This is a genomic window from Kutzneria sp. CA-103260, from assembly GCF_018263855.1.
Taxonomy (GTDB): domain Bacteria; phylum Actinomycetota; class Actinomycetes; order Mycobacteriales; family Pseudonocardiaceae; genus Kutzneria.
The window spans coordinates 9,959,375-10,073,069 of sequence record NZ_CP073318.1 but is presented as its reverse complement, the minus strand read 5'-3'; the positions used below and the strand labels follow the sequence as shown (position 1 = coordinate 10,073,069).

The following is a 113,695-nucleotide window of genomic DNA, read 5'->3' as shown; positions in this document are numbered from 1 at the left end:
GTGCACCCGGTCCTCATCGGCCGCGGCCACCCCATGTTCCAGCCCACCGACGCCCGCTCCAGCCTGACACTCGCCGACACGCGGAGCTTCGGCAACGGGGTGGTCCGGCTGCGCTACACACGCTGACGGGTGAACCGGGCCACATCCGTAGTTCTGGATCGTTACTCGTGGGTAACCTGCCTCCAACCTGCGATCGGACCCATCGAGGCCCCGGAGGCACCGCCGTGCAGAAGATCCTTGACGCCATCCTCGCCGACGAGCTCGACGCGCTCGCCCACCTGCCCGTCCCGGAGACATACCGGGGCGTGACCGTGCACGCCGACGAGGTCGAGATCTTCGACGGCCTGGCCACCGCCGACAAGGACCCGCGCCGCTCGCTGCACCTGGACGAGGTGCCCACCCCGGAGCTGGGCCCCGGCGAGGCCCTGGTCGCGGTGATGGCCAGCGCCATCAACTACAACACCGTGTGGACCTCGATCTTCGAGCCGCTGTCCACCTTCGGCTTCCTCAAGCGCTACGGCAAGACGTCGCCGCTGGCCTCCCGGCACGACCAGCCCTACCACGTGGTCGGCTCCGACCTGGCCGGCGTTGTGCTGCGCACCGGGCCCGGCGTGCAGGCCTGGAAGCCGGGCGACGAGGTGGTCGCGCACTGCCTGTCGGTCGAGCTGGAAAGCCCGGACGGGCACAACGACACCATGCTCGACCCGGAGCAGCGGATCTGGGGCTTCGAGACCAACTTCGGCGGGCTGGCCGAGCTGGCGCTGGTCAAGACCAACCAGCTGATGCCCAAGCCCCGCCACCTGACCTGGGAGGAGGCCGCCTCCCCGGGGCTGGTCAACTCCACCGCCTACCGGCAGTTGGTGTCCACCAACGGCGCCAATATGAAGCAGGGCGACACGGTGCTGATCTGGGGCGCCTCCGGCGGGCTGGGCTCCTACGCCACGCAGTTCGCGCTCAACGGCGGGGCGATCCCGGTGTGCGTGGTCTCCAGCGAGGAGAAGGCCGAGCTCTGCCGGCGCATGGGCGCGGAGCTGATCATCAACCGCAGCGCCGAGGGCTACCGGTTCTGGAAGGACGAGCACGAGCAGGACCCCAAGGAGTGGAAGCGGTTCGGGGCCAAGATCCGCGAGCTGACCGGCGGCGACGACCCCGACATCGTGTTCGAGCACCCCGGCCGGGAGACCTTCGGGGCCAGTGTGTACGTGGCCCGCAAGGGCGGCACCATCGTGACCTGCGCGTCCACCAGCGGCTTCCTGCACAGCTACGACAACCGGTACCTGTGGATGAACCTCAAGCGGATCATCGGCTCGCACTTCGCCAACTACCGCGAGGCGTGGGAGGCCAACCGCTTGATCGCCAAGGGGAAGATCCATCCCACACTGTCCAAGGTGTACACACTGGCCGAGACCGGCCAGGCCGCCCGGGACGTGCAGAGCAACGCGCACCAGGGCAAGGTCGGCGTGCTGTGCCTGGCCCCGGCCGAGGGTCTCGGCGTGCGCGACGGCGAGCTGCGGGCGCGGCATCTGTCCGACATCAACCGGTTCCGAGGTGTGTGAGCTGTTTTCCGGCCTCCGTCGTGCACACCGGCATCACCCGTACCGGTAGCGTGGTCCCATGGCCCTTGGCAGCGACCGTGATCTCGTCCCGTTGGGAACCGGCTTCGACGTCGTCAAGCGCGGTTACGACAAAGCCCAGGTGGAGGACCACCTGGAACGGCTGGACGCCGACCTGAAGCTGCTGGCCGCCGACCGGGATGCCGCCGTGTCGCAGGCCAACGACCTGGCCCGGCAGCTGGAGAAGGCCCGGTCGGAGATCGACGACCTGCGCGGACAGGTGGACCGGCTGTCGCTGCCGCCGACCACGTTGGAGGGCCTGAGCGAGCGACTGCAGCGAATGCTGAAGCTCGCCCAGGAGGAGGCCAACGAGACCAAGGCCCGCGCCGAGGCCGAGGCCGGGCACATCCGGGTCCGGGCCGAGGAGGAGGGCGCGGCGCTGCGGGCCCGGTACGAGCAGATGATGCGCGACCTCGACGCGCGGCGGGCCGCCATGGAGACCGAGCACAAGGGTGTCATGGAGGCCGCCCACACCGAGGCCAAGCGCATCACCGACGAGTCGGCCGCCCGGCGTGACGAGGCCGACGAGGCCGCCGCCCAGGTGCGGACCAAGGCCGACACCGACTCCCTGGCCAAGCGGACCCAGGTCGAGGAGGACTTCGAGATCGCCATGGCCTCGCGGCGCACCGACGCCATGCGGGCCCTGGCCGAGCAGGAGGCCGCCAGCAAGAACGAGGCCGAGAAGCGGGTCCGGGAGGCGACGGAGGAGGCCAACCGCCGCCGCCACGACTCCATCGCCGAGGCCACCGCCCGGCTCCAGGAGGCCACCGACGAGGCCCACCGCCGTGTCCGCGAGGCCACCGAGGAATCCGCCCGCCGCGTCGGCGAGGCCACCCGCCGCGTCGACCACCTCCGTGGTCTGCGCAACCGCATCGCCGGCCAGCTCACCGAGGCCCGCGGCCTGATCGTCGCCGCCGCACCCATGCTGGAGCGGCTGCCCGAGGAGAAGACCGCCGACGAGTCCCCGACCGTGCAGGTCAAGGTGCCCGAAGGCGGCATCCCCGCCCCGGGCTCGGCTCAGGGTCAGGCGGCGCAGGGTCAGCCGACTGGCACTCCGGCCACGCAGGGCCAGCCCGCTCAGGGGCAGCCCGCCCAGGGCAACGCCGCTCCGGCCCAGGCCACTGGCGCTCCCGCTGGTCAGGCTTCGGCTGTGCAACCGCAGCCCGCAGCCGCGCAGGCCCAGGCCGCGCAGGGACAGCCGGCGCAGGGACAGCCGGTCCAGGGCAAGGCCACTCCCGCCCAGGCGAGCGGGCAGCCCCAGGCCACTGGCGCTCCGGCGGCCGGTCAGGCTGCTCCGGCTCCTGCCGCACCGCTGACCGCCACCAACCCGGCCGCTCAGGCGGGAGGCCGGCCGGCGACGCCGCAGAACCAGGTCACGCAGCCCGTGCAGCAGGTCCCGGCCAAGCCCGCGGCCCCGCGCCCGGGTCGTCCGCAGGCCAAGCAGCCGGCGAAGCAGCAGCCGCAGCAAGCCAAGCAGCAGCCGGCCCAACAGCAGCCCGCCGGCAAGGACGCGGAGCAGACCAAGAAGATCCAGCGGCCGACCCCGCCGCGCCAGTCCGCCAAGCGCTGAGCCACAACCGACCCGACCAGCCCAGGACCTCGCCAGGTCCTGGGCTGGTTGTCGTTTCAGTCCACGAAACCCTGTTCCGCCAACCAATCCAGGACCACCGCGGCGAACGCCTCGGGGTCTTCGACCGGCGGCAGGTGCCCGCAACCCGCCAACTCCACAACGCGAGCGCCGGGCACCGAAACCGCGCCGGGGGCCATCAAGGCGTCCTCGGCGCCTCGTACGACGAGGGTCGGCGCGGTCACGCCGGCCAACAGCTCCGTCGAATCGGGGCGGGCGGCCATGGCTCGTTGGGCTCGGGCGACGACGGATCCGGGCTGGGAGTCGATGAGAGCACGCAGCGTGGCCAGCACCTCAGGTCGGGCGGTGGGGGCGACGAGGTTGGGGAGCATGGCCTCGGCCAGCCAGCCGGCGACGCCCTCGGACTCGGCGCGGGCGGCGATGGCGAGCCGGTTGTCCCGAGCCTCGGGGGTGTCGGCGGCGGACTTGGTGTCGACGAAAAGCAGGCCGGCGACCTGGGCGGGAGCCTTGCGGAGGATGGCCATGGCCAGGTAGCCGCCCATGGAGCAGCCGCCGAGCACGAAGGGCTCGTCACCCAGGTCAGCGAGCAGGGTGTCGGCGGCGGCGTCCAGGCTGGGCGGCCCGTCGCCGAGGTCGGGCGTGACCAGCCGCAAACGTTTGGCGAACGGCTCGCGAATGCCGTCCCACATTCGGGCGTCGAGGGGGAATGCGTGCAACAGGACCAACCTCATGCCCGCCGACGCTACTGTGGACGGTCGTGGCTGACCATCCGCTCATCCTGCTGACCGGGACCTCCGCCGCCGGCAAGACCACCGTGGGCCGCCTGCTGGCCGACGCGCTGCCGGCGAGCGCCTTCGTCGAGGGCGACGCCGTGCGGACCATGATCCGCAACGGCCGGGCCGACATGACCCCGGAGCCGACACCCGAGGCGCTGCGCCAGCTGGCGCTGCGGTACCGGCAGACCGCGCTGCTGGCCGACTCCTTTCACGAGGCCGGATTCGCCACGGTGGTCGAGGACGTCATCATCGGCCGCCACCTGGTGGAGTTCGTCCGCTCGCTGAAGGCCCGGCCGTTGCACGTGGTGGTGCTCGTGCCGGACGAACCGACGGTGCGGCGGCGCGAGGCGGAGCGGGGCAAGATCGCCTACGACGACGTGTGGACGCCGGCCGCGCTCAACGCCGTGGTGCACCGGGACACCCCGCGCATCGGCCTGTGGCTGGACACCTCCACCCAGACCGCCCAGGAGACGGTCGAACAGGTACTGAAGCGGCTCCCGGAAAGCCGCATCGAGCACCTGTGACCGTTGCCCGACGTGGTTCGGCGCAGGCTCGCCCAGGTTCCGGCTGTCCGGCGCGGAGTTCAGGCGGTGAACACCGTCGGCAGCGGGACCGGGACCGCGGGCGCGACCGTGGCCACGATGGCGTCCAGCACCGCCTCGGTGTAGCCGACGAACAGGTGCTTCGCCCCGGCGAACTCCTGGATCCGGGCCTGCGGGATCACGGCGAACCGCTCACGGGCCGCGGCCGGGCGGAGGTAGTCGTCGAACTCCGGGACCAGGCAGACCAGCGGCTTGTCGGTGCCGGCCCAGGCCGTCAGGTCCTCGGGCCCGCTGAAGCGCAGCGGCGGGGAGATCAACACCGCCCCTTCGACGTCGGACGGGCAGCCGTGCCGCAGCGCCAGGTCCGTGCCGAACGACCAGCCCACCAGCCACACGTCGGGCAGGTTCCGGGCCTTCGCGAAGTCCAGCGCCGACGCCACATCCAGGCGCTCGGCGTCGCCGTTGTCGAACGTGCCCTCGCTGCGGCCCGCGTCGCTGGCCGTGCCCCGGGTGTTGAAGCGCAGCACCGCGATGTCGGCCAACGCCGGCAGCCGGTTGGCGGCCTTGCGGTACAGGTGCGAGTCCATCATGCCGCCGTGGGTCGGCAGCGGGTGCAGGCAGATCACCGTCGCCCTCGGCGCCGCCTCCGCCGGCAGCGCCAGCTCCCCCACCAGCCGCAACCCGTCCGCCGTGGTCAACGTGATCGGCTCACGTCGGGCCGGCAACACCGTGTTGCCGCGAATCTCCGTCACCGAAAAATCGTGCCAGCCCGGCGGGTCCGGGACCGCACAATGCCGGCATGACCTCGACCACGCTGTGGTGGTCGACCAGCCCCGCCGAGCTGAGTTCCGCTGGTCACCAGCGCCGGGAGGTCGGTCTTCGACGGCCCCGGCTGTTCCAGCACGCGGTGTGCCAGTGCCGGCGGTCTTCCACGCCGCCGAAGTCCTCGGCCGGCCAGGCCACCACGTGCGGTGTGCCCGGGCGGATCTCGTGGTCGCAGCCCGGACACCGGTACGTCTTGTCGGAGCCGCCGACCGGCCGGACGTTCCAGTCGCCGTCCGGACCCGACTCCGTCCTGGCCCAGCCGAACGTTGACGGGCGCGGCTCGTCGTCACCCTTCGGGCGCTGGGGGCGGTTTCGGCGGGGCACGGGTCACCAGGCTATCCGGCGACCCTCCCGGTGCCCGACAATGGCCCCATGCCGATCTACGAGTTCCGGTGCCGCGAGTGTGGCGACACGTTCGAGGTGAACCGGCCCATGAGCAGCGCCTCCGACCCGGCCGGCTGTCCCGCCGGGCACGATGACACCGTCAAGCTGCTCACGACGGTCGGTGTGAACACCGGGGCGGCGGCTCCGGCGGGTGGCGGCGGGTGTTGCGGTGGGGGATGTTGCGGGGGTTAGTGGCTTGGGTCTTTTGGGGCGCGGCAGGGGTTCGACGGGTCCGGTTTGGCGGGGATTGGATTTTGGGTTAGCTCCGGGTGGATTTTGCGTGGAGCCTCTGGGCGATGGCAATCGAGGCAATCATCGGGCAGGCTGCGCCTGCCTCGATTCGCCGGACGAGCGTACGCCATCGCCCCCCTCCACGCAAAATCCACCCTCCGAGGTTAGAGGGGGCGGTGGCTGGATTTGCGGGGTTAGGTTTGCGATTATGCATGAAACTCGAATTCACCCGTTAGTGAATCGAGTTCGATCTTTGAGTGGCGTATTCTGGAGGCATGGAAGAACTCACCCGAGAGTTGGAGAGTGGAGAGCCTTGCGGGGCTCTGCTGGATCTGCTCATGGGTGTGGATCTCAACGCTCTGACCGCCGATCAGCAGGTGACGGCGTTCATTGTGGCGCGGAAGATCAAAGCCTTCGTCGATCACGTGCAGCTGTCCATTCTGAGCGGCGTCGAGGACACTGCCGAGCTGGCGATGGCCATCCATGAGCCGGAGCAGTCGGTGGTACGGCAGAAGCGCGGCAGTGAGGTGTTGGACCGGTTGCCTCGGCTGTCGGAGCTGCTGCGGCGGGGAGAGTTGGACCTGCGGCGGCTGGAGACCGTGGACGAGCGGATCGTCAACCTGCCCAACCCCGCCATGATCGCCGAGGTCGAAGACGAACTAGTCGGGGTGGCTTCGGGGCTGACCCGCACGCAGCTCGCCCGGCGGACCACCGCCCTGGTCGCGAAGGTCGACCCCACCGGCTACGACCAGCGCCGTCTGAAGGCCAAGCAGGACCGTCGGGTCGAGTTCACGCCGCTACCCGACGGCATGGCGCAACTGAGGATCACCCTCACCGCACTCGACGCCCGCCAGGTCTACGACGTCCTCACCCAGGACGCCCGGGCCCTGGTCAAAGACGACCGCACCACCGACCAGAAACGCGCCGACGCCTTCCTGGACCGCTTCCTGGGCTACGGCGTCGACCGCAAGGTCAAGGTGCACGTCACCATCTCCCTGGAGACCCTGATGGGCCTGACCGAGGACCCGGGCTTGCTCGACGGCTACGGGCCGATCGCCGCCGACTCGGCCCGCGAGCTGGCCATGCACGCCCCCTGGCGCGGACTCCTGCTGGACCAGTACCGCCGGGCTTCCGAACTGAGTACCGACACCTACCGCCCCACCGCACGCATCAAGGAATTCGCCGAACTCAACGCCGGTGGAGTCTGCTCCGCCCCCGGCTGCACCACCCCCATCCAAGAACTCGACCACACCATCCCCTGGCCCGCCGGCGACACCAACGCCACCCAACTCAAGGGCTACTGCGCCCATCACCACCACCTCAAACACGGCAACCACATCGTGACTCTGGACCAGGACGGGACCCTGCACTGGACCACCCCACTAGGCCGCCACTACACCACTCAACCCCACCAATACTGACCCCCGCCCCACCCGTTCTTTGACAACTCCACAGCGAAACGAACCAAGGGAAACCAAAGCCCGAAAACCCCAAAAACCTGAACCCTAACCCCTCATTCCAACCACACCATCCCTCGACCTCAAGCCTCCCCCACCCCTCTCTCCCCTCCAAAGCCGCCCTAAAAGCAACACCCCACCCAACCGCAACCAACCCACCCACCCCAGCCCCCACCTAACCCGCCCTAACACCACCCAAACCGAGCCAACCTCCCCCACCGGCCCGCAACCCCACCACAGCCTCCGCCAGCTATTCACGATCCCCAAAAACCGGCCGAGCCAACCGAGCCTCAATCTCGTTCAACATCTCGTCCGACGTCCGCTGCGACGCCAACGCGATCAAATGCCCCCGGACGTATTCCTCAACCGATTGCCCAGCGGCGCGGGCCCGAGCCTGGATGGTGTCGTAGGCCCGGGGCGGCAACCCAGTGATGCGCATGATCGTCACGCGCAGAGGGTAGCGAAGCGTCACCCGGTGTAGTCGCGGAACCCCTGGCCGGTCTTACGACCCAACCGCCCAGCGGTGACCAGATGTTCGAGCAGCGGCGCGGGCGCGAACCCAGCCTCGCGGAACTCCAGGTACAACGTGCGCTCGATCGCCAGCGAGACGTCCAACCCCACCACATCGAGCAGTTCGAACGGCCCCATCGGCAACCCGCAGCCGACCTTCATCGCGGTGTCGATGTCGTCGGCCTCGGCGTAGTGCGCCTCAAGCATCTTCACGGCGTCGTTGAGGTACGGAAACAGCAGCGCGTTGACGATGAACCCGGCCCTGTCGCCACAGTGCACAGGCTCCTTGCGCAACCGAGTGCACACCGCATGGGCTGTGGCGACAACATCAGGCGAGGTGGCGATCGTCGACACGATCTCGACGAGCTTCATCACCTGCGCCGGGTTGAAGAAGTGCAGCCCGATCACATCAGCAGGCCGCGACGTGGCGGCGGCGCATTCGATGACCGGCAACGAAGAAGTCGTGGTGGCGAGCACGGCCCCCGGCTTGCACACCTCGTCCAGCGCCCTGAAAACCGCCTGCTTCACGGAAAGTTCCTCGGCGACCGCCTCGATCACCAGATCACAGTCGGCCAGCGCCTCGAAGTCGACTGTGGTGTGGATGCGCCCCAACGCCGCATCCCGGTCGGCCTCCGCCAACTTTCCTTTCGACACAGCCTTGTCCAGCGACTTCCGAATCTTCCCCAGCGCGGCCTCGGCCTTGTCCGCACCACGGGCCCGCAGCACGACATCGTTCCCGGCCTTGGCGAAAACCTCGACGATGCCGGTGGCCATGGTGCCGGTGCCGATCACGCCGACCCGGCGCACCTCCCGCGGGGAACCGCCAACTACCGCCGACACAGCGGAATCCGCAACCACCACAGGCGAATCCGCAGCCTCGTAGGTGTAGAAACCCCGCCCGGACTTACGACCCAGCAACCCAGCGGTGATCATCTGCTTGAGGATGGGCGCCGGCGCGTGCAGGCGGTTGCGGGACTGGTGGTACATCGTGTCGAGGATCTCGTACGCGGTGTCCAGACCGATCAAGTCCAGCAGCGCCAACGGTCCCATCGGATAGCCGCAGCCGTAGCGCATCGCGGCGTCGAGGTCTTCCCTTGTGGCGTAACGACTCTCGTACATCCGCACGGCGTGGTTGAGGTAGCCGAACAGCAGCGCGTTGGCGATGAAGCCGGCCCGGTCGCCGATCACCACCGGCGTTTTTCCCAGCCCGTCGAGGAAAGCGACGGCGTCGTCGACGACGTCGTGCTCGGTGACGACGGTGCGCACCACCTCGACCAGCTTGAGCACCGGCGCGGGGTTGAAGAAGTGCAGCCCCAGCACCTTGCCCGGTCGCCCGGTGTGCACGCTGATCTCGGTGATGGACAGCGACGAGGTGTTGGACGCGAGGATCACCTCGGGCCGCACGATCTTGTCCAGCTGCGCGAAGACCTCAGCCTTGAGCGCCAGGTTCTCCGGCACGGCCTCGATCACCAGGTCGACCTCGGCCAGCCCGGAAAGGCTTGTGGTGCAGGAGATTCGGCCCAGCAGCTCGGCCCGGCCGGCCTCGTCGAGCTTGCCGCCGCTGACCGCGCGGGCGGTGGAGTGCTCGATGTGCCCGCGCCCCTTGGCGATCGCGGCCTCGTCGACCTCGACCGCTACCACGCGTAGCCCGCTGCGCGCGCACACCTCCGCGATGCCGGCACCCATGGTGCCCAGACCCACAATCCCGACGGTGGAAATTTCGCGCGTCACGGCGGACCTCCGGCGCTCGTCGAAGCGGCGTCACTGGCTTGCTACGCGTCAGTAACATCCGAGCTTGGCGGAGATACTGCCATGGCGCGACCGCTCATCCGGGTGAGCTTCGCCACCGAATCGTGCAAGTTGGGGCCGGCGCCGGGAACGCACCACCCAGGATCGACACGCCCCGGCGCCGACGACTCAGGTGGACATGACCGCGGACACGATGATGTTGTCCACGTAGTTGCCGCTCGACTTGTCGAACGCGCCGCCGCAGGTGATCAGCCGCAGCTCGCGCTGCGTGGACGGCCCGTACACGGCCTGGGTCGGGAACTGGTTCTTGGGGATCTGCTGCACCTGGCGCACCACGAAGTTCAGCACCTGCCCGCCCTGCTCGGTCACCTTGGCCACGTCGCCGGGCTTGAGGTCGCGCAGTCGGTTGAAGACGCCGAGCTGCCCGCCGCCGTCCACGTGCCCGAGGATCACGGCCTTGCCGAGCTCGCCCGGCCGGACGCCGAACTTGTACCAGCCGGCCTGCAGCGGCTCGTTGACCGGCGGCACCTGGACGGTCTTGTCCGCGTTCAGTCCAAGTTGGACCAACGAGGAGTGAGCGTTGATCGCGTCCACGTCCACCCGCACCGGCAGGCTGGGCCGGGTCCCGTTGTCGGCGGCCGGCGGGGCCTGTTGCACCGACGAGGACGGGGCGACGGCCGTCTGCTGGCCGGTCACCCCCGGAGCCGACGAGGTCAGCGCCGTGTTCTGGGGCGAGCCGGAGTGGATGATCCCGAACGCGAACGCGGTCAGCGCGACCACCACGGCCAGCGCACCAGCGATGATGTACGCGGTGCGCCGGCCGGACGATCCCCCGTCCCGATGGGGGTTGGGGATGTGCAGTGTCGGCTCCATGCCCTGCCCTCAGCCGCGCTGGACGGCGAGCCGGCGGCGGCGGTTCACCGCGACCCCGACGCCGGCGCCGGCGATCAGCACGATGCCGCCGAGTTCGGCCAATCCGAGCATCCCGGAACCGGTGTCGGACGGCCCTTCGCCACCGGTCTGGGGCGCGCCGCTGGGGTAGACCATGGTGGTCGAAGTGCCCACGGTGGTCGATGTCGTGGTGTTGGTCGTCGTGGTGTTCGTGGTGGTGCCACCACCACCGCCACCGCGGTTGCCGTTGTCCACGTCGATCGAGACGGAGATCTTCTGGTCACCGCAGCGGAAGGAGATGTCGAACCGGCCCGACTTCACGTCGCTGCGGACTCGGGCGGTGGCCTGGAGGTTGAAGTCGTTGCGGCCGGTCCTGACCCATTCCTTGACGTTGTCGAGCGCGGCCGAGACGGCGATGTCGGCGCGGTTGGAGTTGCACTTGGCGTCGAGCTTGATCATGTCGCCGCCGTGGTAGGAACGCTGCGACGGCTCGATCCGCAGCGACGCGTTCCCGTTGTTCCGGTCGTTGCCGGTGTCGGCGTACGCGACCGGCGCCACCGCGACGAGCGTGAGCGCGGCGAGCGCCGCGCCCGCGGCGACCACCCGAGTGACAACCATGAGCAGTCCTTCCTGAAAAGCACTGAGCCGGCCGGTCGGTCGAGCTGCCAGTGACGATCGCCGCCAACTACGCCGCCAGCCGCTCGGACGGTTCAGTGCGTTTCCGGACTACTCCTCGAACTCGATCTCCACCAGCTTGCTGATCCGGCGCAGCGCCTCCGCCGCGTCCGGCCCGTCGGCCACCACCTTGATCGTGTCACCGCCCCGCGCCGACAGGCCCATCAGCGCCAGCACGCTGCGGGCGTCGGCCTGCTGGCCGTTGTGACAGACGGTCACGTCGGCCTTGAGGCTGGCGATCGTGCGCACCAGCAGCGCGGCCGGCCGGGCGTGCAGGCCGACCTCGTTGCGCAACACCAGTTCGACGCTTTCGCCGGCGGCCGGCGGGGCCTGCTCGCCGAACTCCGGCGTCCGCTCGCCGGCGGCCCGGGCCACGGCGGCGAGGTCGCCACCACCCTGCGCGGCGACGGCCGCCGCGACCGCGCCCTCCACCACCGGGGCGTCCACCACCACCGCGTGCAACGGATTCGCATGCGCCTCCACGACCAGGTCGGCGATCATCCGGGCGCTGCCCAGGTCGTAGAGCAGCACCGCGCCGTCGCCGGAGTCAGCCCGCTCCAGCGCGGTGAGCACCCGGTCGAAATCGGTTCCGAGCGAACCGTCCTCCATGCCTCCCGCGGCCCGGATCGCCACACCCGGAGCCATCTGCCCGGCCAGCTCGGCCACGCCCTCGGCCAGTCGGACGCTGTGCGAGACGATCACCAGTCCGACGGTCATGACGCGGCCGCCGAATCAGCCAGCGATCGCAGCAACAACGCCGTCGACCGAGCGCCCGGGTCCAGGTGCCCGGCCGACCGCTCGCCGAGGTAGGAGGCCCGCCCCTTGCGTGCCACCAACGGAATCGTCGACTCCGCACCGGCTTCGGCGGCGGCCGCGGCGGCCGCCAGCACCTCCGCCACCGACTTGTCCTTGACGGCCTCAGCCGCCTCGACCGCCGGTCGGAGAGCGTCGACCATCGTCTTGTCGCCGACCTCCGCCTTGCCCCTCGCAACCACACCGTCCAATGCGGCCCGCAGCGCGACGGCAACCGAGGATCCGTCGACTTCTTCCAGATCCGTTGCCGCGCGTAGGAAAGCCGTGCCGTACAACGGGCCGGAGGCACCACCGACCTTCGAAATCAACGTCTTCGCCACCAGCTTCAGCACCGCCGCCGGACTGCCCACTTCGGACGAGTCCAGGGCCGTCACCACAAAACCGAAGCCACGCTTGAGGTTCTCGCCGTGGTCGCCGTCGCCGATCGCCCGGTCCAGGTCGACCAGCTCGTCCCGGTGCTCGGCGACCACCGCCGCCATCGCCCGCACCGCCGACGCCACATCCGCAGTCGAGCAGCCCATCGTCACATCCCCCAACGCAGCGCCGCGGTGCGCACCGGCGCGTCCCACAGCTCGGCCAACTCGTCGTCCAGCTTCAGCAGCGTCACGCTCATGCCCTGCATCTCCAGGCTTGTCACATACGGGCCGACGAGTCGGCGTTCCACGACAATTCCCTTCTCCGCCAACAGCTTCTCGGCGATGCCGTGGGCCAGGTACAGCTCCACCAGCGGCGTGCCGCCCATCGAGTTGGTGAACAGCAGCACCCGGTCGCCGGCGGCGAAGGGCAGGTCCGCCAGCACCGGGTCGAGCAGCCGGCGCACCAGGTCGTCGGCCGGTTCCATCTTCCTCCGCTCGCGGCCGGGCTCGCCGTGGATGCCGATGCCCAGCTCGTACTCGTCGTCGGCCAGCTCGAAGCTCGGCTGCCCGACATGCGGCACCGTGCACGGGGTCAGGGCCAACCCGAGTGACCGGACGTTGGCCACCACCTTGCGGGCCAAGGCTTCGCACCGGTCGAGGTCCGCGCCCTGCTCCGCCGCCGCGCCAACGATCTTCTCCAGCAACAGGGTTCCGGCCACGCCGCGTCGACCGGCCGTGTACAGCGAGTCCTTCACGGCCACGTCGTCGTCGATCACCACCGTGCGCACGTCCACGTCGTCCATGCCGACGAGCTCCGCCGCGGTCTCGAAGTTCAGCACGTCGCCGGTGTAGTTCTTGACGATCAGCAGCACGCCGGCGCCGCCGTTGACCTGGTCGGCCGCGGCCTGCACCTGATCCGGCGTCGGCGAGGTGAACACCGCCCCCGGGCACGCGGCGTCCAACATGCCCGTGCCGACGAAGCCGCCGTGCATCGGCTCGTGGCCGGCGCCGCCGCCGGAGATGATCGCCACCTTGCCCTGGACCGGCGCGTCGGCGCGCCACACCACGGCTGGATCCCGTTGCACCCGTAGCAGGTCCGGATGGGCCAACGCCATGCCCTGCAAGGCCTCATCGACCACTGTGGACGGGTCGTTGATGATCTTCTTCATCGCGGTGTCCCCTCGCTGCGGCAACCGTCCGGCCCGCCCTTCCTACCCCCGCGAACACATCACACGCCAGCCCGAAATTGCAAGGGTAGGCTCACCTAACATGAGATCCAAGGGAATTGCCGTGCTGGTCGCGGTCGCGCTCACCATGACCGCCTGCGGGCAGGCCCCGTCCTCGGACGGCCGCTCCGAGGTGGCGCAGGGCGGCCCCGGCTTCCTCGACGCCGGCGCCCGCACCGCCAAGTACGGCACGGACGCGCTGCCCGGCGTGTTCCCGCGCACCATCACGCACGCCATGGGCAAGACCACGCTGGACCACAAGCCGACCCGGGTCGTCGTGCTCGACACCGGCGAGCTGGACAACGTGGTGGCGCTCGGCGTGCAGCCCGTCGGCGTGGCCTTTCCCGACGGCTCCCCGGACATGCCGTCCTACATCGGCGACAAGGCCGGCAGGCCGGCCAACGTCGGCAGCACCAACTCGCTCAACCTGGAGGCCATCGCCGCGCTCAAGCCGGACCTGATCCTCGGCTCCAAGCTGCGCGCCGAGAAGCAGTACCCGCTGCTGGCCAAGATCGCGCCCACGGTGTTCTCCGAACGTCCCGGCTACACCTGGAAGAGCGACTTCCGGCTCAACTCGGCCGCGCTGGGCAGCACCGACCAGGCCGACAAGCTGATCGGCGACTACGAGGCCGCGGCCAAGCAGCTCGGCACGGACGCGCAGGCCAAACTGGGCAAGCTGCCGGTGATCTCCATGCTGCGCTTCATGCCCGGCCGGATCCGGCTCTACGCCGCCAAGTCCTTCGTCGGCACCGTGCTGGCCGACACCGGCCTGCCGGTGACCGAGTCCGGCAAGGTCAACGACCTGGCCGTGGAGGTCAGCGCCGAGCAGATCGGCAAGGCCGACGCCGACTGGATCCTCTACGGCACCTACGGCGACCCCGGCAAGACGGGCCAGGCCGGCGTGCTCGGCGGCCCGCTGTGGCCGACGCTGACCGCCGTGAAGGCCGGCCACGCCAAGCCCGTCGCCGACGAGACCTGGTACCTCGGCCTCGGCGTCCTGGCCGCCAGCTCCGTCCTCAAGGACCTCCGCTCGACCCTCCAGGCCTGAGGTCTCCAAGACCTACAAACCTCGTTCTCAGCGGTCTCCAACAGCAGCAAACCCCAGCCTCGGATAGACCAACCGCCCCAGACCCGACAGGGTTTGGGGCGGTTGGCGACTTCTCAGAGGCGGGTTTGTAGGTCTTGGAGACCCAGAAACGTCACTTGCGGCCGTAGCGGAGTTTGACGATGGCCAGCAGCTGGCGGACGGTGCCGGCGCCGCGGGTGAACGACATGGGGTTGAGCAGCCCCTTGAACTTGCGCCGGGCCACCGCCTGCGGGCGGGCGAACTCGCGCAGGCCGTCCTCGCCGTGGATGCGGCCGAAGCCGGAGTCGCCGACGCCGCCGAAGGGCAGCGACGGGATGGCCGCGAACGCCACCACGCCGTTGATCGACACCATGCCGGCCTTCAGCCGGCGGGCCAGCTCCTCGCCGCGGGCCTTGGAGAACACGGTGCCGCCGAGGCCGTACTTGCCGGCGTTGGCCAGCCGGATCGCCTCGTCCACGTCGCGTACCCGGTTGATGGTGACGGTCGGCCCGAAGGTCTCCTCGGTGATCGCCGTCGAGTCCTCCGGCACGTCGGCCAGCACCACCGGCTCGACGAACGGCGGCCGCACCGACTCGACCCCGCCGACCAGGGCCTTCGCACCCTTGTCGAGGGCGTCCTGCACGTGCCCGCGAATGATGTCGACCTGGGACGGCATGGTGATCGGCCCGAGGTCGGCCCCGGGGTCGCCGCCCGGCCGGAGCTTGGCCGCGAGCTTGCGCACGGCGGCGGTGAACTCGTCGGCCACGTCCTCGTGCACGTACACCCGCTCGACGCCGATGCAGGTCTGGCCGGCGTTGGACATCGCGCCCCACACCGCCGCGTCGGCGGCCAGCGACACGTCGGCGTCGTAGTCGACGATCAGCGCGTCCTTGCCGCCGCACTCCACCAGAACCGGCGTCAGCGACTCGGCGCAGGCCGCCATCACGCGCTTGCCGGTCGCGGTCGAGCCGGTGAAGGCCAGCTTGTCCACACCGGACCGACACAGCGCCGAGCCGGTCTCGCCGAAGCCGGTGACCACGCTGAGCACCGGGTGCTCGGGCACGATCTCGGCCAGCGTGTCGGCCAGCCAGGTGCCGACACCGGGCGTCAGCTCCGAAGGCTTGAACACCACGGTGTTGCCGGCTGCCAGCGCGTAGGCGATGGAACCCATCGGCGTGAACGCCGGGTAGTTCCACGGCCCGATCACACCGACCACGCCGACCGGCAGGTACTCCAGGGTGGCGGACTGGTTGGACATCAGCAGCCCGGCCGGCACGCGGCGCTTGCGCAGCACACGCTCGGCGTTGCGGGCGGCCCAGTGCAGGTGGTCGATGACGAGCACCATCTCCAGCTTGGCGTCCGCGGCCGGCTTGCCGGTCTCGGCGCTGATCAGGCCGGCCGCCTCGTCCAGCCGCTTGACCAGCAGCCGCCGCCAGGCGTCCAGCCGCTCCTTGCGGCCGGCGAAACCCAGCTCCTGCCACCAGTTGACGGCCCGCCGGGCCTGCGCCACCGCGTCGGCGACCTGTTTGGCGCTGTGGATCGGGTGGTGGGCGACGACCTCTCCGGTGCGCGGGTCCAGTGAGGCGAACCGCCCGTCACCCGAGGTGGTCACCGCACTGCTCTCCGGCGCTGTCTGAGTCATCGACCCTCCCGGCATTGGGCACTCAGCTTGTTACTGAAGAGTACGCAAGGGGACCCGTCCCCGTCAGCACCCATTCTCCCGGCGATGTCGCGCCGCCGGGAGAGTGAATCAGGATTTGGGCAGCTTGGTCGTGACGATCTTGCCCGCGGCGACGGCGCGACCGCAGGTGTCGACCCCCGGCGTCTTCTGCCCGTTGCCCACGTAGACCGTGACGACCTCGCCCTGGCTGCCCGAGATCGGGCGGTCGGCCCACTGCACCGTGCACGACGGGTAGGACGTCGAGCTGTCGGACTGGTAGGCGGTGACGCCGCCCAGGTCGACCGGCGTCGGCGGCTTGTCGAAGCCGGGCACGGCCGGGTTGCCGGCGATCTTGGCGTAGATCTCCAGGGTGATCCCGTTCTGCCGCCAGGCGCAGTCGTGCAGCGACTCGGAGTCCAGCCGTGCCTGGGGCCCGACCAGCGCGGCGACCGTCGCCTGGTCGACCAGCGTGCACGGATCGACGGCGGCCATCACGCTGCCGCCGGCCGGCAGCTGCGGCGGGGCGGTGCGGATCCGGGCGATCACCGCGGTCAGCGCCTGCTTGCCGATGCCGCACGGGTCGCCGCCCTTGGCGTCGACGCGGACCACGACGGCCCGGCTCGGCGCGTCCTGGGTGACGGCCTTCTCCGTGCAGCTCGCGTCCTGCTTGGCCGCCAGCACCCGCAGGCCGGCCAGCGCGAGCGCGTCGTGGTCCAGCTCGGGCACGGCGTCGCCGAGCGTGACCGAAACCGTCACCTGCTGCCCGTTCACGGTGACGCCCGCGTGGCACCCCTGGAAGGCATCGCCCGAGGGCTGGCCGCTGGGAGTGCCGATGTCGCCGAGCAGCCTCGCGTCGAGCAGCCCGCACGGGTCGACCGCACGCAGCTTCGCCTCGGTGAGTGCCGGGTCCACCGGCCCCGCGTCGGCGCCGCTGGTCGGGGCGGCGACGGTGGTGCGCGCGGACACCGAGCGGGTCGTGTCGACACCGGAGGAACAGGCCGTGAGCACGACGGCGGCCGCGAACACGGCGCAGGCGAGGCGGAGCACGGGTGCACGGTAGCGACCTGCGGCGATCCGTGTGACCTGAATCCCGTGATCGGTCTCACCGAGAGTTTCGGGAACGATTCAGAAGATCAACACGTCATACCCAGTGCAAGGTTCGAGAGACAGACCCGGAAGGGGACAGCAGTGATCAAGGTTCTGCGCAAGCAGGCCCGCAAGGCGGCTCGTCGGTTCGACGCGTGGACCGTGGAGGCGTTCAACCCGGTGTACCCGCACCGGCACAGCGGCCGGCGCTGAAGTTTCCCTCAGCACCGACCGCCGTTGGTAGATCAGTTCTCGCCGGCGCCAGTGGCGTCGTCGGCGGGCTCGGTCTCCGTCACCACGATGGGACGCAGCCGGGCCCACAGGGCGAAGGCGATGCCCACCAGGAGCATCACGATCCCGCCCCACAGGTTGATGTTGATGCCGTCGGACTTGTCCAGTCCGGCCTGGCTGGTGAAACCGATGCCCATCACGGTCAGCACCGCGCCGTAGACCACGAACAGCAGGGCCAGCACGTAGCGGAGGTCGAACAGCCCCGCGCGCTGCTTCTTCACAGGCTCGCTCATCGGAGTGTTTCCTCCCTCACCAGAAGATGATGTTCAGGACGGCCGCCAGCGCCAGCACGCCGACGCCCAGCACGACCGGCTTGCGGTACCAACCGGCGTTCTCGCCGGTGTCGGAGTGCTTGAGGCTGTCCCGCGGCGTCAGCGACCACACCAGCCCGACCAGCTCCGAGTCCGGCTTGGGCGCGGTCACCAGCGTGACCAGCACGCTGACCACGATGTCCATGATGAACGCCGCGCTGGCCGCCACGAAGCTGGCGCCCTGGCCGGACAGCGTCAGCGCGCCGGTCCGGTTGAGGACGTCGATGGTGACCGCGGACAGCGTGCCGACGATCAGGCCGACACCGCCGGCCATCGGCGACATGCGCTTCCAGAACATGCCCAGCAGGAAGGTCGCGAACAGCGGCGCGTTGAAGAAGCCGAACAACGTCTGGAGGTAGTCCATGATGTTGTTGAACTGCCCGGCGATGAACGCGGTGCCGATCGCGATGACGCAGCCGACGATCGTGATCGTCCGGCCGACCCGCAGGTAGTACTCGTCCGGCTTGTTCTTGACGACGTAGGTCTGCCACAGGTCGTAGGTGAAGACCGTGTTGAACGAGCTGACGCTGGCCGCCATGCCGGCCATGAACGCCGCGACCAGGCCGGTGATGGCCACGCCCAGCATGCCGTTGGGCAGCAGGTCGCGGATCAGCAGCTCGATGGTGTTGTTGTAGGTCACGCCGTTCTGCAGCGTGCCGCCGCTGGCCTTGAACGCGGCCAGCTCGGGCGAGATCACCGCGGCGATCATGCCCGGGATGAAGATCAGCAGCACGATCAGCGTCTTCGGGTACGCGCCGATCAGCGGCGTGCGCCGGGCCGCCGACATGCTCTTGGCCGACAGCGCCCGCTGGACCTCGGCGAAGTTCGTGGTCCAGTAACCGAAGGACAACACGAAGCCGAGGCCGAACACCAGGCCGATGACCGAGAGCACGCTGTTGGAGATGCCGGTCAGGTTGGAGCCGGGCCAGGAGTGCAGCTCGGCGGCGGCGTCGGAGTTGGCCGCGGTGATCTTGGCGACCAGGCCGTTCCAGCCGCCCACCTTGTACAGGCCGACGATGGTCAGCGGCAGCAGCATCGCGACGATCACGAAGAACTGCATGACCTCGTTGTAGATGGCCGCGGACAGGCCGCCCAGCGTGGTGTACGCCAGCACGACCGCGGCCGCGACGATGATCGCCACCCAGGTCGGCCAGCCCAGCAGCAGGTTGATCACGGTGGCCAGCGCGAACAGGTTGACGCCGGCGATCAGCACCTGGGCCAGCGCGAAGCTGAGGCTGTTGACCAGGTGGGCGAACCGGCCGAAGCGGCGGAGCAGGAACTCCGGCACGCTTCGCACCTTGGAGCCGTAGTAGAAGGGCATCATCACCAGGCCGAGGAAGACCATGGCCGGGATGGCGCCGATCCAGTAGTAGTGCACCGTCGGCACGCCGTACTGCGCGCCGTTGGCGGTCATGCCGAAGATCTCGACCGCGCCCAGGTTCGCCGAGATGAAGGCCAGGCCCGTGACCCAGGCCGGCATCGACCGGCCGGACAGGAAGAAGTCCAGGCTGGAGGACACCGAGCGGCGGGCCAGCGCGCCGATGCCCAGGACCAGGACGAAGTAGAAGCCGAGTAGGACGTAGTCCACGGGTCCGGCGTCCAGCCGGAGGTTCGCGTCCGCAAGGACGGTCACCGGCCCCACCTCCACACATCGAACAGCACCGAACAGCATTCACCACCATGTGGCGGAAGCGAACGTTACCGCACAGTCAAGTGGCGGTGAACAGGTCGAAACCCAGCTGTTGTATTTGTTGGAAAGTCACACTAAATGACCATGGGTGTACCCGCACGGCGACACCCGGTCACGAGTCGATCACAGCTCGCGGCGGAGCAGCTCCGCGACCTGGTCAAGATCACTCCGGGTAGCCGCCCGAGCGCCGCCGTGCAGCGCGAACCCGTCCTCGAGCATGCGCGGGATCACGTGCAGGTGGACGTGAAAGACGGTCTGTCCGGCCGCCCGGCCGTCCGCCAGCACCAGGTTGACGCCGTCGGGCCGCAGACTCCGCCGGATCCGCGCGGCCAGCCGCTGCGCCAACGGGAACATCAGGGCGCCCGTCTCCTCCGGCAGCTCCGCCAGGTTCGTCGCGTGCCGCTTGGGCGCTATGAGCAGGTGGCCCCGATTGACCGGCATCAGGTCGCAGAAGGCGATCAGGTGCTCGTCCTCGTGCACCACACTGGCCGGCGCGACACCGGACACAATGGCACAGAACACGCAATTCGGGTCCACAGTGGACGCCTTTCCGGCAGTGACAGACTGGAGGCCGTGCCGGAGCCTCTCACGTTGGTCACCGCCCTCACGTCGTGGACGGCCGACCCGGTGTCCCTGCTGGTGCTGGTGTTGCTCGGCGGTTGGTACGGCCGGTCCGTGCGCCGCCACGGCCACTGGCCCCGGGCCCGGGTGATCGCCTTCTACGCCGCGGGCCTCGGTGTCTACGCCATCGCCACCCTGTCCAGCATCGGCGTCTACGCCGACACCCTGTTCTTCATGCGGGCCGCGCAGATCATCCTGCTGCTCATGGTCGTTCCGTTGGGCCTGGCGCTGGGCGCCCCGTTCACCCTGCTCCGCGACACCGGACCTGGCTGGCTCGTCTCGCCGCTGCGTTCCTTGCTGCACGGGCCTTTCGGGAAGGTCATCGCCTTTCCCGCCACCGCCTCCGCGCTGCTCATCGCCACGCCGTGGCTGCTCTACTTCACCGACTGGTACCCGACCGTGCTCCGCAACGGCGTGGTCGACGAGCTCACCCGCCTGGCCCTGCTCCTGATCGGTCTTGTTTACTTTTGGAGCCGTTTGCAGCTCGACCCCGTGCCGCGGCGCTTCCACCACCTGGTGTCCGTCTGGATCACCCTGGCCGAGGTCGTCTGCGACGCCGCCCTGGGCCTGACCCTCTGGTTCTCCGGCCACATCGTCGCCGAGTCCTACTACCAGGCCCTCGGCCGCACCTGGGGCCCCGACCTGCGGCTGGACCAGACCTTCGGCGCCGGCGTGCTCTGGATCGTCGGCGACCTGGCCGGCCTGCCCTTCCTCGGCGCGCTGGTCAACCGCATGACCAAGGAGGACGCCAAGCAGGCCAAGGAGATCGACCGCGTGCTGGACGAGCGGGAGGAGGCCGGCGAGGACTCCACCCGCCCCTGGTGGGAGTCGGACCCGACGCTGTCCGAACGCTTCCGCCGCGGCTGACTCACTTTCCGAGGCTGCCGCAACGGCCGGACACTTGCGCCACTGTTCCGCCCGGCCGACCGGCCCCTGCCTTCCTCTCGGCCGCGCTTTCCTTCTCTCCCGCGGAGTTCCCGCCCGATGGAGGGTTGTTCGAGCGGGAACCCACGGGCCGCCGGTCAGCCGGGGTTGTTCACCGCCTGCTCGGCGTCCGGTAGGTAGTCCTTGTAGGCGCCGCTCTCCCAGGTGGACCACTGGTCCCAGGCCGTGCCCTGGCTGGAGATGTCGTAGGCCGCCTTGGCGTTCTCGGTCGGGTCGAACGCCTGCTGCTCGCTCACCTCGGGGTGCCAGTAGTCGTTGATCTGCCACAGGCCGCGGTCCCGGGTGCAGTTCTCGTTGACCAGCAATGCCTTGGTGAAGCCGCTGCTCTCGGCCAGGGCCACCGCCACCGCGTCGACCAGGCCGTCGCCGGTGAACCCGGTGTCCTTGGCCAACTTCGCCAGCTGCTTGGCCGACAGCTGGTCGCCCTCGCTCTTGCTCACCGACTTGCAGGTCTTGTGCTCGACCGGCGCCGATGCCTGCACCGAGGCCGGCGGCGCCGCCGCCCCCGGCACCATGCCTGCGAGCACCGACGCCGCCGTGATGGCGGCCAGCCGGGACAGCGCTTCAATCACCTCGGGCTCCGAACTGCCGACGGGAATGTGAACACGTCCAGCTATGCCAACGTTTCACCGGCCCCGCCAGCATCCTGTCCCGATTCGGACGGAAACCCCTGACCACGCAACCAAAACCGCTGGACCACCTAGTGAATGAGTCCCGGTTGCCCCGTCGCACAATTGTTGCACAACCACGACATCCGGGTCACTCAATCGTCAGTGGCGGGCATTTCCCGGTCGCACGGAGTCATCCGAGACGGGAATCGATCCACGCGGTGACGCGGGACAGCGCCGGGGCTGCGAGTGGGGTGCCGAGATTGGTGAAGGCGTGTGGGCAGCTGGGCCAGATGTCGAGGTCGGCCTGGTTGTGGGCGAGCTGCCAGCGGGCGGCGAGGAAGGCGGAGTCGTCGACGAGGGGGTCGAGTTCGCCGGCGGTGAGGAGGGCCGGGGGCAGGCCGTGGAGATCGGCGAACAGGGGCGAGAAGGAGGGGTCGCGGAGGCGGGCCGGGGAGCAGCCGGGAAGGGCGATGGCGACAACGCTGTCGAGGGTGCGGCGGCCGAGGACGAGGGTGGAGTCGTCGGCGGCGCGGGCGCTGGGGGTGTGGGAGAGGTCGAAGACGCCGCTGTCGAGGTGAATGCCGACGACGCGGGAGAAGCCGGGTTCGGACCGGAGCCGGAGGAGGGTGGCGGCGGAGAGGTGGGCGCCGGCGGAAATGCCGCCCAGCAACAGTTTCTGGCCCTGGTACTGAGAAATCGTCCAGCGGGCGGCGGCGAGGCAGTCCTCGATCTGGTCGGGCAGGGTCACGTCGGGCACGAGGCGGTACTCGGGGCTGACGACGACGAGATTGCTGGCGCGGGCGAGGGTGTCGTTGACGGCGTCGTCGTCCTCGGGCCGGCCGGCGGCGAAGCCGCCGCCGTGGATGCGAAGCAGCACGCCGCGGGGCTCGCCGGCGGGAACGAAGATCCGCAGGCGGATTTCGCCGGCGGGGCCAGGGATTCGACGTTCGACGGGGCTTAGCTCGGTGGCGGGTGGCGGGGGCGAGCTGATCAGGCGCAGGGTGGCCAGGCCCTCCTCAGTGCGTACGTCCGGATGCGGCGCGGCGGCGAGAATCTTGTTGGCGGCCAACTGTTCCGCGAGCAGACCGGGGTCCACGGAGATCATCGCCGCACCTCGCTCAGGGGGTCGATGTCGGCAGCGGTGGCGGTGTCATGGTCGGTGGAAACGCTGAGGTCACGCCACTTCGCGTCCTCGGCGGCCCGAGTCTGGGCGGCCAGGGCGGCGTACTGCACGGCGTCGCTGCCCAGCAGCAGGCGAACTGGCGGCTCGGGGAGATCGGCCACCTGCAACACAACCTGTGCGACCTTCACCGGATCGCCGGCCGGCTGGAGGTCGGTGCTGCCGAACATGGCGGCCAGGGCGCCGACAGTCGGCTGGTACGGCGGGCTGATCGGCGGCACGGCCATCGAGGAGCCGGCCCAGTCGGTGCGCATGCCGCCGGGCTCCAGCACAGTCACCTTGATCCCCAGCGGCGCGACCTCCTGGGCCAGCACCTCGGAGAAGCCGCCGACGGCCCACTTTGCCGCCTGGTAAGCGGAAAGTCCGGGCGTCGCGGTCCGCCCGCCGAGCGAGGAGACCTGGATGACGTGCCCGCTCCCCTGCGCCCGCAGCACGGGCAGGGCCGCCTTGCTCACGTTGACCACGCCGAGCAGGTTGGTGTCCAGCTGGGCCCGAAAGTCCGCGGCCGTGATGTCCTCGACCGACGCCAGGTTGGCGTAGCCGGCGTTGTTGACCACCACGTCCAGCCGGCCGAATGCGTCCACGGCCGCGCCGACCGCGCGCTGGGCGCCCTCGGCGTCGGCGACGTCCAGCGCGATCGGCAGCACGCGATCGCCGTACTGCTCGACCAGATCGGTCAACTGCTCCGGGCGGCGCGCGGTGGCGGCCACCCGGTGCCCGGCGGCCAGGGCCGCCAGCACGATTTCCCGGCCCAGTCCCCGAGAACTACCCGTGACGAGAAAGACCTTGGACATGACCACCCCTTATTGAGTGAACGTTCATTTGATACTTGGAACGCTAGCTCCACCCGGAATCACAGTCAAGTGAACGTTCATTCAATAGTGTCGAGCATCACGACCGGAGCAACGCGACCCCCGGACGGAGCAGTGGACACGACCCCGTCCGGCAGCGGAGTGCGGTCGACATGATCCGATCGGCTATGCCTGCTGTGACTGGGTTACGGCTGATCGGCGGCTGGGTATCTGATCCAATAGGGCGCACTGCGCGTATGACTCGCTGTCCCGACACCGTGAGGAGCCCATGGCCGACTACGGCATCGATGTCAGCGGCTACAACACGATCACCAACTGGTCGCAGGTCCGCGGCGGCGGCAACGCTTGGACCTGGACGAAGGCGACCCAGGGCGACTACTACACCAATCCGCTGTTCGCCGGGCAGTTCGCCGGATCGGCGGCGGCCGGGCTGATCACCGGGGCGTACCACTTCCCGGACCCGAACGTCAGCGCGGCGGCCAACGTGAGCCACTTCGTGTCGGTGGCGGCCCCGCTGGGCGCGTTCCACGGCGGCGCGATGCTGCCGATGCTGGACCTGGAGGACTCGCCGACCGACGGGATCACCTGGAATGCCAGCAGTGTCAACGGATTCGTGCCGGCCTTCCGGGACGCCCTGCGCGCGGCGACCGGCCAACGGAAGCTGTGCGTGTACGCCCCGCAGAGCTGGTGGGCCAGCGGCATGATGCGCCCCGGCGACTGGGCCGACGGCGACATCTACCTGTGCGCGGCCCGGTACGGCGTGAACCCGGGCGACGTTGGCTGGTCACATCCGCGACTGGCCGTGCACCAGTACACCAACGCCGCGCCGACCCCCGGTTCGGCGCGCCCCACCGACCGCAGTGTCACCGTCGGCGCCTTCGACGCCGCCGCCCTGACCATCGGAGAGGACGAAGAGATGGCTGGCTTCTGGTTCATCGGCAACACCGAGACCGGGGACGTGGCGCTGCTCTACCCCAACGGCGACTTCGTCGGCGTCGACGGCAGCAACTGGAGCGCGGTCGTCGCGGCCAACCAGGTGCCCAAACTGGACGTTCCGCCGGGCGTCTGGAACGACATGGTGGGCCGGCGCAAGGCCGAGCTGGAATTCCTGGGCGGCGTGATCACCGGCAAGCAGCCGTCGGCCACGCCGCCGGCGACCCAGAACGGGCAGTGACTCAGAACAGCCGGAACTCGTCGGAGTCGGTACCCTTGAGCGCCTCGTAGTCCAGCGTCACACAGCGAATGCCGCGGTCCTCGGCCAACACCCGGGCCTGCGGCTTGATCTGCTGCGCGGCGAACACGCCCTTCACCGGGGCCAGCAGCGGGTCGCGGTTGAGCAGCTCCAGGTACCGGGTCAGCTGCTCGACCCCGTCGATCTCCCCGCGCCGCTTGATCTCCACGGCCACCGACACGCCCTCGGCGTCCCGGCACATCAGGTCCACCGGCCCGATCGCCGTCGGGAACTCGCGGCGCACCAACGACCAGCCGTCGCCGAGGGTGTGCACGTGCTCGGCCAGCAGCACCTGGAGGTGCGCCTCGACGCCGTCCTTGACCAGGCCCGGCTCGATGCCCAGCTCGTGCTTGGAGTCGTGCATGACCTCCTCGAGCGAGATCACCAGCTTCTCGCCGGCCTTGTTCTGCACGGTCCACACGCCCGGGTCCTCGATCAGCCAGCACGGCGGGCTCATCCAGTTCAGCGGCTTGTAGGCGCGGTCGTCGGAGTGCACCGACACCGAGCCGTCGGCCTTGATGAGCAGCAGCCGGTTGGCCATCGGCAGGTGGGCGGTCAGCCTGCCGACGTAGTCGACCTGGCACCGCGCGATCACAAGACGCACCCGGCCCAAAGTACTGGGCGATCCACCGCGGACGCCGCCGGGGTCGGGCCCGCGCCCCCGTCAATCGGGATGACCTGCGCGTATCGGTACCGTCGCCGCCGCCAGCGCCAGCGCCCAGGACTCTTGCCTCCAGCACAGGAGACCGCTCGGCCCCGCCGGTGCTTCGCACGGTTGCCGGATTTCGCCCGCCGCCACCCGACGTGCCCCACCACCTGGCCGGATGCGGCGGGCGAAATCCGGCAAGGGCGAGGCATCGGCTACCCGGGGGCCGAGCCGCCCCGCCGAAGGCGGGGCAAAATCAACACTGTGGAAATGCTCAGTTCTCGTGAGGTGTACCGCAACGCCTGGATGACCGTCCGCGAGGACGACATCCGTCGCCCGGACGGCTCGGCCGGCATCTACGGCGTGGTCGACAAGCCCAACTACGCCCTGGTCATCCCGCTGGACGGGGACCGGCTGCACCTGGTCGAGCAGTTCCGCTACCCGCTGGGGCTGCGGCGCTGGGAGTTCTGCCAGGGCACCGCGCCGGGGCTGGCCGACATGGAGGCCAAGGCGCTGGCCGCCCGGGAGCTGCGCGAGGAGACCGGGCTGCGCGCCAGCGAGCTCGTGGAGCTGGGCGTTCTCGACGTGGCCCCGGGCATGGCCAGCCAACGCGGCACGGTGTTCCTGGCCACCGGCCTGACCGAGGGCCACGCGGAGCGGGAGGTGGAGGAGCAGGACATGCGCACGGCGTGGTTCACCCGCGCCGAGTTCGAGGCGATGATCGCCCGCGGCGAGATCACCGACGCGCAGTCGGTCGCCGCGTACACGCTGCTGCTCCTGCACGAGGCCCGTCAGTCGAGGTCAGCTACGTAACTCGCGTTTCGCTTTAAGCTTTGCTACATGATGGACGTGCGGCGGCTGGTGCTGCTCCGGGATTTGGCCGAGTACCAGACGGTGACGGCGGTCGCCGACGTGCACCATGTGACGGCTTCCGCGGTGTCGCAACAGTTGCGGGCACTGGAGGCCGAGGTCGGCAAGCCGCTGCTGCTGCGCGAGGGCCGGACCGTGCGGCTGACCTCGGCCGGGCGGGCGCTGGCGCGACGGTGCGAGGACGTGCTGGCGGCGCTGGAACGGGCGTCGGCCGAGGTCAACGAGCTGGCCGGGACCATCGACGGCGAGTTGGCGGTGGGCTGCTTCACCAGTGGCTTTCCCGCCGTGGCCATGCCGATGGCCGAGACCCTGCTGGCGCGGCACCCGCAGCTGCGGTTCCGGTTCCAGGAGGCCGAGCCGGAGGAGACGATCCCGCTGCTGCGGCAGCGGCGGCTCGATCTCGTGGTCGCGTATCGGTATCAGCACCTGGGCACGGAGTTGCCGCCCGGGCTGGTCAGCCTGCCGGTGTGCGACGACCCGTTCCTGATCTGCGTGCCCGAGCGGCTTCGGCACGTCGTCGAGGCGGAAGGCCTGGCCGCGCTGCGGGAACAGCCGTGGGTGACGTTCCCGGTCGGCAGTTGCCGGGAGGCGAACGTGCACGCCGCTCGCACCGCCGGTTTCACGCCGGAGCAGGCCCACCTCACCGCCAGCATTCCCGTGGCGCTGGACATGGTCGCCGCGGGGCTGGGCGTGACGATGATGCCCGCCATGGCCGCTCGCAACGCCCCGCCCGGCGTCGCCCTGCTGCCGACCGACGGACTGCACCGGAAGATCGAGGTCGTGGTCCGGGCCGGCACCGAACGCCAGCCGCTGATTAATGCCGCGCTGGAGGCGCTGGCCACGCCCTAGGCTGGCCGGCATGGACTGGCTTGACTGGCACTCCGACTACGACCAGCCGGATTCCTCGCTGGCACAACGTCTTCACGCCGTTCAGACGCAGATCCGAGCCGTGTTGGACGACGCCCCCGCCGGCCCGATCACCGCGCTGAGCGTGTGCGCCGGGCAGGGCCGTGACCTGATCGAGGTGCTGGCCGACCATCCCCGCCGCGGTGACGTGAAGGCGCGCCTGGTGGAGCTGGACGCACGCAACACCGCCTTCGCTTCCTCCGCCGCTGCCGGCCTGGACGTCGAAGTCGTCACCGGCGACGCCTCGCTCACCGCCAACTACCGCGGCATCGCCCCCGCCGACCTCGTGCTGATGTGCGGCGTCTTCGGCAACATCACCGAGGACGACATCCAACGCACCGTCGACACCTGCCGCCAGCTCACCGCTCACCACGGCACCGTCATCTGGACCCGTGGCCGCACCGCCCCCGACCTCCTCCCCCAGGTCTGCACCTGGTTCGAGGAACGGGACTTCGAGCGGGTGTGGGTGTCCGACCCCGCCGTCAACTACGGCGTCGGCGTGCACCGCTACCGCGGCGAACCGTTGCCGCTCAAGGACTCCAGCATGTTCACGTTCATCGGCTGGGACGTGCTCAAGGCCGCCGGCCGCTCACATGGATGACCGGGCCGGACCCCTGGCCGCCACCAGGAATCCGGCCCGGCCTGCTCAGGAGCCGTACACCTGGAACTCCGACACCTGGCCGGCGGGCCAGCCGTCGTTGCCGGTGAAGTTGAGCCGCAGGTAGCGCTGGCTCGTGGCCGGCACGGAGATGGTGACGGTGTTGCCGGTGGCCGGATCGAAGCGGTAGCCGGCGGAACCGACGACCGTGCTGAACGAGCTACCGTTGGTGGAACCCAGTACTGACAAGGTTTCCGTGCGGGCGGACCAGGCAGTGGCGGGTGGCAGGGTGAGGACGATGCGCCGTACGGAGGTGGCGGAGCCGAGGTCGACCTGGAGCCACTGCGGGAAGGCGTTGTTGGCGCTTTCCCAGTAGCTGCTGGTGTTGTTGTCGTTGGCGTTGCCCGGCCCGTACACCTGGGTGGAGCTGCTGGCGGTCATGGCCTTGCCCAACGAGAGGTTGCCGCTCGGCGGCGTGGTGGTGGTCGTGGTGGTCGTCGTTGTAGTGGTGGTCGTGGTGGTCGTCGTTGTAGTGGTGGTCGTGGTCGGCGGCGGGTTGCCGCCGCCGGGGTAGGTGTAGACGGGCGCGGGCCACGGGCCGCAGAAGGGAGTCGAGGGGTACCAACCGGAATTGCCGCCGCCGTCGGAGATGGTGAACCCGGTGCCGAGGCAGCTGTAGATCGGGTTGGGCGCGCCCACGTGGGCGGCGGTGACGTTGCTGAAGCTGGCGGAGCCGCCGGCCTGTAGCTGGAGCACAAAGGTGCCGGTGCCGTCGATGGTGACGTTGCTGAAGTGCACGTTGCTCACCGTGGAGCCCTCGACGGTCTGGATCGCCTCGTACGAGCTGTCGAGCAGGTTGGAGTCGGTGACGTTGATCGTGCCGTTCAGCGCCCCCTGCTGGGCGTCGAACCAGATGGCGCCGACGCCGAACTGCCAGTTGGGGTCGAGCACGCCGGCCCGCAGGGTTGTGTTGCGTGCCAACGTGGTTGTGCCCGAGACCGCCACCGCGTTGAACCGGTTGGCGACGTGGATGCCGCCGCCCTGGGTCTGGGTGTCGGACACGACGTTGTCGGTGACGCTGTTGTCGTGCCCGCCGTAGATGGCGATGTTGTTGGCCAGCATGGGTAACTCGACGGTGTTGAAGGAGAACGTGTTGTCATGGTCGGCGTTGACCTCCGACCACATGGCCAGCCCGTCGTCGCCGAGGTTGCGCAGGAAGTTGTTGGTGACGGTGACGTGGCTGATGCCGTCGTGCAGGTTGAGGCCGTCGGCGGTGGTGTCCAGGATCCGGTTGTTGGACACCGTCAGTCCGTCGAACGGCCCGTCCAGCCACAGGCCGACCTTGACGTGCTGGATCCACAGGTCGGACACGACCGAGCCGCCGCCGAGCGCGCCGCCGACGCCATTGACCTGGTCACAGTCGTTGCGCTCGGTGACCTCGCCCATGATCGCGAAGTCGTAGAGCTTGACGTTGCTGCTGACGCCGGAGTTGCCGCCCTGGCCGCAACTGTTGGGCTCGCCGAGCCCGAACACGCCGACCCGGTTGCCGTGCAGCACGGAGTACCACGGGCCGGCGCCCTGGATCGTCACGTTGTTGACGGTCAGGTGCTGGTTGACCGTGTAGGTGCCCTGCGGCACGTACAGGACCTTGCCCTGTGACGACGCCGCGGCGATGGCCGTGACGAAGGCGCTGCCGGAGTCGGCCGCGCCGCTCGGGTCGGCGCCGTAGGAGGTGACCGACAGCGAGTTGGCCGGCTGGGCCATCGGCGCGCCGACGTTCTCGAAGTCGGCGGTGTCCAGCGTGACGGCGACCGAGGCGGCGTCAAGCTGGAACTTCACCTTGGTGCCGGCGGCCAGCGTGCTGCCGAACATGGTCCGCACGTCGTCGTACATGTGGTGCTGGTTGCCCGCGCCGGGGTCGTTGGTGAACGGGTAGCCGCCGTAGTACCAGCTGTACTTGTTGGTCAGGCTCAGGTCCTGGCTCTTGGACCCGTTGACGTAGACCGCGATGGGCGTGGTGTACGCCGCGCCGCCGGCCGCGTCGGGCACGGAGTAGTGCAGCGTCACGGCGTTGGCTGCGGCGGTGAGGGTGAACTCGACATAGCGGCTGTTGCCCGACAGGGTGACGGCCTTTCGCCCGGACGCCTCACCGGCCAGGGTGCCGGCCGCGCGGGAGGGGCCGATGACCGTGCCGTTGGTCGCCGCCGACTCGGCCTCGTATTCGGTGAAGGGGACCGTGGCTCCCCGGCCGCCGGTGGCCGCGGCCGCCGAGGGCGCGACGTGCGGGGCAGCCAGGGCGAGTCCGACGAGCGTGGCGACGCCGAGGCCGGCCGCCGCCAGTCGCAGGGATAAGGGACGCAGGGATCGCGCAGACATCGTCGTCTCCACTTCGGCTCAGGATGCCGGTGTGACGGCCACCATAAGAAGACGAGACGACCAACTGCAATATCTGTATCGGAAAGTTGAAAACTTTCTACCGGTTAACGCAAGTATGCGACAGTAGTGCAAACGCGCGCCATCGGACGACCGTCCGGCCGCCTAGGGACACGGTCTACCTCCGCAAGAACGCGCGCAACACCCCTCGCGGATGGCAGGCGGGGCGTGGATGGGCGGGCATCCGAACCACCCACCCGAACCGGTAACTCGCTTGCCCCAGAGCGGGACTCGCGGGCCTACCAGCAGGTGTTCAGCTCGACCAGACAGCCCGGCGCTTCTCCAGGAACGCCGCCATGCCCTCACGGGCGTCGGGCAGCTGGGACGCCGCCGCCATGACTTCCAGGGCCAGCGCGTAGGCGTCCGCCTCCGGCCGATCGAGCTGCGCGTACAGGGTCCGCTTCCCCAGCGCCTTGCTGGCCCGACTCCCCCGAGTCGCCCGGGCCAGCAACTCATCAACCGCCGCATCCAACGCATCGTCAGGCACGACCCGGTTGACCAACCCCCACTCCAAGGCTGTGGCAGCGTCGATCGGGTCGCCGGTCAGGGCCAGCTCCATCAGCCGCTTGCGGCCGACGGCTCGGGCCACCGGCACGGCCGGGGTGTGGCAGAACCAGCCGCCGTTGCCGCCGGGCAGGGCGAAGCCGGCCGACGCGACGGCCACGGCCAGATCACAGGAGGCGACGAGCTGACAGCCGGCGGCGGTGGCCAGGCCGTGCACGCGGGCGACGACCACCTGCGGGGCGGACTGCAGGGCCCGCATCAGCTCGGTGCACAGGGTCAGCAGCTCGCGGACGCCGAGCAGGTCGCGGGCGGCGACGTCGCCGAAGTCGTGGCCGGCGGAGAAGACGGGGCCGGCGGCGGCCAGCACGAGACCGGTGGCGTCGGAGGCGGCCACCGAGCGGACGGCGTCCAGCAGCTCGCCGAGATGGTCGGCGGACAGCGAATTGCGCCGGGATGGGCGGTTCATGGTGATCCGTGCCGTCGCCCCGGCCTGATCGAGCAGGATGTGCTGGTAGGAGGCCATGTCCTCACGCTGCCACATCCGAACCGACATTCACAGCGAGTCACCCGGCGCGTGCGCAGCGCATTCCGACAAAATCGTTCGAGCGCCATTGGTCGACGAATTCAGAAGTGCGATCGGACCATTGAGGGACGGACCGGGCGCGGCGGCGACGGTCGTCACCCTCTGTCGACAAGTTGGACCGAGCACCAAAGCTTGTACGTCCGAACGGGTTAGGCTCGCTTAGGCCAGGCAGGCTACCTCGGCGGCCGCCTGTCCGCCATTTCAATCACAATCGCGCCACGGACGCGTGCGAAATCTGGCGTCACTCAGCCTTTGGTAAGAGAGTCTGCTGAACTCGTGGGAACTGGTGAGTTCCCAACGGGAGCAATTGGTTGTGCGCACGCCGAAGGCAGGGGTGAGACGATGACGGCGCCCATGGATGTTCCGGGCGACGCGGTCCAGGCTGAGCCTGAGGCCGTGCTGGCCGGGATGGGCAAGGCGATCGAGGGCCGGTCGCTGCGGCAGATCGCCTGGATGCGGCTGCGGCGGGACAAGGTCGCGATGGCCGGTGGCGTCGTGGTCGTGCTCCTGGTCGTCGCCGCGGCGGTGGCCTTCGTGCTGGACCGGGTGTTCGGCGTCATCCCCACCACCACGTTCAACCAGTCGCTGATCGACCCGGACCTGCAGATCCCGAAGGGCGCGTTCGGCGGCATCAGCGCCGATCACCCGCTCGGCGTGGAGCCGGTCAACGGCCGCGACCTGCTGGCCCGCATCTTCGCCGGTTCCTGGGTGTCGCTGCTGATCGCGTTCCTGTCCACGGTGATGTCGGTGGTCATCGGCACCGTGATGGGCGTGATCGCCGGCTTCTTCGGCGGCTGGGTGGACACGCTGATCAGCCGGCTGATGGACGTGTTCCTGGCGTTCCCGCTGCTGCTGTTCGCGCTGGCGCTGGCCGGCGTGGTGCCGGACAACGCGTTCGGCCTGTCCGGCGACGCGCTGCGCATCGCCCTGCTGATCTTCATCATCGGCTTCTTCAACTGGTCCTACATCGGCCGCATCATCCGGGGCCAGACGCTGTCGCTGCGCGAGCGCGAGTTCGTGGACGCGGCGCGCAGCCTCGGCGCGCGGGCGCCGCACATCCTGTTCCGGGAGCTGCTGCCCAACCTGGCCGCGCCGATCCTGGTGTACTCCACGCTGCTGATCCCGACCAACGTGCTGTTCGAGTCGGCGCTGTCGTTCCTGGGCGTCGGCGTCCGACCGCCGACCCCGACCTGGGGCGGCATGCTCTCCGACGCGACGCAGTACTACCAGATCGACCCCGAGTTCATGCTCGTGCCCGGTCTGGCGATCTTCATCACCGTGTTGGCGTTCAACCTGTTCGGCGACGGTCTGCGCGACGCGCTCGACCCACGTGCCCGGTGACGAACCAAGCTCTGCACCCAGTCTGGAATGCAGGTTCGAGAAAGATGAGGGGTTGACCAGATCATGAAGAGAAAGCGGATCATGGCGGCGGTCGCCGCCGCCTCCGCGCTCGCCGTGGGCCTGACCGCCTGCAGCGGCGGCGGCTCCGGCTCGTCCAGCTCCGGCAGCGGCACCGCCACCTACAACGCCGCCATCGGCAAGGTGTTCAACCCCTCGGACACCAAGGGCGGCACCCTCCGGATGGCCAACTCCGGCGACTGGGACTCGCTCGACCCGGCCGACATGTACTACGGCTACGAGTGGAACTTCGCCCGCCTGACCGGCCGCAGCCTGGTCACCTTCGCCTCCGCCCCCGGCCAGGAGGGCACCAAGCTGGTGCCGGACCTGGCGACCTCGCTGGGCCAGTCCAGCGACGGCGGCAAGACCTGGACCTACAAGCTGCGCTCGGGCGTGAAGTTCGAGGACGGCAGCACGGTCACCTCCAAGGACGTCAAGTACGCGGTCGAGCGGTCGCTGGACAAGACCGTCTTCCCCGACGGCCCCACGTACTTCAACGACTTCCTCGACCTGCAGGGCTACACCACGCCCTACAGCGACCCGACGCCGGACAAGCTGGGCCTCAAGGCCATCGAGACGCCGGACGACTCGACGATCGTCTTCCACCTGAAGACGGCGTTCTCCGGCTTCGACTACTTCGCCGCGCTGCCCTCGACCATGCCGGTCCAGCAGGCCAAGGACACCGGCGCCGACTACAAGAAGCACGTGGTCTCCACCGGTCCGTACAAGTTCGCCGAGAACAACCTGAGCAAGAACTTCACGCTGGTCCGCAACGACCAGTGGGACCCGAAGACCGACCCGTTCCGCAAGGCGCTGCCGGACCAGATCACGGTCCAGCTCAACGTCAACGCCGATGACATCGACTCCCGGCTGCTGGCCGGCGACCTCGACGTGGACATCGCCGGCACCGGCGTGCAGGCCGCGGCCCAGGGCAAGATCCTGGCCAACCCGCAGCAGAAGGCCGACGCGGACAACCCGGTCAGCGACCGGCTCTGGTACGCCGGCATCAACGGCGACGTGGCCCCGCTGGACAACATCCACTGCCGCAACGCGGTCGAGTACGCCGCGGACAAGACGTCCTACCAGGCCGCGTACGGCGGCCCGACCAGCGGCGGCGACATCGCCACCCACCTGCTGCCGCCGCCCACCCAGGGCTCGGAGAACTTCGACCCGTTCCCGTCGCCCAACAACGCCGGCGACGTGGACAAGGCCAAGCAGGAACTGCAGGCCTGTGGCCAGCCCAACGGCTTCAGCACCAACATCTCCTACCGGGCCGAGCGTCCGAAGGAGAAGAACGCGGCCGAGGCGCTGCAGCAGTCGCTGTCCAAGGTCGGCATCAAGCTGACGATCAAGCCGTTCCCGCAGGGCGACTACTTCAAGCTCTACGCGGGCAAGCCGGACTACGCCAAGAACAACGGCCTGGGCATCATGCTCACCGGCTGGCAGGGCGACTGGACGGACGGCTTCGGCTTCCTCAAGCAGATCGTGGACAGCCGCGTCATCCGGGCCACCGGCGGCAACACCAACCTGACGGTCAAGGACCCGGCCGTGGACGCGCTGATCGACAAGGCGACCACCACCGCCGACACCGACGCCCGCAACAAGGCGTGGGTGGACGTGGACAAGAAGGTCATGTCGGACGCGTACATCCTGCCGGGCATCTTCGCCAAGGCCCTGCTGTACCGCCCGAAGAACCTGACCAACGTGTTCGTCAACGACGCGTACGGCATGTACGACTACCTCGCGCTCGGCGTGAAGAAGTAGCCGGAAGGTAGGTGAAGGCGTAAGGCGCCCGGCCGCCGTCGTCCGACGACGGCGGCCGGGCCGCCATCAGCCGTCCCGGTGTTCGCATATCTGATTCGTCGCCTGATCGGGGCGATCGTGATGCTGTTCATCGTCAGCATCGCGGTCTTCCTGATCTTCTTCCTGCTGCCGCGCATCGGCGGCGCGACCGCGGACGACCTCGCGTCCCGCTACGTCGGCAAGACCGCCGACGTGACGCAGATCCACGCGATGGCGGTCAAGCTCGGCTTCACCGACCCGCTCTACGTGCAGTACGGCCGGTTCCTGTCGGGCATCTTCGTCGGCACCGACTACAACACCGGTCCGACCACGGTGCACTGCCCGGCGCCGTGCCTTGGCTACTCGTTCCTGCAGCAGCAGCCGGTGCTGCCGGACCTGCTCGACCGCTTCCCGGTGACCCTGTCGCTGGCCGTCGGCGGCGCGATCGTGTGGCTGGCCTTCGGTGTCTCCGCCGGCGTGATCTCCGCGCTGCGCAAGGGCAGCGTGTTCGACCGGACGGCGATGGGCATCGCGCTGGCCGGCGTGTCGCTGCCGATCTTCTTCACCGGTCTGCTGGCGCTGAACATCTTCAGCTACACCCTGGGCTGGTTCCCGCCGGGCGGCAGCTACACCGAGTTCACCGAGAACCCGGCGCTGTGGGCCTACGACCTGGCGCTGCCCTGGCTGACGCTGGCCTTCCTCAACGCCGCCGCGTACGCCCGGCTGACCCGGGCCGGCATGCTGGAGACGATGGGCGAGGACTTCATCCGGACCGCGCGGGCCAAGGGCCTGCCGGAGAGCACGGTGGTGGTCCGGCACGGCCTGCGGGCCGCGCTGACCCCGATCACCACCATCTTCGGCCTGGACATCGGCATCCTGCTGGGCAGCTCGATCCTGACCGAGAAGACCTACTCGCTCAACGGCCTGGGCCAGTACGCGCTGCAGGCGATCACCCAGAACGACCTGCCGAAGGTGCTGGGCGTGACCCTGCTGGCCGCCACCTTCGTCATCGTGGCCAACCTGGTGGTGGACGTGCTGTACGTGGTCATCGATCCGAGGGTGCGTATCTAGTGACCGCCGACGTACTTCTCTCCGCGGAGGCGGAATCATGACCGAGCAATGGGAACCGCCCCAGCAGCGGAGCTTCCTTGAGGTCAACGACCTCCGGGTGCACTTCAACACCGACGACGGCGTCGTGAAGTCGGTGGACGGGCTGTCGTTCAAGCTGGAGCGCGGCAAGACGCTGGGCATCGTCGGCGAGTCCGGCTCCGGCAAGAGCGTGAGCAGCATGGCCCTGATGGGACTGCAGCGCTACGCCAAGGCGAAGATGTCCGGTGAGATCTGGCTGGACGGCGAGGAGCTGCTGACCGCCGACGACGACCACGTGCGGTCGTTGCGGGGCAAGAAGATGGCGATGATCTTCCAGGATCCGCTGTCGGCGATGCACCCGTTCTACACGGTCGGGCAGCAGATCATCGAGGCCTACCGGATCCACCACAAGGTGACCAAGCAGGTGGCCCGCAAGCACGCCATCGAGATGCTGGACCGGGTGGGCATCCCGCAGCCGAACTCGCGGGTGGACGACTACCCGCACCAGTTCTCCGGCGGCATGCGGCAGCGGGCCATGATCGCGATGGCGCTGTGCTGCGACCCGGAGCTGCTGATCGCCGACGAGCCGACCACCGCGCTGGACGTCACCGTGCAGGCCCAGATCCTGGACCTGATCAAGGACCTGCAGCAGGAGTTCGGCTCCGCGGTCATCATCATCACCCACGACCTGGGCGTGGTGGCCGAGCTGGCCGACGACATCATGGTGATGTACGCGGGGCGGTCGGTGGAGCAGGGCAGCGCGCGCGAGGTGTTCCACACGCCGCAGCACCCCTACACCTGGGGACTGCTGTCCTCGATGCCGCGGCTGGACCGGGACCGCTCCGAGCGGCTGCTGCCGATCAAGGGCACGCCGCCCAGCCTGATCAACGTGCCCAGCGGGTGCGCGTTCCACCCGCGCTGCGCGTACAAGGACCTGGCCGGCGACGCCACCACCTCGGTGGTGCCCGAGCTGGAGGACGTCGGCGGCGGCCACCGGGTGGCCTGCCATCTCGGCGTCGACCAGCGGCTGCGGATCTGGACCAACGAGATCCAGCCGAAACTCTAGGAAGATGGAGACCACTGTGGACAGTCTGTTGACGGTTTCGGGGCTGCGCAAGCACTTCCCGATCCGCCGGGGACTGCTGCGCCGGCAGGTCGGCGCGGTCAAGGCCGTCGACGGACTCGAGTTCTCGGTGCGGACCGGCGAGACCCTGTCCCTGGTCGGCGAGTCCGGCTGCGGCAAGACCACCACCGGCCGGCTGTTGACCCGGCTGCTCGAGCCGACCGACGGCAAGATCGTCTTCGAGGGACGGGACATCACGCACCTGTCCAACTCGGCGATGCGGCCGCTGCGCCGCGACGTGCAGATGATCTTCCAGGACCCGTACTCGTCGCTGAACCCGCGGCACAACGTGGGCACCATCATCGGGGCCCCGTTCAAGCTGCAGAAGGTGGCGACACCGCAGGGCGTGAAGAAGGCCGTGCAGGAGCTGCTGGAGCTGGTCGGGCTCAACCCCGAGCACTACAACCGGTACCCGCACGAGTTCTCCGGCGGCCAGCGCCAGCGCATCGGCATCGCCCGGACGCTGGCGCTCAAGCCCAAGCTGATCGTGGCCGACGAGCCGGTGTCCGCGCTGGACGTGTCGATCCAGGCCCAGGTGATCAACCTGCTGGAGGACCTGCAGGGCGAGCTGGACCTGACCTACGTGATGATCGCGCACGACCTGTCGGTGGTGCGGCACGTGTCGGACCGGGTCGCGGTGATGTACCTCGGCAAGATCATGGAGATCGCCGACCGGACCTCGCTGTACGAGCGGCCGATGCACCCGTACACGGTGGCCCTGCTGTCGGCCGTGCCGACGCCGGACCCCGACAACAAGGGCAAGCGGGAGCGCATCCGGCTGGTCGGCGACGTGCCCAGTCCGATCAACCCGCCGCCGGCCTGCCGGTTCCACACCCGGTGCTGGAAGGCCCAGGACAAGTGCAAGACGGTGGAGCCGCCGCTGGTGGAGCTGGCCCCGGGCCAGCAGGTGGCCTGCCACTTCCCGGAGAACGTCCCGGCGAGCTCCGAGAAGGCCACCGCCGCGGCCGAGTAGCCACGGCACGAAAGAACCCCCGCGAGACGCGCTCGCGGGGGTTCTTTCGTGTCCACCCCCGCGAGTCCCGCTCTCAGGCACGTGAAACACGAGTTTCAAGCCGGGCCGAAACCCGTATTTCGCTTGCCCCAGAGCGGGACTCGCGGGGGTTTGCCGGGTCGAGGTTGCCCGTTCGGACGGGCTGCGGGCATCGGCGGCACGATCCCCTCCACCGCCTCATACCCGATCTGACCTGCGCATATCATGGCCCGCACGGCCAAGAGAACACCCCAAGGTAACCGTGGTCACAGCGTCTCAAACTTGATTGTGCACGATGTAATCGCCTACTGTTCTTCTCATCGAGCCCGACCCACGAAGGAGCCACCGAGATGCGCATCAAGGCCACCATCGCCCGCACCCTGGCCGTCGGCGCCGTCCTGGCCACGACGGCGGCGCTGTCCCTGGCCCCGTCCTCCTCGGCCACGCCGGCGACGCCCGACAACCACGGCCCCAAGCCCACCGTGGTCCTGGTGCACGGCGCCTTCGCCGACGCCTCCAGCTGGAACGGGGAGATCACCGACCTGGAACGCCGCGGCTACCCGGTGATCGCGGCAGCCAACCCGCTGCGCGGCGTCGCCTCCGACGCAGCGTCCATCCGGGCCCTGGTCGAGAGCGTCAAGGGCCCGGTCATCCTGGTCGGCCACTCCTACGGCGGCCAGGTCATCAGCACCGCCGCCCTGAACGAGCCCAACGTGAAGGCCCTGGTCTACGTGGCCGCGTTCCTCCCCGAGAAGGGCGAGAGCGCGCTGGGGCTGACCAACAAGTTCCCGGGCAGCACGCTCGGCGACACCCTGCAGACAGTGGCCCTGCCCGACGGCAACACCGACCTGTACGTGAAGCAGGACCTGTTCCCGAAGCAGTTCGCCGCCGACGTCCCGCTGGCCCAGGCCAAGCTGATGGCCGCCACCCAGCGGCCGGTCGCCCAGGCGGCGCTGACCGAGGCCTTGGGCGAGCCGGCCTGGCACACCATCCCGTCCTGGTCGATCATCCCGACCGCCGACAAGAACATCCCGGTGCAGGCCCAGGAGTTCATGGCGCAGCGGGCCCACGCCCACACCGTCGAGATCAAGGGCGCCTCGCACGCCGTCCTGGTCTCGCACCCCCAGGCCGTCACCGCCCAGATCATCGCCGCCGCCACCGCCACCGTCCGCTGACGACCTGTCAAGCCTCTGATGCTTGGAAAGGACCATTCCTGACGTTCAACGTCAGGAATGGTCCTTTCACAACGTTCAGAGGGCGTGGGCTTCGCGGATGACGTTGACGATCTCGTCCATGATCTGGGTCAGCTCGTAGTCCTTGGGCGTGAACACCCGGGCCACGCCGCGTTCGGCCAGCGCGGCGGCGTCCTCCGGCGGGATGATGCCGCCGACGATCACCGGCACGTCACCGGCTCCGGCGGCCCGCAGGCCCTGCACCACCGCCGGCACGACCTCCAGGTGCGAGCCGGACAGCACGGACAGGCCGACGATGTGCACGTCCTCCTGCACGGCGGCGGCCACGATCTGTGCCGGCGTCAGCCGAATCCCTTGGTACACAACCTCGAAGCCGACGTCACGGGCCCGCACGGCGATCTGCTCGGCCCCGTTGGAGTGGCCGTCGAGGCCGGGCTTGCCGACCAGAATGCGCAGCCGCTCGCCGATCTGCCGGCCGGTCTGCTGCACCCGTTCCCGCACGGCGGCGATCGCCGAGCCGGCCTCACCGACCGTGGCGGCGGCGGAAACCCCGGTCGGGGCCCGGTACTCGCCGAAGGCCTCACGCAGCGCGGCGGCCCACTCCCCGGTCGTCACGCCGGCCCGGGCGCAGGCCAGGCTGGCCTCCATCAGGTTCTCGTCGGTCTTGGCGGCGTCCCGCAGCGCGATCAGCGACGCCTCGGCCGCGGCGTTGTCCCGCGACTCCCGCCAGCGCGCCAGCGCCTCGACGGCCTGCTTCTCCACCGCCGGGTCGATGGTCTCAATGGCCTTGGCCCCCTCGGCCTGCAACGGCGACGGCTCGCTGGTGTCGAACCTGTTCACGCCGACGATCACGTCCTCGCCGGCCTCCAGCCGCCGCCGGCGCTCGGCCAGCGAGCTCACCAGCGAGGACTTCATGTAGCCGGTCTCCACGGCGGCCACCGCGCCGCCCATGGCCTGCACCCGGTCGATCTCCTCGCGGGCCCCAGCCAGCAGTTCGTCCACCTTGGCCTGCACCACGTGCGAGCCGTCGAAGATGTCCTCGTACTCCAGCAGATCGGTCTCGTAGGCCAGCACCTGCTGCATGCGCAGCGCCCACTGCTGGTCCCACGGCCGGGGCAGGCCCAGCGCCTCGTTCCACGCCGGCAGCTGGATCGCGCGAGCCCGCGCGTTGCGCGACAGCGACACCGCCAGCATCTCCAGCACGATGCGCTGCACGTTGTTCTCCGGCTGCGCCTCAGTCAGGCCCAGCGAGTTGACCTGCACGCCGTAGCGGAACCGGCGCTGCTTCGGGTCGGCGATGCCGTACCGGTCGCGGGTCACCTCGTCCCACAGCACGGCGAAGGCCCGCATCTTGCACATCTCCTCGACGAACCGCACACCGGCGTTGACGAAGAAGGAGATGCGGGCCACCACGTCGCCCATGCGCTCGGGCGGCACCTGCCCGGAGTCGCGCACCGCGTCCAGCACGGCGATCGCCGTGCACATCGCGTAGGCGATCTCCTGCACCGGCGTGGCCCCGGCCTCCTGCAGGTGGTACGAGCAGACGTTGATCGGGTTCCACTTCGGCACGTTGGCCACGGTCCAGGCGACCATGTCGGTGATCAGCCGCAGGCTCGGCCCGGGCGGGAACACGTAGGTGCCGCGGGACAGGTACTCCTTGATGATGTCGTTCTGGGTGGTGCCGGCCAGCTTCGCGACGTCGGCGCCGTCCTCGCGGGCCACGCTCACGTACAGCGCCAGCAGCCACATCGCGGTGGCGTTGATGGTCATCGACGTGTTGGCGTCGGCCAGCGGGATCTGGTCGAACAGCTGCCGCATGTCGCCGATGTGCGCGATGGGCACGCCGACCTTGCCGACCTCGCCGCGGGCCAGCTCGTGGTCGGAGTCGTAGCCGGTCTGGGTCGGCAGGTCGAAAGCCACCGACAGGCCGGTCTGGCCCTTGGCCAGGTTGCGCCGGTACAGGGCGTTGGACGCGGCCGCCGACGAATGGCCGGCGTAGGTGCGCATCACCCACGGGCGATCGCGTTCGCGGTCGGTCGGGTACGGCACTGGGCCACCTCCGGTCACGGCGTCGTGTCCGGTCAGCGTACTGGCCAGTAACCTTGATCTACCTGGTGGAATTGCTCACACGATCGGTTTAGATGACTGTTACGCCTGCTCAGCCACCCGCTGGATGTTCGCCCCGAGGCGCTGCATGTTCTCCACGAACTGCGGGTAGCCGCGGTCGATGTGGAAAACATCCCAGACATCGGTCACCCCGTCGGCGCACAGCCCGCCGAGCACCAGGCCGACGCCGGCGCGGATGTCGGAGGCCCACACCGGGGCCGCGGACAGCCGCTCCAGGCCGCGCACCACGGCGTGATGGCCGTCGGTGCGGGCGTCGGCCCCCATCCGCACCATCTCCTCGATGAAGCGGAACCGGGACTCGAACAGGTTCTCGGTGATCATCGACGTGCCGTCGGCCACCGCGGCCATGGCGATGGCGAACGGCTGCAGGTCGGTGGCGAAGCCCGGGTAGGGCAGGGTGACGAAGTCGACCGCCTTGGGCCGCTCGTCCATCACCACCCGGAAGCCGTCCTCGACCAGCGAGACGTCGGCCCCGGCCATGCGCAGCTTCTCCAGCACCAGGTCCAGGTGGTGCGGGTCGACACCGCGGACGGTGATGTCGCCACGGGTGATCGCGGCGGCGAAGCCCCAGGTGGCGCCCACGATGCGGTCGCCGATGACCCGGTGCTCGGTCGGCTCCAGCCGGTCGACGCCGTGCACGGTCAGGGTGGAGGTGCCGGCGCCCTCGATCTTCGCGCCCATCTGCGTGAGCATCGTGCACAGGTCGGAGATCTCCGGCTCACGCGCGGCGTTGTCGATCACCGTGGTGCCGCTGGCCAGCACCGCGGCCATCAGGATATTCTCGGTGGCGCCCATGCTCGGGAAGTCCAGCCAGATCTGCGCGCCCCGCAGCTCGTCGGCCTCGGCCACCACGTTGCCGTGCTCGATGGTGCTGGACGCGCCGAGCTGGCGCAGGCCGCTCTGGTGCATGTCCAGCGGGCGCTGGCCGATCGCGTCGCCGCCGGGCAGCGCCACCACGGCCCGCTTGCAGCGGCCGACCAGCGGGCCCAGCACGCAGACCGAGGCCCGCAGCTTGCCCACTGACGGCGAGGTCGCCTCGTGGTTGAGCTCGGCCGGCGTGGTGATGGTGACCGTCGCGCCGTCCACCTCGACCGCACAGCCCAAGTCCCGCAACACATCCGCCATCAGCGGCACGTCGAGGATCTCCGGGCAGTTGGTGAGCGTGGTGGTGCCCTCGGCCAGCAGGGCCGCCGCCATCAGCTTGAGCACGCTGTTCTTGGCGCCGACCACGTCCACCGTGCCGACCAGCCGTGCCCCGCCCTCGACCCTGAAGTGCTCGCTCAACCTGTATCTCCTAGCGTTTCGACCCGGCCGGAGCCGTCGACCATCGTACGGAAACGGGAAAGGCTCTATGGTCCGGGTATGTCCGTGCACCTGACCCGCATCTACACCCGCGTCGGCGACGACGGCACGACCGCCCTCGGCGACTTCTCCCGGGTGCCCAAGACCTCCCCGCGGCTGGCCGCCTACGCCGACGTCGACGAGACCAACGCGGCCATCGGGGTGGCCATCGCACTCGGTCAGTTGCCCGAGGACCTCTCCGGGTTGCTCCGCAAGATCCAGAACGACCTTTTCGACGTCGGGGCCGACCTCTGCACCCCGATTGTTCCCGACCCGAAGTATCCGCCGCTGCGGGTCACCCAGGCCTACATCGACCGGCTGGAAGGCTGGTGCGACGAGCACAACGCCGACCTGCCGGCGCTGAAGTCGTTCATTCTCAACGGCGGCACGCCCGGGGCGGCGCTGCTGCACCAGGCCCGCACCATCACCCGCCGGGCCGAACGGGCCACCTGGGCCCTGCTGGAGGCCGAGGCGGAGCAGACCAACGTGCTGGCCGCCAAGTACCTCAACCGCCTGTCCGACCTGCTGTTCATCCTGGCCCGGGTGGCCAACCCCGACGGCGATGTCCTCTGGCAGCCCGGCGGCAACGCCTGAGAAACACCGCCTGAAAAACACGCGAGTCCCGCTCTCGGGCAACCGAATGTCGAGTTCCGAAACTCGCATCATGGTTGTCTGAGAGCGGGACTCGCGGGGGTTCAGCTGGCCCAGGGGATGATGCTGCCTGGGGGGCTTGATTCCAGCCAGGACAGGAAGCCGGTCATGGCGTCCACGCCCATGGCGATCTCCACGGTGCCGTCGGGGCCGTGGCAGCTGATCACCATGGCCCCCAGGGGCATCGAATAGGTCTCCGCGCCGGTGGGCTCGCGGCGGGCGTCGATCTCCAGGCCGTCACGGCGGATCACCTTGTCCGGACCCGTCCGCACGGACAGCACCCGGTACCAGACGAACTCGTCACCGCGGTAGCGGCCCACACCCAGCTGCCAGCCCCGGCCGCTGTCGTCCTTGCGGCCGCGCACGGCCACGTGCACGCCACCGGCGCGCAACAGCCGAAGCCGGCGCCAGGCCAGCAGGCCCAGCCCCCCGGCCGTGACGACCAGGACCACTGCCACGATCCAAGTCATCTCCACGGCCCCGCCCGTCAGCCCGGCTCAGACCGTCTGGCCCGCAGCGCGCAGCTGGCCGGCTGCTCTGGTCCGCTCCGCCTCGTCGTCGCTGTCCAGCCCCGCTCGGGCCGCCGCGACGTCGATCTCGTCGGCTAGCTCCGCGGTCTCGGCGAGAATGCTCACGCCGCGCTCGCTGATGGACAGGAAGCCGCCGTGCACGGCGGCGCGCACTACCTCGCCGTCGGTGGTGCGGATCTCGACGGCGTGGCCGTCGACCAGCTGGCCGAGCAGCGGGATGTGGCGAGGCAGGATGCCGATCTCGCCCTCGATCGTCCGCGCCAGCACCATCGTGGCCTGGCCCGACCACAGACGACGCTCGACGGCGACCAACTCGACGGACATCTCGGCCACGTTCATCTCCTTCGTCGACCTCGAGGACCGATTCTATCGGTTACGGAATGCGTACGGGCCACGCCTTCACCGCAAGGCCCGTGGTGAACGCGGTGGGGGTGCCGGCTGTGCCCATGCAGCAGCCGGCACCCCCACCGCCAAGGCTCACTTACCGGTGAGCTCCTTGTACTTCTTCTCCAGGTCCTCGAGGCCGCCGCACATGAAGAACGCCTGCTCGGGGTAGTGGTCGAAGTCACCCTTGGCGATCCTGTCGAACGCCTCGATGGTCTCCTTGAGCGGCACGGTCGAGCCGGGCTGACCGGTGAACTGCTCGGCGGAGTACATGTTCTGCGACAGGAAGCGCTCGATGCGCCGGGCCCGCTGCACCGTCACCTTGTCCTCTTCCGACAGCTCGTCGATGCCGAGGATGGCGATGATGTCCTGCAGGTCCTTGTACTTCTGCAGCAGCCGGACGACCTCGCGGGCGACCCGGTAGTGCTCCTCGCCGACGATCTGCGGGTTGAGGATCGTCGAGGTGGACACCAGCGGGTCCACGGCGGGGAAGATGCCCTTGGAGAACACCACGCGGGAAAGCTCGGTGGTGGCGTCCAGGTGGGCGAACGTGGTGGCCGGCGCCGGGTCGGTGTAGTCGTCGGCGGGCACGTAAATCGCCTGCATCGAGGTGATCGACCGGCCACGGGTCGAGGTGATGCGCTCCTGGAGCTCGCCCATCTCGTCGGCCAGAGTCGGCTGGTAACCCACGGCGGAGGGCATGCGGCCCAGCAGCGTGGACACCTCGGAGCCGGCCTGGGTGAACCGGAAGATGTTGTCGACGAACAGCAGCACGTCCTGGTTCTGCACATCGCGGAAGTACTCCGCCATGGTCAGCGCGGACAGCGCGACGCGCAGCCGGGTGCCCGGCGGCTCGTCCATCTGACCGAAGACCAGGGCGGTGTCGTTGATGACGCCGTCCTCGGTCATCTCCAGGATCAGGTCGTTGCCCTCACGGGTGCGCTCGCCGACGCCGGCGAACACCGAGGTGCCACCGAAGTTCCGGGCGACACGGATGATCATCTCCTTGATGAGCACCGTCTTGCCCACGCCGGCGCCGCCGAACAGACCGATCTTGCCACCCTGCACGTACGGGGTGAGCAAGTCGATGATCTTGAGGCCGGTCTCCAGCATTTCGGTGCGGCCCTCAAGGGCGTCGAACGCCGGGGCCTTGCGGTGGATGCCCCAGTGCTCGGCGTCCTTGGCGTGGCCGGGCACGTCCAGGCACTCGCCCAGGGCGTTGAACACGTGGCCCTTGACGATGTCGCCGACCGGAACCGAGATCGACTTGCCGGTGTCGGTCACGGCGTGGCCGCGGACCAGACCGTCGGTGGGCTGCATCGAGATGGTGCGGACCAGGCCGTCACCCAGGTGCTGGGCGACCTCCAGGGTCAGCAGCCGGTTGATGCCGGCGGTGTCGACCTGCACGTGGAGGGCGTTGAACAGCTCGGGCACCGCGCCGCGCGGGAACTCGACGTCGACGACGGCGCCGAGGACGCGAGCGATGCGGCCGGTGGAGCTGGCGGTTGCGGTAGTCATCTCACTCATCACTTCCTGCGGCTGCGAGGGCGTTGGCGCCACCGACGATCTCGCTGATCTCCTGGGTGATCTGGGCCTGGCGGGCCGCGTTGGCCTGGCGGCTGTAGTCGCGGAGCAGGTCGTTCGCGTTGTCCGTGGCCGCCTTCATCGCGCGCTGGCGGGAGGCCAGCTCGGATGCCGCCGCCTCCATCAGCGCCGAGAACAGGCGCGTGTTGATGTACTTCGGCAACAGCGCGCCGAGCAGCTGCTCGGCCTCGGGCTCGAACTCGTACGAGGTGCGCGACGTGGTCGGCTCCTCGGCGTACTCGACCTCGAGCGGCGCGACCTGCTTGGCCACCGGGCTCTGCGTCAGCATGGACTTGAACTCGGTGTACACCACGTGCACCTCGTCCACGCCCTCCTCGGACATGAACGACTCGACCAGGGCCGAGCCGGCCTCCGCGGCGGTGGCGTAATCGGGCTGGTCGGACGTGCCGAACCAGGCCCCGGCCAACTCGCGGTTGCGGAAGCCGTAGTACGCCATGCCCTTGCGGCCGGTCACGTACAGCACCGGGGTCTTGCCCTGCTCGCGCAGCAGCGACTGGAGCTCCTCGGCGCGCTTGAGCACCGAGGAGTTGTAGGCGCCGCACATGCCCTTGTCACTGGTCACCACGAGCACCGCGGCCCGCTTCGGCTCCGGCCGGGCCACCAGCAGCGGGTGGTCCAGCGTGGAGACGTTGGCGAGCTCGGTCAGCGCGCGGGTGATCTCGTCGGCGTACGGCCGGGCGGCGACCATCCGCTGCTGCGCCTTGGGCAGGCGCGAGGTGGCGATCAGCTCGTAGGCACGAGTGATCTTCTGGGTCGACTTGACCGCCCGGATCTTCTGCCGAAGAACTCGAAGCTCAGCTGCCATGGCGCGTCACTTCTTCGGAGCGGGCCGGTTGACCTGCACGGACTCGTGGCCGACCTCGTCGGCGTCCATCGCGTCCGCCGGGTGCTCGACCACGGACGAGCCGTCGGAGGCGGTGAAGCCCTTCTTGAAGGTCGCGATGGCCTTCACCAGACGCTCGTCGGTCTCGTCCGAGAGGTCCTTGGTGTCGCGGATGTCGGCGAGGATGCCGGCCTCGTTGTGCCGCAGGTGCTCGAGGAAGTCCGTCTCGAAGCGGCGGATGTCCTCCAGCGGCACCGAGTCCAGGTGGCCACGGGTGCCCAGGTAGATGGACGCGACCTGCTCCTCGACCGCGAACGGGCTGTAGGCGGGCTGCTTGAGCAGCTCGTACAGCCGGGCGCCGCGGGCCAGCTGGGCCTTGGACACGTCGTCCAGGTCGGACGCGAAGGCGGAGAACGCCTCCAGCTCCCGGTACTGGGACAGGTCCAGCCGCAGCGAGCCGGCGACCTTGCGCATGGCCTTGATCTGGGCCGAGCCGCCGACCCGGGAGACCGACACACCGACGTTGACCGCCGGGCGCTGACCCTGGTTGAACAGGTCGGACTCCAGGAAGCACTGGCCGTCGGTGATGGAGATGACGTTGGTCGGGATGTAGGCCGAGATGTCGTTGGCCTTCGTCTCGATGATCGGCAGACCGGTCATCGAGCCCGCGCCCAGCTCGTCGGACAGCTTCGCGCAGCGCTCCAGCAGGCGGGAGTGCAAGTAGAAGACGTCGCCCGGGTAGGCCTCGCGGCCCGGTGGACGGCGCAGCAGCAGGGAGATGGCCCGGTAGGCCTCTGCCTGCTTGGTCAGGTCGTCGAACACGATCAGGACGTGCTTGCCCTGGTACATCCAGTGCTGGCCGATGGCCGAGCCGGTGTACGGGGCCAGCCACTTGAAGCCGGCCGGGTCGGACGCCGGGGCGGCGACGATGGTGGTGTACTCCAGCGCGCCCGCGTCCTCCAGCGCCGTCTTCACGGCGGCGATGGTGGAGCCCTTCTGGCCGACGGCGACGTACACGCAGCGCACCTGCTGCTTGGGGTCGCCGCTCTCCCAGGCCTTCTTCTGGTTGATGATCGTGTCGACGCAGACCGTGGTCTTGCCGGTCTTGCGGTCGCCGATGATCAGCTGCCGCTGGCCCCGGCCGATCGGCGTCTGCGAGTCGATCGCCTTGATGCCGGTCTGCAGCGGCTCCTTGACCGGCTGGCGCTCCATCACGGTCGCGGCCTGCAGCTCCAGGACGCGCTCGTCGTCGGCGACGATGTCGCCGAGGCCGTCGATCGGCTGGCCGAGCGGGTTGACCACGCGGCCGAGGAAGCCGTCGCCGACCGGCACGGACAGCACCTTGCCGGTCCGCTTGACCTCCTGGCCCTCCTCGATCGACTCGTAGCCGCCGAGGATGACCGCGCCGATCTCACGCACGTCCAGGTTGAGCGCGACACCGAGGATGCCGCCCGGGAACTCCAGCAGCTCGTTGGTCACAGCGGAAGGCAGGCCCTCGACAAAGGCGATGCCATCACCCGTCGCGGTGACGGTGCCGACCTCTTCCCGGTTGACGTCCGGGGAGTAGCTGGAGACGTAGTTCTCGATCGCACTGCGGATCTCGTCCGACGAGATCGTCAGCTCCGCCATGTCGTTCCTGCTCTCACTTCGCTCTGGGCATATCTAACGTTTGGGAGCCGACTCAGCCGGCCAGTTCACGTCGCAGCAGGTCGAGCTGGCCGGCGACGCTGCCGTCGATGACCTCGTCCCCGACCCTGACCACGAGTCCGCCACGCACCGTCGGGTCGACCTCGACGTGCGGCACGACCTGACGGCCGTAGACCCGCGCGAGGGCGGTGGCCAGCCGGTCCACCTGCGCGGCGGTCAGCTCGACGGCCGACCGCACGTAGGCGACGGAGCGCTCGCGACGCCGGGCGGCGACCGCGGTGAGCTCCTCCAGGCCGGCGACGATGTCGCGGCCGCGAGGCGTGGTCACCAGCTGGCGCACCAAGATCTCGGTGACCGGCTCGACCTTGCCGGCGAGCAGCGTGTCCACCAGCGCGGCCTTGCCCGCGGCGTTGCCGCCGGAGGCCCCGAGCACCTGCGCCAGCTCGGTCTGGGCCGCGATGATCCGGCCCAGCCGGAACAGCTCGTCCTCGACCGCGTCCAGCCGGTTGCTCCGCTCGGCACGCACCAGCAGCGCGGTGCGGGCCAGCGACTCCAGGCCGTCCAGCAGCTCGCGGGCGCTGGACCAGCGGGCCGTGACGGCCGCGGACAGCACCTTGAGCGTGCCGTCGCCGACCTTGCTGCCGAGCAGCCCGCGCACCAGAGCCTCGCGGGCCTGCGGCTCGGACGCCGGGTCCGAGACCGCGCGACGCAGCGCGTGCTCCTCGACCAGCAGCCGGACGACCGCGAACAGCTCCTCGCCCAGGGTCACCAGACCCTGGTCGTCGGCGCCGTCGATGACGTCCAGCAGCCGCAGCTCGGCCGCCGCGAGCGCCTCACGACTTGCGGCGTGCATCAGCTCTCTCCCTTGGTCGCGACCAGCGACGGCTCGGCGGCCTCGGCCCGGGCGGACATCGCGTCCAGCTCGTCCAGGAACCGGTCGACGGTGGCGCTGCGGGCGCCGGCGTCGGCCAGATGCTCCTCGACCAGGCGGTTGGCCACCTCGACCGACCGCTGACCGAGGTAGGCGTGCAGCTCGCGCATCAGGTGCTGACGGCGGTTGGCGAGCTCTTCCTCGCCCCGCTGCCGGATCCGCTCGACCTCGCGGTCGGCCTGCACCCGCATCTCCTCGACGATCCGCTGCGCGTCCGCACGCGCGTTGTCGCGGATCTTCGCGGCCTCCTCGCGGGCCTCGACCAGCGCGTCGGCGTACTTCGCCTCGGCGACGGCCAGCCGCTTCTCGGTCTCGGCGGCCCGCTCGATCTGGCCGCGGATGGTCTCCTGCTGAGCCTTCATCGCCTTGCGCGCCGGCGGCACGATGTACCGCACGACGAAGAAGACGATGATCGCGAACGCGAAGAGCTCAGCGATGTACTCGGCCACGCCCATCAGCCGTTCCCCTCCAGCTCGCCGAGAATGCGGTCCACATTGGCGTTGCTGCGCGCCGCCGGGGCGAGATCGCCGCCGACGACCCGCCCGGCCAGGGCCGTGGACAGCTCACCGACGTGCGTGCGCAGCTCGGCGACGACCTGGGCGCGCTGGGCGGCCAACTGCTCATCGCCGCGCTGCACGATCTGGTCGGCCTCGGCCTGCGCCCGCTGCCGCATGTCGTCCAGGATGCGCTGGCCCTCGGCCCGCGCGGTGTCCCGGATCGACGCGGACTCGGCACGGGCCTCGGCCAACGCCTCGTTGTACTTCGCCTCGGCCTGCTCGAAGCGCTCCGCAGCCGCACGCGACTGCTCGGCCTCCTTGCGGACCATGTCCTCGCGGTCCTTCAGCGCCTTCTGCACCGGCGGCAGCACAAAGCGCCAAATGACCAGCAGGACGATGGCGAAGATGATGAGCTCGCCGATGAAGGTGCCGTTGGGAATGAGGAAGTTGTCCCCAGCCGCGAGAACCTTGTCATGCATGGAGATCAGGCCCCGCTACCCGGCTGGGAGAACACGATCAGTGCCATGAAGGCGAGGTTGATGAAGTACGCGGCCTCGACCAGACCGACGGTGATGAAGAACGGGAGGAACAGGCGGCCCTGGGCCTCCGGCTGCCGAGCCACACCGGCGATGAACTGGCTACCAGCGATACCGTCACCGATACCGGCGCCGATCGCGCCACCACCGAGGATGAGACCGCCACCGATGTAGGCACCAGCCGCGATGATGGCCTGGTTGATGTCAGCCATGACTCTCCTAATCCGATATTTCTTTGACGCCTGTGGTGAATGTCAGACTAAGCCAAGCGGGTCTAGCTGTCGGAATCAGTGGTGCTCCTCCGGCAGTTCCGTCGCCTGGCCGAAGTAGAGGATGGTCAGCAAGGCGAAGATGAACGCCTGGATAAGCCCGACGAACAGGTCGAAGAGCTTCCAGATGACGTTCGGCGCCCAGAGGATGTAGGACGGGAACATCGCCATGATCAGGGACACCATGATGGTGCCGCCGAAGACGTTGCCGAAAAGTCGCAGCGAGAGCGAGATCGGCTTGGCGAGCTCCTCGACGATGTTGATCGGAGCCAGGAACGTGACGTGGCCCTTGGCCAGCTGCACCAGGTGACGGCCGGCGCCGCGGCGACGCGCGCCGGCGACGTGGAACCACACGAACACCAGCAGCGCGAGCGCGTAGGTGAAGTTGGCGTCCGAGGCCGGCGGCGGCACGATGTCGTGCCCGCCGATCTGCACCGGCAGCACGGCCAGCCAGTTGGCCACCAGGATGTACAGGAACAGCGACATGGCCAGCGGCACCACGTAGGGCGCGATCTTGAGGCCGATGATGTTGTCGACCTGCTGGCGCACCGCGCCGGTGATCGTCTCGAAGAACAGCTGGACGCCCCCGGGCACGCCGGCGGTGATCTTCGCCCGCAGGGTGAACGCGAGGACGATCAGGACCGCGGCGGCGATCGCGCTGGCCAGCAACGTGTCACCGTTGAACGTCATGCCGAACAGTTCGAAACGGAACAGGTGCTGCCCGATCTCGATCTGCGACGCGGCCAGATTCTGCGTCGTCATTGCTGGCGAAGCCCCTTCACTGCCGATGCCGAGGTGCTGGCGATCATGATGAGCTGGAAGACCGCGAGACCGAGGAAGATGCCGATGCCGTCCGGCCGCACCAGGAAGAAGAGCCCGATGGCGAGCGCGGTGATGATGGCGAGCCGGCCGAGGGCCGAGATCGCCAGGCCCCTCTTGCTCGGGTTCTCGGTGATGGTCGCCTTGGCGACCGAACGCTGGACGAGGCGGGTGTTCAGCAGACCGAGCCCGAGGCCGACGACACCGAAGACCCCCATCAGGATGTGGCCCAGCAGACCCGACACCACCAGTGCCAGAACTCCCATGGCCGCTGACATCAGCAGCGGACGACGCAGATCGACTATCCGCTGGACGTGGATGGGAGTGGGCGACGCAGCTTCCCCGGCTGACATGCTTTACCCCTCGAACCTCATTGTTTCAGGAACTTACGAAGCGTGGCATAGGCGAAAATCCAGGCGCTGGCGATGCCTATAGCCAAGCCGATGAAGACGAAGACCGGAACGGTGTGCAGGACGGAATCCAACCACCATCCGAGTCCCACTCCGCCGACAACCAGGACCACGACCGTGGAGCCGATACCGATCAGGCTCGCCACGCTCGGGCGACCGCTGGGCTGTTTGGCGGACATGACAGGACGGCTGTCGCTATCCGGCGATGCGCGCGGAGAGATGACGGTCAGTCAAGGGCAGCTCCTCGTCGTAGCGGCGCCGTCCGAGCTTTGTGTCGGCCGTGACCTCGGATCTCCGTACGGTCACTGGGTCGGCAGGTCCCCGTCGTTCGGAGACACGGCGAACGCTACCACAGGGTACGGACGCCACTGCCACGGGCCCTCAGAGACGGGCTCGTGGTGCGTCCAGCGAGTCTGCAACCCCAAGGACTATACGCGCGCAGGCAAGCTGGGGTTCGTTAATTCCGTGGGCAGTCTTGACAATTCGCCCGATATGGACCTAGTTGCCGCGTGCGGCGGCGCGGGCCGCCTTGAGCCGCGGCACCGCCGAGACGCCCAGCGCGAGCAGCAGACCTGCGGCGACGCCGAACACCACCACCTCCACCGGGGCGAAGGCCAGCGCCACCGCGCCGAACGCGAGCAGCCCGGCCCACAGGTAGATCAGCAGCACCGCCCGCCGCTGGGAGTGCCCGATCTCCAGGAACCGGTGGTGCAGGTGCATCTTGTCGGCGCTGCCGATGCTCATGCCCTTCCGGGTGCGCCGGATGATCGCCATGATCAGGTCCAGCAGCGGCACGAACAGCACGGCCGCCACCACGATCAGCGGGGTCAGCAGGGCGATCAGGTCCCGCGGGTCGGCCACCGAGTAGTTCAGGTCGCCGGCCTGCGAGGTGCTGGCCGCGGCCAGCATCAGGCCGATCAGCATGGAGCCCGAGTCGCCCATGAATATCTTGGCCGGGTTGAAGTTGTGCGGTAGGAAGCCCAGACAGGCGCCGGCCAGCGCGGCCGAGATGAGGGCCGGCGGGTACAGGTGCGCGTCGCCGCCGCGCTGGTCGAGCAGCCCCAGGGAGAAGGCACAGGTGGCCGCGGCCGCGATGAAGCCGATGCCGGCGGCCAGGCCGTCCAGACCGTCCACGAAGTTCATCGCGTTGATCATCGTGACGGTCAGCAGCATGGTCAGCAGCGTGCCCTGGCTCGGGCCCAGCACCAGGACCGAGCCGTAGCTGCCGTTCAGGCCGTCCCACGGCACCCAGAAGGCCAGCCACTGCACGCCGAACACCACCAGGATGCCGGCCGCGGTGACCTGGCCGGCCAGCTTGGTCAGCGAGTCCAGCTCGAACCGGTCGTCGATCGCGCCGACCAGCGTGATCAGCAGGCCGGCCAGCACCACTCCCCACGGCGCCAGCGAGTACGTGTACGCGACCCGCAGCACCGGCAGCTGGTGGGCCAGCAGCATCGCCGCCAGCACACCCGCGTACATGGCCAGGCCGCCCATCTTCGGGATCGGCGTGACGTGCACGTCGCGGGCGCGCGGGGCGTGCGCCGCGCCCAGCCGGATGGCGATCACCCGGACCAGCCCGGTCAGCAGGAACGTCACCGCGGCGGCGGTGAGCCCGACGAGGAGGTACTCCCGGACGGGCAGCAGGCCGGCGGCCGGGGTTGGCAGCTGAGTACCCACGGCGTGCTGTCGCTCCTTGTGTTCGCTGCAAGGGGAAAAGAGGCGACTACAACGCTACCGCCATCCGTGTGGTGCCTGGCCCCGGGGCTAGTTGATCACTTGCCCACGACGTCCTCGCCCAGCACCTCGTTCAGCTCGGCGATGGTGACCGCGCCTTCCCGCAGCACCAACGGCTTCGCGCCGGTGAGGTCCAGGATGGTCGAGGCGACGCCCTTGTCCGCGGTACCGCCGTCCAGATACACCGCCACCGACTCGGCCAGCTGCGACTGGGCGTCGGCCGCCGTCGTCGCCGGCGCGTGGCCGCTGCGGTTGGCGCTGGACACCGCCATCGGGCCGACCTCGCGCAGCAGCTCGATCGCCACCGGGTGCAGCGGCATGCGCAGCATCACCGTGCCACGGGTCTCGCCCAGGTCCCAGTTCAGCGACGGGGCGTGGTTGAGCACGAGCGACAGGCCGCCCGGCCAGAACGCCTCGATCAGCTGGCGGGCCTGAGTCGGCACGGAGAAGACCAGGCCGTCGATGGTCGTCCAGGACCCGACCAGCACCGGGATCGGCATGTCCGGCCCGCGGCCCTTGGCCTCCAGCAGCGAGCGCACCGCCGCCGCGTCGAACGCGTCGCAGCCGATGCCGTAGAGGGTGTCCGTGGGCAGCACCACCAGACGGCCGGAGCGGACCGCGCCCGCTGCCGCGGCCAGCCCCGCCTCGCGGCTGTCCTGTCGGGAACAGTCATAAACAGTGCTCACGGCAAAGGATCGTCGCAGAGCCCCCACTCCGCCTTCCGCCCGGGGCGGCCTCACCCACCCCCGCCTCGAAGCCACATGTGGCCCACATTCGACTCCCAGCGCCACATGTGGACCACATGTGGCAAAAAAGCGGGAGGGGGTGTGCGGCTATCGGGAGAGGGCGCGGAGTTGCCAGCGCTGCCGCCGATACGTGTACACCGCGTAGAACACCGCGGCCGCGCCGATCACCAGTCCGGCCACGACCAGCGGCCAGCTGTCCAGCAGTCCACCCAGGACGATCGGCAATACCCCGAACAGCAGCGCCACCCCACCGAGGAAGCCGGCGTTGCGGGGCGCGGTCCAGATCCACTCCTGACCGGACCGCACCTCCTCCAGCAGGGCCCGCGCGGCGGCCAGCAGCTCGACGTCGTCGGTCCCGGAGACGGCGACCCGACCGGCCAGCTCCTCGCACTGCGCCAGCTGCTTGGCGTCGCCGATGAGCAGCCGCCCATCACCGGTCTCGGTCCGCACCTCCACGGTGCGGGCCAGCAGCGCCACGGCCAGGTAGTAGCCAATGACCGGATCGCCCTTGCGGGTGCGGGCCAGCACGTCCAGCTCGGCGACGGCGGTCTCGGCCTGGCCGGTCGCCGCCCGCACCAGGGCCAGGCCCAGCACGGCCAGGATGGACAGCGGCGCCACCACCAGGGCCCGCTGGAACTGGGACTCGGCGGTGGCCCAGTCCCGCCGGGCCACGGCCACGTCGCCCAGCGCCACGTAGTCGTTGCCGTCGCCGCGGATGCGGCAGGCCTCCTCGAACAGCGGCTGGGCCCGGGCCAGGTCACCGGCCTCCAGGGCCTGCCAGCCCTGCGCGAACGGGTCCTCCGGACGCGAGGACCGCAGCCCGGCCGGCACCAGCCACCACTTGGTGGAGATGTCCTTCCACTCCCGGCCGGCCTGCCACTCGTTGCCCATCCGCGACCCTCGCTCAGTAGGCTTGGTTCGGCTCGCATTCTTCCGGACGGGGAGGGCCGTGCGCACTCCACTACAGCTGGCGCTGGTCGCGGCGGTCGGCTACCTGGTCGCGGGCAGCCTGCTCGGGGTGGCCCTGCTGGCCTCGCACGGCAGCACCGTGGTCGCCGGCGACGCGGCCGCCGCCCCGATGGCCTCGACCCCGGCCCCGACCGGCCCACCGTCGGGATTTCAGCAGGTCAGCGGCCCGTCGGGGCTGACAACCGTGATCCCGGACGGGTGGCAGGTCAGCACCATCCGCAACGGCTTCCAGGCCGACGACCCGCACAACGGCGGGGCCAACGGCCGCTTCGTGCGCTACCAGGGCGTGGCCGGCGAGGCCGACCTGTTCACCTGGCTGACCGCCTACGAGAAGCAGTCCTGGTCCACCCAACCGGGTTACCAGCGGGTCCAGATGAACCAGCAGAAGTTCCAGAACAGCCCGGCCGTGCTGTGGGAGTTCACCTACAGCCTGAACGGCGAGCCGCGGCACGTGAAGATCCTGTACTGGAACGCCAACGGCACCCAGTACGACGTCTACGCCTCGGCCCCGGCGACCGGCTGGGCCCAGACCTCCCCCATCTTCGACGCGATGGTGGGCGGCTCAGCGGTGCACTAGCTCCTCCGCGCAGTCACAAATCTTGGTCGGCCGGCAAGGTCCTGGTGCTCCACCACGTCGGTCAGCACGCGCCGGGACGCGAGCAGCGCCGGCACCGAATCGCCGTGTGTGTCGTCGTGCTCGATGGCCACCCCGCCGCCGGGCGCCAGCAGCCGGGCGGCCAGCGCCACCACGTGCCGGATGACGTCGAGACCGTCCACACCGGAGAACACCGCCTGCGCGGGATCGTGCTCGGCGACCTCCGGCTGCACCACGGTTCCCGTTGGCACATAAGGGGGATTGCACAGCACGAGATCGACGGCACCGTCCATTTCGGACAGCACGCCGGGCGCGGTGACGTCAGCGGCATGCAGTCGGATCGGGGTGTCGCCGGCGGCGGCCCGCTTGTCGGCATTGCGCCGGGCCCAGGCCAGGGCCGACCGGTCCAGCTCCACCGCGTGCACGACGGCGTCGGGTCGGGAATGGGCCACGGCCAAGGCCAACGCGGCCGAACCGGTGCACAGGTCGACCACCAGTGGGTTGGAGCCAGCAAATTGGGCGCGGCCTTGCAGCTGCGCCAATCCCCACTCCAGCAGCAGCTCGGTCTCCGGCCGTGGCACGAAAACCCCGGGCCCGACGTCCACAGTGATCGGTCCCAGCGGCGCCCAGCCCAGCAGGTGCTGCAACGGAATCCGCTTGGCCCGCTGGTGCACCAGCTTGCCGATGCCCTCCACCACCTGCGGGTCGACCAGCGGCACCAGCGGCAGCTTCATCCGCTCCACGCCGACCACGTGGGCGGCGATCTCCTCGGCGTCGAACCGCGCGCTGTCGATGCCGGCCGCGGACAGGATCCGTTCCGCGTCGAGAATGGCCAGCCGCAGCGGCTGTCGGTGCCGGACGTCAGCCATTGCTGCCCACCGCGGCCAGCCGCTCGGCCCGGTCGGCCTCGGCCAGCGCGTCCAGCAGCGGGTCGAGCTCGCCGGTCAGCACCTGGTCCAGGTTGTGGGCCTTGAAGTTGATGCGGTGGTCGGAGATGCGGTTCTCCGGGAAGTTGTACGTGCGGATCCGCTCCGAGCGGTCCACCGTGCGGACCTGGCTGCGGCGGTTCGCCGACGCCTCCTGCTGCGCCTTCTCCTCGGCCAGCGCCTGCAGCCGGGACTGCAACACCTCCATGGCGCGGGCCTTGTTCTGCAGCTGCGACCGCTCGTTCTGGCAGGACACCACGATGCCGGTGGGCAGGTGGGTGATGCGCACCGCCGAGTCGGTGGTGTTGACGCTCTGGCCGCCGTGCCCGGAGGAGCGGAACACGTCCACCCGCAGGTCCTTCTCGTCGATCTCGATCTCGACGTCCTCGACCTCGGGGTAGACCAGCACGCCGGCGGCCGAGGTGTGGATGCGGCCCTGCGACTCGGTCACCGGCACCCGCTGCACGCGGTGCACGCCGCCCTCGAACTTCAGTCGCGACCACACGCCGTCGATGTCGCTGCCCTTGGACTTGATGACCAGCGTGGCGTCCTTGTAGCCGCCCAGGTCCGAGTCGGTGGCGTCGAGCATCTCGGCCTTCCAGCCGTGCTTCTCGGCGTAGCGCAGGTACATCCGCACCAGGTCGGAGGCGAACAGCGCCGACTCCTCGCCGCCCTCGCCCGACTTGACCTCCATCACGATGTCGGACGCGTCGTGCGGGTCGCGCGGCAGCAGCAGCTCGGTCAGCTTCTGCTCCAGCTCGGGGATCCGCGCCCGCAGCTCGTCGGCCTCGGCGGCGAACGCCGGGTCCTCGCCCGCCAGCTCCTCGGCCGCGCTGATGTCGTTGCGCACCTGCTCCAGCTCACGGATCGTGCGCGCCACCGGCGTCAGCTCGGCGTAGCGGCGTCCGAGCTTGCGCGCCGTCGCCTGATCGGCGTGCACCGAGGGGTCGGCGAGCCGCTCCTCCAGCTCGCGGTACTCGGACAGCAGCGCCTCAAGGGCCTCAGGGACGGGTCTGGTCACACTCCCTAGTTTGCCTAACGGCCGGAGCTCCCACCCGATCGGGCCAGCGCGACCGCCTCCAGCTGGGAGCCGACCTCCAGCTTGGCCAGGATGGAGCGGATCTGGCTGCGCACCGTGGCCACCGACACGACGAACTCCTCGGCCACCTTGGCGGCCCGCTGACCTGCGGCAAGACGGTCCAGCACCTCCCGTTCCCGGGCGGTCAGCCGGTCCAGCAGACGGGTCCGGTCGCGGTCGCCGCGGTTGAGCTCGACCAGCTCACGGCGCTCCCGCTCGGACAGCGTGGACCGGCCCGCGGCCGCGGCGACGGCGGCCTGTAAGAGCTCCTCGAACGGCGCGGCCTTGGACACCCAGCCGATCGCCCCGGCCACCACCGCGGCGGCGATCCGGTTGCGGCTGGACGATCCGGTCACCACCAGCACCTGCCAGCCCATCGCCTTCAGCGGCAGCACCAGGTCGGCGCCGTCCACGTCCAGGCCGAGGTCCATGTCCAGCAGCACGATGCCGCGCTCCTCGCCGGCCTGCGCCTCGGCGATGATCGCCGCCTCGGATGTGACCGGGCAGCGCTTGGCCGGGATGCCCTGGGCGCGCAGCGCCAACACCAGTGAGGTGGCCACGATCGCATGATCGTCGATCACCAGAACGGGTGGTCGCATCAGCGGCCCGCGGGCACGGCGAGGGCGGCGACGGTGCCGTGCCCGTCGGCGGCCGGCCGCAGCGACAGCGATCCGCCGGACGCGCCGACCAGCTGCTGGCTCAGGTGCAGCCCGAGGCCGCTGCCACCGCGGGAGCGGTCGTGCACACCGCGCCGGAACACCTTGCCGCGCACTTCCGGGGCCAGGCCGGGGCCGTCGTCACGCACCTCGACCTGCACGTTGCGGCCGTCGGCCCGGGCGCTGACCAGCACCTTGGCCCCCGGCGCGTGCCGCTCGCAGTTGGCCAGCAGATTGGTCACGACCTGGGCGAACGCGTCGGCCGGCATCGTGGTGCGCAGGCCCGGCTCCACATCCAGCTCCACGTCCAGGCCGTTGGTGCGGCGCAGGGTGACGATGCGGGTCAGCACCGGGTCCACCTCGCAGCCCGGCGGCTCGGCCCGCTGGTCGAGCAGGTTGCGCAGGCGGCCGATCTCCTCGCGGACGGCCTCCCCGAGCAGTGCACGGTCGTCGCCGCCGGCGTGGTTGAGCACGTGGGTCATGCCGTCCAGGCCGGCCAGCACGTTGTGCAGCTCGTGGTCCAGCTCAGCAATGCGGTCCACCCGCAGCTGCGAGGTGTGGAACCGCTCGCGCAGCCGGCGGGCCAGGGCCGCGCACATGATCACCGCGCCGCACAACCGCAGGCTGGCCCCGCCCAGGCCCATGTTGCCGGTCTCGCGCAGCACCTGGGCCACGAAGACCACCACCATGCCGGCGCCGAGGCCGTAGGCCATCGGCACCCGGTTGCGGACGCCGTAGCCGATGTAGGCCAGCGTCACGACCAGCCACAGCGCCACCGAGAACCGGTCCAGCGTGCCGTCCGCGGCCAGCGCGTCCAGCGGCGGGACCGTCATGACCACCATCGCCAGCGCGACCGCCACCACGATGCCGAGCAGGCCGCCGGGCCAGCCCCTGGTCCAGGACGGCTGGCCGGGCACCAGGGCGCAGGCCATCAGCACCAGGAAGATCAGTCCGCCGCTGGTGCGCAGCAGGCCCATCAGGTGCTGCGTGCCGGGCGTGGTGAAGGCGATGACCGTGGTGGGAAGCACAACTGCGGCGTAGACCGTTACGGCGGCGGCCAGGCCGCCGATACCTCTGCTGTCGTCGATTCTGGCCAGCATGTAGGCCAGCACGACGCCGCACGCGGTGATACCGGCCACCGCCACGACCAGCAGCAGCTGGCCGGACTGGTCCGGGATCACGGTGCGGGCCGGCGAGAGGTTGACCGCGATGGTCGCGAGCACCGCGACCGTCGCCGGGATGCGGACCGCGGGTATGCGTGCCAACCAAGCCTGCCCTGTCATGCGCAGCCCCCTGCCCACAACGTCGGCGCGGCCGTGGGAGATCGGCCGCCTTGATGATGCTTCAACCAACCGGCCTATCGACCGCGCCCCCGGACGTGTTATCCGGATTACGGGCACGAATCTCGGTCACCGAGAAGTCGGACATCCGGTTGGTTGGCAACGACGGATACCCAATTTTGACGATGAGCCGGCCGGACCGCCGGGGGCAGTCTAGTCGTGTCGAACCGCACCGGGGTCCGGGAGAGCCCCCGGTGCGGCGATGGAAGACCGTGGCGGCGTCGGTAGCCCCCAGCCGGCGCCGCCACGGCGCACCACTCATTCCCAGCAGTACCGCAGTGCACACGCGCCCGTTCCTTGGGCGGGTAGGACCCGACGCAACCCCCAGACGCCGGGTCGAGGCACAACGCGAGAGGGCCCCGCAGCCAGTCGGCTACGGGGCCCTCTCGACGCTCGGGGGTCTGGGGGTGTCCCCCAGAGAGGCAGGCAGGCGACGCGGTCCGCGCTTTCCGCGGACACACGCCGCCCGAGCCTGTGGTTATCGCAACTTCACTTCTTGCGCTTGCCGTAGCGAGCCTCGAAGCGGGCGACGCGACCACCGGTGTCCAGGATCTTCTGCTTGCCCGTGTAGAACGGGTGGCAGTTGGAGCAGACCTCGACGTGGATCGCACCGGAGGTCTTGGTGCTGTGGGTCGTGAAGGTGTTGCCGCAACCGCAGGTCACGGACGTCTCCACGTACTCCGGGTGAATGCCGGCCCTCATGTGCTTGCTTCCTCTCATCGGCGGCCGCCGGGTCCCCTTGGCTGGTGCTGGGGTGAACCGGAGCCTGACTCGACCATCCATTCTGCCAGATGGCCCGACACCTGGATAAACAGGCCGCCCCACTGGTTTGTTCCCCGTCGACCACTCGCCGCACGGCACGGCCCGCCGAGCGCTGCGACGAGCCTTCCGGCGACCTCACCCACCCGCCGAACGGCCTATTCGCCACACTGTGCCGCGTGTCATGCGCCCTGGACGCCTGTTCGCCGCCGCGGCCACTGCCGCTGGCGGTGTGGCTGACCGTGCCCGTGCTGTTCACGGCCACGGTGCTCGGCCTGCTCGGGGCCGCTTGCCTGACGCTGGGTGTGGGCGACGGCACGCAGCCGCTGTCGGCGCCGGTGTTCGGGGCGGCGGCCGCGGTGACGGCGGCGCTGCACTCGGGGGTGCCGTGGGGGCGGCGGTCCCAGCTGCGCCGGATCGCCCGCTGGTACCCGGCGTTGGTGCTGGCCAGCGGCATCGCGCTGAGCTGGCTGACCGTGCCCGACCTGGTGGCGATCGTGATCGGCGGCCCGGCGGCGGCCGCGGCGGTGGCGCTGTGCGTGTGGGAGCACCAACTTTCGGCTGACCTCGGGGCGTGACCCGGCGTTCCCGTTTCCGGTCACGGCAACGACCGATGACGTGACTCCGGTCACGAACCTAGCGTTGCGTCCACCTCGCCAAGATCTCACTTCCTGAGGGGACAAGCCGTGAACAGTTTTCTGAAAACCGCGGCCAAGGCCGTGTTAGCCGTCACCCTGTCGGTCGCCGTCGTGGGCGCCGTCCCGGTGGCCGAGGCGGCCGCGGCGCCGGCCGTCGTCGCCGCGCCCATGTCGGCCGGCGACGGCACGCCGGCCGGGGCCGTCGCCTGGTACCAGGCGCACAACGGCAGCACCGCCTACCAGGGCTACTGCGAGAAGGCCGCGGAGAACGCCTACGGCACCACCGGCGTGTGGGCCTCGGCCAACGCCCACTGGAACGGCGCGTCCCCCAAGCACGCGGGCGACCGCAACCCGCCGCTGGGCGCGTTCGTCTACTGGAACATCAGCGCCTACGGCCACGTCGGCATCTCCGACGGCGCCGGCGGCTTCTGGGCCTCCAGCGTCAACGGCCGGATCGGCCACGTCACCAAGGCCATGGGCGGCTACGACTACTTCAACAACTACCGGGGCTGGACCCCGCCGGCCCGCCCGCACCAGTGAGCCCGTGGGACCACGTCCCACTCCCGGGGATCCGCTGAGCCCCCCGCACGGGGTCCCCACCCGATAGGAAGGGGCCCTTCCTGACGTTGAACGTCAGGAAGGGCCCCTTCACCGCTGTTCAGGCGATGATCAGTTGTCGTCGCCGTTGCTGCCCGGCGTGGTCTTGGCCACCTGCATCAGGAACTCGATGTTGGTGCGGCTCTTGCGCAGCCGGTCCAGCAGCAGGTCGATGGCCTGCTGGCTGTCCAGGGCGTGCAGCACGCGGCGCAGCTTGTGCATCACGGCCAGCTCGTCCGGCGGGAGCAGCAGCTCCTCCTTGCGGGTGCCGGACGGGTCGACGTCGACGGCGGGGAAGACCCGCTTGTCGGCGATGCGCCGGTCCAGCTTGAGCTCGGCGTTGCCGGTGCCCTTGAACTCCTCGAAGATGACCGTGTCCATGGTCGACCCGGTCTCCACCAGCGCGGTCGCGAAGATGGTCAGCGAGCCGCCACCCTCGATGTTGCGCGCCGCGCCGAGGAAGCGCTTCGGCGGGTACAGCGCGGTGGAGTCGACACCACCGGACAGGATGCGGCCGGAGGCCGGCGCGGCCAGGTTGTACGCGCGGCCCAGACGGGTGATCGAGTCCAGCAGCACGACCACGTCGTGGCCCATCTCCACCAGGCGCTTGGCCCGCTCGATGGACAGCTCGGCCACGGAGGTGTGGTCGCCCGGCGGGCGGTCGAAGGTGGAGGCGATGACCTCGCCCTTCACCGACCGCTGCATGTCGGTGACCTCTTCCGGACGCTCGTCCACCAGGACGACCATCAGGTGGCACTCCGGGTTGTTGGTGGTGATCGCGTTGGCGATCGACTGGAGCACCGAGGTCTTGCCGGCCTTGGGCGGGGACACGATCAGCGCGCGCTGGCCCTTGCCGACCGGCATCACCAGATCGATGACACGGGTGGTGAGGATGTGCGGCTCGGTCTCCAGGCGCAGGCGCTCGTTCGGGTAGAGCGGCGTGAGCTTGGTGAACTCCGGCCGGTTGCGCACCTGGTCGGGCTCGAGGCCGTTGATGGTGTCCACCCGGACCAGGGGGTTGAACTTCTGCCGCTGCTGCTCGCCCTCGCGGGGCTGGCGCACCGCGCCGGTGATGTTGTCGCCGCGGCGCAGGCCGTGCTTGCGCACCAGCGACAGCGACACGTAGACGTCGTTCGGGCCGGCCAGGTAGCCGGAGGTGCGCACGAAGGCGTAGTTCTCCAGCACGTCCAGGATGCCGGCGACCGGCAGCAGCACGTCGTCGTCGCGGACCTCGGTGTCGCCACCGCCGCCGCCCTGGCCGCGCTCGGCGCCGTCGCGGCCGCGCCGGCGGTCGCGGAACCGACGCCCGCGGCGGCCGCCGCGCTCGTCGTCGTCGTCCTGCTGGCGGTTGTCCGGCCGGTTGTTCTGCTGGCGGTCGCCCCGGTCACCGCGGTCGTTGCGGTCGCCCCGGTCGTTGCGGTCGCCGCGGTCACGCTGGCGGTCGCCCCGGTCGCGCTGCTCGTTGCGCTCGCCCCGCTCACGCTGCTCGCCGCGGTCGCCCTGCTGGCGGTCCTGGCGCTCCGGCCGCTCCTGGCGCTCGCCCTGCTGCGGGCGGTCGCCGGCCGGCTGGGCGGCGGACTGCTGCTGGTCGGAGCTGTCGGGGGCGCCGGCCGGACGGCCGGCGGCGCGACGACGCCGGTTGTTGCGGCGGCCGCCCTCCTCCTCGCCCTGACGGGCCGCGGGCGCGGTCTCCGCAGGCGCTGCCTCAGCAGCGGGGGCGGGCGCGGCGGCGGCCTCGACCGGAGCGGCCTCAGCCTTGGCCTCGGCGGCCTTCTCCTTCTTGCCGTCGGCGGCGCGGGCGGGCTTCTCAGCGGTGCGGCGGGCCGGCTTGGACGCGGTGACACCGGTCAGCGGCAGCTCGGCGGTCTCGGCGCGGCCGCCGGAGGACCCCTGGCGCTCCTTGATCGCGGCGATCAGGTCGCCCTTGCGCATGCCCGCGGTGCCGCTGATGTTGAGTTGACCGGCGAGCTCGCGCAGTTCCGCGAGCACCATGCCGGACAGTCCTGCGCGGCGCTTCGTGGTGGTCAGCGGGGTCTCCTTGGATTCGATACGGGGGGCAGGAGCCGAGTCCTGCTGGGAACCCGGCGCGGCGGACACCGCGTCGCTGCCCAAGAGATCGGTGTTGCTCACACATGTCCTTCCTGACCGGTCCGAGCCTCCTACTTGGACCAGCTGCGCCGTCCCGAAAGCTGAACGGCGCGGGTGCCCGCGAGCGGGCGAAACGCCGCGAACACGGGACTTGTCGGTCACCACAGCGGCCGGGTATCCCGCCAGACGTCGACTGGACGTTCCGATCGGGAGATGCGTACCGGGACGAGTGCCCGGGCACGACACCGGCGCCCGTGCGCTCGGTGACTGATCTACCCTGAGGGTAGACGGCACGCCGGCATGGTGCAACAACTGGTCCCCGGCGTGGCGTACTCGTGGCAACAGCCGCGACCAGGACTTTGTGCCGAAATCAACCGATCGGCCGAACCTGTACGCCGTCCCGGTCGATTTTCAGCCGGCGGGCCTGGAAGCTGGTCAGATCCACCTCGGCCGGCACCTCCTGATCCCCGCTGACCAGCGTGAACACCGTGGGGCCGGCACCGGACACAGTGGCCGGCAGGCCGGCCGCGCGCAGCGCTTCGACAACACGGATCGTGTCCGGCCAGGCCGGTTCGCGGTACCCCTGGTGCAGTCGATCCGCCGTGGCGGGCAAAAGGAGTTCCGGCGCGGTGGTCACCGCGTGCACCGCCAGCGCCGCCCGCCCGGCCGCGAACGCGGCGTCGGCGTGCGGCACCTGGGCCGGCAGCAGGCCGCGCGTGGTCTTGGTGGACGACTCGGTGGCCGGGATGAACACCATCGCCGCCAGGTCGGGGTGCGGTTCGAGCCGAACGGCTCGGAAGCACTGCCCCTTCTCCCCCTCGGCCCAGGCCAGCACCAGGCCGCCGAGCAGGCTGGCCGCGGCGTTGTCGGCATGCCCCTCGAATTCCGAGGCCAGCTGCAACGCCCGGTCATCCAACGTCTTGCCGGCCAGCGCGTAGCCGGCGGCCACGCCCGCGACCACCGCCGCGGCCGACGAGCCGAGACCGCGGGAGTGTGGGATCGTGTTGCGGCACCGGACAACCAGCCCATCCGGAACGCCGTCGACAGCCCGGATCGCCCGCACCAGCAGGTGATCCTCGTCGAGCGGCACCTGCCCGGCGCCCTCGCCCTCGACGTGCACTTGCAGCCCGGACTCGGCCACCTCCACGGTGACCTCGTCGTACAGGCCGAGCGCCAGGCCCAGTGCGTCGAACCCGGAGCCCAGATTGGCGGTGGAGGCCGGAACCCGGACGTGAACCGCCCTCACACCAGCTCCAGGGCGTGCGCCACCGCACCGGGCTCCACCGGCAGCACCTCGAACGCCGGCATGTCCTTCAGCGCGGTGTCCGGATCCTTCAGCCCGTGACCGGTCACGGTGCACACCACCGTGGAACCCTTGGGCAGCCGGCCATCCGCGGCCGTCAGCAGCAGCCCGGCCACGCTGGCGGCGGAGGCGGGCTCCACGAACACGCCCTCCCGCGAGGCCAGCAACCGGTACGCGGCAAGGATCTGGTCGTCGGTGACAGCGTCGATCAAGCCGTCCGACTCGTTACGGGCGGACACCGCACCGTCCCAGGACGCGGGATCGCCGATGCGGATCGCGGTGGCGATGGTCTCCGGGTGGCGCACCGGACTGCCCTGCACCAGTGGCGCCGCGCCGGCCGCCTGGAAGCCGAACATCCTTGGCGCGGCGGCAATCACGCCGTCCTTCGCGTACTCGGTGTAACCCTTCCAGTACGCGGTGATGTTGCCGGCGTTGCCCACCGGCAGCAGGTGCACGTCCGGCGCCTGGCCGAGCACGTCGCACACCTCGAAGGCGGCCGTCTTCTGGCCGTCGATGCGGATCGGGTTCACCGAGTTCACCAGGGAGATCGGGAACTCGGCGGCGGTCTTGCGGGCCAGCTCCAGGCAGTCGTCGAAGTTGCCGTCCACCTGGAGGATGCGGCAGCCGTGCATGACCGCCTGGGCCAGCTTGCCCAGCGCGATCTTGCCGCTGGGCACCAGAACCGCGCAGGTGAGCCCGGCCTTGGCGGCGTAGGCCGCGGCCGAGGCGGAGGTGTTGCCGGTGGAGGCGCAGATGACCGCCTTGGAACCCTGCGACACGGCCAGGCTGATCGCCGCCGTCATGCCGCGGTCCTTGAAGGATCCGGTCGGGTTCGCGCCCTCCACCTTCAGGAAGACACGGTTGCCGGTCAACTCGGACAGGTGCTTGGCTTCGACGAGCGGCGTGCCGCCCTCGTGCAGGGTGACGATCTCGGCGTCGGCCGGCAGTGGGATCCGGTCCCGGTACGCGGCGATGATCCCGGGCCATCCGGGCCTGATCGACGTCCCTTGGGCCGCTGTGATCATGACTCTTCCCCTTCGACCCGCATCACGCTGACGACCTCACGCACCACCGGCAGCCCGGCGATCTTGTCCACCGTGCCGCGCAGCGCCGCGTCGGACGCGGCGTGCGTGACGACCACCAGGCTCGCGTCCACCGGACGGCCTTCCTGGCGCACCACGGCGATGCTCACGTCGTGCTCGGCGAACACCGCGGCGACCTGCGACAGCACGCCCGGCCGGTCGGCCACGTCCAGGCTGATGTGGTAGCGGGTGCTGGCCTGGCCCATCGGCCGGACCGGCAGCTCCGCGTACGCCGACTCGCGCGGGCCCCGCCCGCCGGCGACGATGTTGCGCGCCACCGCGACCAGGTCGCCGAGCACCGCGCTGGCCGTCGGCGCGCCGCCCGCGCCCTGGCCGTAGAACATCAGCTGGCCGGCCGCGTCGGCCTCGACGAACACCGCGTTGAACGCGCCGCCGACCGAGGCCAGCGGGTGGCTGTTGGGGATCATCGCCGGATGCACACGGACGGCCACGGACTCGACGCCCTCCGCGTCGGTGACCCGCTCGCAGATGGCCAGCAGCTTCACCGTGCGGCCCAGTCCCCGGGCGGCCGCGATGTCGGCCGAGGTGACCGCGGAGATGCCCTCACGGTGCACGTCCCCGGCGGTGACCCGGGTGTGGAAGGCCAGCGAGGCCAGGATCGCCGCCTTGGACGCGGCGTCGAAGCCGTCCACGTCCGCGGTCGGGTCCGCCTCCGCGTAGCCGAGACGGCTGGCCTCCTCCAGCGTCTCGGCGTAGCCGGCGCCGGTGGCCGACATCGCCGACAGGATGAAGTTGGTGGTGCCGTTGACAATGCCCATCACACGGTTGATCCGGTCCCCGGCAAGGGACTCGCGCAGCGGGCGCAGCAACGGGATGGCCCCGGCCACCGAGGCCTCGAAGTAGATGTCCGCGCCGGAGGCGTCGGCCGCCGCGTACAGCTCGGGGCCGTGCTCGGCCAGCAGCGCCTTGTTGGCCGTGACCACGGACTTGCCGGCGTTGAGCGCTTTCAGCAGCAGCGAGCGCACCGGCTCGATGCCGCCGATCACCTCGACGACAACGTCCACATCGGACTCGACGAGCGAGTCGGCGTCAGTGGTCAGCAGCTCGGCCGGCACCTCGCGGTGCTTGTTGGGCCGGCGCACCGCGATGCCGGTCAGCTCGACGGGCGCCCCGATCCTGGCCGCGAAGTCCTCCGCCTGGTCGGTGAGCAGCCGTGCCACCTCGGTGCCGACGGTGCCGCAGCCGAGCATCGCGACCTTGATGGGTTTCACGACTATGCCTCCAGGCGGAACAGGTCGTCCTCGGTCTCCCTGCGCAGCAACAGCCGGCTCTGGCCGTCCTTGACGGCGACGACCGCCGGACGGGGCAACCGGTTGTAGCCGTTGGCCATGGCGTAGCAGTAGGCGCCGGTCCCGGCCAGCGCGAGCAGGTCGCCGGGGGCGATGTCGCCGGGCAGCCAGCAGTCGCGCACCACGACGTCGCCGGACTCGCAGTGCTTGCCCACCACGCGGGACAGCGTGGCCGGCACGTCCTCGTCGACGCGGCGGGACACCAGCCGGCAGTCGTAGACCGCGTCGTACAGGGCGGTGCGGATGTTGTCGCTCATGCCGCCGTCGACGCTGACGTAGCGGCGGCCGGTGCCGCCGCCGAGCACAACGTCCTTGGTGGTGCCGACTTCGTACACCGTGACAGTGCCGGGGCCGGCGATGGCCCGGCCCGGCTCCACGGCCACGCGCGGCACCGGCAGTCCCTCGTTGTCGCACTCCTTGCGCACGATCTGGCGCAGCTGCTCGGCCAGCTGCCCGACCGGCGGCGGGTCGTCGTCGGCCATGTAGGCGATGCCGAGCCCGCCACCGAGGTCCACAGTGGTCAGATCGGCCAGCGCGTCGTCGCCATGTTCCTTGTGCAGCCGGGAAAGCAGACCGATCACCCGGTGCGCGGCGATCTCGAAGCCGTCGGCGTCGTAGATCTGCGAGCCGATGTGGCTGTGCAGGCCGACGAGCTTGAGCCCCTCGGCCTTGAGCACCCGGCGGGCCGCCTCGGCGGCGTCGCCACCGGCCAGCGAGAAGCCGAACTTCTGGTCCTCGTGCGCGGTGGCGATGAACTCGTGGGTGTGGGCCTCGACGCCGACCGTCACGCGGATCAGCACCGGCTGCCGCACCCCGCGGCCGCGGGCGATCTCGTCCAGGCGGGCGATCTCCAGGAACGAGTCCAGCACCACCACGCCGACACCGGCGTCCACCGCCATGGCCAGCTCGGCCGAGGACTTGTTGTTGCCGTGCAAGGCGATCCGCTCCGGCGGGAACTCCGCGCGCAGCGCGATGGCCAGCTCGCCGCCGCTGCACACGTCCAGCCCCAGGCCCTCCTGCGCGACCCAGCGGGCGATCTCCACGGACAGGAAGGCCTTGGACGCGTAGTGCACCAGCGCCGGGTCGCCGAACGCCTCGGCGTGCGTGCGGCAGCGGGTGCGGAAGTCGTCCTCGTCGACCACGAACAGCGGCGTGCCGTACTGCTCGGCCAGCTCCCGCACGTCCACGCCGGCCAGCTCGACCACGCCGTCCGCGCGGCGGCTGGTGTTCAGCGGCCACACGTTGGCCGGCAACGTGTCCATCTCGTCCGAAGTGGACGGTCGGGTTCCTGCGGTGTTCGCCGGCACCAACACGTCGGCGTGACGTGGGCCGGCGGGGTGTGCGCGCATCGCGGCTACATCCGTTCCGGGGCGGAGACACCGAGCAGGGCCAACCCGTTGCGCAGCACCTGCTGCGTGGCGCGGTAGAGGTGCAGCTGCGGGACCGCCCGCGGCGACACCTCCTCGTCGCCCTTGGGCAGGACCCTGGCCGTGTCCGGGTCGTCCTTGTCGTCGTAGTACTTGTGGAAGGCGCCGGCGAGGCCTTCCAGGTACCGCGCCACCCGGTGGGGCTCGCGCAGTTCGGCCGCCGAGGCGACGACCTTCGGGAACTCGCCGAGGGTGCGGATCAGCGCACCCTCCTTGTCCATGGTCAGCAGGGTCAGGTCGGCGTCGGCGACGTCGCCGAGCTCGATCTTCAGGTCGGCCGCGTTCTCCAGCACCCGGGCGATGCGGGCGTGCGCGTACTGCACGTAGTAGACCGGGTTCTCGGCGGTGGTCTTGCGCAGCACGTCGAGGTCGATGTCCACGGCGGAGTCCACGGAGGACCGGATCAGCGAGTACCGGGCCGCGTCCACGCCGACCGCGTCGACCAGGTCCTCCAGCGTGATCACCGTGCCGGCCCGCTTGCTCATCCGCACCGGCTTGCCGTCGGCGACCAGGTTCACCAGCTGGCCGATCAGCACCTCGACGGTGTTCGGGTCGTCGCCCAGCGCCGCCGCGGCCGCCTTGAGCCGGCCGATGTAGCCGTGGTGGTCCGCGCCCAGCATGTAGATGCACAGGTCGAAGCCGCGGTCCCGCTTGTCCTTGAAGTACGCGATGTCACCGGCGATGTAGGCCGGCGCGCCGTCGCTCTTGATGACGACCCGGTCCTTGTCGTCGCCGAAGTCCTTGGACCGGATCCACCAGGCGCCGTCCTCCTCGTAGAGGTCGCCAGAGGCCTTGAGCTGCGCGACGGCCCGGTCCACGGCCCCGGACTCGTGCAGCGAGTTCTCGTGGAAGTAGACGTCGAAGTCGGTGCCGAAGTCGTGCAGGCTCTGCTTGATCTCGTCGAACATCAGGTTCACGCCGGTGCGCCGGAACGTCTCGTCCCGCTCGGCCTCGGGCAGCGACAGCGCGCTGGGCTCCCGCTTGATCACCTCGGCCGCGATGTCGGCGATGTAGCCGCCGCCGTAGCCGTCGGCCGGGGCCGGCTCGCCCTTGGCCGCGGCCACCAGCGAGCGCACGAACCGGTCGATCTGCGCGCCGGCGTCGTTGAAGTAGTACTCCCGGGTCACCGCGGCGCCCTCGGCCTCCAGGACCCGGCCCAGGGCGTCGCCGACCGCGGCCCACCGGGTGCCGCCCAGGTGCACCGGGCCGGTCGGGTTGGCCGAGACGAACTCGAGGTTGATCTTCTTGCCGGCCAGCAGCTCGTTGTGGCCGTAGGCCGCGCCGGCGGTCAGCGCCTCGCGCACGATCGCGCCCTGCGCGTCGGCGTCCAGCCGCAGGTTGAGGAAGCCCGGCCCGGCGACGTCCACCGCGGCCACGCCGTCCTGCTTGGTCAGGGCCTCGGCCAGCCAGCCGGCGAAGTCCCGGGGGTTCACCCCGAGCTTCTTGGACACCTGCAGGGCCAGGTTGGTGGCGTAGTCGCCGTGCTCCGGGTTGCGGGGTCGCTCCACTGTCACCTCGGCCGGAAGCACGCCGGTGTCGAGGCCTCGGGAGGTGAGGACGTCGACGGCGGCGGAACGGACAAGATCGGCGAGAGCGGCTGGAGTCACCCCGGCAGTCTAGGAGAGCGTATTCGCAGCTCGCGATGGGGTTATTCACAGACCGAGGGGTGGAACGGCCCTGGTCCCGACGCCGTGACCGGATCGGGGTCTGACGGAATTCTCATCCCCGGTCCCTACACTGGCCGCCGAAGGTCTGGACCGGTGTGGTCCAGCTCACGATGCCAAGGGCGGGGAGATGGCCGGCGGGAAGAAGAAGGGTGGCGGCGGCAGCAAGAAGAACGCCGTCAACGCGGCGCGCGGACAGGTGGTGGGCGGCAAGGGCAAGCCCTGGGGCACCATCATCGCCGTCGTCGTCGTGCTGTTGCTGGCCATCGGCGTGTTCGGGTACGCCTATGCGCAGATCAGCGCCAAGAACGAGGCCCAGGCCGCGCTGGCGCAGTGGCAGCCCAGCGACAGCAACAAGGACCCGTCGACCAAGATCCCGGGTGTCGTGGTCAAGGACTACAAGTCCGGCCAGCACGTGCAGCCCACCCAGCGGGTGGCCTACGACCAGTCGCCGCCCTTCGGCGGCCCGCACGACGGCTTCTGGGCCGACTGCGACGGCATCGTCTACCAGAACGCGGTGCGCAGCGAGAACATGGTGCACGCCCTGGAGCACGGCACCGTGTGGATCGCCTACAACCCCGACAAGATCAAGGGCGACGACCTCAACACGCTCAAGCTCAAGGTGCAGGGCAAGCAGTTCATGATGCTGTCCCCGTACCCGGGCCTGGACAAGGCGGTCTCGCTGCAGTCGTGGGGCCACCAGCTCAAGGTGGACAGCGCCGGCGACCCGCGCATCGACGAGTTCATCTCCGCGCTGCGCACCAACCAGTACGAGTACCCCGAGGTCGGCGCCAGCTGTGACGCGCTGGGCCCGGGCCAGTTCGACCCGCAGAACCCGCCGCCGTTCGACCCGTCCAAGCCGGGCCCGGACGCGGTGCCGATGACCGGCTCCGGCTCGCAGAGCGCCACCAACGAGCAGCAGCCGGCCGGCATGCCCGCCTCCGGCGCCGCCCCGACCAGCCCGTCCAAGTGATGACCGAGACCGACGAACTCGACGAGGTCGCGGAGGAGGAGCTGCCCAGCGGCCCCGTCTCCGCGACCACGCGGGTGCTGGTGCTGGCCGCCGCCGCGGTGGCCATCCTGCTGCTCGGCGCGGCCGTCGGGCTGCTGATCAAGCTGCCCGGCAGCGGCGACGGGTCGGGCAGCCCCGGCCCCGGCTCGGTCGAGGTCGGCTTCGCCCAGGACATGTCCCTGCACCACGAGCAGGCCGTGACCATGGCCAACTGGGCCCGCGACCACACCCAGGACCCGCAGATCCGGCAGCTGGCCTTCGACATCCAGTCCACCCAGGAGGACCAGTCCGGACGGATGCGAGGCTGGCTCATGCTGTGGGGCCAGCCCGAGCAGTCCCCGACCGGGCGGTACATGGCGTGGATGGCCGGGCCCAGCGACGGTATGGCCGGCATGCCCGGCATGAACGGCAACCAGATGCCGTCCAACGGGGTCGACCACATGCCCGGCTACGCCAGCGGCGACGAGATCTCCAAGCTCCAGTCGCTGACCGGGCCGGACATGGACGCCTACTTCCTGCAGCTGATGATGCGCCATCACCTCGGCGGCGCGCCGATGGCCCAGTTCGCCGCCGCGCACGCCACCGTGCCCGCGGTGCGTGTGCTGGCCGAGAACATGCTGAAGTCGCAGGACTCCGAGGTCGAGCTGATGAAGCAGATGATGGCGGCCAAGAACATCCAGCCGCTGCCGATGAACTGACCCGCCTTGATGCTGGGAAGGGGGCATTCCTGGCGTTGAACGCCAGGAATGCCCCCTTCCCAGCACAACAACAGGGGCCGCCCTGCCCGGGGCGGCCCCTGTTGTGCGTCTGTGTGGGGTGAGACGTTCAGGGAGCGGGCGAAAGCGGCGCGGCGGACCGCTCCCTGAACGTGAGGTGGACCTGACCCCCGTCTCGGCCTGCCTCGTATTTATCCCCTTGTGCGACCCTTTTCCCTCCCGAGGAGGTGTTGCTCACGCTATGCCACCAAACCTCGGGTCGGATTCCGCCAAACGAGTGAAACGTTCAAACTAGGCGTTCACACCGCTGCGCTGTGTTACCAGATTCTCGCCACGACGCTCGAACACGATGTCCTGGGCGCCGCGCAGGCCGGTGGCGATGGCGCCGGTCAGGACCGCGTTCTCGCCCAGCTCGCCGGGGCAGATCCGGGGCGCCATCGGGCTGATCTCGTGCAGCGCCTTCTCCAGCGGCTCCACCAGCAGGTCGGTGTTGGACCCGATGCCACCGACCAGCAGCACCACCTCCGGGTCGATCACCGCCGACACCGAGGCCACCAGGAAGGCCAGCTTCACCGCCTCCTGCTCGACCACCGCCAGCGCACCGGCGTCGCCTTGCCGGGCCAGCTGGAACACTTCACGGGCCGAGCCGGCGTTGCGCACGCCGTGCTCACGGGCCAGCTTCACCACCGAGTTCGCGGCGGCGGCCTGCTCCAACATGCCCGGTGTGGACGGCGTCCAGCCCTCCGACTCCGCGTCCACCCAGCCATAGGGCAGGTAGCCCACCTCGCCTGCGGCCCCGTGCGCGCCGCGGAACAGCTGCCCATCGACCACGATGCCCATGCCGATGCCGGTGCCCACGTTCACGCAGACGAAAACGTCCACGCCACGGGCCGCGCCCTGGTCCCGCTCGCCCACCGCGGCCAGGTTGGCATCGTTCTCCACCACCAGGTTCGGGCCCAACACCGCTTCCAGCTCGTCCAGCAGGCCGCGACGGCCCCAGCCGGGCAGGTTCGGCGCGTAGTGCAGCATCCGGCCGCGGCGGTCCGGCACGCCCGGGCTGCCGACGACCGTCAGCACCACATCGGGCAGTTGCAGGCCGGCCTGGCCGACCACGCCGGTGGCCATCTCGTGCACCGTGCGCACCAGGGCGCTGGCCGAGCGACAGCGGTTGGGTTCGTCCACTTTGGCCACGACCGTGCCGGCCAGGTCGGCCACCGCCAGCCGGATGCGGCCGCGGCCGATGTCGATGCCCAGCACGTGCCCGGCCGCCGGGTCGGCCTCGTAGAGCACCGCCGACCGGCCGGGGCCGGCGCTGGTGCGCCCCGCCTCCCGAACCAGTCCGTCCTGCTCCAGGTCGAGCAGCGCCTGCCCGACCGTCGGCTTGGACAGTCCGGTGTCCCTGGCCAGGCTCGGCCTGGTCGCGGCGCCGCCGCCACGCAGCCGGTCCAGCACGATCCGCTGGTTGAGCTCCCGCATGCTCGCGGGCGTGCCGACCTGTGGCGCCCTCACACCGCTTGCCTCCGTGTCCAGGGGCCAAGGCCCCGCCGACCTCCCATAGTAGGAGTTGACCGGATCAATGGAGGTGAGCCGCCAGGGCGCGGCGCAGACCAGCGAAGGCCGGGAAGACATCGACCCGGGTACCGGCGCTGTCCGACCGACCGAAGGTCACGATGGTCCAGACCAGCTCACGGCCGAGTCCGGCCGTGTAGACCACGGCCGCGCAGTCCACACAGGAGGCCACCGCGGCCACCGGCGCGAGCGCCAGGGGATGGTCGTCGGCGACCGCCTCCACCAGCTGTTTCTCCAGGTCGACCCGCTGGTCGTCGGACGCGATCCGCCACGACTCCGGGAATAGGCCGGACGGCGTCACGCGGCTCAGTCTCCCGCAAGATCAGGTCACGACTTCGTCGGCAGTCACCGTCGGCGTGTTCCCCATCACCTGGTCTATATGTTAAGAACCTTTCCTAATTCGACCAGGGAGGTGGGGCGTGGCTTCGGACACGCAACAGGTGGGCCTCGAACGCAAGATCGGGCCATGGCAAGCGACCGCCATCAACATGACCCAGATGTGCGGCGTCGGGCCGTTCCTGACGATCCCGATCATGGTCGCGGACGTCGGCGGTCCACAGGCGGTGTTCGGCTGGGTCATCGGCGCGATCATCGCGCTGGCCGACGGCCTGATCTGGGCCGAGCTCGGGGCCTCGCTGCCGGGCGCCGGCGGCACCTACATCTATCTGCGGGAGGCGTTCCAGTACCGGACCGGGCGGCTGATGCCGTTCCTGTTCGTGTGGACCGCGATCCTCTACATCCCGCTGATCATGTCCACCGGCGTGATCGGCCTGGTGCAGTACCTCGGCGCGCTGTGGCCGGCGGTGGTGGACAGCAGCGGCAACGTGAACACGTTCGGCCACATCGTGGGCATCGTGATCACCGCGGTCGTCGTCGCCATGCTGTACCGCAAGATCGGTGACACCACCCGGATCACCACCGTGTTCTTCGGCGTGATGCTGGTCAGCATGTTCGCCGTGATCATCGCCGCGTACAGCCACTTCAACGGCGCGATGGCCTTCACCTACGCGCCGGGCACGTTCGCCGCGGGCGGGCCGTTCTTCATGGGCCTCGGCGCCGGACTCGTGCTCTCGGTGTACGACTACCTCGGCTACAACACCAGCGCGTACCTGGGCGGCGAGGTGCGCGAGCCGGGCAAGACGCTGCCGCGCTCGATCATCCTGTCCATCGTCGGCATCATGTGCCTGTACCTGCTGCTCCAGGTCGGCATCCTCGGCGTGCTGCCCTGGCAGGACGTGGCCAAGTCCACCTCGGTCGCCACCCTGGCCGTGTCCACCGCGTGGGGCTCGACGGCCGCCGACATCGTGACCGTGCTCATCGTGGTGACCGCTTTCGCCTCGGTGTTCGCCGGTCTGCTGGCCGGCTCCCGGGTGCCCTACGAGGGCGCCCGCGACAAGCTGTTCCTTCCCCAGTTCGCCAAGCTGCACCCCAAGGGGCACTTCCCCACCGTCGGCCTGCTGGTGATGGGCGTCATCACCGCCGTCGGCTCGCTGTTCACGCTGACCACCGTGATCAACATGCTCACCACGGTCATCGTGCTGGTCCAGGCGCTGGCCCAGGCCGCGGCCCTGGTGGTGCTGCGGCGGCGGCAGCCGAACCTGAACCGTCCGTACAAGATGTGGCTGTTCCCGGTGCCGCTGATCATCGCCGTGGTCGGCTGGATCTACCTGTACTTCTCCACCGACTGGCTGTCCATCGGCCTGTCCGTCGCCTGGGTGGTCGTCGGCGTCGTGGCGTTCCTGATCTGGGCCCGGGTCGAGCGGATCTGGCCGTTCGGGCCGAAGGAGATCACGGAGGCGTACCTCACGACATCGACGTCAGGCGCGTGAGCTCCGCGTCGATGTCCACCCACAGGTGCTCGTTGCCGGGCATGACGACCTCGTAGGTCTCGTCCAGGAACTCCGCCAGGTCCTCCGCCGGGGCCTCGAAGACCGCCTGACCCGACGGCGAGCGCAGCTCCACCACGACCATCTCGACATCGCTGTCCGACGGCCTGATCCGGATGTCGCCCTCACCGGCGTCGCCGATCAGGCCGTCGGCCAGCAGGTCCCGGGCGAAGGCCCACTCCACGCAGTCGTCCCGGCCCGGGCGGAAGGCCGCCACCACCGCGAACGGGTCCAGCGTGTCGTAGCGCAGCTCCACCTCCAGCGGCACCAGGAAGTCGTGCGCGGCCAGGAAGCCGAAGTCGACCCTCGACGTGATCACCTTGCGGTCGTTGCCCATCATGTCCGTCCCCTTCGCTCTCTCACGTCTTCACCCGTGACAGAGGTGGGACGCAGCACCGCTGGGATACCCACGCAGTTTTCACAGAAGACACCCGAACGGGTGCCGCTACCAAGTCAGGTCGCGGCACTTCCCGGTGGCCTCACGAGGCTCGACCTGGACCGTCGCGTGCTCCAGCGAGTAGTCGTCGGCCAGCAGTTTCTGGGCCCTGACCAGCACATCCGCCGGCACCGCGGTGGGGGCCACCGCGAGGTGGGCGGAGGCCACCTCCATGCCCGATGTGAGGGTCCACACATGCACGTCATGAGCCTCGGTCACGCCGTCCAGAGCGGTGAGATCGACTCGTAGCTGCTCCACGTCCACCCTTTCGGGGGCGTGCTGGAACAGGATGCGCAGGGCCCTCTTGGCCAGGCCCCAGGTGCGGGGCAGCACGAACAGGCCGATGGCCACCGCGATGACCGGGTCCGCGTAGCGCCAGCCGGTCGTCAGCGTGATCAGACCACTGATCAGGACGCCCACCGAGCCGATCAGGTCCGACAGCACCTCCAGATAGGCGCCGCGCAGGTTCAGGCTCTCCTTCGCCCCTTCGCGCAGCAGCAGGAAGGCCGTCGCGTTGATCGCCAGCCCCACAACCGCCGTCAGCACCACCGGCAGTCCCGGCACCTCCGGCGGGGCCGTGAACCGCTCGATGGCCTCGTACAACACGTAACCCGCCACCGCGAACAGCAGCACCGCGTTCGCGAGCGCCGCCAGCACCTCCGCCCGGTACATGCCGAACGTTCGGTTCTGGTTCGCCTTGTTCCTGGCCGCCAGCATCACCGCCGCCAGGGCCAGCCCGATGCCCACCACATCGGTCACCATGTGCGCCGCGTCCGAGACCAGCGCCAGCGACCCCGTGGCCACCCCCACGGTGACCTCGACCGCCAGGAACGTCGCCCCCAACCCCAGGGCCGCCCACAACCGGCCCACGTGCTTCCCCGACGCGCTGCCGTGCCCGTGTCCGTGCCCCATAACGCCCTGTCCCTTCCACTTCGCTCACCGCGAACATATAGCGACATGCGCATAAGTTCAATATGGTTAGCCTAACTTTCCCCCGAAAATTCCGTCATCCCCCTCGTTCCCCTGTGGCCTCCACCACAACGATCACCCACCCCCGCCCCGACCGCCCCATCGCCCGCGCCACCCCAACCCCCTGACCAGCGACTTTCCCCACCGCCACGGCCTATCGCCCCAGGACGACAGCCCGTGCAAAACCCCTCCACCCCGTGCTGTAAGCTTCTCCCCAGTTGAGCAACGGGCCCCCGTAGCTCAGGGGATAGAGCACCGCCCTCCGGAGGCGGGTGCGCAGGTTCGAATCCTGCCGGGGGCACTCGACAGACACCCACGAAAACGGCCCTTGACCAGCGCGAACGCGGTCAAGGGCCTTCTTCGTGTGTCCGGCCATGTCCGGCCAACACCGGCCGTTGGCGGGCATCTGTGCCGAATACGTGCCGACGTTTTCGTCTACTTGGGACGGTGACCACGTGCGGCTCGGACCCGTCGCTGTGCAGCTGTTCGACTGGTCCACTACCACCGCACCTGGTGCGGGTCGGCTATAGCCCGCTGCTCCCAGCCCTCGCGACCGTCACGGCAGATGCCGACGCGGGGGCAGCGCTGTTCGCTGTGAAGGCGGGCGGCTTCTTGGAGTTGGCGCGGATGGGAATCCCACTGCTGTCTATCAAGGCTGAGCGCTCGAAGGGATCCGCGCGGTCCTGCCTCCGCCCATTGCCGCTGTCGGCGCGGCCCCTACGTGCCGCCGCCCGCCGTCGCTAGGGTCATGGCTCGTGTGAGAAGCCTTCCGCGGGGACCTGACCCAGCTCGGCCAATAACTGGCCAGCATGTGCGCCGCCGCCGCGACCGCGATGCGGCAAGCCACCGGCGCGCTGTTGGAAGCAGACCTCAGCCTGGCCGAGCACGTTCTCGCCACTGACGCCGCACCCGACGCCAAGCGCACCGAATGCGAAGAACACGCGTACTCGCTGCTGGCCCTGCAAGCCCCGGTCGCCCGCGACCTGCGGATCGTGCTCGCCGCCACGTACGGCGCGGAGAAGATCGAGCGCATGGGCGACCTGGCCGCACACATCGCCGACAACGCTCGCTTCGCCCACCCCAATCACGCCGTGCCCGCCGAGCTTCGCGACACCGTCGCCCAGCTCGGTGACATCGCCGCCGGCATGGCCGACCGGCTCGCCACGTTCGTCACCGCTCCGGCGGCGGGATCATTCGCCGAGCTGGAAGACATCGACATGACCGTCGACCAGCTGCACGCGGGCATGCTCGCGCAGATCAGCGCCGCGGATTTCGTCCACGGCCCGCAGGTCGCGGCGAACCTGGCCCTGATCGTTCGGTTCTACGAACGAGGGTAAGCAGGATGACCTTCTCGATGCGAACTGTCGGCGAGCGGGCTTCCACAGGTCGTTGACTACATCCGACGGAAGCTGACCGCCGGCGATGGTCGCTCACGGTCGCTGCGGTTGCTGCACTTCTCTGCTGTACAACAGCGCCGCGACCACCGCCGGCCGAGCAGAGGCTAAAACTCTAGTATCGGGTCAACCACCTTATCCCATCAAGTACATGCAGCACCGCCACAGGGTGGCTTATCTACACTAGATAGAATTCTTGGTTTGCCGCACCAGGAGAACAGATCCACTGCTGCAGAATCACACTATCGTTCGACGACCAGTTGGGGACATCTATACACTTCCCGCTAGCCTTGTTGACCACCCGATAGCTTCCACCGGTGGCCGACTGAAACTGCCATTGCTGGTTATCGTAACCCAAGCAGTACCATTGAAGCAGCGGTACGCCGTTGTCAAGCCAGCCGCCCTGAGGCGTAATGCACTTATGGCTGTGCTGCCCCTCAATCTCATAGTAGCCGTTACCCATGTCGGCGAAGAAAAACTTCTGCGCCGGATGGTTATGGCAGTGGTACTGCTGGATCCAGGCACCCGCATCGTACGAGTCGTCTCGGACGTCCACGCAACTACCACTGTTCCGATTATGCATTTCGGCCCAGAAGGAACCGAGCACCCGAGCCCGAACCTGCCCTTGCGCCACATCTGCGCCGTACGCCGCGCCGACACTCGGAGCCATAATCAACCCCATAAACGCCAACACTGCCACAGCAACCAGTAGACAGGAAATCCGCATACGCTTCTTCATGTCCACTCCCATATCATGCTTCAGGCTTTAGTAAACTCGCATCTCAAACGCTTTAGTAAACTCGCATCTCAAACGCTGCCACGGTAGTCCTAAAGTAGCAGCAGTTGCGCAACCCGGCGCTTTTAGCGTACTACCACTCTCACCCCAAGGCTTGACCGGTTTGCGACAATGACAGGTTCACACCGATCGGCAATCTTGCATGCACAAACACATTATTCAGAAAAGAAGCCGTCATCGCCCAACATCTTCCGCCACCCCTCATAGTCTGCAATGTTTGCAAACGAGAACATTCACTACGAACGGTCACAGTTGATCGTTTGTCGTTAGTTGATAAGGAAAAAGTGCGGAGATGATCTCACCCCATGAGCCACACATGGGAAACGATCATCTCCGGCAAATTCAAGTAGGGCGTTACCCCGATACCCTGCCCACCCGGCACAACCTCGCCTTGCTCCAACAGACCAGCAAGGACTCGAACTGATCTCTGTCAGCACTTTCTCTGCTCGCGCGTTTCCCCAAGTTGCCGAGGGCATCCACTGGGTTCCGCCCTTCCCGGACCCGACATCATGTTCGTGGTGATGGGCATCGTGTCGGCCGTCGAGCAATTACTCGGCTGACACCCGTCGGCTAGGCGGCGCGAGCCTGCGCCGGCCTGGCCTCGTATGGGACTCCGTCGCGCACAGGGCCCACCGGGGTACTCTACAAACACACATGAAGACGGTCCTTGACCAGCCCAAGCGCGGTCAAGGACGGCCTTCATGTATCCGGCCGTGCTCGACGGCCAACGGCCGTTGGTGGGTATCTGCGCCGAACACATTCCGACGTTCTCATCTAATCCGGCCGGTGCCCCAGAGCGGCCTGCACTCGCTGCTGAGCAGCGACAGCGCCGCCGTCCAGACACTTCGCGTAGATCTTGAGTAGCACCTCGACCGAGTGCCCCGCCCACTCAGCCACGTCGGTAGCCGGCACACCGGCGTTCAGCCACGTGGACACCGCCGCGTGCCGCAGGTCGTACGGCGACTTTGCCAGCGGTCCCGCCACCGCCTGCTCGGTGAACACCGCTGCACGCGCCCTCTACCAGGCACGGACGATAGTCAGCTTCGGCAACTCCTCCTTGTTGCGCTCCCCCACGAACAGCCTGCCGTCCGGGCCAGTGCCGAACTCCTCGATGTGGGCGTGCAGCAACGCTGTCAGCTACGGCGGGCATGGCACGGTGCGGGTCTCCCCGACCGCTCGCTGTTTGAGCTGCCGTTGGTCGCGGTTGGCGCCGCTGTCGGTCCACCCCTTTCCGGCGTACGGCTCAGCCCGTTCGAGGTGCAACTCTCCCCAGCCCTCAGCCGGCAGGGACAGGTTGTGCTTCGCCAAGCCAACCGCCTCCTCCGGTCGCAAGGCGGCGAAGTACAGGCAGCCGAAAAACGCCACCATGCGTCGGCCGACACGTCCCTGATCAGCGACCGCGTTGAGCAGCGTTCGGGCCTGCACGGGATTGGCCACAGCGCGCTTGTCGACCACCTGCACGGTCTTCGGCGCAGTCCACTTCAGCGCCGGAATCGGGTTGCTGTCGAGTAGCTTCCGCTCGACGGCGTACTCCGCGGCTGTGTTGAGAATCTTCCGGCGACGGCTCACCACGCTTGGCGCGGCTGGCTTGCCGTCAAGTCGGACCGTCAGCCCGTCCAGCAGCGACCGCAGTACTTCAGGTTTGGCCAGCGCCGAGACTGGCAGCGAGTTTCGCTCCACCCACCTGAGTACTACTCGAACATTGGCCGGACAGTCCTCACTGTCGCGCTTGTTGGTGTTGAACCCCCACCGGCACAACGCGGATCGGATCACCTTGTCGTCAGGCTTGCCCTTGGTCGTGATGAACATGAACGGCGCAACCACGGTCAGAGCCTCTGCATGGGTACGGCGCGTGGTTGCTGCGACGCGCGGCCACTTCATGTCAACGAAGGCACAAGCGAACTCATACCACGACATGGTGTTGTTGGCCCGCTGCATGGAAACCGGGAGACCTGAGACGACGTCGAACGCCTCACCCTTGCGGGCGGCAGAAACCAGATCGGACCGAAAGCTCTCCGCGAGTGCCGACGTCTTGAACGGCTCCTTGAACTGGTTGCCCGCAAACCTGAGCAATGGTCATTTGCCGCTTGGCCTGTGCAGGCTGGCGCGGTGCAGGAATCGCAGACACGGTTGTCTTACCCCCGGTGGTGATCGGCGGTGGTGATTGGCCGTCGGGCGCTGCGGTCCCGTCACGGGAACCGCGATCGCGCCCGGGAGGGGGAGCCGTCCCAAGCGTCCCAAGCGTCCCAGTGCAGGTCAGAGCGGGACGGCTTGCTTTTTGGGACGCTTTGAAGCGTCCCAACCGCCGATCAGCGGGACGGCTTGAGCCGTCCCATGCGGTGAAGCCGTCCCGCACCTGACCAGGCACGGGACGCTTGGGACGGCTGGGACGCCTTACCCCTCGGGGTTGGCGTCCTCGGTGGGCGGAGCGGGGCAGTAACGGAGCCAGGCGTCGGCGAAGTCAACGCGCCGGAACCCCTTGGCCTGCGTCCCGTCCGGAAAACGGATGTTGGCGGACCGGATGTCGTACTCCCCAAGCATCCGGCCCAACTTGGCCGCGGTCAGTCCCTTCTCCGAGTACTCGCACCACGGTGCCTCGGGGTTGGAGTTGAGTTGGCACAACACGTAGGCGGTGGACAGTTCCTCGTGGCCGGCGAAGATCATTCGGATGTCAGCGAGAAGCCGGGCGGACTTCGCTGCCTGCGTGCTGCTTTCGGCCTCGGCCGTCAGCACCAGCACCGCCGTGCGAGCGCGGTCGGGCCAATCAGCGCCGGCGTGGTCGGCGACCACGACCAGCGGCTCCCACGTGTCGGCAGCCCGGTCCTCCACCGGCATCGGCGGTTCGGCCCGTTCCAGCGTGGGCAGGTCCGCCCGCAGCCACTCGGACACGCGTTGCCGCAGGGATTGCAGCAACGGCCCGTCCCGCCGACGCCGGTAGGGCGACACTGTTTCGCCGGGAGCGCGGCGTCGCATTCGGACGATGACGGCGCGGTCTTCGATGGTGTCGGGCATGGCGCCGATGCCGGCGAGTGCGGCCATGGCGAACGTCGGCAGCTTCTCGACCCGGTTGGCGGCGGCGTCGTACCGGACGGTGGGCCGGTTGCGCTGGTGCCCCGCGTTAAGCAGCCCTCGCAACCCTTCGTTGCCGTCTGCCTTGGGACCGAAGATGGTGTCGGCCTCGTCGACCAGCAGCGTCGGCGGATCCTCCGTCACCGATCGGTAGATGGCGGCCTCGGAGGAATTGACGGTGATGAACGGGTCGTGACAGGTGACCTCGACCACGTCCAACAAACGGCTTTTGCCGCACCGTTTTTCCGGTGCCCGGATGACCAACCGCGGGGCGTGCGGCCAGGCGGGTTGGGCGTGCGTGGCAGCGATCCACAACGTGACGGCGTCGGCGGTCTCGTCGTTGGGCAGGATCACGTACTTCTTCAACGCGGCCCGCAACTCGTTCAGCAGCGCCGCGCCGTCAACGCTGCCGTTTTGTGGTGTCACGACGTGTCCTTCTGTTCAATCTGTACACCAGTCATGCGGCACCCCGTTGCTCGAACAGCCCGGCCTGCACCGGCGCAGGCTGTTCAGCGGGAGTAGCGCGGGGGCGGTTGCTGCCGATGCGCAGGCCGTTGGTGATGGTGCGGCGGACTTCCCGCTCGGTGCACCGGCATGGCCCAGACACCATCTGCGCCGCGGCTTCGTAGAGGGCGAGTTCGGCTGTAGTCGCAGGGAGCATCCTGGCTCCGAGGAGTTGCCCGAGTGCGATGGATGCCGTGAACAGCACGCTGGTGTGGTTGGTTGGCTGCGCCTTAGCGACCCGTTCGCACTCGCCAGTGATTGCGGCGTCGACGTAGTTCGGCAACCTCGCAGAGACGCGTACAGGCGCTGCTGTGGTGGCCACCATGGGCCTGGGAGCAAGCCGCTTAGCCAACCACCCCGGCAACTCTGCCGGGTCGGTGTTCTCGGTGACCGTGTACGGGCCGTCCGAGGTGGTCGATCCGGCAGCGACGACGTAGCCGCCGTGCGCGCGGGTGTCGACCTTCCAGCCGAGCCCGGTGCCGGCCTCGCCACCGGTGTTGCGCAGCTGCGTGCCGGGCGGGGCGGTGAAGTACAGGTGCGACCCGCCGCGGGCGGTGCTGACCGCGTAGGTCTCCCACGGCACCGGTTGCCCAGCCTGCTCACAGACGGCGGTGAACACGTCGTGCCCGTCGACGACCCCCTCCCGGTTCCAGCCATCCGGGGGCACCTCGGACGGTGACTTGCGGGTGTCGAGGTCGACCACGACCAGCCCGGACGGCCCGGTAGCCAGACTGATGTTGAACGTCCTCGCCGACCAGCAGCGGTGGATGATGTCGGGGTCGGTGGTGGCGCGCTGCTCCCAGCCCTGGTGTCCGTCGGCGCAGGCGTCGGTACCGGGGCAGGTGCGCAGGCCATGCAGCGCGGGCAGTTTGCTGCCGGGGCGCAACGGAAAGACACGCCGGCCCCTCGCGGCGGCTGCCAACGCGGCTGCCAACAGGTGGTTGTCGTTCACACGCGGCCCTCCCTCGGTTGCAACGCAGGGGTTTCAAGCCCCTGTGTGAGGTGGTGAAACGGCAAGTGGGGCACAGTCCACAACGGACCACGCCCCGCGGTGTCGACACCGCACGCGCTTCGGTCGCGGGCGAAGCACACCCGACAGATGAACGCGGCAGTGTTCGACGGTGACGCTGTGGCCCTGCTCGTGCAGCGGTGCGGCGAGTAGTTCGACCAGGGCGACCGAGCTTCACCGAACTAAAATCGGATCGTCGCAGAGGTTGACCTGTTAATACTTGCCGCGTCCAGCGTGGCCAGCCAGCGCGTACGCCGCGCCAAGATCACTTACTCGTTTGACGCAGTAAAGTTGGTCGTCTGGGACGTGCACTCTACGATTCGGAATGCCAGTCGTGGTGCGGACACAGCAACCCGGCTTCTATTCACACGCCTGGTCGTACACAAGTAACCATTCGGCGCTATCAATACTCCCGTCTAGGCATCATACAATGGGAGCATTCGACCAATACGACAACTGTCCAGATCTTAGCTACACAAGAACGGGGGCCGGATGAATCAGGCCGTAGTAGCGCTCATAGGAGCAGCTATTGGTGCGCTCACCGTACTTGCGGGCAGCGTGATAACCAATACCGTCTCCTTGAGAAACGAACGGTCAAGGCGCAAGGAGGCCAGGCTTGTAGCATCTACCCAAGCGATACGCGAACATGCAGCAGTGGCCTTTGCGGAGATCTTCGTTGTCCAGCACGCAATAAACTGGATCACATGGCTTGCAAAACATGATCCGGCCGCGGTAGATAATACCGCCATCAAGGCATACGACGACGAGGTCCACAAGTCCCTCCCTAAAGTTCTCGGGGCGATGACGATTGTGGCCAGCCTAGACCTTAGTGTATACGATAAATTGTTGCCGGTATACGAGTATATCTATCGGCTCGACGATAGGGTTGCCATCGCGCTGCGGGGACTTACGGCCAACCGAGAGCAAGCTGTTCGTGAGCTTCAGGACTGTTTGACCGAAATAACCCAGATAGAGCGCCGACTCCCGCGCCAGGTCGCAGACATAATGACCATGGAGGCCCGTCTGCGGCCTTGCAAGTGACGGCTGTGTGCACCGCTCGGACTCTACTCAGCATGTTTCTGGTCAGCGGCCAGGCTCGCGATGTTTCTGGTCAGCGGCCAAGCTCGCGGCGGCGGTCGGTGCGGATGTCGTGGCGGACGCGGGTGAACGCGTTGTGGATGCGGCGTCCGAGTCGGAGCACGCGGCCGGTGCCGTTGCAGCCGCGGCACAGCCGGATGCCGCCCATCCCGCGGTAGCCGCCGGTCCCGCCACACCGCTTGTGCGGCTTGAACGGGAACCACGCACACGCCACGACGTAACGCAGCGTGAGCAGCAGGACTGCGAGTGGGATGACGGTGTCGACCAGCGTCGACGGGGTCACAAATGCCTCCCAGAGGGTGTTTGGGGCCGTGTTCGGCCGGTGCTGCTAGGAACTAGGGCACTGATCAGGGGTTGTTTGAGGCGCTAGCGCCCACCGCGGCCGGCCGCCGGAGGGGCGTCGACGCCCGGGTCAGTCACCATCCGTGATGGCTCCGGTGATGTCGTCGCGGGTGATGCCACGGCGGTTGGCACCCTTGCCGGTGGCCGAGTCGGTGCCCCACACCTGCCCAGTGCGCACCCCGTAGGGCTTGAGCGTGGCGGCGAGCTGCGCAGCCATGGCCTTGGACTCCTGTTCCGCCCACGGCCCGTAGACCGATGGCCGCAACTCCGCCAGGCGGGAGACGACGGTCTCCGACCACAGCTTGTCCTCATCCGCACCGAAGATGCTGGCGATGTCGGCAAGTAGGGTGCTGCCCTCAACGTCGTCCACTTCGGCATCAAGACCGGCCGCGTAGCCGCCTCAGCACTGGCCAGCTGGGCAATACCCCGAAAAGATCCTGGATCATCCAGTGGTCTTCGTGACATGGACCGACGCTCATGACTATGCCGAGTGGGCGGGCAAGGCTTTGCCGACAAGCCAACAATGGGAGAAGACTGCACGCGGAACTCGCGGGGCGGTCTACCCATGGGGTGATCAGCCAACTCCCGCAAAATGCAACGTCAGGGAGATCGGGGTCGGTAGCACCACCCCCGGTGACCGGTATCAAAGCGGCATCAGCCCATATGGCGCGTATGACATGTGCGGCAACGTGTGGGAGTGGTGTTCGTCCGAGACTACGCCCGGCAGGTACGAACTCAAGGGGGGCGCGTGGACAAGCCCGTTCAGCAGGGCCACGCCATCCTCGTTCAATGATGCCGCCGCAAGCATGTGCGATGACGACACTGGCTTTCGCTGCGTCACGCCTGCTGACAGCTTGGAACGGCTGCTGGGCATCTAACAAGCGGGCAGCCCTACCTTTTACGACTCCAGCGGCGGGACGCCGGTGTGTACGGCGATCATGTCGCAGACCGACCGGTACATCTGCCAGCCGTCCCGCGCCTCGACGTCTTTCAGGTAGTCGTTCGCGCCAGACACGTCCCCGACAGACAGGAAGCCGAGGCAGAAGTGGAAGTGCGTCAGCGCCCGGTTCGCGCGCTGCTGCTGCTCCGTCTCCTGTTGGCCGGTGGTCATCATTGCCCCCCATCGGGGGAGCAGAACCCGGTGGGCGCGGCGGCCGGGGAACTCACCGCGTCCACCGGAGTCTGGGACCGACCGTGCCGACCGAGTGCAGGCGGGGTCGGCACGGCCGGGGTCGGGGTGTCGCGGTGCAGCAGACGGCCTAGCCAGCCCGGCCGCCGGTGTCGGTGAACGTTGAGCCGTTGGTCCAAGTCCCGCAACGACTCGCGGGCTGCAAGGAACGCGGCGCACCGGGCGCAGTGTGGGCCGGGCAGGGTCTCCATCGTTGCGAGCGTGATCACCGCGCCGCACACGGCTTCCGGCTCCGGACGGTTGTCGTAGAACTGCTCGTCCGTGACGGCATGGTCGATCCGGTCCGTGCTCGTGAGCCAGGTCGTGAACAGCTCGGTCATGACGTGCCTCCGCGATACTCGACGCTTGCCGACTCTGAGCCATTTGACACAACTACATAAGCAATCCTAGCAATCATCTCCGATGTCCACCCGACTGGACGACAGTTGCCGGCGATTGGACCAGGTTGAATGGTCCAGAATGACCAACCCGAGCAATCTGGAGGACAACCGTGCAGCTCACCCACATCGCGACAGAGTCCGGCAAGTCAGGCTGCCCCTCGTTCTTCGCCACCGACCGTGGCACCTACGTCGTGCAGGGCTGGCGGATCGACGACGCTGACGCGCTTGCGACGCTCCAGGAACGAGGTCTGCCCGACCATGAGACCGCCATCGAGATCCCTGCCGCGCTGGTGCAGCGCATCCGCGAGTCGGGCTGATGACACAGCTGGACCGAGCCCACTTCCAGACGCTGTTCGACCAGTTCCGGCACTCGGCCTGGCGGCTGGAGATCCAAGGCTGGTACGACGAACCCGACGAAGGTCCTCTCCTCGCGCAGTGGCTCCAGGATGGCGACCAGACACCAACCCTGGCGTGGTTCGCCGACTGGCCCGAACGCATCGCCGAACACGCCAAGCAGGGCAAGCGGTACAGCCGTGTGCGGGTGCTGACCAACCCGCTCACCGACTACCTCCGGTGGCAGCTGGGCATCATCACCGCACCTGCCATCAGCGCTGGCGAGGACATCCGCGTGATGCCGGCGGACGTCGCCGCCAGGCTGCCACTGAGGACGGCCGACTTCTGGATGTTCGATAACGAACGCGTCGCTGTGCTGGAGTTCGAGCATGGCGCGGTCACGGGCGCCCAACTCCTCGACGATCCGCGAGCAGTCGAGCCATTCCACGCAATCCGAGCAACCGCATGGGATCATGCGGTGCGGTTCGAGGAGTACAGCCAGACCAGATCGTGATCGAGGAGAGCATTGACCAGCAGCTTCGAGTCCCTCCGCCTGGAGTTCGGCGACAGGCTGCGCCGTCTGCGTGAACAGGCCGGGTTGGACGGCAAAGATCTTGCCGCCCGGCTCGGCTGGCAGGCGTCAAAGGTCAGCAAGATTGAGCGCGGCAAGCAGACAGCCACCGACTCGGACCTGGTCGACATCCTCGACGCGTTGGCGGTGCCGGATGCCGAGGCTGAGCAGCTACGGCAACAGTTACGCGACCTACGCCTGAAGCAACTCGCCTGGCGACGTCAACTCCGCGCCGGCCACCGCGACCGCCAGCGTCAGGACCTCGTCGACGAGCAGACCGCGCACACGATCCGGATCGTCGACATCATGGCGGTACCCGGCGTGCTGCAAACCGCGGACTACGCGCGGGCGATCTTCGCAACCCAGGCCGACCTGCTTGAGGTGCCTGTCAGCGACATCGACGAGGCGGTCGCCGTGCGGATGCAGCGGCAGCACGTGCTCTACGACTCGTCCAAGACGATCGACATCCTGATCGCCGAGGCCACGCTCATGCACCCGGTATGCACGCCGGCGCAGATGGTGGCTCAAGTCGACCGGCTTGTGTCGGCAACAAGCCTGCCGGGCGTGCGCGTCGGACTGCTGCCGGCGTATCGACCGCTGCCGCACTTGCTGCCACACGGCTTCTGGATCGTCGATGACGTCGTGAGCATCGAGAAGGTCACGGGTGAGGCACGGGAGACTGATCCCGAACAAGTCGAGATCTACGGCAAGTTGACGGACCGCCTGTGGAGTGCCGCCGTCGCAGGAGACAAGGCGCGAGCGCTGCTCCTCTCCTGCGGCCAGCGTTGGACCGAACTCGCACGCTAGCAACGGCGACTTAAGGCGCTGGCTCGTCTACGGCACAACGGTCGATATATGAGTACCACTCGACTTTATACGGAAGCACGGCTGGTTAACTGTCAGCACTTCTCCGTCGACTCTTTTTCCGGAGAACCTGAAGGCTCTTAATGACTGAATCGGACAAATCGCCACCCTGTGCTAGGACCATATCTTCGGCAGCGGCAGCCAACTCTTCAAAAGGTCCTTCAATGCTCGCAAGCCACCTTGCCGGGGACGATGCAACAAGTTTTATGTACTCCTCTACAACCGTCCTCCGCTCATCACCCCTAGATTGATTCAAAGCAAATCCAACAACTCCATAAAGATCCTCGAAAGACCGTTGTCCCTTAGCTGGCTTCAACGACCACGCAGCCTTCTGTCGGAGCAAGGTAAGTGTGGTGGGAGCACCAAGCAAACGCACCATACCTGGCCCACTTCTTCCAGCCAGCGTCTCTACAAGAAGACGAATCCAATCAAAAGTGCCACATTGACCGGAAAGATCGAGTAAGCATAGCACGGCTGAACGCGATCGACTGGCAATTGCCCACACGTCAGCCAAAGGGCCTAGCAAAGCAGCTGCTTCGTCTACCCCAATACCACAAGCAAGCATTTCATAACGCAGTTCCGCAACGATTTGCGATCGCTTTTCAGGCGACATATCACGAAGGAAGTCCAACAAATCTGCGCCTAGAGTACTCTCTTTGCGAGAGCTTACATTTAAGGGAAAGTAAGTGCGCTGTTCGCGACACTGAGAAATCAGGTCTGCCACAACCATTGGCCGTTCAGAAACGAGAGATTCAACAAATCCACTATCGTTAGGCGTTCGAAAAAAGGAACCATCAAAAGCTAACAGCTTCCGAACAAGCTCTGCGTTTATAAGCGCAATCTCGTCACGATTCATCATCCGACTAGTTCTACGGTCAGGCTTGGGTGCGGCATTCCGTAGGATCAAATTACTTGCCGTTCTCACATTGTTAAGCTCCTCTGACAAATGTTCGATTCCGCCATTTTCGGCACGCCTTCTAAGCACAGAACGGGCCTCAATCTCGCACCGAAAGTCAGATCCTGGAACTCCATGAAGACTTGCAAGATAATCCAATGACGGAGAGGCGTAGGGCTCGACGTCCTGGAGCGCCCATCCCGTCAATGCGGTCAATTGATCGTCACCGATCGCTTGACCCAATTCAAACAAACCCCACAGAGTCGCCCTCGCAAGGCCGAGGCCGATTGGATCCTTCACATGAATCAACACGCCGTCTTCGTCTACTTTCGCACTCAGGACCGCCGCCAGTCCCATGAGATTTTCTCGCCCAAGCCCAGCCCGCCAGAGATCGACGAGACTCAACCATGGATTTGGTGACAGGTCCGAACTTAGCCGACTAAGGACCACGCGAAACGGCCCACCGATTACACATCGAAGTAAGACCAAGTTCAGCGTATAAGTTGCAATATTTCTTAATGCCGCTGCCCGCGGGAATGGCGCATCCCCACCTAGCAACATAGTCGGCAATTCGGCGTCAGACAACACTCGCTGAAGTTGGGCGTATAGCAGCACTTCAAAGGCGGCAACAAAGCTAGGCATATCACTTATGCGGCGACCACTCCATTGTCGCATCATTTGCAAGACCATCGGCCGACTAAACAGTGGCGTGACCATCAAGGTGGCGAACCATGTGCGCGGCAAACCATCCCGACTATCTAGAAGCTGCTGCAAAGTACTACCGAGGGCTGGCTGTGCTCGCATCAATGCGACCGGATCGACCTGCTCCGACACGGTTGCAAGCATCCATTCAGCAGCCAAGAACTCGCCAAATGTGTTATGTAGAAACTCGTACGCTGCCGAGGTGGCGGACGCTTTATTGGTCCCGCCGCGCAATTTAGAGCGCGACTCATGCACGAAGAAGAAGCTTCCCAATAGCAGTTCCGCTTGGCTGAGCGGAACTCCTGAATTGAGCTTGACGTCCCGGGTGACCCTAAAATACTCGAGGTCAACCTGCAGGTCATCCTTGCTAATATGCAACGCACGCCGGTTGAACATGCCAATCGCAGCAACGCCTAGCCGCTTGAGGTCATCGGCAATCAGGGTATTCCGATCGCTGATCGGCAGCGCACGAAACTGCTCATCCTTAAATCTCTCGCGCGAGATGAATCGTAGAAGTAGGCTGTTATATAGCGCCGTTTGATCGATATCTTGCTCGCGAGAGAGGCGATTGCCTTCCGAATCGTAAAGTGCGAGCATAAGCAGGAGCAAGGGTTGTCGAGCTAGATGTTCTACCTCACGACTCTTTGGCAAGACAAGCGGACTCACACCACGAGATTGGAAATACGGAGAGTTGACTCTATTCCAGATATCGATCCAACTAGACTGCCGTGCTACATCGAATTCTTCCAGGCGAATTATCGTGGTGTCAATCGGGACATCAACCTTGTCAATTAGCGTTACTCGGCTGGTCACAATCACGCGCACTGGGCGACCTTGTACCTGCTCCCGGTGCTGAAACCTAGCCACTTGTTTGAGGTAGTTGCCAAACACCTTCCCACTTGCCTGCAACAACTCGTCATATCCATCTAAGACCACCAGCGGCGGACGACTACAGCTAGCCGACAAGGAAGCCCAGTTAACATCGTGCCCGGTATCAACGCGGATCTGCTCTTCAATCTGATCCTGAATATCGGAGTCAGGGTTGACGTCGCGCAGCTTGACGCGAACCGGATGATACTCGCCGGACGCCAACCGTGCCGTCAATATCTCTGTGAGAAGTGATTTCCCCGACCCTGGCTGCCCCAGGATCAAAAGTGGTGTATCCAGGCTGTATGGGCTCGCAAGATACGACAGTATGTAGGCGCCTATGTCATCCCGCAATGACTGCACTTCCCACATATTTTCGTCTTCTAGTTGTTTTCCGCGACTGTACCTGAGCGGACGAAACGCTTGTGGAACAAAGATCTCAGACTTCTTTGGATACTGAAGGTCCACGCCGTCCGCACTGGAATACGTGTCGTCGATTACAGGCTCATCTATAGTCGCACCATAAGAGAGACCAAGCCCGCTCAGTACATCATTCAGACTATTCGGAACGGTGCGAGCCAGGATCTCGCCTAGTGATGAAAGCCCAACGTCGATACCACTCTGTTGCGTGGCTAACATTTCGATAGCCATCCGCACGTCTGTAGCAATATTTTCAATGTCACGTCGGGTGAGCCTATGCTCCTCAAGGTTTGCCCAAGCGGAGAACTCGGGAAATTTCACACACAGGGCCAAGTATTGACCTCTGTAGAGCTCTAAGGCCTGTTCGGGAAGTTCTCGAATCTCGGCCATAATTCGATCCCGCGTGACCTCATTGGCGTCGTCCCAAACCGACAATTCACGCAGTAGCTTTAGCAGTGCGCCAGCCATGTCGTTATAAAGTGGAAGCAACTGCTCCGCACTCTTTTCAATCGGCTCGTTAGGATGTGGCAGCTCAATCCGATACTGAGCAAATCCAGCGATGTCGCCTGACGTGACCGCCTGTAGAGCGTCGTTGGTTAGCCACACTCGGTCCTCTGGGCTCAAGGCACCGCGGATCTCCGGAAGGACGCGGTCAACCGCTTCGAAGAACGCCGTATAGCAGCTTAGGCAGTACGCGCTAAACAACAGGTCATGCCGGGTTAGCTGGTCGTCGGCTACACGTCCAGTCATTTTGCGGATCAGCAACTTGCCGGCTTTCACTAGCTCGTTCTTGGCGCCAAACAAGCCGAATACCGACGCTGCGGGAACGCCCAGCACGGCCGGCGAGAGCACCATCAATGCTCCAGACAGCGCGTCCAATGCGTCGACGACCTCACTGTCGGAGGGGCCGGCCTTGAGCATCCTGCACAGCTCATTGAACGTTAGATCCGTTTTCAAGCGCCATCGCCTTCCTCGATCCTGGTTCAGTGAAGCTGATCGAGTAGAACTGGCCTTCCGTTACAGGTAGCTGGTGCTGTGGACGCGTCCGTGCTGAGCAGTAGATCAGCCCATCCGACGGGCTTACCCAACTGACGTCCGAGGCCACCTGCCGGATCTGTGGACCAGTACGCCTGCGACGACAGTAGAACCTGCACTTCAGTTGCCCTGCACTCACGCACAGTTCGCTGTTTCTGCTGGTCAGGCGCACGCCAATGTCCTGGGAGTCAAGTAGACTGGTTCGCGGCTAGCCTCGTAGGTAGGCTCGCCGCTGACTTCACAGCGGCCCAGTCGCGCTGAGGCAGGCTTGTGGGAAACCGCAGGAGGTCATGCCTCGGCCGCGGCCGGTGCGGTGGTAGCTAGCGCCTGCCTCGCCTTCGTGGTCCTCGTCATCAAGGAATTCAAGATCCGGATGTGGTCAAAGAGGTTCGGGGAGGCGGTAGAGCCTATGACTAAGATCATCACGTCTGCAGATAAGGCGGCATCGCTCGGCCGAGATATCAACTTGGCGCAGCTGCGATGGGGGCGCAGCTGCGGAGCGTGACGCAGGTGGTCGGCGAGATGCTGCGCCGGCTGCCCGAGCCTGGCGAGACCGACCAGCCCGAGCGGTGACCAGTTTGCACCGCGCGGTCAATCAGCGGGGCGGCGCCAAGCGGCCGACGAGTACCGTAAGATCATCTCCACACTTTTCCCTCACCAAACGATGAAAAACGTCACCTGCTGACCGTCCGCAGTGGACGTTCTCGTTTGCGAACGAAGCAGGCTGTGAGGCGTGGCGGAAGTTGTTGCGAGACAACGGCAAACCAGACCATAAATCTGTCAGGTTAGTTGTTAGAGCCCGTCCCGGAGCGTACGTAGCGGAACTACCACCGAAGGGGACGGCCGTGAGCACCTAGCGTGAACCGTTGCAGACGCTCAGGTGGTCGCGCAAGCCCTCCAGTCTGACGCCCCGATGCCCGGGGCCCGGCGAAGCCGCTGAGTTCCTACGCGACGTAGACCGCCTCGTTCGCCAGTTGACCCGCGCCAGGATCGGGATCGGGCGTACCGGTCAACGCTGCCGGAGGACGTTCTCGCTGGGTTCCGATCGGCGGTCCAGCACATGCAGGCCGCCTCGCTCACACCAGTGGCAGACACGCTTGGCCGGTAGGCGGCTAGTCGTGTTCTCGCGTGTTGTGCTGCGCATCGTCGGCGGCACAGTGACACACTGTCTGTGTGACCTTGGGCTCCGAGGATGTGGCAGCGCTGATGGTGCCCACGCACGCCCTCGTCGATGCGCTCGCCGGCCTGTCGTCAGATCAACTCGCGACCGTGTTGGTCCTGGCTGGCGCGTTGGCAGCGACGGGCCTCGCCGCCCCCGTTAAGCGGGCGCTGCGCATGCTTGATCTTCAAAAAAACTCTGCAAAGGGCCCATTCCCTAAGGTCTAGTCGCCGGTCAATAGGCCCCCTTCAGGCGTGCTTGAGGTGCGGTTCGACACAGGTGCCTTCCTCAGCAGGCCTGGCAGTTGAGGGCCAGGTGGGATGGTGTTGCGCGGGGTTGTCGGTGTCGGGGCGGGCTAGCGCCAGCGCTGTGCCGAATGTGTGCCGAACGGGCTAGGTCCCCCACGGGTCTGATCGCATACGTCCTGGTCACCTGCGTGCGGCGGGTGACGGGCCTACCGCCCTCCGGAGGCGGGTGCGCAGGTTCGAATCCTGCCGGGGGCACACAAAACGTGGGCAACATCAACGTCTGAGCGGCTGGTACTCGAAGACACCTTACGGGGTGTGAGTGTCAGCCGTTTCTGGTGTTGGCTACCTGCGCAAGCGCTCTCCGTCGGCGCTTCGAGCGGCATCAGCTGGCGTGACCGAAAGGCGCAGCTCCAGCTGCGCGAGTCGTGACACGCCCGCCGGATAGCAGCGCTTGCCGATCAGCAATGCGACAACGGCTCCGATGTAGGCCAGCGGCGCCAGTCGCAGTGCTGCCAACAGTCCGAGACGGTCGGCCAGGACGCCGACAACGAAGGGTCCCGAGGCCATTCCGAGCAGGTTGTTGGCCAGGGTGAGTGCTCCGAAGCCGGCGGCCCGGACGGAGTCGTGGGCGAGGTGGGCGACCATGGCGGTCGCCGGGCCGGACGCACCGGCCGAGAAGAACGCGCCTGCTCCGAGCAGAACGAGTTGGAGCCCACCAGCGTCGAGGGTGAAGCCGACGATGAGCAGCGCCGCCGCGAGCAGGCTGTAGGAGATGGCCGTAGTCCACTTGCGCGTTGGTCGCTCGTGGCTGAGGCGGTCGGTGATGACGCCGCAGACGATCATGCCAGCGCCGGTGAGCAGCACGAAGACCGCGGCGAGCGCGCCGGCCCGGTCCAGAGGCATGGCGTAGTAGCGATTGAGGAAGCTGGGCGTCCAGGCCAGCAGGACCGCGGCGACGAACAGCTGTAGGCCGCTGCCGAGGTAGACGCAGTTCACCGCCGCGACGGAAAACAGGCTGGAGACTGGTGCACGACGTCCGGCGATCGTTGTCGCCTCACCGCTGGTCGCGGTCGTATCACCGTGCTGGTACCGATCCACCTTTGCCTGGGTGACGAACACCCAGAACAGTACGGCCAGAAGTAGCCCGAAGATCGCCATGGCAGCGAACGAGCAGCGCCAGCCCAGGTGCACGGCGATGGCGCCACCGAGCGCGAGACCGATCGTCGAGCCGAAGGAACCACCGGCCATGAACGCACCACTGAGCGAAGCACGACGGTGGGATGGGAACACGCCGAGCACCACCGCGATGCCCACACTGCCGTATGCCGCCTCACCCACTCCGGTGAGGACACGCCCGCCGAGCAGTTGGCCGTAGTCAGAGGCGTCGGCACACAGCAGGGTCGCGGCGCTCCAGGTGATCGCCATCAGCACCAGGCTCCTGACCCGCCCCCACCGATCCGCCAACAGGGACAGCGGAAAGGTGAGCAGCCCGACCACCAACGCGACGACGCTGTTGAGGACGGCGAGCCGGGAGTCGGGCAGCGCCCATTCTTCCTTCAGCAAGGGGAAAACCACGTTGAGGGCCTGCCGCGACATGTGGTCCGACAACAGCAGTGCGAACGTCAGGCCGAACACGAGCCACGGGGAGATCGTTCGCCCTCCCGTCACGGAGACGGGGTGCTCGGCAGCATCAGCTTGAGGTTCCATGGCGGCTCCCAGACGGGCCAGGACGTCATCGGCGCGAAGCCTCGCCCTGATCATCCTCAGTGGACAGTGGCATCAGGCGTGGTGGGTGAAGCCGACCTGCCCCGGTCGTCGGTTCGCCGCGAACCCGGCCTTGGCCAAAGTTTCGTTGGTGTCGGTGTACCGCACGCCGATCTTGTAGATCTCGAAGGCTTCCTTGCCGTTGGCCACCTCGCGGCCGAGTTCGCCGGCGATGCGCACCAACTGCTCGACCTGCTGGACCGAAGTCGTCCGCTGGCCCTTCCTGCCCCACAGCGTGTCCTCGTTGCCGCAGCGGGCGTGCAGACCCATGGCGATCGCCATGGTGTTGATCGGCAGGACACTGCGCATGAGGGTTTCCAGTGTGAGCACCGCGCCGTCCGGGACGCGGCGAATGAACTCCATCATGTTGTACGGGCTGGGGCCATCGAATCCGCCTCCGATGCCGACCCAGGTCAGCACGAGTGGGCCGGTGTAGACGCCTCGCCGGATCAGACGCTCGACGGTTTCGAGCTGCGCGGTGGTGGCCAACTGGAAATGCGGCTGGATGCCGGTGGCTTGCAGCCGCCCGAGGTGTTCTTCGACCCAGCTCGGGCCGGCCGGCACGACCATCTCGCGGTATGCCTTCGCCACCGCCGGTCGGGTGAACGACGTGCCCGCGATGTCGTCAGCTGTCATCAGCTCCGTGATGTTCATCAGGCTGGTGTTGACGGCGATGGTCACCTGGTCGGGTGCCGGATCCAGCGCGGCCAGCAGGTGGCGGGCCTCGTCGCCGAGCCACCTGGCCTCCGCCCCGTCGTGTTCCGGTGCGAACGAGATCGAGCCGCCGACCTGCAGGATCATGTCCGGGACGGCCTGGCGCAGCCGCCAGATCAACTCGTTGAACCTCGACAGTCGCTTGGAGCCCGTGCCGTCGAGTTCCCGGACGTGGATGTGTAGCACGGTGGCGCCGGCGTTGTAGCAGTCGACGGCCTGCTGGACATGCTGGTCCATGGTGAGCGGCAGGTCTTCCGGGAAGTCGGCGGGTTCCCATTCAGGCCCGTAGGGAGCGGCCGTGATGACCAGCTTCTCCTGGTTCTCAGGAAACAGTGAGTCGTCGAGGAAATGCATAACTTACCCCAATCGCCGGAGAGAATTAGTCAAACCGGACGTCAGAATGGTTGGTCGCCCATGATTCCGGCCCGCTCCATCTTGCGGACGGCAGGCCAGTAGTCCTGGACCGCGTAGTGCTGCGTCGACCTGTTGTCCCAGATCGCGACGCTGTTCTTGGCCCAGCGCCAGCGGACCTGGTATTCCGGGACCGAGGCCTGGGCGATCAGGTAGTTGAGCAGGTTGCTGCCGCCGGGGGCGTAGTCAATGCCGTAGCGGACGTTCTCCCGGGTGTGGAAGTTGACGAGATGCGTGGCGAACCCGTTGACGAAGAGTATCTTTTCCCCGGTTTCCGGATGGGTGCGCACGACCGGGTGCTCCGCGTCGGGAAAGCGTTCCTTCAGCCGGTGTCGTTGATCCATCGGCATCTCGGCACCGAACGTGGCCTCGATGCTGTGCCTGGCCCGTAGCCCGTCGATCCGCGTCCTGACGTGGTCGGGCAGCTTCGCGTAGGCCTCGGCCATGTTCACCCAGATGGTGTCGCCACCGACCTCGGGTGTCTCCACACAGCGCAGCACGCATCCCATTGGCGGCTTCTCCCGCCAGGTGGCGTCGCAGTGGTAGGCGTTCTCGTAGTGCTCGGCCGGACTGTCGAGGTCCTTGTAGATCCGGACCAGGCCGGGATGTTCCGGATCGCTGTCGGCGACCGGGTGGTCTTCGAGCTCGCCGAAACGCCGTGCGAAGGCCACGTGTTCGGCGCGGCTGATGTCCTGATCGCGCAGGAACAGGACCTTGTACTGGAGCAGCAGTGCCTTCAGCTCGACGAACAGCGCGTCTTCCCGGACCACGTCCGCGAGGTTCACGCCGACCAGCTCGGCGCCGATGGAGCGGGTGAGCGGTTCGAATCTGATCGCCGACCCGGCGGGGGCCGAGCGCGTCAGCTCACTGGTGTTGGTCATGAGACTTCCTCGGATCGGGTTTTCTGCCGTGGTCACAGCGAGAAGACGGACGAGCCGACGCTGCGGCCCGCCTCCAGGTCGCGGTGAGCCCGCACGGCATCGGTCAGGGCGTAGCGCTGGTTGATGTCGATCTTGATGCGGCCCGACTCGACATGGCCGAAGAGCTCTGCCGACAGCTCCGAGCGCTCCACGGGGTCGGCGATGTAGTCGGCGAGCGCCGGCCGGGTCACGAACAGCGATCCCTTGACGGCGAGCTGCCTGGCGTCGATCGGTGGGATCAGCCCGGACGCGGTTCCGAAGCACACCAGCAGGCCGCGCCGGGCGAGCGAATCGAGGGAGGCCAGGAAAGTCGACCGCCCGATGCTGTCGAACACGACTGGCACACCGGCGCCACCGGTGAGTTCACGGACCCGTCCGGCCACGTCCTCGCGTGGATAGACCACCGCGTGGTCGCACCCGTGGGCACGCGCTATCTCAGCCTTCTCCTCCGTCGACACCGTGCCGATCACCGTGAGGCCCAGAAGTTTCGCCCACTGCGTGACGATCAGGCCGACGCCACCGGCCGCCGCGTGCAGCAGGACGGTGTCTCCGGCCTTCAGCGGGTGGATCCGGCGGAGCAGGTAGGCCGCGGTCAGCCCGCGCATGGTCATCGCAGCGGCAGTGTCGAAGCCGATCGTGTCCGGGAGCGCGATCAGTGACGCGGCGGGCATCACGCGCTCGGTGCTGTAGGCCCCAAGTGGGCTGCCGGTGTAGGTGACGCGATCGCCCTCCCGCACGTGGGCCACCCCTGGTCCGACGGCCTCGACCACACCGGCCGCTGCCACGCCCATGCCTGCGGGCAGCTCCACCGGGTAGAGGCCGGAGCGGAAGTACGTGTCGGCGAAGTTCAGTCCGACCGCCTCATGGCGGACGCGGGCCTGGCCCGGACCCGGATCGCCGACCTCGACGGTTTCCCATCGCATGACCTCCGGGCCACCCGTTTCGTAGTAGCGAACCGCGTTTGCCACGGCGTTCTCCTCGAATTTCTTGGCGTGTGGCGCGCATCGGACACGTACAGCACCGACGGTAGGCGGCATCGAGGTCCGATACTTATCCTGAGGTGACAGCCGAGTATTCAATCCGGGACACGGTCATGAAAGCCCTCGCCCGCTACGCCGCGTTGAACGGCTATATCGAGGTCAGCCAGTTGGCCGGTATCGACCCGGCACCGTTGATGAGATGCGTCGGTCTCGACCCGCCCAGCCTGGGCCTTCCGGATCGCTGGATTCCCGCCGTGGCGATCGCCCGGCTCCTCGAGCAGTCAGCGGCGACGTCCGGCCGCGAGGACTTCGGTCTGAAACTGGCCGAACGTCGACGTTTGGCCAACCTCGGCCCGCTGAGCCTGGTCGTCCGCGAGGAGCCAGATCTCCGCGGCGCCCTCGGCACGCTGGTCCGCCACGAGAACATGTACAACGAGGCGCTGCGAATGCGCTTGTCGGTCACGAACGGGCTGGCCACTGTGCGCGTCGGCTTCGACTTCGGTGAACCCGCGGAGTCCAGGCAGGCGACCGAGCTCGCGGTGGGCACGCTCCACCGGCTGCTGCGCGATTTCCTTGGCACCCAGTGGCAGCCGCTCGCCGTCTGCTTCACCCACCGGGCGCCGGCGGACCCGAGCGCCCATCGAAGGTTCTTTGGCCCCGCGCTCAGGTTCGAGCACGAATTCAACGGGATCGTGTGCTATGAAGCCGATCTTGACACGCCGAACAGGACATCGGACCCGCAGTTGCGCACCTACGCGCGACAGTTCCTCGACTCCCTCGGATTCCCAGCGGAAACGACGACCCTGGATCGGGTCCGGGAACTCATCGAGCTTCTGCTGCCGACTGGTCGATGCTCCGTCGAGCAGGTGGCCCGCAGCCTCGGCGTCGACCGCAGAACCGTCCACCGGCGCCTCACCGACGAGAACGAGACGTTTTCGTCGGTGTTGAACTCGGTGCGGGCCGGACTGGCCGAACAGATGGTGGGCGGCCGACGTCACTCCCTGACCGAGATCGCCACCCTCCTGTCCTTCTCCTCATCGAGCAACTTCTCCCGCTGGTTCCGGGGACGGTTCGGGTGCAGCCCAAGCCGGTGGCGCGCCGAAAAGAGCGCACACTCTTCGGGCGAACCGCCACCGCACAACGATGAAGGGTGACCGCAGTGCAGTACGTCCTGGCCTCCGTTGCACCGTCCACAGTGGAGGATTGGCAGCGCGCACTGGAAGATCTGCCGTGGCTGGATTTTCGAGTCGGCGCCGGATCGGCTGTGTCCCACGACTGTGACGCCCAGATCGTGAAGTTCCACCTCGCGCATGACCGGTACGGCGGCACTCCCGAGGTGGGCAGGTCCCAGGTGCTGGCCAACACGCGCGGTGACGGTTCGCCGGCGATCATCGTCGCGACTCCGCCCTTCGCCGGCGGCCCCGAGATCACCGATCCGGGGGAACTCGCGGAGCGGACGCACTTCACCTTCGCCAGCTGCTTCAACGAGATCACCCGGCTGAACACGACCAACCCCGGCGCCGTCACCAGGGTGCTCATCCACATCGAGGGCCTCGGCTTGGCGGAGACCGGCCGCGAGCCGAGCATCATCGGCCTGCGGCGGGCCTTGGCGCAGCAGACGGGGAGCACACCATGGAACGACTGACCCAGGAGGAAATGATCGCACTGGTCGAGCGCGTCATCCGCCACGGGGGTGACGAGGACCAGATCAGCGAATGGCTCGACCAGCTCGCACGGGGCATCCCCAACCCCCACATCGGCGACCTGATCTTCTGGCCCGCCAAGGGCGAGGAGGACCTCACTGCCGAGCAGATCGTGGACAAGGCCATGCAGTACCGTCCGTTCGCGCTCTGAGGCGTCGAGTTCCACCGGAAGGACAGTGATGACAACACAACCCGACTCGGTGACGGCTCTCGTCGAGTGGCTCGGCTCGTCGGGGTTCGAGCTCACCGGGGAGAACCGGGGCGGGATGGGCGGCGTGCAGCTGATCTACCAGGGTGCGCTCGACGGGGTCGCGGCGACGGTCGAGATCGAGGTGGAGACCGGGTTCTGGCAGGCGCTGCTGAAGTTCGAGGGCATGGCCAAGGGCCGCATTCCCGACGTGTGGGCCGCCTACCTCGACGGCGCCGAGGTGAACGACCACGACATCGACTACGAGGCGGAGTTCATCCGCGAACGCGGGGCCGAGGCCGCGGCGGCATGGCGACGGGACCCGGCGGCCGACCAGAAGCTGGCCGAGCTCGGGCTGGCCTACATGTGGCAGGTGCAGGAGAAGATCCGCGAGGAGCTGGAGGGCCCGTAGCGGTCAGAACTCGTCGGCCGAGGTGAGTTCCTGCTCCAGGGTGTCGGCGCGGGCGACGAGGAGTTCGAGGGGGCGGGCGAACTCGTCGAGGACGCTGAGGTCCTCCAGCGGGGCGGAGTGCTTGAGGAGGGCGACACCGTCGACCACGGCGGCGGCGCCGATGGTGGACTGGCCGGCGAGTTCGAGCAGGCGGCGCAGGTCGATGGCGTCGGCGTGGCCGACGGGCGAGGAGATCTCGAACCACTCGGCGCCGTCGAGGTCGGGGACGTGGTGCACGGCGACCTGCTGGGTGCGGTCACCGGCGCACTCGAGGCGGAAGCGCAGCCACGAGCCGGTGTCCTCCAGCACCTCGTGCCGGGTCCGGACATAGTTGATCACGTCGGTCCAGGTGGTCACTCGTCTCGCCTTTCACTGCCGAGCGGCCGAGCCGCTGAGCGGAACGCCGTGACGAGCATGCCATGTCGGGCTGGGTCGCCAGGCCCGAATCGCCGGACGGTCATCGGTGGACGAGCCCCAGCAGCAGGGTGGTGAGGGCCTGCTGGGTGGGGTCGCGGTCGGCGCCGTTGGCGATCATGAGGGCGGACTCGATGACGGCGCTGAGGACGAGTTGGGCCAGGGCCTCGGTGGACGACGTCGCGACGAGGCCGTCGGCGGCCGCGGCGGAGAGCTTGGCGGTGATCAGGCGCAGGCCGTGGCGGGCCTCGATCTCCCGCCAGCGGGACCAGCCGAGCACGGCGGGGGCGTCGGTGAGGGCGATGCGCAGGACCTCGGGCCGCTGGCAGATGTCGAGGAAGCGGGTGACGCCGGCGGCCATGGCGGAGAGGTGGTCGGCGGCGTCGGCGAAGACGGCGGAGATCTCGTCGGAGATCTCCCCCTCCAACTGCTCGAACACGTCCTCGAACAGGGCCTGTTTGTCGGCGTAGTGGTGGTAGAGGGCCCCGCGGGTGACGCCGGCGGCCCGGACGATCTCGTCGGTGGACACGGCGGAGTAGCCGCGGGAGGCGAACAGCGTCCGGGCGGCGGTGGTGAGGGCGGACCGGGTGGAGCGGGTGCGCTCCTCCTGGCTACGTCGTGGCACCGAGAAAGTTCACCACGAGCCGGGCAAGCGCTTGCGGCTGGTCCTCGGACACGAACGTGTAAGAGTCTTCGATCAACTCGAGTCGGGCGTCGGGCAGCACGGCGGCCAGCCGTCGGGCGAGGGAGATCGGGAACAGCTTTTCCTCACGGGCCCAGGCCAACAGCACGGGGCGATCGAAGTCGCCGAGCCGGGAGGCGGCGGCGAGGGTGTATCGGTTGTGCACGCCAGCGACGAACCGGCGAAGGTCGGCCCGCACCTCGGGACTGATCCGGCTGGGCATCAAGTACGAGTCGATGACGTCGGCCGGCGGGTTCCGTTTGGCGACCCAGCCGAAAGTCAGGGGCAGTCGGTGCAGGGCCCGCAGCCGCAGCGCCTGCACGAGCAGCCAGGTGGCACCGGGGATGCGCACGAATCGGGGCAGTGGGGCGAACACCGAGGGGAAAAAGGCCTCGAAGCAGTCGCACGGGGTGAGCACGACCCGCCCGATGCGCGCCGGATGATCGGCCATCACCAGTTGGGTGATCGCCCCGCCGGTGTCGTTGGCGATGAGGGTGACGTCGCGAAGATCCAGCCGGTCCAGGAACTCGGCGATGAGCGCCGCGACGCCGGGCGGGCTGAGGTCGGCGCGGGGCATGGGGACGGAGTGGGCGCCGAGGGGCCAGTCGGGCACCAGGCACCGATAGCCGGCGCCGGCCACGACCGGCACGACCTTGCGCCACAGGTCGCCGTTGACCAGCAATCCGTGCACGAAAACGACGGGCGGACCAGAGCCGACCTCCTGGTAGCGGAGTCGGCCGCCGCTGAGTTCGATGTCCACGCCGCAAACATACATACAGCCGGTATGTATGTCCAGGTGACCGGCCCTCACAATCGGGGGCTTTCGGGCGACTGTGAGCAGGACCCCTGACCAGACGGCCCATATGCGGGGCTGTCATTGCGTAGGTTTAGGGCACACCGCCGATCATCCCGAGGGGGCGACGTGGAGACCGGGACCGACCACCACCAGCCGAGACTGGCCCGGCATCTCAAAATGGCCGAGGTCTACGCAGATCAGACCCTGTCCCAGCGCTTCGCCAGCGACCTGAACCACCTGCTGGCCGAGGCCAAGACCACGCCCCGGGTGCCGACGACCGACTGGGACGAGTGGATCGGCGGGGTCACCCACTCACTGGGGCCGTCGCTCACGGACATGGTGTTCCCGTCCACGTCGCCCAGCGCGCCGGTGATCCCGCCGAACCAGCGGCACCTGTGGCGCAACCGGCTCAAGGTCATGCGGGAGGCGGTGACGACGGAGCCGCACCCCTGGCCGGAGCTGCGCATGACGGTGGCGCGGCTGTACCTGGACCTGCTGGCAGCGGGCGTCTGGGAGTCGGGCGAGGAGTGGCGGCCGGAGCTGCGGGACGTGGTGTCCACGCTCCCCCTGAACGACGGCGAGGCGGTCCCGGGGCAACTGGAGTCGTACCTCAGCTCCCTGATCGCGGTGGGTCTGGCCCTGCTGTGCCAGGAGGCGGACCTGTTCGGCAGCGGTCCGAACGACGCGATCGCCAAGTCGGCGTGGGACAAGGCGGCCGAGGTGGCGGCGTTCGCGGAGGCGGAGCAGGCCGAGCGCTACCTGTACCACCCGGACCAGCCCTACGCCCGGGTGGTGACCCGCACCGATGTGGACTGGGTGATCGAACTGGCCGTGGACTCGGCCGACGATCCGCACGCGGAGCTGCGGGCGGCGTTCGAGAGCGCGGGCCTGGAGGTGGACCTGATCGACGGGGTCTGGGTCTCCAAGGGCACGTTCAGGAACCCGCGCCGCGCGGCCGCCCGGATCGCCACCCTGGTCGGCGGCAACTGCGTGACCATGGCCTACAACGACAAGCGGGCCAGCGTGATCATCCGCAACGGCCGCGAGGTCGTGGTGGCCGACTCGACCGCGCCCCGCTGGCGCTACTACCGGCTGACCACGCTGGCCACGCCGGAGTCACTGCTGGGTGACGCCGAGGGTCTGCCGCCGACCCGGGAGAACGACCCGTTCCGGCCGCTCCCGGAGCGGGTCAAGGGCCTGTTCGAGGCGGCCGGCGTGAACTCGCAGCACATCCTGGTGCTGTTCGACAGCTTCCGGCCGCGGCTGCGTTAACCCAACAGCCGGATCGGGGCGCCGGCGGCGAAAGCGTCGATGTCCTCGACCGCCTCGACGAAGTACCGGGAGTAGTTGCCGTAGGTCACGTAGCCGAGATGGGGCGTGGCCAGCACGGTGGGCAGTGTCCGAAGTGGATGGTCGGCCGGCAGGGGTTCGAGGTCGAAGACGTCGAGCCCCGCCCCGGCCAGACGGCCGGCGCTCAGCGCCGAGACCAGCGCGTCGGTGTCCACGATCGCCGCCCGCGAGGTGTTGACCAGCAAGGATGACGGCTTCATGGCGGCCAGAGCCGCAGCGTCGACCAGACCGCGGGTGCGGTCGCTCAGGGCCAGGTGCACGGACACGACATCGCTCGCGGCCATGAGGTCCGGCAAAGAGGGCGCCAACGAGGCACCCACGGCCTCGCAGCGTTCGGATGTCAGGTTCTGGCTCCACGCCTGCACTTCCATGCCGAAGGCGCGGGCGATCGTGGCGACCCGGGTGCCGATCTTGCCCAAGCCGATCAGCCCGAGGGTGGCCCCGGCGAGGTCGGTGCCGATGGTGCTCTGCCAGGGCCCGCCGGCGCGGAACGCGACGTTCTCCGGCACGAGGTGCCGGCACAGCCCGAGGATGAGCGCCCAGGTCAGCTCGACCGGCGGCTCGGATCGGCTGGCCGTCCCGCACACCGTGACGCCATGGGAAGCCGCGGCCGTGAGGTCGATGGCGGCGTTGCGCATTCCGGACGTGATCAGCAGCCGCAGCCGGGGCAGGCGGGCCAACAGCGTTGCCGGAAAGGGCGTCCGCTCCCGCATGATCACGACCACGTCGAAGTCGGCCAGCGCGGCCGCCACTTCGTCCTCCGAAGCCATGTGCTCGCGGAAGACGGTGAGCTCGACGCGACTCCAGTCGGCCAGCGACCGCGCCGCGTCCTGGTAGTCGTCGAGGACGGCACAGCGCAACATCAGGAGACCTCCGAGAGCCGGTACTGGTTGGGCGACTGGCCGAACAGCCGCTTGAACGCGTGGGAGAAGGCGAACGGGGACTCGTAGCCGACCTGCCGGGCGATGGCCGACAGGGGCGCGTCGGAGTCGCGGAGCAGGCGGGCGGCCCGGGTCATCCGCCACCAGGTCAGGTAGGCCATCGGCGGTTGGCCGACGAACGTGGCGAACCGCCGGGCCAGGGTGGCCCGGGATTGTCCGACCAGGGTGGCGAGTTCGGGCACGGTCCACGGCCGGGCCGGGTCGTCGTGGATGGCGCGCAGCGCGCCCGCCACCGCGGGATCGGCGAGCGCCAGGGACCAGCCCGTGCCGGGGTTGTCCTCCAGCCAAGCCCGCAGCATGTAGGCGAGAAGCAGATCCAGCAGGCCCGACACGACGGCGTCCCGCCCCGAGCGGTCGGCCTCGACCTCGCCGCCGAGCAGGTCGATGGCCGCCCGCAGCTCCGGATGCCGGCCGACGGTCGCGGGCAGGTGGATGATCTCGGGCAGCTCGCTGAGCAGTGGATGTGACCGGGACCGGTCGAGCCGGTACTTGCCGCAGAGCAGTTCGGTGCCGTCGCCGGCCAGCGAGTGCGCGCTGCCGTGCGGAAGCAGCACCACATCCCCTACGCCGAGCCGCACGGGCTCGCCGAAGTCGCTGAGCAGCGAGCAGTTTCCCCGTAGCAGCACGTGAAAGCCGGCGCCCTCATAGGCGTCGAACGGCAGCTGCCACCGGATGTCCACCGAGGTGCGGCTGGACGACGGCCGCCCGGTGCGCAGCACGGTGATCACATCACTCACCACGTCCATACGGTGAGCGTATCAAGCATGCGATCGACCATTGCAAGCATTGGAACGCTCACCCGCGAGCGCAAGACTGAACGCCATGGACACCATCAAGCTGGGGGACGTCGAGATCACCAGGGTCGTCGAGCGGCACGGCGGCTTCGGACCACTGCACACGCTCGTGCCGGGCACACCGGACCCCGCGCCGGGCTGGCTCGTCCCCGACCACCACGACCCGGCGACCGGCGTCATGATCGCCGCCGCGCAGACCTGGGTGCTGCGCAGCGCCGGTCGCACCATCCTGGTCGACACCGGCGTCGGAAACGACCGGGTGCGCCCCAATCCGCTGTTCAACGGCTGGCAGACGGACTTCCTGGAGCGGCTGACCGACATCGTGGATCCGGGCGACGTGGACGTCGTGGTCAACACCCACGTGCACGCCGATCACGTCGGCTGGAACACCCACAACCTCGGCGGCGAGTGGACGCCGACCTTCCCCAACGCCGCCTACCTCATCCCCCGTGCCGACGAGGAGCACTTCCGCGGCTCGGCCGTGCACGACGACAGTGTGGCCCCGATCCTCGCCGCCGGCCTGGCCACGTTGTGGGACACCAGCTTCCGCATCGACGAGAACCTCGAACTGGAGGCCGCGCCCGGGCACACGCCGGGCTCGGCGCTGCTGCGGCTGCGGTCCGGGACCGACCGGGCGGTGTTCGTCGGCGACATGGTGCACAGCCCGTACCAGCTCACGGATCCGTTGTGCAACAGCATGTTCTGCCTGGACCAGGGACAGGCGCGGGCCACCCGCCGCCGGGTGCTGGGCCGGGCCGCGGACGAGCGTGAACTCGTCGTGCCGGCGCACTTCGCCGGACACGGGGCGGTCGAGGTCAAGGAGAACGGCGACGGTTTCGCCATCAGCGGCTGGGCTGGGTTTCAGTCCATCAGTTCCTGAGCCACGATGTAGCCGGAGCCGCCGCTGATGCCGTGGCCGGGCCAGGTGGCCGCGCCGACCATGTAGAGGTTGGGCACCACGGTGCGGTGGCTGGGCTGGCCGGGCAGCGGGCTGAACAGGTAGCTCTGGGCCAGGTCGTGGCTGCCGCCGAACGGATCGCCCGGCCCGCAGTTGGGGTTGAACGCGGCCAGCTCGCGCGGGCTGATCAGGTACCGATCCAGGATGATGTCGTGCAGACCCGGCACGTGCTTGGCGGCCTCGTCGATCACCCGGTCGGCGAAGGCGTTCTTGACGTCCTCGGTCCAGCCGTCTGAACCGACAGGGATCCGGTCGGCGGCGTCGCCGGACACAGCCGTTGGCACCTCGAGCATTTGCAGCCGGGCCACGGCCCGGCCGGGCGGGCAGCGCGAAGGGTCCAATGTGGACGGAGTGTCCCAGGAGATCGTCGGCTCCACCGGCAGCAAACCACGCAGGGCTTCGTTGGTTGCACGGGAGATCGCGTTCAGGCCGCCGGTCAGATGCGGCTGTCCGGCATGCATCAGCCGCTCGTCGTGGAACCGCGCGGGCCCGGACAACGCCAGGTGGACCTGGAACGCGCCGAGTCCGTAGCGATAGTCCTTGGCCTGCTTGCGAAGCGCGGGCGGGGTGACGCCGTGCCCGTGGTCCAGCAGCTTCAAGTACAGCTGGTCCGGGTTGACGGAGGCGACCACGGCCCGCCGGACGGGCACGACCTCGTCGTCGGCGGTACGCACGCCGACGGCGTGCCCGTCCTTGACCAGAACCTGTTTCACCCACTGTCCACACTGGACGCGACCGCCGTGCCGCTCGATCAGTTTGACCAGCGCCTTGACCAGTTCCTCGCTGCCACCACGGGGAATCGGCATGCCGGCCATGGTGATCGCGGCCAGCACCAGCACGGTCCAGGTGCCGCTGTTGGCGTCGTCCACGGCCCGGCCGAGGTGCGTCGCCCACGGCGCGAGCATGGCGTGCAGCTCGGGTGAGCGGAACCGCTGCTGCAGCAAGGCCCGCGCGCTCAACGTGAACATGTGCGCGAAGTCGGAGAAGCCGCCGTCCGAGGTGTGCATCAGGCTCTGGATCGCGACGGCCGAACTGGGTGCGGTGAGGTCGGCCGAGCACAGCGCGAACACGGTCTCGATGGCCGGCCCGAACTCCTGGAACAACTCGGCCAGCGAGTCCCCGTCACCGGGCGAGAGCCGGTTGAACTCGACGATGTTCTCGTCCAGGTCGGTCGACACCACGGAGCTGCGGCCGCCGGGCAGCGAGACACCGGTCGGATACCGGGTGTTGAGGTACTCCAGGTCCAGCTCGGCCCGTAGGTCCGCGTAGGCCGGACCGGCGACGAACAGCGGATGCGCCGCGGAGAAGTTGTCGTGACGGAAGCCGGGCAACGTCAGCTCGTCGGTGCGCACCAGGCCACCGGGGCGGTCGTTGCCCTCCAGCACCAGCACGCCCCAGCCGGCCCGGGCCAGGTAGGCGGCGGTGATCAGCGCGTTGTGGCCGCTGCCGACGACAACCGCGTCGTATCCCTGCATTCCCGAATCATGACCGCCGCCAAGGCCGCCGGACAACAGTGGATCGCGTGCTGTTTCGGTGACACGACGGTGACGGCAAGGGTCCGCGCCGGGCCATGCAGGGGTGGCCCGGCGCGGGGGTCTCGCGGATCAGAAGCCGTACACGGTGAAGGTGAACGTGGTGCTGCCCGAGGTGCCGTTGGCCTCGGCCGCGGTCACCGTCACCGAGTAGGTGCCGGCCGTGGTCGGCGTGCCGGTGATCGCACCGGACGCGCTGATCTTCAGGCCGGGCGGCAGACCGGTGGCGGAGAAGGTCAGCGCGCCGCCGTCACTGGCCGTCGCGCTGATCTGGACGGTCTGGAACAGCGGGTATCCCGTGAATCCCCACTGGTTCCCGGGATTGGTCACGGTCACCGTGCCGGTGGGCGGGGTGCCGACCGTCCACTTGAAGCTGGTGTTGCCGGACGCCTGCGTGTCGTCGGTGACGGTGACGGTCACGTTCGAGACGCCCTGGGTGGTCGCGGTGCCGGAGATGACGCCGGTGCCCGCATCGATCGACAACCCGGCCGGCAGGCCGCTGGCCGCGTAGCTGAGCTTGGCCGACGACGAGGAGTCAGTGGCCTTGATCGGCAGGTTCACGCTGCCGTTGACGGCCGTGGTCTGGTCGCCGGGGTTGGTCACCGTGACGGTGTTGCCGGTGCTGGAGCCGTTGAGGGCGTTGAACAACTTGGTGCCGTCGTACGATCCCCAACCGGTGGTCTCGTCGTAGCCGGGGCCGGCCTTGAAGTCGCCGTTGTTGCCAGTGGTGATGTCATGGAAGGTGTTGCCCTTGAGGCCGTAGATGGCCTGGTTGCCGGCGCCCAGCTTGGCCTTGGCCTTCTGGTTGTACAGCGCGGCCCAGCCGGCCCACATCGGTGCGGCGCAACTGGTTCCGCCGTAGACCTGCCACTGCCCGCCGGTGTAGACCGAGTAGCCGGTGTTCGGGTCGCCGTCGCTGGCCACGTCGGGCACGGTCCGCTTGCCGTTCACGCCGGTCTGCCAGCTCGGGGCGCCGAACACCGTGGACACGCCGCCGCCGGTCGAGCCGATGGAGTTGTTCCACACGGTCTCGGAGCCGTAGGAGTTGTTGCTGCCGACGGTGAGCGTGGTGCCGCCGACTCCCGTGACGTTCGGGGAAGACGCCGGGAAGTCGACGGCGACCACGCTCGGTCCGGAGTTGCTGCGCGTGCAGTCCTTGGAGCCGTTGTCGCCGGAGGCGGCGAAGAAGCTCTGCCCCTGCGCAGCGCCCTGCTTGAAAGCGTTGTCGACGCTGGTCATCGTGGACGGGGTGCTGTCCTGCTCGCATTCGCCCCAGGAGATCGAGACCACCTGGGCCTTGTTCTCCTTGACGATCTGGTTGGCCATGTCGAGCTCGCCGGCGTCGGTGTTGGGCGCCTCGTAGACCAGGGTCGCGGCCTTGGGGGCCATCGCCTGCACGATCTCGATGTCCAGGCTGACTTCGGGCTGGCCCTGGCCGGGGCTGGAGTCGTAGTTGGCGCCGTCCACCGAGACCGTGGCCGGGGCCGAGGAGCTCAGGCCGAACTGCTGGTCGTAGGTGGAGATGTCGGACTGCTTGTAGCCGTCGAACTCCCACAGCGCCACGGTCTGGCCGGTGCCGTCGGCGCCGATGCCGTTGGTGTCGTAGATCGACCGCAGCGCGGCCGGCCCGAGCCCGGACGGGGCCGCCGGCTGGGCCGCGTGGTTCTGGACGGGGTGGTGCTGGACGGTGTAGCTGTTCAGGCCGGACACGCCCTGCACCAGACCGGCGATGCTGGCCGGCAGCACCGGATTCCGGTCGTTGGCGAAGAACTGCCTGCCGCCACGGTCGTACACGCCCAGCGGCGTGGCGAACGCGGCGGTGACCTGGGCCGCGGTGCCGGTGGCGTCCACGGCCTGGCCGTTGATCCCGGTGACCTTCAGCCCCCTGGCCTGGAGGTAGGCGCTTACCTGGTCGAAGGCCTGGCGCGTGGGCCCGAACCGGTCGGCGAACTGGGACGGCGTGAGGTAGTGGCCGTAGTTGGACGAATGCGGGTCGGCGACGTCGGCCAGGAACCGGTCCAGACCGGCGGTGTCGCGCAGCTTGAGCGACACCGCCACATTCAGCTGTTTTCCGGTCGGCAGGTCGCCGACGCGGTGGCTGACGCCGACGGCCGGGCTGATGTCGCCGGTGAGCGCGACCTGCGGCTCGGCGGCGGAGGCGGGGCCGGCGAGCGCGGGCAGGGCGAGCGCCAGGGGCGCGGCGAGCAGGATCGCCACGCGTGAAATATGTTTCACGTCTTCTCCACTAGGCAGGGAAATTAAGTGTTAACGAGAGGCGTGGAATTGTTGCCGACGCAGTACACGGCCGCGCGCGCCGCGATGTCAAGGGCCCATTGAAGGGTTGGCAATCGCGCTTTTGGTCCGCGATAATCGGGCGCGATGACGCAACGCCGCGACTTCGCGCCCGCCCTGCACGGTGCGATCACCGCCAGCGGACTGACCCTGGACCGCATCGTCCACCGGCTCGCTGAGCGGGGATTCACGCTGAGCACGGCCACGCTCAGCTACTGGTCCCGGGGGCGCAGCCGACCCGAGCGCCCGGAGTCACTGGAGGCGCTGACCGCGCTCGAGGAGATCCTGCGGGTGCCCGACGGATCGCTGCGGGAGCTGCTCGGCGACCGGGTGCGCCGCGGCCGCGGCAACGCCCGGCCGGTGCCCTCCGGCCAGCTCTGGGGCCACTTCGGCCAGGCCGTCGAGGACCTGATGTCGCAGGTCCAGCGGCCGGCCGAGCATCGCCGGGTGCTCAGCTACCACGAGCGCTACGACATGGACGCCACCGGCGCGGAGACCTACTGCCGGGTGATCGCGGTGCTGGAGGCGGTCACCGAGCGGGCCAAGCACATGATCACCGTCTACCGCGACGACACCCGGGGCGGGCAGCTGCCGACGGTGGTGCCGATGGCCGGGGTGCGGCTGGGCCGGGTCGGCGTCGACGAGGACCAGCATCTGCTGGCCGCCGAACTCTGGTTCGACCAGAACCTGCGCAAGGGTGAGCGAACCGTTGTCGAATACGGGCTGGATTTTGTTCCCGGCGGCAACCGGTCGGTGATGTGCGAACGACGATTCGCGGCCCCGATCCGGCAGTACGTGCTGGAGGTGTCCTTTCGCTCGGAAGCGGTTCCGCGCTACTTTCGGGCCACTTCTGAACCGACACAGGGCGGCGCAACGACGTCGATGGAGCTCACCGCCGACGGCCGCAACACGGTCCGCGCGGTGTGGCTGGACCAACCGGCCGGGGCCTATCGGATCGAGTGGGAGTGGGACCGATGAGTTCGGCCCCCGGCCGTCGTTACAGCTCACATGACAGCCCTACTCGAACCGTGGCAAGCTGCCTCGACAGTGGACCGGGACACCTTCAGTGAGCTGACGGCACGCCATCGCCGCGAGCTCCACGTGCACTGCTACCGGCTGCTCGGCTCCTTCGAGGACGCCGACGACCTGGTGCAGGAGACGTTCCTGCGGGCCTGGCGGGCCCGCGCCGAGGTGCGCGACGACGGTCTGCGGGCCTGGCTGTACAAGATCGCCACCAACGCCTGCCTGGACGCCATCCGCAGCCGCAAGCGCCGGGCCCCCTACCTCCAGCCCTATCCCGACACGCTGCTCGACGAGCTGTCGCCGGACCAGGTCGTGGTCGAGCGGGAGAGCATCGAGCTGGCGTTCCTGGCCGCGATCCAGCTGCTGCCGCCGCGGCAGCGGGCGGTGCTGTTGCTGCGTGACGTGCTCGACTGGTCGGCGGCCGAGACCGCGCGGCTGCTCGACCTCACGGTGCCGGCGGCGAACAGCGCGTTGCAGCGGGCCCGGACGACGCTGCGCGGCACGCAGTGGACGCCGGCCAAACCCAGCGGCGACGAGCAGGCCCTGCTGGCCGACATGATCGAGGCCCACCACCACGCCGACGTGGACCATTTCGTGCGGCTGGTGCGTGAGGACATCCGCGTGCACATGCCACCGGAGCCCCTGCGCTACCAGGGCGTCGAGTCGATGCGGCCGCTGTTCGACATCGCCTTCGGGCCCGAGGGCATGGGCGACTGGCGGCTGCTGCCGACCTCGGTCAACCGCACCCCGGCCGCCGCCAGCTATCTGCGCCGGCCCGGGGAGGTCGGCTTCCGACCGTTCAAACTGGACGTCTTCCGCATGGTCGACGGCCTGGTGACGCAGATCCACGTGTTCGACGCCCGCATGTTCGACGACCTCGGCCTGCCGAAGGAGCTTGGTGACGATGCCTGAGTCGATGAGTGCCGCCCGCCAGCGGGAATTCCTCAGCGAAGGGTCCCGCACGGCCATCCTGGTGACCGTGCGGGCCTCGGGCCAGCCGCACGCCGTGCCGGTCTGGTACGCCCTCGACGGCGAGGACGTCGTGCTGTTCACCGGCGGCGACAGCGTCAAGGGCAAGGCGATGCGGGCCAATCCCCGGGTGACGCTGGTGGTCGACGACGACCAGCCGCCGTACGCCTTCGTCTCGGTCGAGGGCACTGCCGAGATCTCCGAGGACCCGGCCGAGCTGCGCCGCTGTGCCATCCTGATCTCCGAGCGCTACCTGCCGCCGGAGCAGGCCGCCCAGTTCGTCGACTACGGCTCCGGTCCCGGCAACATCCTGGTGCGGATCAAGGCCAGCCGCGTCATCGCCCAGGACCGCGTCGCCGGCTGATGCCCGGAAGGGGGCGTTAGCCGCAGGCGGCGGCGCGGTTCAGCAACAGGGTCCGCTCGCGTTCGTTGCGGGTCAGCGACGCCGCCCGCTCGAACTCCGCCCGCGCCTCGGCGTGCCGGCCCAGTTTCACCAGGAAGTCGCCGCGCACGCTGGGCAGCAGGTGGTAGTTCTGCATGGCCGGGAAGGCCATCAGCTGGTCCAGCAGGGCCAGCCCGGTCTCCGGCCCGAAAGCCATGGACAGCGCCACCG

The 113,695-nt window shown here is 68.5% G+C and carries 116 protein-coding genes and 1 tRNA gene (2 of these 117 cut by a window edge); 42 read left to right on the top strand and 75 right to left on the bottom strand.

From position 1 onward, the window contains the following. The 3 genes from JJ691_RS45180 to JJ691_RS53215 form a co-directional block, all read left to right on the top strand. Positions 1–126, top strand: the end of a protein-coding gene (locus JJ691_RS45180) for a dihydrofolate reductase family protein (RefSeq protein ID WP_211765539.1). The gene continues 432 nt to the left of window position 1, outside the view; the window shows 126 of its 558 coding nt (coding positions 433–558); the start codon falls outside the window, past its left edge; its stop codon occupies positions 124–126. Between the two features lie 98 nt (positions 127–224). Next, positions 225–1,556: a crotonyl-CoA carboxylase/reductase gene (gene ccrA / locus JJ691_RS45175; protein WP_211765538.1), complete on the top strand. Its 1,332-nt coding sequence runs from the start codon at positions 225–227 to the stop codon at positions 1,554–1,556. Between the two features lie 58 nt (positions 1,557–1,614). Continuing rightward, positions 1,615–3,183: a chromosome segregation protein gene (locus tag JJ691_RS53215; RefSeq protein WP_211765537.1), complete on the top strand. Its 1,569-nt coding sequence runs from the start codon at positions 1,615–1,617 to the stop codon at positions 3,181–3,183. A gap of 56 nt (positions 3,184–3,239) precedes the next feature. On the opposite strand, the gene JJ691_RS45165 is transcribed toward JJ691_RS53215, so the two are convergent. Then, positions 3,240–3,932 carry an alpha/beta fold hydrolase gene (locus JJ691_RS45165; protein ID WP_211765536.1) on the bottom strand — a complete coding sequence of 231 codons (693 nt, stop codon included), beginning with the start codon at positions 3,930–3,932 and terminating at the stop codon, positions 3,240–3,242. 26 nt (positions 3,933–3,958) lie between these two features. Here JJ691_RS45165 and JJ691_RS45160 point away from each other — a divergent pair, with 26 nt between their 5' ends. Further along, complete coding sequence (locus tag JJ691_RS45160) at positions 3,959–4,501, top strand: AAA family ATPase (RefSeq protein WP_249227440.1); 543 nt, start codon at positions 3,959–3,961, stop codon at positions 4,499–4,501. A gap of 59 nt (positions 4,502–4,560) precedes the next feature. Here JJ691_RS45160 and JJ691_RS45155 read toward each other — a convergent pair whose 3' ends face one another. Together JJ691_RS45155 and JJ691_RS45150 are read right to left on the bottom strand one after the other, a co-directional pair. Beyond that, positions 4,561–5,271: an alpha/beta hydrolase gene (locus tag JJ691_RS45155; RefSeq protein WP_249227439.1), complete on the bottom strand. Its 711-nt coding sequence runs from the start codon at positions 5,269–5,271 to the stop codon at positions 4,561–4,563. A gap of 103 nt (positions 5,272–5,374) precedes the next feature. Then, positions 5,375–5,668 carry a hypothetical protein gene (locus JJ691_RS45150; protein WP_211765534.1) on the bottom strand — a complete coding sequence of 98 codons (294 nt, stop codon included), beginning with the start codon at positions 5,666–5,668 and terminating at the stop codon, positions 5,375–5,377. Positions 5,669–5,716: 48 nt separating this feature from the next. On the opposite strand from JJ691_RS45150, the gene JJ691_RS45145 reads away from it, so the two are divergent. Then, positions 5,717–5,920, top strand: coding sequence for an FmdB family zinc ribbon protein (locus JJ691_RS45145; RefSeq protein ID WP_211765533.1), 204 nt, complete (start codon positions 5,717–5,719; stop codon positions 5,918–5,920). Between the two features lie 314 nt (positions 5,921–6,234). After that, positions 6,235–7,380, top strand: a complete 1,146-nt coding sequence (locus tag JJ691_RS45140) for a DUF222 domain-containing protein (protein WP_211765532.1) — start codon at positions 6,235–6,237, stop codon at positions 7,378–7,380. 286 nt (positions 7,381–7,666) lie between these two features. Here JJ691_RS45140 and JJ691_RS45135 read toward each other — a convergent pair whose 3' ends face one another. The 7 genes from JJ691_RS45135 to dhaK all read right to left on the bottom strand — a co-directional run bounded on the left by JJ691_RS45135 (position 7,667) and on the right by dhaK (position 13,579). Next, complete coding sequence (locus tag JJ691_RS45135; protein ID WP_211765531.1) at positions 7,667–7,864, bottom strand: hypothetical protein; 198 nt, start codon at positions 7,862–7,864, stop codon at positions 7,667–7,669. Positions 7,865–7,884: 20 nt separating this feature from the next. Beyond that, positions 7,885–9,657 carry a 3-hydroxyacyl-CoA dehydrogenase family protein gene (locus JJ691_RS45130; RefSeq protein WP_211765530.1) on the bottom strand — a complete coding sequence of 591 codons (1,773 nt, stop codon included), beginning with the start codon at positions 9,655–9,657 and terminating at the stop codon, positions 7,885–7,887. A 186-nt stretch (positions 9,658–9,843) separates the two neighbouring features. Further along, on the bottom strand, positions 9,844–10,548 hold the full coding sequence (locus tag JJ691_RS45125; protein WP_211765529.1) for a class F sortase: 705 nt from the start codon (positions 10,546–10,548) through the stop codon (positions 9,844–9,846). A gap of 9 nt (positions 10,549–10,557) precedes the next feature. Continuing rightward, positions 10,558–11,184, bottom strand: a complete 627-nt coding sequence (locus JJ691_RS45120; protein WP_211765528.1) for a hypothetical protein — start codon at positions 11,182–11,184, stop codon at positions 10,558–10,560. Between the two features lie 108 nt (positions 11,185–11,292). Further along, entirely contained in the window at positions 11,293–11,958 is a 666-nt protein-coding gene (gene dhaM / locus JJ691_RS45115; protein ID WP_211765527.1) for a dihydroxyacetone kinase phosphoryl donor subunit DhaM, read from the bottom strand. Beyond that, the gene (gene dhaL, locus JJ691_RS45110) at positions 11,955–12,575 is read right to left on the bottom strand and encodes a dihydroxyacetone kinase subunit DhaL (protein ID WP_211765526.1); all 621 of its coding nucleotides are present in this window, start codon (positions 12,573–12,575) and stop codon (positions 11,955–11,957) included. The genes dhaM and dhaL overlap by 4 nt, the downstream gene beginning before the upstream one ends. 2 nt (positions 12,576–12,577) lie before the next feature. Then, the gene (gene dhaK, locus JJ691_RS45105; protein WP_211765525.1) at positions 12,578–13,579 is read right to left on the bottom strand and encodes a dihydroxyacetone kinase subunit DhaK; all 1,002 of its coding nucleotides are present in this window, start codon (positions 13,577–13,579) and stop codon (positions 12,578–12,580) included. Positions 13,580–13,679: 100 nt separating this feature from the next. Between dhaK and JJ691_RS45100 the strand changes: the two genes are divergently transcribed. After that, positions 13,680–14,684: an ABC transporter substrate-binding protein gene (locus JJ691_RS45100; RefSeq protein ID WP_211765524.1), complete on the top strand. Its 1,005-nt coding sequence runs from the start codon at positions 13,680–13,682 to the stop codon at positions 14,682–14,684. Between the two features lie 151 nt (positions 14,685–14,835). Here JJ691_RS45100 and JJ691_RS45095 read toward each other — a convergent pair whose 3' ends face one another. From JJ691_RS45095 to JJ691_RS45075, 5 genes are all read right to left on the bottom strand, one after another. Further along, positions 14,836–16,344, bottom strand: a complete 1,509-nt coding sequence (locus tag JJ691_RS45095) for an aldehyde dehydrogenase family protein (RefSeq protein WP_211765523.1) — start codon at positions 16,342–16,344, stop codon at positions 14,836–14,838. Between the two features lie 108 nt (positions 16,345–16,452). Then, the gene (locus JJ691_RS45090; RefSeq protein WP_211765522.1) at positions 16,453–17,409 is read right to left on the bottom strand and encodes a hypothetical protein; all 957 of its coding nucleotides are present in this window, start codon (positions 17,407–17,409) and stop codon (positions 16,453–16,455) included. A gap of 284 nt (positions 17,410–17,693) precedes the next feature. Beyond that, positions 17,694–17,972, bottom strand: a complete 279-nt coding sequence (locus JJ691_RS45085) for a hypothetical protein (protein ID WP_211765521.1) — start codon at positions 17,970–17,972, stop codon at positions 17,694–17,696. A 16-nt stretch (positions 17,973–17,988) separates the two neighbouring features. Continuing rightward, entirely contained in the window at positions 17,989–19,683 is a 1,695-nt protein-coding gene (locus JJ691_RS45080) for a sodium:solute symporter family protein (RefSeq protein ID WP_211765520.1), read from the bottom strand. Between the two features lie 180 nt (positions 19,684–19,863). Continuing rightward, complete coding sequence (locus JJ691_RS45075) at positions 19,864–20,262, bottom strand: HIT family protein (protein ID WP_256449322.1); 399 nt, start codon at positions 20,260–20,262, stop codon at positions 19,864–19,866. A 51-nt stretch (positions 20,263–20,313) separates the two neighbouring features. Between JJ691_RS45075 and JJ691_RS45070 the strand changes: the two genes are divergently transcribed. Further along, entirely contained in the window at positions 20,314–21,228 is a 915-nt protein-coding gene (locus JJ691_RS45070) for a cytochrome c oxidase assembly protein (RefSeq protein ID WP_249227437.1), read from the top strand. Positions 21,229–21,383: 155 nt separating this feature from the next. On the opposite strand, the gene JJ691_RS45065 is transcribed toward JJ691_RS45070, so the two are convergent. The 3 genes from JJ691_RS45065 to JJ691_RS45055 all read right to left on the bottom strand — a co-directional run bounded on the left by JJ691_RS45065 (position 21,384) and on the right by JJ691_RS45055 (position 23,891). Continuing rightward, positions 21,384–21,878 carry a hypothetical protein gene (locus JJ691_RS45065; RefSeq protein WP_211765518.1) on the bottom strand — a complete coding sequence of 165 codons (495 nt, stop codon included), beginning with the start codon at positions 21,876–21,878 and terminating at the stop codon, positions 21,384–21,386. Positions 21,879–22,107: 229 nt separating this feature from the next. After that, entirely contained in the window at positions 22,108–23,022 is a 915-nt protein-coding gene (locus JJ691_RS45060) for an alpha/beta hydrolase (RefSeq protein ID WP_211765517.1), read from the bottom strand. Then, positions 23,019–23,891: an SDR family NAD(P)-dependent oxidoreductase gene (locus JJ691_RS45055; RefSeq protein ID WP_211765516.1), complete on the bottom strand. Its 873-nt coding sequence runs from the start codon at positions 23,889–23,891 to the stop codon at positions 23,019–23,021. The genes JJ691_RS45060 and JJ691_RS45055 overlap by 4 nt, the downstream gene beginning before the upstream one ends. A gap of 286 nt (positions 23,892–24,177) precedes the next feature. Here JJ691_RS45055 and JJ691_RS45050 point away from each other — a divergent pair, with 286 nt between their 5' ends. Next, the gene (locus JJ691_RS45050; RefSeq protein ID WP_211765515.1) at positions 24,178–25,083 is read left to right on the top strand and encodes a glycoside hydrolase family 25 protein; all 906 of its coding nucleotides are present in this window, start codon (positions 24,178–24,180) and stop codon (positions 25,081–25,083) included. Between the two features lies 1 nt (position 25,084). On the opposite strand, the gene nucS is transcribed toward JJ691_RS45050, so the two are convergent. Next, complete coding sequence (nucS, locus tag JJ691_RS45045; protein WP_211765514.1) at positions 25,085–25,744, bottom strand: endonuclease NucS; 660 nt, start codon at positions 25,742–25,744, stop codon at positions 25,085–25,087. Positions 25,745–26,056: 312 nt separating this feature from the next. Here nucS and JJ691_RS45040 point away from each other — a divergent pair, with 312 nt between their 5' ends. The 3 genes from JJ691_RS45040 to JJ691_RS45030 are packed head-to-tail and all read left to right on the top strand — an operon-like array spanning position 26,057 to position 28,163. Further along, a complete protein-coding gene (locus JJ691_RS45040) occupies positions 26,057–26,599 on the top strand; it encodes an NUDIX domain-containing protein (RefSeq protein WP_442912564.1) in 543 nt (180 codons plus the stop codon). Positions 26,600–26,626: 27 nt separating this feature from the next. After that, entirely contained in the window at positions 26,627–27,505 is an 879-nt protein-coding gene (locus JJ691_RS45035; RefSeq protein WP_211765512.1) for a LysR family transcriptional regulator, read from the top strand. Between the two features lie 10 nt (positions 27,506–27,515). Continuing rightward, a complete protein-coding gene (locus JJ691_RS45030) occupies positions 27,516–28,163 on the top strand; it encodes a class I SAM-dependent methyltransferase (protein ID WP_211765511.1) in 648 nt (215 codons plus the stop codon). 45 nt (positions 28,164–28,208) lie between these two features. On the opposite strand, the gene JJ691_RS45025 is transcribed toward JJ691_RS45030, so the two are convergent. Next, a complete protein-coding gene (locus tag JJ691_RS45025; RefSeq protein WP_211765510.1) occupies positions 28,209–30,536 on the bottom strand; it encodes a discoidin domain-containing protein in 2,328 nt (775 codons plus the stop codon). Positions 30,537–30,846: 310 nt separating this feature from the next. Then, on the bottom strand, positions 30,847–31,620 hold the full coding sequence (locus tag JJ691_RS45020) for an enoyl-CoA hydratase-related protein (protein WP_211765509.1): 774 nt from the start codon (positions 31,618–31,620) through the stop codon (positions 30,847–30,849). Positions 31,621–32,022: 402 nt separating this feature from the next. On the opposite strand from JJ691_RS45020, the gene JJ691_RS45015 reads away from it, so the two are divergent. The 6 genes from JJ691_RS45015 to JJ691_RS44990 all read left to right on the top strand — a co-directional run bounded on the left by JJ691_RS45015 (position 32,023) and on the right by JJ691_RS44990 (position 39,238). Next, positions 32,023–33,021 (top strand): ABC transporter permease, encoded by a 999-nt coding sequence (locus tag JJ691_RS45015; protein ID WP_211765508.1) that lies wholly within the window; start codon positions 32,023–32,025, stop codon positions 33,019–33,021. Positions 33,022–33,084: 63 nt separating this feature from the next. Continuing rightward, positions 33,085–34,842 (top strand): ABC transporter substrate-binding protein, encoded by a 1,758-nt coding sequence (locus JJ691_RS45010; protein WP_211765507.1) that lies wholly within the window; start codon positions 33,085–33,087, stop codon positions 34,840–34,842. Between the two features lie 78 nt (positions 34,843–34,920). Continuing rightward, a complete protein-coding gene (locus JJ691_RS45005; RefSeq protein ID WP_211765506.1) occupies positions 34,921–35,931 on the top strand; it encodes an ABC transporter permease in 1,011 nt (336 codons plus the stop codon). A gap of 37 nt (positions 35,932–35,968) precedes the next feature. After that, on the top strand, positions 35,969–37,015 hold the full coding sequence (locus tag JJ691_RS45000; protein WP_211765505.1) for an ABC transporter ATP-binding protein: 1,047 nt from the start codon (positions 35,969–35,971) through the stop codon (positions 37,013–37,015). A gap of 4 nt (positions 37,016–37,019) precedes the next feature. Further along, complete coding sequence (locus JJ691_RS44995) at positions 37,020–38,045, top strand: ABC transporter ATP-binding protein (protein WP_211765504.1); 1,026 nt, start codon at positions 37,020–37,022, stop codon at positions 38,043–38,045. 368 nt (positions 38,046–38,413) lie between these two features. Continuing rightward, on the top strand, positions 38,414–39,238 hold the full coding sequence (locus JJ691_RS44990) for an alpha/beta fold hydrolase (protein WP_211765503.1): 825 nt from the start codon (positions 38,414–38,416) through the stop codon (positions 39,236–39,238). 75 nt (positions 39,239–39,313) lie between these two features. On the opposite strand, the gene JJ691_RS44985 is transcribed toward JJ691_RS44990, so the two are convergent. Next, a complete protein-coding gene (locus JJ691_RS44985) occupies positions 39,314–41,305 on the bottom strand; it encodes a protein meaA (protein WP_211765502.1) in 1,992 nt (663 codons plus the stop codon). Between the two features lie 99 nt (positions 41,306–41,404). Further along, positions 41,405–42,667 carry a UDP-N-acetylglucosamine 1-carboxyvinyltransferase gene (gene murA / locus JJ691_RS44980; RefSeq protein ID WP_211765501.1) on the bottom strand — a complete coding sequence of 421 codons (1,263 nt, stop codon included), beginning with the start codon at positions 42,665–42,667 and terminating at the stop codon, positions 41,405–41,407. A gap of 78 nt (positions 42,668–42,745) precedes the next feature. On the opposite strand from murA, the gene JJ691_RS44975 reads away from it, so the two are divergent. Beyond that, positions 42,746–43,318, top strand: coding sequence for a cob(I)yrinic acid a,c-diamide adenosyltransferase (locus JJ691_RS44975; RefSeq protein WP_211765500.1), 573 nt, complete (start codon positions 42,746–42,748; stop codon positions 43,316–43,318). 101 nt (positions 43,319–43,419) lie between these two features. Here the strand turns inward: JJ691_RS44975 and JJ691_RS44970 are convergent, their stop codons facing one another. The 15 genes from JJ691_RS44970 to JJ691_RS44900 form a co-directional block, all read right to left on the bottom strand. Then, positions 43,420–43,845: a DUF2550 domain-containing protein gene (locus JJ691_RS44970; RefSeq protein WP_211765499.1), complete on the bottom strand. Its 426-nt coding sequence runs from the start codon at positions 43,843–43,845 to the stop codon at positions 43,420–43,422. 27 nt (positions 43,846–43,872) lie between these two features. Then, entirely contained in the window at positions 43,873–44,229 is a 357-nt protein-coding gene (locus JJ691_RS44965) for a F0F1 ATP synthase subunit epsilon (RefSeq protein ID WP_211772130.1), read from the bottom strand. A 153-nt stretch (positions 44,230–44,382) separates the two neighbouring features. Continuing rightward, positions 44,383–45,807, bottom strand: coding sequence for a F0F1 ATP synthase subunit beta (atpD, locus tag JJ691_RS44960; RefSeq protein WP_211765498.1), 1,425 nt, complete (start codon positions 45,805–45,807; stop codon positions 44,383–44,385). Between the two features lies 1 nt (position 45,808). Beyond that, positions 45,809–46,699: a F0F1 ATP synthase subunit gamma gene (locus JJ691_RS44955; protein WP_211765497.1), complete on the bottom strand. Its 891-nt coding sequence runs from the start codon at positions 46,697–46,699 to the stop codon at positions 45,809–45,811. A 6-nt stretch (positions 46,700–46,705) separates the two neighbouring features. Continuing rightward, entirely contained in the window at positions 46,706–48,346 is a 1,641-nt protein-coding gene (gene atpA, locus JJ691_RS44950) for a F0F1 ATP synthase subunit alpha (protein WP_211765496.1), read from the bottom strand. A 52-nt stretch (positions 48,347–48,398) separates the two neighbouring features. Next, positions 48,399–49,217 carry a F0F1 ATP synthase subunit delta gene (locus JJ691_RS44945; RefSeq protein WP_211765495.1) on the bottom strand — a complete coding sequence of 273 codons (819 nt, stop codon included), beginning with the start codon at positions 49,215–49,217 and terminating at the stop codon, positions 48,399–48,401. Continuing rightward, positions 49,217–49,750, bottom strand: a complete 534-nt coding sequence (gene atpF / locus JJ691_RS44940) for a F0F1 ATP synthase subunit B (RefSeq protein WP_211765494.1) — start codon at positions 49,748–49,750, stop codon at positions 49,217–49,219. The genes JJ691_RS44945 and atpF overlap by 1 nt, the downstream gene beginning before the upstream one ends. Continuing rightward, positions 49,750–50,271, bottom strand: coding sequence for a F0F1 ATP synthase subunit B (locus JJ691_RS44935; protein ID WP_211765493.1), 522 nt, complete (start codon positions 50,269–50,271; stop codon positions 49,750–49,752). The genes atpF and JJ691_RS44935 overlap by 1 nt, the downstream gene beginning before the upstream one ends. 5 nt (positions 50,272–50,276) lie before the next feature. Next, positions 50,277–50,540: a F0F1 ATP synthase subunit C gene (locus tag JJ691_RS44930; protein WP_184865394.1), complete on the bottom strand. Its 264-nt coding sequence runs from the start codon at positions 50,538–50,540 to the stop codon at positions 50,277–50,279. Positions 50,541–50,615: 75 nt separating this feature from the next. Beyond that, positions 50,616–51,359 (bottom strand): F0F1 ATP synthase subunit A, encoded by a 744-nt coding sequence (atpB, locus tag JJ691_RS44925; protein ID WP_211765492.1) that lies wholly within the window; start codon positions 51,357–51,359, stop codon positions 50,616–50,618. After that, positions 51,356–51,769 carry an ATP synthase subunit I gene (locus JJ691_RS44920; RefSeq protein WP_211765491.1) on the bottom strand — a complete coding sequence of 138 codons (414 nt, stop codon included), beginning with the start codon at positions 51,767–51,769 and terminating at the stop codon, positions 51,356–51,358. Before JJ691_RS44920 ends, atpB begins: the two co-directional genes overlap by 4 nt. Before the next feature lie 17 nt (positions 51,770–51,786). Further along, positions 51,787–52,005, bottom strand: a complete 219-nt coding sequence (locus JJ691_RS44915) for an AtpZ/AtpI family protein (protein WP_211765490.1) — start codon at positions 52,003–52,005, stop codon at positions 51,787–51,789. Positions 52,006–52,324: 319 nt separating this feature from the next. After that, positions 52,325–53,503 carry a glycosyltransferase family 4 protein gene (locus tag JJ691_RS44910; protein WP_442912563.1) on the bottom strand — a complete coding sequence of 393 codons (1,179 nt, stop codon included), beginning with the start codon at positions 53,501–53,503 and terminating at the stop codon, positions 52,325–52,327. 95 nt (positions 53,504–53,598) lie between these two features. Continuing rightward, a complete protein-coding gene (locus tag JJ691_RS44905; RefSeq protein ID WP_211765489.1) occupies positions 53,599–54,246 on the bottom strand; it encodes an L-threonylcarbamoyladenylate synthase in 648 nt (215 codons plus the stop codon). Between the two features lie 147 nt (positions 54,247–54,393). Continuing rightward, the gene (locus tag JJ691_RS44900) at positions 54,394–55,197 is read right to left on the bottom strand and encodes a hypothetical protein (RefSeq protein ID WP_211765488.1); all 804 of its coding nucleotides are present in this window, start codon (positions 55,195–55,197) and stop codon (positions 54,394–54,396) included. A 58-nt stretch (positions 55,198–55,255) separates the two neighbouring features. Between JJ691_RS44900 and JJ691_RS44895 the strand changes: the two genes are divergently transcribed. After that, a complete protein-coding gene (locus JJ691_RS44895; protein ID WP_211765487.1) occupies positions 55,256–55,852 on the top strand; it encodes a hypothetical protein in 597 nt (198 codons plus the stop codon). On the opposite strand, the gene prmC is transcribed toward JJ691_RS44895, so the two are convergent. The 5 genes from prmC to rpmE all read right to left on the bottom strand — a co-directional run bounded on the left by prmC (position 55,849) and on the right by rpmE (position 60,572). After that, on the bottom strand, positions 55,849–56,739 hold the full coding sequence (gene prmC / locus JJ691_RS44890; protein WP_211765486.1) for a peptide chain release factor N(5)-glutamine methyltransferase: 891 nt from the start codon (positions 56,737–56,739) through the stop codon (positions 55,849–55,851). The two genes, JJ691_RS44895 and prmC, sit on opposite strands and share 4 nt — an antisense overlap. Further along, positions 56,732–57,817 (bottom strand): peptide chain release factor 1, encoded by a 1,086-nt coding sequence (gene prfA, locus JJ691_RS44885; protein WP_211765485.1) that lies wholly within the window; start codon positions 57,815–57,817, stop codon positions 56,732–56,734. The genes prmC and prfA overlap by 8 nt, the downstream gene beginning before the upstream one ends. 14 nt (positions 57,818–57,831) lie before the next feature. Beyond that, entirely contained in the window at positions 57,832–58,473 is a 642-nt protein-coding gene (locus tag JJ691_RS44880; protein WP_211765484.1) for a LuxR family transcriptional regulator, read from the bottom strand. Then, positions 58,473–59,795 (bottom strand): sensor histidine kinase, encoded by a 1,323-nt coding sequence (locus JJ691_RS44875; protein WP_211765483.1) that lies wholly within the window; start codon positions 59,793–59,795, stop codon positions 58,473–58,475. Before JJ691_RS44875 ends, JJ691_RS44880 begins: the two co-directional genes overlap by 1 nt. A 564-nt stretch (positions 59,796–60,359) precedes the next feature. Further along, on the bottom strand, positions 60,360–60,572 hold the full coding sequence (gene rpmE, locus JJ691_RS44870; RefSeq protein WP_211765482.1) for a 50S ribosomal protein L31: 213 nt from the start codon (positions 60,570–60,572) through the stop codon (positions 60,360–60,362). A 236-nt stretch (positions 60,573–60,808) separates the two neighbouring features. Between rpmE and JJ691_RS44865 the strand changes: the two genes are divergently transcribed. Continuing rightward, positions 60,809–61,207 carry a hypothetical protein gene (locus JJ691_RS44865; RefSeq protein ID WP_211765481.1) on the top strand — a complete coding sequence of 133 codons (399 nt, stop codon included), beginning with the start codon at positions 60,809–60,811 and terminating at the stop codon, positions 61,205–61,207. A 108-nt stretch (positions 61,208–61,315) separates the two neighbouring features. Further along, entirely contained in the window at positions 61,316–61,807 is a 492-nt protein-coding gene (locus JJ691_RS44860; RefSeq protein WP_249227435.1) for a CHAP domain-containing protein, read from the top strand. A gap of 129 nt (positions 61,808–61,936) precedes the next feature. Here JJ691_RS44860 and rho read toward each other — a convergent pair whose 3' ends face one another. From rho to argS, 6 genes are all read right to left on the bottom strand, one after another. Then, positions 61,937–63,994, bottom strand: coding sequence for a transcription termination factor Rho (gene rho / locus JJ691_RS44855; protein ID WP_211765480.1), 2,058 nt, complete (start codon positions 63,992–63,994; stop codon positions 61,937–61,939). Positions 63,995–64,322: 328 nt separating this feature from the next. After that, positions 64,323–65,198: a homoserine kinase gene (thrB, locus tag JJ691_RS44850; RefSeq protein WP_211765479.1), complete on the bottom strand. Its 876-nt coding sequence runs from the start codon at positions 65,196–65,198 to the stop codon at positions 64,323–64,325. Further along, positions 65,195–66,280, bottom strand: coding sequence for a threonine synthase (gene thrC, locus JJ691_RS44845; RefSeq protein ID WP_211765478.1), 1,086 nt, complete (start codon positions 66,278–66,280; stop codon positions 65,195–65,197). Before thrC ends, thrB begins: the two co-directional genes overlap by 4 nt. Beyond that, entirely contained in the window at positions 66,277–67,569 is a 1,293-nt protein-coding gene (locus JJ691_RS44840) for a homoserine dehydrogenase (protein ID WP_256449321.1), read from the bottom strand. The genes thrC and JJ691_RS44840 overlap by 4 nt, the downstream gene beginning before the upstream one ends. Before the next feature lie 2 nt (positions 67,570–67,571). Beyond that, entirely contained in the window at positions 67,572–68,996 is a 1,425-nt protein-coding gene (gene lysA, locus JJ691_RS44835; RefSeq protein WP_211765477.1) for a diaminopimelate decarboxylase, read from the bottom strand. Between the two features lie 5 nt (positions 68,997–69,001). After that, the gene (gene argS / locus JJ691_RS44830) at positions 69,002–70,681 is read right to left on the bottom strand and encodes an arginine--tRNA ligase (protein ID WP_211765476.1); all 1,680 of its coding nucleotides are present in this window, start codon (positions 70,679–70,681) and stop codon (positions 69,002–69,004) included. A 187-nt stretch (positions 70,682–70,868) separates the two neighbouring features. Here argS and JJ691_RS44825 point away from each other — a divergent pair, with 187 nt between their 5' ends. After that, positions 70,869–71,711 (top strand): DUF3105 domain-containing protein, encoded by an 843-nt coding sequence (locus JJ691_RS44825; RefSeq protein ID WP_211765475.1) that lies wholly within the window; start codon positions 70,869–70,871, stop codon positions 71,709–71,711. After that, positions 71,711–72,448 carry a DUF305 domain-containing protein gene (locus tag JJ691_RS44820; RefSeq protein WP_211765474.1) on the top strand — a complete coding sequence of 246 codons (738 nt, stop codon included), beginning with the start codon at positions 71,711–71,713 and terminating at the stop codon, positions 72,446–72,448. The genes JJ691_RS44825 and JJ691_RS44820 overlap by 1 nt, the downstream gene beginning before the upstream one ends. 309 nt (positions 72,449–72,757) lie before the next feature. Here the strand turns inward: JJ691_RS44820 and JJ691_RS44815 are convergent, their stop codons facing one another. Both JJ691_RS44815 and JJ691_RS44810 read right to left on the bottom strand, forming a co-directional pair. Beyond that, a complete protein-coding gene (locus JJ691_RS44815) occupies positions 72,758–73,942 on the bottom strand; it encodes an ROK family transcriptional regulator (protein ID WP_211772126.1) in 1,185 nt (394 codons plus the stop codon). 97 nt (positions 73,943–74,039) lie between these two features. After that, positions 74,040–74,336, bottom strand: coding sequence for a hypothetical protein (locus JJ691_RS44810; protein WP_211765473.1), 297 nt, complete (start codon positions 74,334–74,336; stop codon positions 74,040–74,042). A gap of 118 nt (positions 74,337–74,454) precedes the next feature. On the opposite strand from JJ691_RS44810, the gene JJ691_RS44805 reads away from it, so the two are divergent. Further along, positions 74,455–75,864 carry an APC family permease gene (locus JJ691_RS44805; RefSeq protein WP_256449320.1) on the top strand — a complete coding sequence of 470 codons (1,410 nt, stop codon included), beginning with the start codon at positions 74,455–74,457 and terminating at the stop codon, positions 75,862–75,864. On the opposite strand, the gene JJ691_RS44800 is transcribed toward JJ691_RS44805, so the two are convergent. Together JJ691_RS44800 and JJ691_RS44795 are read right to left on the bottom strand one after the other, a co-directional pair. Beyond that, a complete protein-coding gene (locus JJ691_RS44800) occupies positions 75,839–76,258 on the bottom strand; it encodes an SsgA family sporulation/cell division regulator (RefSeq protein WP_211772125.1) in 420 nt (139 codons plus the stop codon). The genes JJ691_RS44805 and JJ691_RS44800 overlap by 26 nt on opposite strands. 108 nt (positions 76,259–76,366) lie before the next feature. Then, positions 76,367–77,269 carry a cation diffusion facilitator family transporter gene (locus tag JJ691_RS44795; protein WP_211765472.1) on the bottom strand — a complete coding sequence of 301 codons (903 nt, stop codon included), beginning with the start codon at positions 77,267–77,269 and terminating at the stop codon, positions 76,367–76,369. A 286-nt stretch (positions 77,270–77,555) separates the two neighbouring features. On the opposite strand from JJ691_RS44795, the gene JJ691_RS44790 reads away from it, so the two are divergent. Together JJ691_RS44790 and JJ691_RS44785 are read left to right on the top strand one after the other, a co-directional pair. After that, positions 77,556–77,627: transfer RNA gene (locus tag JJ691_RS44790), tRNA-Arg, on the top strand. Between the two features lie 508 nt (positions 77,628–78,135). Next, a complete protein-coding gene (locus JJ691_RS44785) occupies positions 78,136–78,663 on the top strand; it encodes a phosphate signaling complex PhoU family protein (protein ID WP_211765471.1) in 528 nt (175 codons plus the stop codon). 235 nt (positions 78,664–78,898) lie between these two features. On the opposite strand, the gene JJ691_RS44780 is transcribed toward JJ691_RS44785, so the two are convergent. The 5 genes from JJ691_RS44780 to JJ691_RS44765 all read right to left on the bottom strand — a co-directional run bounded on the left by JJ691_RS44780 (position 78,899) and on the right by JJ691_RS44765 (position 84,041). After that, the gene (locus tag JJ691_RS44780; RefSeq protein ID WP_249228346.1) at positions 78,899–79,459 is read right to left on the bottom strand and encodes an RICIN domain-containing protein; all 561 of its coding nucleotides are present in this window, start codon (positions 79,457–79,459) and stop codon (positions 78,899–78,901) included. 831 nt (positions 79,460–80,290) lie between these two features. Continuing rightward, a complete protein-coding gene (locus tag JJ691_RS52735; protein ID WP_249227433.1) occupies positions 80,291–80,518 on the bottom strand; it encodes a hypothetical protein in 228 nt (75 codons plus the stop codon). A 135-nt stretch (positions 80,519–80,653) separates the two neighbouring features. Beyond that, on the bottom strand, positions 80,654–81,589 hold the full coding sequence (locus tag JJ691_RS52730) for a hypothetical protein (protein ID WP_249227432.1): 936 nt from the start codon (positions 81,587–81,589) through the stop codon (positions 80,654–80,656). Between the two features lie 321 nt (positions 81,590–81,910). Further along, complete coding sequence (locus JJ691_RS44770; protein WP_211765469.1) at positions 81,911–83,011, bottom strand: DUF3631 domain-containing protein; 1,101 nt, start codon at positions 83,009–83,011, stop codon at positions 81,911–81,913. A gap of 31 nt (positions 83,012–83,042) precedes the next feature. Beyond that, positions 83,043–84,041, bottom strand: a complete 999-nt coding sequence (locus tag JJ691_RS44765; protein WP_211765468.1) for a bifunctional DNA primase/polymerase — start codon at positions 84,039–84,041, stop codon at positions 83,043–83,045. Between the two features lie 549 nt (positions 84,042–84,590). On the opposite strand from JJ691_RS44765, the gene JJ691_RS44760 reads away from it, so the two are divergent. Continuing rightward, positions 84,591–85,139: a hypothetical protein gene (locus tag JJ691_RS44760; RefSeq protein WP_211765467.1), complete on the top strand. Its 549-nt coding sequence runs from the start codon at positions 84,591–84,593 to the stop codon at positions 85,137–85,139. A 70-nt stretch (positions 85,140–85,209) separates the two neighbouring features. On the opposite strand, the gene JJ691_RS44755 is transcribed toward JJ691_RS44760, so the two are convergent. Then, entirely contained in the window at positions 85,210–85,479 is a 270-nt protein-coding gene (locus tag JJ691_RS44755; protein WP_211765466.1) for a hypothetical protein, read from the bottom strand. A gap of 129 nt (positions 85,480–85,608) precedes the next feature. Beyond that, positions 85,609–85,908, bottom strand: coding sequence for a DUF3631 domain-containing protein (locus tag JJ691_RS44750; RefSeq protein WP_211765465.1), 300 nt, complete (start codon positions 85,906–85,908; stop codon positions 85,609–85,611). 64 nt (positions 85,909–85,972) lie between these two features. Between JJ691_RS44750 and JJ691_RS44745 the strand changes: the two genes are divergently transcribed. Further along, positions 85,973–86,416, top strand: coding sequence for a formylglycine-generating enzyme family protein (locus tag JJ691_RS44745; protein ID WP_306291387.1), 444 nt, complete (start codon positions 85,973–85,975; stop codon positions 86,414–86,416). Between the two features lie 20 nt (positions 86,417–86,436). Here JJ691_RS44745 and JJ691_RS44740 read toward each other — a convergent pair whose 3' ends face one another. Together JJ691_RS44740 and JJ691_RS44735 are read right to left on the bottom strand one after the other, a co-directional pair. Next, positions 86,437–86,649 carry a hypothetical protein gene (locus JJ691_RS44740; RefSeq protein ID WP_211765464.1) on the bottom strand — a complete coding sequence of 71 codons (213 nt, stop codon included), beginning with the start codon at positions 86,647–86,649 and terminating at the stop codon, positions 86,437–86,439. After that, positions 86,649–87,047 carry a hypothetical protein gene (locus JJ691_RS44735; RefSeq protein ID WP_211765463.1) on the bottom strand — a complete coding sequence of 133 codons (399 nt, stop codon included), beginning with the start codon at positions 87,045–87,047 and terminating at the stop codon, positions 86,649–86,651. Before JJ691_RS44735 ends, JJ691_RS44740 begins: the two co-directional genes overlap by 1 nt. A gap of 170 nt (positions 87,048–87,217) precedes the next feature. Here JJ691_RS44735 and JJ691_RS44730 point away from each other — a divergent pair, with 170 nt between their 5' ends. From JJ691_RS44730 to JJ691_RS44720, 3 genes are read left to right on the top strand one after another with little or no spacing between them, the layout of a single operon-like run. Next, on the top strand, positions 87,218–87,424 hold the full coding sequence (locus JJ691_RS44730; RefSeq protein WP_211765462.1) for a hypothetical protein: 207 nt from the start codon (positions 87,218–87,220) through the stop codon (positions 87,422–87,424). After that, positions 87,424–87,954, top strand: coding sequence for a DUF6879 family protein (locus tag JJ691_RS44725; protein ID WP_211765461.1), 531 nt, complete (start codon positions 87,424–87,426; stop codon positions 87,952–87,954). The genes JJ691_RS44730 and JJ691_RS44725 overlap by 1 nt, the downstream gene beginning before the upstream one ends. A gap of 12 nt (positions 87,955–87,966) precedes the next feature. Next, complete coding sequence (locus tag JJ691_RS44720; RefSeq protein ID WP_211765460.1) at positions 87,967–88,818, top strand: helix-turn-helix domain-containing protein; 852 nt, start codon at positions 87,967–87,969, stop codon at positions 88,816–88,818. A gap of 85 nt (positions 88,819–88,903) precedes the next feature. On the opposite strand, the gene JJ691_RS44715 is transcribed toward JJ691_RS44720, so the two are convergent. Further along, positions 88,904–92,716, bottom strand: a complete 3,813-nt coding sequence (locus JJ691_RS44715) for an NACHT domain-containing protein (RefSeq protein WP_442912562.1) — start codon at positions 92,714–92,716, stop codon at positions 88,904–88,906. Positions 92,717–93,967: 1,251 nt separating this feature from the next. Here JJ691_RS44715 and JJ691_RS44710 point away from each other — a divergent pair. Next, entirely contained in the window at positions 93,968–94,180 is a 213-nt protein-coding gene (locus tag JJ691_RS44710) for a hypothetical protein (protein ID WP_211765458.1), read from the top strand. A 363-nt stretch (positions 94,181–94,543) separates the two neighbouring features. Here the strand turns inward: JJ691_RS44710 and JJ691_RS44705 are convergent, their stop codons facing one another. The 4 genes from JJ691_RS44705 to JJ691_RS44690 all read right to left on the bottom strand — a co-directional run bounded on the left by JJ691_RS44705 (position 94,544) and on the right by JJ691_RS44690 (position 98,978). Further along, positions 94,544–95,836: an MFS transporter gene (locus JJ691_RS44705; RefSeq protein ID WP_249227430.1), complete on the bottom strand. Its 1,293-nt coding sequence runs from the start codon at positions 95,834–95,836 to the stop codon at positions 94,544–94,546. A gap of 144 nt (positions 95,837–95,980) precedes the next feature. Further along, entirely contained in the window at positions 95,981–97,033 is a 1,053-nt protein-coding gene (locus JJ691_RS44700; protein ID WP_211765457.1) for a 3-keto-5-aminohexanoate cleavage protein, read from the bottom strand. Positions 97,034–97,074: 41 nt separating this feature from the next. Further along, positions 97,075–97,971: a TauD/TfdA dioxygenase family protein gene (locus JJ691_RS44695; protein ID WP_211765456.1), complete on the bottom strand. Its 897-nt coding sequence runs from the start codon at positions 97,969–97,971 to the stop codon at positions 97,075–97,077. A 32-nt stretch (positions 97,972–98,003) separates the two neighbouring features. Then, positions 98,004–98,978 carry a quinone oxidoreductase family protein gene (locus tag JJ691_RS44690; protein ID WP_211765455.1) on the bottom strand — a complete coding sequence of 325 codons (975 nt, stop codon included), beginning with the start codon at positions 98,976–98,978 and terminating at the stop codon, positions 98,004–98,006. A gap of 125 nt (positions 98,979–99,103) precedes the next feature. Between JJ691_RS44690 and JJ691_RS44685 the strand changes: the two genes are divergently transcribed. The 4 genes from JJ691_RS44685 to JJ691_RS44670 are packed head-to-tail and all read left to right on the top strand — an operon-like array spanning position 99,104 to position 101,292. Beyond that, a complete protein-coding gene (locus tag JJ691_RS44685) occupies positions 99,104–100,144 on the top strand; it encodes an AraC family transcriptional regulator (RefSeq protein WP_211765454.1) in 1,041 nt (346 codons plus the stop codon). Further along, on the top strand, positions 100,141–100,635 hold the full coding sequence (locus tag JJ691_RS44680; protein ID WP_211765453.1) for a hypothetical protein: 495 nt from the start codon (positions 100,141–100,143) through the stop codon (positions 100,633–100,635). The genes JJ691_RS44685 and JJ691_RS44680 overlap by 4 nt, the downstream gene beginning before the upstream one ends. Continuing rightward, complete coding sequence (locus JJ691_RS44675; RefSeq protein WP_211765452.1) at positions 100,623–100,844, top strand: bacteriocin immunity protein; 222 nt, start codon at positions 100,623–100,625, stop codon at positions 100,842–100,844. The genes JJ691_RS44680 and JJ691_RS44675 overlap by 13 nt, the downstream gene beginning before the upstream one ends. 28 nt (positions 100,845–100,872) lie before the next feature. After that, positions 100,873–101,292: a hypothetical protein gene (locus tag JJ691_RS44670; RefSeq protein ID WP_211765451.1), complete on the top strand. Its 420-nt coding sequence runs from the start codon at positions 100,873–100,875 to the stop codon at positions 101,290–101,292. A 3-nt stretch (positions 101,293–101,295) separates the two neighbouring features. Here JJ691_RS44670 and JJ691_RS44665 read toward each other — a convergent pair whose 3' ends face one another. From JJ691_RS44665 to JJ691_RS44655, 3 genes are all read right to left on the bottom strand, one after another. Then, entirely contained in the window at positions 101,296–101,688 is a 393-nt protein-coding gene (locus tag JJ691_RS44665; protein WP_211765450.1) for a hypothetical protein, read from the bottom strand. A 100-nt stretch (positions 101,689–101,788) separates the two neighbouring features. Next, complete coding sequence (locus JJ691_RS44660) at positions 101,789–102,370, bottom strand: TetR/AcrR family transcriptional regulator (RefSeq protein ID WP_211765449.1); 582 nt, start codon at positions 102,368–102,370, stop codon at positions 101,789–101,791. Continuing rightward, positions 102,357–103,187 (bottom strand): alpha/beta fold hydrolase, encoded by an 831-nt coding sequence (locus JJ691_RS44655; protein WP_249227429.1) that lies wholly within the window; start codon positions 103,185–103,187, stop codon positions 102,357–102,359. The genes JJ691_RS44660 and JJ691_RS44655 overlap by 14 nt, the downstream gene beginning before the upstream one ends. 162 nt (positions 103,188–103,349) lie before the next feature. Between JJ691_RS44655 and JJ691_RS44650 the strand changes: the two genes are divergently transcribed. Continuing rightward, positions 103,350–104,495 (top strand): hypothetical protein, encoded by a 1,146-nt coding sequence (locus JJ691_RS44650; protein WP_211765447.1) that lies wholly within the window; start codon positions 103,350–103,352, stop codon positions 104,493–104,495. Here JJ691_RS44650 and JJ691_RS44645 read toward each other — a convergent pair. Beyond that, a complete protein-coding gene (locus tag JJ691_RS44645; RefSeq protein WP_211772122.1) occupies positions 104,492–105,433 on the bottom strand; it encodes a D-2-hydroxyacid dehydrogenase family protein in 942 nt (313 codons plus the stop codon). The two genes, JJ691_RS44650 and JJ691_RS44645, sit on opposite strands and share 4 nt — an antisense overlap. 2 nt (positions 105,434–105,435) lie before the next feature. After that, complete coding sequence (locus JJ691_RS44640) at positions 105,436–106,260, bottom strand: AraC family transcriptional regulator (RefSeq protein ID WP_211765446.1); 825 nt, start codon at positions 106,258–106,260, stop codon at positions 105,436–105,438. A 76-nt stretch (positions 106,261–106,336) separates the two neighbouring features. On the opposite strand from JJ691_RS44640, the gene JJ691_RS44635 reads away from it, so the two are divergent. Further along, positions 106,337–107,188, top strand: coding sequence for an MBL fold metallo-hydrolase (locus tag JJ691_RS44635; protein WP_211765445.1), 852 nt, complete (start codon positions 106,337–106,339; stop codon positions 107,186–107,188). Here JJ691_RS44635 and JJ691_RS44630 read toward each other — a convergent pair. Both JJ691_RS44630 and JJ691_RS44620 read right to left on the bottom strand, forming a co-directional pair. Continuing rightward, positions 107,170–108,741: a phytoene desaturase family protein gene (locus JJ691_RS44630; protein WP_211765444.1), complete on the bottom strand. Its 1,572-nt coding sequence runs from the start codon at positions 108,739–108,741 to the stop codon at positions 107,170–107,172. The two genes, JJ691_RS44635 and JJ691_RS44630, sit on opposite strands and share 19 nt — an antisense overlap. Before the next feature lie 129 nt (positions 108,742–108,870). Next, entirely contained in the window at positions 108,871–111,015 is a 2,145-nt protein-coding gene (locus JJ691_RS44620) for a protease pro-enzyme activation domain-containing protein (RefSeq protein ID WP_249227428.1), read from the bottom strand. Between the two features lie 162 nt (positions 111,016–111,177). On the opposite strand from JJ691_RS44620, the gene JJ691_RS44615 reads away from it, so the two are divergent. The 3 genes from JJ691_RS44615 to JJ691_RS44605 all read left to right on the top strand — a co-directional run bounded on the left by JJ691_RS44615 (position 111,178) and on the right by JJ691_RS44605 (position 113,446). After that, the gene (locus JJ691_RS44615) at positions 111,178–112,068 is read left to right on the top strand and encodes a hypothetical protein (RefSeq protein WP_211765443.1); all 891 of its coding nucleotides are present in this window, start codon (positions 111,178–111,180) and stop codon (positions 112,066–112,068) included. A gap of 69 nt (positions 112,069–112,137) precedes the next feature. Then, positions 112,138–113,025, top strand: coding sequence for a sigma-70 family RNA polymerase sigma factor (locus tag JJ691_RS44610; RefSeq protein ID WP_249227427.1), 888 nt, complete (start codon positions 112,138–112,140; stop codon positions 113,023–113,025). Next, positions 113,018–113,446 (top strand): PPOX class F420-dependent oxidoreductase, encoded by a 429-nt coding sequence (locus JJ691_RS44605; protein ID WP_211765441.1) that lies wholly within the window; start codon positions 113,018–113,020, stop codon positions 113,444–113,446. The genes JJ691_RS44610 and JJ691_RS44605 overlap by 8 nt, the downstream gene beginning before the upstream one ends. Before the next feature lie 16 nt (positions 113,447–113,462). Here the strand turns inward: JJ691_RS44605 and JJ691_RS44600 are convergent, their stop codons facing one another. Further along, positions 113,463–113,695: the end of an RNA polymerase sigma factor gene (locus JJ691_RS44600; protein ID WP_442912561.1), read on the bottom strand. The gene runs 1,021 nt beyond the window's last position; 233 of the gene's 1,254 nt are visible here — the last part of the coding sequence; the start codon falls outside the window, past its right edge — the gene reads right to left on this strand; it ends in the stop codon at positions 113,463–113,465.

Bases quoted from the DNA above. Each gene is read 5' to 3' on its own strand.
- atpF (WP_211765494.1), bottom strand. From the start codon at position 49,750: ATGGGCGTGGCCGAGTACATCGCTGAGCTCTTCGCGTTCGCGATCATC.
- JJ691_RS45040 (WP_442912564.1), top strand. From the start codon at position 26,057: ATGCTCAGTTCTCGTGAGGTGTACCGCAACGCCTGGATGACCGTCCGC.
- JJ691_RS44930 (WP_184865394.1), bottom strand. From the start codon at position 50,540: ATGGCTGACATCAACCAGGCCATCATCGCGGCTGGTGCCTACATCGGT.
- JJ691_RS44740 (WP_211765464.1), bottom strand. From the start codon at position 86,649: ATGACCACCGGCCAACAGGAGACGGAGCAGCAGCAGCGCGCGAACCGG.
- JJ691_RS44700 (WP_211765457.1), bottom strand. From the start codon at position 97,033: ATGCATTTCCTCGACGACTCACTGTTTCCTGAGAACCAGGAGAAGCTG.
- JJ691_RS44915 (WP_211765490.1), bottom strand. From the start codon at position 52,005: ATGTCCGCCAAACAGCCCAGCGGTCGCCCGAGCGTGGCGAGCCTGATC.
- JJ691_RS44780 (WP_249228346.1), bottom strand. From the start codon at position 79,459: ATGAAGAAGCGTATGCGGATTTCCTGTCTACTGGTTGCTGTGGCAGTG.
- rpmE (WP_211765482.1), bottom strand. From the start codon at position 60,572: ATGAGGGCCGGCATTCACCCGGAGTACGTGGAGACGTCCGTGACCTGC.
- JJ691_RS44785 (WP_211765471.1), top strand. From the start codon at position 78,136: ATGTGCGCCGCCGCCGCGACCGCGATGCGGCAAGCCACCGGCGCGCTG.
- JJ691_RS45085 (WP_211765521.1), bottom strand. From the start codon at position 17,972: ATGAGCGAGCCTGTGAAGAAGCAGCGCGCGGGGCTGTTCGACCTCCGC.
- dhaM (WP_211765527.1), bottom strand. From the start codon at position 11,958: ATGACCGTCGGACTGGTGATCGTCTCGCACAGCGTCCGACTGGCCGAG.
- JJ691_RS44670 (WP_211765451.1), top strand. From the start codon at position 100,873: ATGACAACACAACCCGACTCGGTGACGGCTCTCGTCGAGTGGCTCGGC.
- JJ691_RS44735 (WP_211765463.1), bottom strand. From the start codon at position 87,047: ATGACCGAGCTGTTCACGACCTGGCTCACGAGCACGGACCGGATCGAC.
- JJ691_RS44760 (WP_211765467.1), top strand. From the start codon at position 84,591: ATGAATCAGGCCGTAGTAGCGCTCATAGGAGCAGCTATTGGTGCGCTC.
- lysA (WP_211765477.1), bottom strand. From the start codon at position 68,996: ATGCGCGCACACCCCGCCGGCCCACGTCACGCCGACGTGTTGGTGCCG.
- JJ691_RS44675 (WP_211765452.1), top strand. From the start codon at position 100,623: ATGGAACGACTGACCCAGGAGGAAATGATCGCACTGGTCGAGCGCGTC.
- JJ691_RS45055 (WP_211765516.1), bottom strand. From the start codon at position 23,891: ATGTCCAAGGTCTTTCTCGTCACGGGTAGTTCTCGGGGACTGGGCCGG.
- JJ691_RS45165 (WP_211765536.1), bottom strand. From the start codon at position 3,932: ATGAGGTTGGTCCTGTTGCACGCATTCCCCCTCGACGCCCGAATGTGG.
- JJ691_RS45030 (WP_211765511.1), top strand. From the start codon at position 27,516: ATGGACTGGCTTGACTGGCACTCCGACTACGACCAGCCGGATTCCTCG.
- JJ691_RS45010 (WP_211765507.1), top strand. From the start codon at position 33,085: ATGAAGAGAAAGCGGATCATGGCGGCGGTCGCCGCCGCCTCCGCGCTC.
- prmC (WP_211765486.1), bottom strand. From the start codon at position 56,739: ATGGCTGACGTCCGGCACCGACAGCCGCTGCGGCTGGCCATTCTCGAC.
- JJ691_RS45120 (WP_211765528.1), bottom strand. From the start codon at position 11,184: ATGGTTGTCACTCGGGTGGTCGCCGCGGGCGCGGCGCTCGCCGCGCTC.
- JJ691_RS45000 (WP_211765505.1), top strand. From the start codon at position 35,969: ATGACCGAGCAATGGGAACCGCCCCAGCAGCGGAGCTTCCTTGAGGTC.
- JJ691_RS45125 (WP_211765529.1), bottom strand. From the start codon at position 10,548: ATGGAGCCGACACTGCACATCCCCAACCCCCATCGGGACGGGGGATCG.
- JJ691_RS45095 (WP_211765523.1), bottom strand. From the start codon at position 16,344: ATGACTCAGACAGCGCCGGAGAGCAGTGCGGTGACCACCTCGGGTGAC.
- dhaL (WP_211765526.1), bottom strand. From the start codon at position 12,575: ATGGGCTGCTCGACTGCGGATGTGGCGTCGGCGGTGCGGGCGATGGCG.
- JJ691_RS44995 (WP_211765504.1), top strand. From the start codon at position 37,020: ATGGAGACCACTGTGGACAGTCTGTTGACGGTTTCGGGGCTGCGCAAG.
- JJ691_RS44935 (WP_211765493.1), bottom strand. From the start codon at position 50,271: ATGCATGACAAGGTTCTCGCGGCTGGGGACAACTTCCTCATTCCCAAC.
- JJ691_RS44825 (WP_211765475.1), top strand. From the start codon at position 70,869: ATGGCCGGCGGGAAGAAGAAGGGTGGCGGCGGCAGCAAGAAGAACGCC.
- JJ691_RS45015 (WP_211765508.1), top strand. From the start codon at position 32,023: ATGACGGCGCCCATGGATGTTCCGGGCGACGCGGTCCAGGCTGAGCCT.
- JJ691_RS53215 (WP_211765537.1), top strand. From the start codon at position 1,615: ATGGCCCTTGGCAGCGACCGTGATCTCGTCCCGTTGGGAACCGGCTTC.
- JJ691_RS44880 (WP_211765484.1), bottom strand. From the start codon at position 58,473: ATGCGACCACCCGTTCTGGTGATCGACGATCATGCGATCGTGGCCACC.
- JJ691_RS44975 (WP_211765500.1), top strand. From the start codon at position 42,746: ATGTCCGTGCACCTGACCCGCATCTACACCCGCGTCGGCGACGACGGC.
- JJ691_RS44725 (WP_211765461.1), top strand. From the start codon at position 87,424: ATGACACAGCTGGACCGAGCCCACTTCCAGACGCTGTTCGACCAGTTC.
- JJ691_RS44970 (WP_211765499.1), bottom strand. From the start codon at position 43,845: ATGACTTGGATCGTGGCAGTGGTCCTGGTCGTCACGGCCGGGGGGCTG.
- JJ691_RS45035 (WP_211765512.1), top strand. From the start codon at position 26,627: ATGATGGACGTGCGGCGGCTGGTGCTGCTCCGGGATTTGGCCGAGTAC.
- JJ691_RS44955 (WP_211765497.1), bottom strand. From the start codon at position 46,699: ATGGCAGCTGAGCTTCGAGTTCTTCGGCAGAAGATCCGGGCGGTCAAG.
- JJ691_RS45020 (WP_211765509.1), bottom strand. From the start codon at position 31,620: ATGGCCTCCTACCAGCACATCCTGCTCGATCAGGCCGGGGCGACGGCA.
- JJ691_RS44815 (WP_211772126.1), bottom strand. From the start codon at position 73,942: ATGCGGGAGCTCAACCAGCGGATCGTGCTGGACCGGCTGCGTGGCGGC.
- JJ691_RS44685 (WP_211765454.1), top strand. From the start codon at position 99,104: ATGAAAGCCCTCGCCCGCTACGCCGCGTTGAACGGCTATATCGAGGTC.
- JJ691_RS44965 (WP_211772130.1), bottom strand. From the start codon at position 44,229: ATGTCCGTCGAGTTGGTCGCCGTCGAGCGTCGTCTGTGGTCGGGCCAG.
- JJ691_RS44635 (WP_211765445.1), top strand. From the start codon at position 106,337: ATGGACACCATCAAGCTGGGGGACGTCGAGATCACCAGGGTCGTCGAG.
- atpD (WP_211765498.1), bottom strand. From the start codon at position 45,807: ATGACTACCGCAACCGCCAGCTCCACCGGCCGCATCGCTCGCGTCCTC.
- JJ691_RS44695 (WP_211765456.1), bottom strand. From the start codon at position 97,971: ATGACCAACACCAGTGAGCTGACGCGCTCGGCCCCCGCCGGGTCGGCG.
- JJ691_RS44615 (WP_211765443.1), top strand. From the start codon at position 111,178: ATGACGCAACGCCGCGACTTCGCGCCCGCCCTGCACGGTGCGATCACC.
- JJ691_RS44990 (WP_211765503.1), top strand. From the start codon at position 38,414: ATGCGCATCAAGGCCACCATCGCCCGCACCCTGGCCGTCGGCGCCGTC.
- dhaK (WP_211765525.1), bottom strand. From the start codon at position 13,579: ATGAAGAAGATCATCAACGACCCGTCCACAGTGGTCGATGAGGCCTTG.
- JJ691_RS44920 (WP_211765491.1), bottom strand. From the start codon at position 51,769: ATGTCAGCCGGGGAAGCTGCGTCGCCCACTCCCATCCACGTCCAGCGG.
- JJ691_RS44640 (WP_211765446.1), bottom strand. From the start codon at position 106,260: ATGGACGTGGTGAGTGATGTGATCACCGTGCTGCGCACCGGGCGGCCG.
- JJ691_RS45140 (WP_211765532.1), top strand. From the start codon at position 6,235: ATGGAAGAACTCACCCGAGAGTTGGAGAGTGGAGAGCCTTGCGGGGCT.
- JJ691_RS45050 (WP_211765515.1), top strand. From the start codon at position 24,178: ATGGCCGACTACGGCATCGATGTCAGCGGCTACAACACGATCACCAAC.
- JJ691_RS44800 (WP_211772125.1), bottom strand. From the start codon at position 76,258: ATGGGCAACGACCGCAAGGTGATCACGTCGAGGGTCGACTTCGGCTTC.
- atpB (WP_211765492.1), bottom strand. From the start codon at position 51,359: ATGACGACGCAGAATCTGGCCGCGTCGCAGATCGAGATCGGGCAGCAC.
- JJ691_RS45025 (WP_211765510.1), bottom strand. From the start codon at position 30,536: ATGTCTGCGCGATCCCTGCGTCCCTTATCCCTGCGACTGGCGGCGGCC.
- JJ691_RS44900 (WP_211765488.1), bottom strand. From the start codon at position 55,197: ATGGGCAACGAGTGGCAGGCCGGCCGGGAGTGGAAGGACATCTCCACC.
- JJ691_RS44795 (WP_211765472.1), bottom strand. From the start codon at position 77,269: ATGGGGCACGGACACGGGCACGGCAGCGCGTCGGGGAAGCACGTGGGC.
- atpA (WP_211765496.1), bottom strand. From the start codon at position 48,346: ATGGCGGAGCTGACGATCTCGTCGGACGAGATCCGCAGTGCGATCGAG.
- JJ691_RS44630 (WP_211765444.1), bottom strand. From the start codon at position 108,741: ATGCAGGGATACGACGCGGTTGTCGTCGGCAGCGGCCACAACGCGCTG.
- JJ691_RS45145 (WP_211765533.1), top strand. From the start codon at position 5,717: ATGCCGATCTACGAGTTCCGGTGCCGCGAGTGTGGCGACACGTTCGAG.
- thrC (WP_211765478.1), bottom strand. From the start codon at position 66,280: ATGATCACAGCGGCCCAAGGGACGTCGATCAGGCCCGGATGGCCCGGG.
- JJ691_RS45100 (WP_211765524.1), top strand. From the start codon at position 13,680: ATGAGATCCAAGGGAATTGCCGTGCTGGTCGCGGTCGCGCTCACCATG.
- JJ691_RS45060 (WP_211765517.1), bottom strand. From the start codon at position 23,022: ATGATCTCCGTGGACCCCGGTCTGCTCGCGGAACAGTTGGCCGCCAAC.
- JJ691_RS44945 (WP_211765495.1), bottom strand. From the start codon at position 49,217: ATGCACGCCGCAAGTCGTGAGGCGCTCGCGGCGGCCGAGCTGCGGCTG.
- JJ691_RS44820 (WP_211765474.1), top strand. From the start codon at position 71,711: ATGACCGAGACCGACGAACTCGACGAGGTCGCGGAGGAGGAGCTGCCC.
- JJ691_RS44605 (WP_211765441.1), top strand. From the start codon at position 113,018: ATGCCTGAGTCGATGAGTGCCGCCCGCCAGCGGGAATTCCTCAGCGAA.